This window comes from Paraburkholderia tropica, assembly GCF_914484835.1.
Classification (GTDB): Bacteria; Pseudomonadota; Gammaproteobacteria; order Burkholderiales; family Burkholderiaceae; genus Paraburkholderia; species Paraburkholderia tropica_A.
The window spans coordinates 1-114,782 of record NZ_CAJZAR010000032.1; the positions used below are offsets into that span (position 1 = coordinate 1).

The window sequence follows — 114,782 nt, forward strand, 5'->3', positions numbered from 1 at the left end:
AACGGACGGCGCTCACCGCCTTCTTCGCGCGGCCGGAATTCGCGACGCTCACCACCTTCATCGCGACGCTGGAACGGACGGCGCTCACCACCTTCTTCGCGCGGACGGAACTGACGACGTTCGCCACCTTCATCACGTCGCTGGAACGGGCGACGTTCGCCGCTTTCCTCGCGCGGACGGAATTCGCGACGCTCGCCGCCTTCATCACGACGCTGGAACGGGCGACGTTCGCCGCCTTCCTCACGCGGCCGGAACTGACGACGCTCGCCACCCTCATCACGTCGCTGGAACGGACGGCGCTCACCACCTTCCTCGCGCGGACGGAATTCGCGACGCTCACCACCTTCATCACGACGCTGGAACGGACGGCGCTCACCACCGTCCTCACGCGGACGGAATTCACGACGCTCACCACTCTCATCACGTCGCTGGAACGGCCGGCGCTCGCCACCTTCCTCACGCGGACGGAACGGCCGGCGCTCACCACCCTCATCGCGACGCTGGAACGACCGACGCTCCTCACCCTCACCACGGCCGCGCGAAAAACCGCGTTCGCCGCGTTGATCGCCGTCGGCGCGTCGCGGGGGACGCGCATCGCCGTCACGCGGCGGGCGCGACGGTTTCGACGACGCGCCCTTGGGCCCCGTCGGCGGGGCGAAAGGCTTCGCCTCGGCCGGACGCACCGGCTTGCGCGCGGTCGTGGCGCCGCGGCGGACGGGGGCGCGTTCCGGGGTAGTCGGGCGCGGGTGCTTGGCTGTCAGTTTGGCTCGCATGATTCCAGGTATTTCGATGTTGCTCGGTGTTGCATTCAGACTGCGATCGCGCGCAGCAATTCCGTTTCGACGCGGATCTGCAGACGGTTATCGGAAAGTCCCGACCCGTCCAGCAGGAACACGTCCTCGACGCGCTCGCCGAGCGTATTGATTCGCGCCGCCTGGACGCCAATCCGGTGCTCGGCCAGCACGCGCGCGATCGAATAAAGAAGGCCCGGCCGGTCGTTCGCCGACACGGACAGGATGTAGTACTGGCCGCGCTCGTCGGCCCGCAGGTCGACGCGCGGCGTCACCGGGAAGGTGCGCGACAGGCGCGAGAGGCGGCCCTTGGACGGCTCCGGCAGCACATGGCTTTCGGCCGTGAGGCGCTCGGCGAGTTCCTGCTCGACGAGGTTCGCGATATCGCGGTAATGCACTTCATCCTCGGTATTCGCGACGATGAAGTTGTCCAGCGCGTAGCCGTGGCGCGTCGTGCTCACGCGCGCGTCCAGCACGGACAGGCCGCTGCGGTCGAAGTACGCGCACATGGTCGCGAACAGATCCGGGCGGTCCTTCGCGTAGACCAGCACCTGCAGCGCTTCGCCAACCGGCGAGGGGCGCGCGCGCACGACGGGCGACGGCGTCTCCACGTGGCGGTACAGCACGCGCGTTTGCCAGGCGATGTCGGCGGCGTCGTGGCGCAGGAAATAGCCCACGTCGAGTTTGTCCCAGAGCGCGCGATGCGCATTTTCCGGCACGGTCTCCAGGCGCAGCAGCGCGAGCGCCAGTTCCTGGCGCGTCTTCAGTTCGGAATGCGCATCGGGCTTGGCGCCGCCCAGCACCGCGAGCGTCGCGCGGTAGAGGTCTTCGAGCAGCTTGCCCTTCCAGTTGTTCCAGACCTTCGGGCTGGTGCCGCGGATATCGGCGACCGTCAGCAGATAAAGCGCGGAAAGGCGACGCTCCGTGCCCACCAGATCGGCGAAACGCTTGACCACTTCCGGATCGCTCGTGTCCTGCTTCTGCGCGACCTGGCTCATCGTCAGATGCTGCTCGACGAGCCAGACGATCAGGTCGGCGTCCTCGCGCTCGATGCCGTGGTCGCGGCAGAAGCGGCGCGCATCGGCCATGCCGAGCTGCGAGTGATCGCCGCCGCGGCCCTTGGCGATGTCGTGGAACAGCGCCGCCACGTACAGCACCCACGGGCGCTCGAAGTTCGCGATCAGCTGGCTGCAGAACGGATATTCGTGCGCGTGCTCGGCCACGGCGAAGCGGCGCATGTTGCGCAGCACCATCAGGATGTGCTGATCGACCGTGTAGACGTGGTAGAGGTCATGCTGCATCTGCCCGACGATGCGCCGGAAATTGAGCAGATAACGCCCGAGCACGCTCGTCTGGTTCATCAGCCGCATGGCGTGTGTGATGCCGGCGGGCTGGCGCAGGATTTCCATGAACAGGCGGCGGTTTTCCGGGTCGCGGCGCCAGTGCTGATCCATCGTGTCGCGCGCGTTGTAGAGCGCGCGCATCGTGCGCGCCGACAGGCCCTTCACGCCGGGCACCTGTTCGTAGAGCAGGAAGGCTTCGAGGATCGCGTGCGGATCGCGCTCGAAGACATCGTCGGTGACGATTTCGAGCATGCCCTGCTTCTCGACGAAATGCGCCGACAGCGTGCGCGTGATGCCGCTCGTGCTCGGAAAGAGTTGCGCCTCGATGTTCTGGATCAGGATGCTCGCGAGCTGCGTGACCGCCTTGGCCGCCCAGTAGTAGCGGCGCATGAGCTGTTCGCTCGCGCGACGCGAGCCGCTGGCCTTGAAGCCGAAACTTTCGGCGACGGCGGTCTGCAGGTCGAACACGAGAATGTCCTGGCGGCGTCCCGTGATGACGTGCAGGCGCGCGCGCAGCGTCTTCAGGAAGGTCTCGTTGCGGCGCAGTTCGCGCGCTTCGCGGCCGGTGATCAGGCCGCGCTCGTCGAGCTCCTTCCAGCTGCTGCCGAACGCGGCCGCCTCGGTCATCCAGATAATCAGTTGCAGATCGCGCAGGCCGCCGGGGCTTTCCTTGACGTTCGGTTCGAGCGAGTAGGGCGTGTCCTGGAAGCGCGCGTGGCGCTGGCGCATTTCGAGCACCTTCGCCTGGAAGAACGCGCGCGGGTCCATGGCGTCGCGGTAGCGCTGCGCGAAGTCGCCGAACAGCGTCGCGCTGCCGGTCAGGCGGCGCGCTTCGAGCAGCGACGTGCGTACGGTCACGTCGTTGGCCGCTTCTTCCAGACACTGCGAGACGCTGCGCACGCTGCTGCCGATCTCCAGCCCGAGATCCCACGCGAGGCCGATGAAGCGCTCGATGCGCGCTTCGAGCGGCGCGAGCGGTTCGTCGTCGGGCAGCAGCACGAGGATGTCGACGTCGGAAAACGGCGCAAGCTCGCCGCGCCCATAGCCGCCCACGGCGACGAGCGCGAGCGAGGGCGGCAGCTCGCACAGGTTCCAGGCGCTGCGCAGCGTGTCGTCGGTGGTGCGGGCGAGGGCGCGCATCAGCGTGTCGACGTTGGAGGCGGTCTTGAACCGTTCGAGCAACTGGGCCTTGGCGGCCTTGTAATCGGACCTCAGCGACGACGTATCGGGTGCGGCGGCGAGAACGCTCATGAACTGGAACTGGACGATGGTTGGCGCACGGGGCGCGGTCGATGGGTCGGGGCGGCGGGCCGCCGGGCGGGGGCGCCGCTGGCGCGCACAGGCGCCGTCACTGCATGGTCTTGCCTGAACTGAACTGCGTGAACTACCGCGGGCGGGGCGTTCGACGCCGGCTCGCATTCATGATGCCTGGCTGCGTGGCCGGCGGCGCTGCGGCGCGCCTTCCGGCCGACTACTTCCACTACTCATTCCCTGATGGCGCTCGGGCGCCCCGGCGTTTGGGCGGCAAGTGCGGCGCCAGACTCACGCGAACCGCCGCCGCCCGACCCGTGCGCTCAATCGGCGATCAGGCTACGCTGCCCGCCATTTGCGCGACGATCGCCGGCTTGGCGGGCGTGCCCGCCGATACCGTCAGCACTTCGTAACCGGTTTCGGTCACGAGCACCGTGTGTTCCCACTGCGCCGAGAGGCTGCGGTCCTTCGTCTTGACGGTCCACTGGTCCGGCATGGTGCGGATGTCGCGGCGGCCGGCGTTGATCATCGGCTCGATCGTGAAGATCATGCCCGGCAGCAGTTCCACGCCCGTGCCGGCGCGGCCGTAATGGAGCACCTGCGGCTCGTCGTGGAACACCGTGCCGATGCCGTGGCCGCAGTATTCGCGCACCACGCTATAACCTTGCGATTCGGCGTAACGCTGGATCGCATGACCGATGTCGCCGAGATGGCCGCCCGGACGCACCTGGTCGATGCCGAGCCACATGCACTCATACGTGGTCTGCACGAGGCGCTTCGCGAGAATCGAGCCTTCGCCGACGATGAACATGCGGCTCGTGTCGCCGAAATAGCCTTCCTTGATGACGGTGATGTCGATATTGAGCGTGTCGCCGTTCTTCAGCGCCTTGTCGCCCGGAATACCGTGACAGATCACGTCGTTGACCGAGGTGCAGATCGCCTTCGGGTAGGGCGGGTAGCCGGGCGGCTGATAGTTCAGCGGCGCGGGCACGGTGCCCTGCACGTTGGTCATATATTCGTGACAGAGGCGGTCGAGCTCGCCGGTCGTGACGCCCGCGACGACGAACGGCGTAATGTAGTCGAGCACCTCGCTTGCCAGGCGGCAGGCGACGCGCATTTGCGCGATGTCGTGTTCGTTCTTGATCGAAATGGCCATGGTGTGCGCCCGAAAATGCAGTCGAATATCGAATTATCGCACCTTATCCCGGCGGTCGCTGGGCTAATACTGGGGGGATCGCCGCTGTATCGTCGCCGGCTTGGGGCGGGTTTGGTGCTGGCTTGGGTCTGGTTTGCCGCCGGATTGCGCCGCGGTGGAGTCGGGAGCGCCACCCGCTGCCGTCCGTTCTGCGAGGGTAATAGCTGGCTTGAGCGGCTCTGATTTCGCGTGCTATAATCTTCGGCTAAGTCGCTCCCCGTATTCTTTCAATCCATAACTAGCATGGATGAATGGCGTAGCGGGGCGGCTGAGTCCGCAGTCGCCGCGGGCGCAATGCAGTAATAAGTAGTGGCAAAAAGCAGTAGCAGAGCAGCAGGCGACATTTTTTTAAATCGCGAGCCGGCGCACCCAGGGTGTCGGGCGCTCATCCGCTGAGGCGGAGGGCGCTACGATACGGCAGCCGGCTTAAGACCCAAACCCTAGCGGAGAAATTCTCATGGCAGTTACCATGCGCCAAATGCTGGAAGCCGGTGTCCACTTCGGTCACCAAACGCGCTTCTGGAACCCGAAGATGGCCCCCTTCATCTTCGGTCATCGCAACAAGATTCACATCATCAACCTCGAAAAGACGCTGCCGATGTACAACGACGCACTGAAGTACGTGCGTCAGCTGGCATCGAACCGTGGCACGATCCTGTTCGTCGGCACGAAGCGTCAATCGCGTGACACGATCGCCCAGGAAGCGCAGCGCGCTGGTATGCCGTTCGTGAACGCACGCTGGCTCGGCGGTATGCTGACCAACTTCAAGACGCTGAAGGTTTCGATCAAGCGCCTGAAGGACATGGAAGCAGCGGTTGAGGCAGGCGAACTCGAAAAGATGAGCAAGAAGGAAGCGCTCCTGTTCGAACGCGAAATCGCCAAGCTGCAAAAGTCGATCGGCGGCGTGAAGGACATGGGCGGCATTCCGGACGCGATCTTCGTGGTCGACGTCGGCTACCACAAGATTGCCGTGACGGAAGCCAACAAGCTGGGCATCCCCGTCATCGCTGTGGTCGACACGAACCACTCGCCGGAAGGCATCGACTACGTCATCCCGGGTAACGACGACGCCAGCAAGGCAGTCGCGCTCTACACCGAAGGCGTGGCCGACGCGATCCTCGAAGGCCGTGCGAGCTCGGTCAACGAAGTCGTCGCAGCAGCGCGCGGCAACGACGGCGACGACGAGTTCGTCGAGGTCAACTCGGAGGCGTAAGCTGCCCCGTGTCCGGCAAGAAAAGGGGGCTTTCCATAGGCCCCTTTTTTTTAAGCCGCGACTTTCGTCGCCGCGTCATCACCGCGGCACCGTAGTCCTGTAGAAGCAGCTGTAAAAAAGCGTTTCAGAACAGACTCGAACGGAAACGAATTCCAGCCGGCCGCATCGAAGCATGCGGCGCGGCGTGTACCAGACAGACTCAAGGAGCGAATGATGGCGGCAATTACCGCAAGCATGGTGGCAGAACTGCGCGCGAAGACCGATGCGCCGATGATGGAATGCAAGAAGGCGCTGACGGAAGCCGACGGCGACCTGGCACGCGCTGAAGAACTCCTGCGCGTCAAGCTCGGCAACAAGGCGAGCAAGGCTGCATCGCGCGTCACGGCTGAAGGCGTGATCGCTTCGTTCATCGGCGGCAACGCTGGCGCGGTCGTCGAACTGAACTGCGAAACCGACTTCGTCGCGAAGAACGACGACTTCCTCGCATTCGCGAACACGGTGGCCGAACTGGTCGCCACGCAAAACCCGGCTGACGTCGCCGCTCTGTCGGCTCTGCCGCTGGAAGGCTCGACGGTCGACGCAGTGCGCCTCGCACTGGTCGGCAAGATCGGCGAAAACGTTTCGATCCGCCGTTTCGCGCGCTTCGAAACCGCCAACCAGCTGGCTTCGTACCTGCACGGCACGCGTATCGGCGTGCTGGTCGAGTACACGGGCGCAGAAGAGCAGGTCGGCAAGGACGTGGCAATGCACATCGCCGCGATGAAGCCGGTCTCGCTGTCGTCGGACGAAGTGCCGGCCGACCTGATCGCCAAGGAGCGCAGCATCGCCGAACAGAAGGCTGCCGAATCGGGCAAGCCGGCTGAAATCGTCGCCAAGATGGTCGACGGCTCGGTGCAGAAGTACCTGAAGGAAGTCTCGCTGCTGAACCAGCCGTTCGTGAAGAACGACAAGCAGACGATCGAACAGATGCTCAAGGCGGCTAACACGTCGGTGCAGAAGTTCTCGCTGTTCGTCGTTGGCGAAGGCATCGAGAAGCGCCAGGACGACTTCGCCGCCGAAGTGGCCGCGCAAGTCGCTGCTGCAAAGCAGCAATAAGGGCCGCGCAGCCTTTAGCTTTATCGAGCCGTACCCGCAGTAAAAGTCTCATCGCAGTCCCGTAGTACGCCGCGGCGGCGCATTTCCGCCGCGGTGGGGCAGCGTAGCGACGCCCGATGTAGCGACGCCCGGCGCCTCGTGCCGGGCGCAGCGGTCTTCCGCTGTGCCCCGTGGCGCAAATCTTCGCTATTTCTGGTGGCGCTTGCCCCAAGCCGTATTTCACCCCTACAGTTTCAAGTTATTGCCCTTTGCGCGCGATCCTGGATACCTCCATGCCCACACCCGCCTATAAACGCGTCCTGCTCAAACTTTCCGGCGAAGCCCTCATGGGCGATGATGCCTTTGGCATCAACCGCGCCACGATCGAACGAATGGTGGCAGACGTGGCCGAGGTGGTGCGGCTCGGCACCCAGCTCGCAGTCGTGATCGGCGGTGGCAATATTTTCCGCGGCGTCGCGGGCGGCGCGGCCGGTATGGACCGCGCGACCGCCGACTATATGGGCATGCTCGCGACCATGATGAACGCGCTCGCGCTGCAGGACGCCATGCGTCACGCCGGTATCGAGGCGCGCGTGCAGTCCGCGCTGCGCATGGACCAGGTGGTCGAGCCGTACATCCGCCCCCGCGCGATCCGTCAGCTCGAGGAAGGCAAGGTCGTGATCTTCGCGGCCGGCACCGGCAACCCGTTCTTCACGACCGACACCGCAGCCGCGCTGCGTGGCGCGGAAGTGGGCGCGGAAGTCGTGCTCAAGGCCACCAAGGTCGACGGCGTCTACTCGGCCGACCCCAAGAAGGACCCGACGGCCACGCGTTACTCGACGATCAGCTTCGACGAGGCAATCGGCCGCAATCTGCAGGTGATGGACGCCACGGCCTTCGCGCTGTGCCGCGATCAGAAGCTGCCCATCCGGGTTTTTTCGATCGTCAAGCCGGGCGCGCTCAAGCGCATCATTCAGGGCGAAGACGAAGGCACGCTCGTCCACGTGTAAACTCTCGTTTCACACGAAATCGATTTCGGGCCGCGCCGCCCTCTATGCGCGCTGGCGGGCCCGTACCGCAACAAAGGTTCGGAGGTATCAAAATGGCTGTGGCTGACATCAAGAAGGGCGCCGAGCAGAAAATGCAGCGCTCGATCGACTCGTTCAAGGGCGATCTCGCGAAGATCCGCACGGGCCGCGCCCACACGGGCCTGCTCGATCACATCCAGGTCGACTACTACGGTTCGCCGGTGCCCATTTCGCAGGTGGCCAACCTGACGCTCGTCGACGCCCGCACGATCGGCGTCCAGGCGTGGGAAAAGAAGATGGTTCCGGTCATCGAAAAGGCGATCCGCGAGTCGGATCTCGGCCTGAACCCGGCAACGCACGGCGATCTGATCCGCGTGCCGATGCCCGCGCTGACCGAAGAGCGCCGCAAGGAACTCACGAAGGTCGTCAAGAACGAAGGCGAAACGGCCAAGGTCGCCGTGCGTAACCTGCGCCGCGACGCCAACGAGCAACTGAAGAAGCTCGTGAAGGACAAGGAAATCTCGGAAGACGACGAGCGCCGTGGCAGCGACGACGTCCAGAAGCTGACGGACCGCTTCGTCTCGGAAATCGACAAGCTCGTCCAGACCAAGGAAGCCGAGATCATGACGGTTTGAGGCCGCGAGGCTCTCATCCCGCCAGGGTTTCTCTTTCCTTATCGCAGTTATAGTCCGACGGCCATGACCTATACCAGCTCAACCGTTCGCGTGCCCGAAGTGGCGGCCGTGCCGCGCCACATCGCGATCATCATGGACGGCAATGGCCGTTGGGCGACGCAACGCCGCTTGCCGCGCGTCGCAGGCCACACGCGGGGCGTGGACGCCGTGCGTGCGGTCGTCGAAGGTTGCGTCGAGCGCGGCGTCGAATACCTGACGCTGTTCGCCTTCAGTTCCGAGAACTGGCGGCGCCCGACCGACGAAGTCTCGTTCCTCATGCGCCTGTTCATCTCGGCGCTTGAGCGCGAGGTAGGGCGTCTGCACGCGAACGGCATCCGCCTGCGCGTGGTCGGCGACCTGTCGATGTTCAACGAGCGCATCCAGGACCTGATTCGCCGCGCCGAAACCAAGACGGCGCGCAATACCCGTCTGACGCTGACCATCGCCGCGAATTACGGCGGCCGCTGGGACATCCTGCAGGCCACGCGCAAGCTGGTCGAAGCCTCCGTGGCGGCCGGCGAGCCGGTGCCGGTCACCGAGGACACGCTCGGCCAGTACCTGGCCATGAGCTATGCGCCCGAGCCGGATCTGTTCATCCGTACGGGCGGCGAGCAGCGCGTGAGCAATTTCCTGCTCTGGCAGCTCGCTTACGCAGAATTCTATTTCACCGATACGTTCTGGCCCGATTTCGATCGCGACGCGCTCAACCGCGCCATCGAGTCCTACACCGAACGTGAGCGCCGCTTCGGCCGCACCAGCGCGCAACTCGACACTCAGTCCCAGAACGCCGACTCTCTTTCATGCTAAAGACCCGTGTCATCACGGCGATCGTCCTGCTGGCCGTGCTTTTGCCGGTCACGCTGTTCGCGCCGGTGGCCGCCTTTGGCCTGCTGATCCATGTCGTGGTGGCGTTCGCCGCGTGGGAATGGGCGCGTCTGCTCAAGGCTGGCAAGGTCGGTTCGATCGTCTATGCGCTGATCGCCGCGCTGGCCGTGCTGGCGAGCGAGCATCTCGCGTCGCCGCGGCCGCTGTTCCAGGCCGCGGGTATCTTCTGGATCGTCGCCGGGCCTTATGTGCTGGTGCGCAAGCCGGTGCTCGCCGCGGGCGCCTGGCGCGCCTTCCTGCTGGCCGCAGGGCTCGTGATCTTCTGCGCCTGCTGGCACGCGCTGGTGCTCGCGCGCACCTCGGGCGTGGCCTTCGTGCTGTCGCTGCTGCTGGTGGTCTGGCTGGCCGATATCGGCGCATACTTTGCCGGTAAGGCATTCGGCAAGCATAAGCTCGCGCCCGCCATCAGCCCCGGCAAGACCTGGGAAGGGGCCGTCGGCGGCTGGGCGGCCGTGATGATCGTCGCCGCTGCCGCGCTCGCGCTGCACGCGTTCGAACCCACGCTTTATTCGGCGCTGGCCGGCCATCTTGGCCTGGGCCGCGCGTTCTTCGTGCTTACCGTGCTGGTCGCGTTCAGCGTGGTCGGCGATCTGTTCGAATCGATGCTCAAGCGCCAGGCTGGCGTGAAGGATTCGAGCGGCCTCCTGCCGGGTCATGGCGGAGTGCTCGACCGCATCGATGCGCTGTTGCCGGTGCTGCCGCTTGCCATGCTGCTGCTTGGCTAAGAGGCATCCGGCTAGAGAAATGGAAATGCAAAAACGACTCACCCTGCTCGGTTCTACGGGCTCGATCGGAGACAGCACGCTCGACGTCGTCGCGCGTCATCCTGACCGCTTCTCGATCTACGCGCTCACCGCGCACCGCAACGGCGACAAGCTCGTCGAACAATGTCTGCGTTTCGCGCCCGAAGTGGCCGTGGTCGGCGACGCCGCAACGGCCCAGGACGTCGAGCGCAAGCTGCGCGCGGCCGGTTCGAAGACCCTCGTGGCGCACGGCCCGCAGGCCCTCATCGATGTCGCGAAGAGTGACGGCTGCGATACGGTGGTCGCGGCCATCGTCGGCGCGGCGGGCCTCGAACCCACGCTCGCGGCAGCGCAGACCGGCAAGCGCATCCTGCTCGCGAACAAGGAAGCGCTCGTGATGTCGGGCGACATCTTCATGAACGCGGTGCGCGACAACGGCGCGGTGCTGCTGCCCGTCGACAGCGAGCACAACGCCGTGTTCCAGTGCCTGCCGCGCGAAGCGGCCATGCACGGCGGCGTGACCAAGATCATTCTGACCGCCTCGGGTGGCCCGTTCCGCACGCGCGAACCGTCGACGCTCGTCGACGTCACGCCGGAGCAGGCTTGCAAGCACCCGAACTGGTCGATGGGCCGCAAGATTTCGGTCGACTCGGCCACGATGATGAACAAGGGTCTCGAAGTCATCGAGGCGCATTACCTGTTCGATCTGCCGGGCGATCGCATCGACGTGCTGATCCATCCGCAGAGCGTGATCCATTCGATGGTCTCGTACGCGGACGGTTCGGTGCTCGCGCAACTGGGCAACCCCGACATGCGCACGCCGATCGCGCATGCGCTGGCTTACCCGGACCGCGTGGATTCGGGCGTCGCGCAACTCGATCTCGTGCAGGTCGCGACGCTCAACTTCGAGCATCCCGACTACACGCGTTTCCCGTGCCTCGCGCTCGCCATGAAGGCGCTGAACGAGGGCGGCGTGGCGAGCGCCACGCTCAACGCGGCCAACGAAATCGCGGTCGAGGCCTTCCTCAACCGCCGCATCGGCTTCATGGCCATCGCGCAGACGGTCGACGCCGTGCTCAACGCACTGCAGAATCGTCCCGCCACGAGCCTTGAAGTCGTGCTCGAAGCCGACGCCGCCGCACGCCGCGCGGCACACACCATCATCGACAGCCTGCCGGTGCCGGCTTAAGGTCCGACGGCGGGCCCGCGAGCGGGCCCAGCGGCGAGCCGGGGCGTGTCCGGGGACACACGCGGCACGCCGCTCCAGCACCTGCGTGCTGCTTCCAGCAGAGGAGGCGCATATGAATCTGCTCACCGAACTGGTGGCTTTTATCGTCGCGATCGGCGTGCTCGTCGTCGTGCACGAGTATGGGCACTACAGCGTCGCGCGTTTGTGCGGCGTCAAGGTTCTGCGATTCTCGATCGGCTTCGGCCGGCCGCTCGTGCAATGGATCAGCAAGAAAAGCGGCACCGAGTGGACCATCTCCGCGCTGCCGCTCGGCGGCTACGTGAAGATGCTCGACGAGCGCGAGTCGCCCGAGACGATCGACGCGGCCGATCTGCCGCACGCGTTCAACCGTCAGCCGGTCAGCAAGCGCATCGCCATCGTCGCGGCCGGTCCGGTCGCGAACTTCATTCTTGCCATCGTGCTGTTCGGCGCGGTCTACGCGAGCGGCGTGACCGAACCCGTGGCCGTCGTGGCCGCGCCGCCCGCGCAATCTGCGGCCGCGCAGGCGGGCTTCCAGGGTGGCGAAACAATTCTCTCCGTGAGCAATGCCAGCGGCAGCCACACCGAACCGGTGCGTTCGTGGGCCGACCTGCGCTGGAAGCTCATGCCGACGGCGCTCGAACATGGGCGCGTGGTGCTCTCCGCGCGTGACGGCGCCGGCACCTACGATTTCCCGCTCGATCTCTCGCGTCTCACCGGTCAGGATCTCGACGACGACTTCATGTCGAAGCTCGGTCTCGAAGCGGGCGGCGGCACGCTGCGCATCGCGGGCGTCGAGCCGGGCAGCGCCGCGCAGCAGGCCGGGCTGGAAAAGGGCGACCGCCTGCGCGCGATCGACGGCCGTCCCGTTGACAGCGCAAGCAGTTTCATCGCGTATGTGAAGGCGCACGCGGGCAAGCCGGTGCATCTGTTGATCGAGCGCGGCGGCGCGGACGATGGCGCGAATGTCGGCGATGCGGGTGCGGGTAGTGGTGCAAGCAGCGGCGCAGGCAAGATCGCCGCGGCGAAGCCGCAAACGCTCACCGTCACCGTGACGCCGCACGCGCAGCTCGACGAGGAAACGGGCGGCCAGGTGGGCCGCATCGGCGCGGCGCTGTCGGCGCAGGCGCCGTCGGTGGAGGTGCGTTACGGCCCGATCGAGAGCGCGCGGCTGGGCGCTTACCGCACGTGGGACATCGCGCTGTACTCGCTGCGGATGTTCGGCCGCATGCTCACGGGCGAGGCTTCGCTGAAGAATCTTTCGGGGCCGGTGACGATTGCTGACTATGCCGGCAAGAGCGCGCGGCTGGGTCCTTCGGCATTCCTGTCGTTCCTCGCCCTTGTCAGTATTAGCCTGGGCGTACTCAACCTGCTCCCAATTCCCGTTTTGGACGGGGGGCATCTGTTATATTATGCGGTTGAAGCCGTAACGGGCAAAGCCGTCTCGGATCGCTGGCAGCTCGTGCTGCAGCGAGCGGGACTTGCCTGCATCGTCGCGCTGTCGGCGATCGCGTTGTTCAACGATCTGGCTCGGTTAATCCATTTCTAAAGGTGTCTGGCGGCGACCGAGGGCGGGCCGCCTGACCTGATGCAGCTATACATACTGGGGAAGCACGTTGTTTAGACCTCATCGCTTGGTTCCAAAAACGGTTGCGGCTGCGGCGATCGCCGCACATGGTCTCGTTGTCCACGCAGCGACGACGCCTTTCGTGGTACAGGACATCCGCATCGAAGGACTGCAACGCGTCGAGCCGGGCACGGTGTTCGCGTACCTGCCCATCAAGCAGGGCGATACCTTCAACGACGACAAGGCTTCCGAAGCCATCCGCGCATTGTATGCGACGGGCTTTTTCAACGACGTGCGCATCGCCACCGAAGGCGGCGTCGTGGTCGTTCAGGTGCAGGAGCGTCCCGCGATCGGTACGATCGACTTCGCCGGCATCAAGGAATTCGACAAGGACAACCTCACGAAGGCGCTGCGCGCAGTCGGTCTCTCGCAAGGCCGCTACTACGACAAGGCACTCGTCGACAAGGCCGAGCAGGAACTCAAGCGCCAGTACCTCACGCGCGGCTTCTACGCCGCCGAAGTGACCACCACCGTCACGCCGATCGACCGCAACCGCGTCGGTCTGCTGTTCTCCGTGGTCGAAGGTCCGAGCGCGAAGATCCGTCAGATCAACTTTATCGGCAACAAGGCATACAGCAGCGGCACGCTCCTGAGCGAAATGCAGCTGTCCACGCCGAACTGGTTCTCGTGGTACACGAAGAACGACCTGTACTCGAAGGAAAAGCTCACGGGCGACCTCGAGAACGTGCGCTCGTACTACCTGAACCACGGCTACCTCGAGTTCAACATCGACTCCACGCAGGTGTCGATCTCGCCCGACAAGAAGGACATGTACCTCACGATCGGGCTGCATGAGGGCGAGCCGTACAAGATCTCGGGCATCCATCTCGCGGGCAATCTGCTGAACCGTGAAGCCGAGCTCACCAAGCTGATCAAGATCAAACCGGGCGATACGTTCTCGGCTGAGAAGCTGCAGGCCACGACCAAGACGATCGTCGACAAGCTCGGTGAATACGGTTACGCATTCGCGACCGTCAACGCGCTGCCGCAGATCGACCAGGCGCATCACACGGTCGAACTCACGCTGCAGGTCGATCCGAGCCGCCGCGTCTACGTGCGCCGCATCAACGTGGTGGGCAACACCCGCACGCGCGACGAAGTCGTGCGCCGCGAAATGCGCCAGCTCGAAAGCTCGTGGTTCGATTCGAGCCGCCTCGCGCTCTCGAAAGACCGTATCAACCGTCTGGGCTACTTCACCGACGTCGACGTGACGACGGTGCCGGTCGAAGGCACGGCCGACCAGGTGGACGTCGACGTCAAGGTGGCCGAAAAGCCGACCGGCGCGATCACGCTGGGCGCGGGCTTCTCGTCCACGGACAAGGTGGTGCTGTCGGCCGGCGTGTCGCAGGACAACGTGTTCGGTTCGGGCACCTCGCTGTCGGTGAACGTGAACACCGCGAAGACGTACCGTACGCTCGCGGTCACGCAGGTCGACCCGTACTTCACGGTGGACGGCATCAAGCGCATCACCGACGTCTACTACCGCACGTATCAGCCGCTGTACTACTCGACCGATTCGAGCTTCCGCATCATCACGGCTGGCGGCGACCTGAAGTTCGGCATTCCGTTCTCGGAAGTCGACACGGTCTTCTTCGGCGTGGGCTTCGAGCAGGACCGCCTCGACGTCGACTCGTACACGCCGCAGAGCTACATCGACTACGTGAACCAGTTCGGCCGCGTGTCGAACAACGTGCCGCTCACGATGGGCTGGTCGCGCGATGCGCGTGACAGCGCACTCGTGCCGAGCCGCGGTTACTTCACGCAGGCGAACGCCGAATACGGCACGCCCGCGGGCGCCACGCAGTACTACAAGGCCGACGTCCAGGCGCAGTACTATTACTCGTTCGCGCGCGGCTTCGTGCTGGGCATGAACTTCCAGGCCGGCTACGGCAACGGTCTCGGCGGCAAGCCGTACCCGATCTTCAAGAACTACTACGCGGGCGGTATCGGCTCGGTGCGTGGCTACGAACCGAGCTCGCTCGGTCCGCGCGACAAGACCACGAACGACCCGATCGGCGGCTCGAAGATGGTGGTCGGCAACATCGAACTCACGTTCCCGCTGCCGGGCACGGGCTACGACCGCACGCTGCGCGTCTTCACCTTCATCGATGGTGGTAACGTCTGGGGCGACGAGGGTTCGAGCATCGGTTCGAATGGTCTGCGCTATGCATATGGCGTGGGTCTCGCGTGGATTTCGCCGATCGGCCCGCTCAAGCTCAGCCTGGGCTTCCCGGTCACGAAACACGAAGGCGACCAGTACCAGAAGTTCCAGTTCCAGATCGGGACGGCATTCTGACGAGACGCGCCGCCACAGGCTATTTCAGAAACGAGAGGATAACTTTGCTAACGGGATTGTTTTCCAGACGGACCATCGGGGCCATGACGCTGTCGCTGGCGATGCTTGCTCTCGGCACGGGCGCGGCCCATGCGCAGGAAGCCAAGATCGCTGCGGTCAACTCCGACCGGATCCTGCGCGAATCCGCCCCCGCGAAGGCCGCGCAGACCAAGCTCGAAGCCGAGTTCGCGAAGCGCGACAAGGACTTGCAGGACATGGCGCAGCGTCTGAAGACGATGTCGGACTCGATCGACAAGAACGGTCCGTCGATGTCGGCGACCGACCGCGCGCAGAAGCAGCGCGATCTGTCGCAGCTCGACAGCGACTTCCAGCGCAAGCAGCGCGAGTTCCGCGAGGACCTGAACCAGCGCCGCAACGAAGAACTGGCCGCGGTGCTCGACCGCGCGAACAAGGTCATCAAGCAGATCGCCGAACAGCAGCATTACGACCTGATCGTGCAGGAAGCGGTGTACGTGAGCCCGCGCATCGACATCACCGACCAGGTGCTGAAGGCGCTCGCAGCCAACAGCACCGGCAGCAACAGTAACTAAGGCAGGAGCAGCACGCGTATGGCATTTACGCTTGAGGAAATCGCCGGGCGGTTCGGCGGCGAAGTGGTCGGGAATCCGGCGCAACGCGTCGGCTCGCTCGCGCCGCTCGACCAGGCCGGTCCGCAGCAGCTGGCGTTCCTCGCCAATCCGAAGTACCTGTCGCAGGTGGACGCCACCCGCGCCGGCGCGGTCCTGATCAGCCCGAACGATCTTGCAAAGCTCGCTTCGCGCGAGGGCCGCAACTTCATCGTCACACCCAATCCGTATGCTTACTTCGCGCGTGTCGCGCAGGCGTTCATCGACCTCGCTACGCCGAAAACGCAGCCTGGCGTGCACCCGAGCGCGCACGTCGACGCGTCGGCCAAAATCGCCGCGAGCGCGGTGATCGGCCCGAACGTCACCGTGGAAGCGGGCGCCGTGATCGGCGAGAACGTGCGTCTGGACGCGAACGTGTTCATCGGCCGCGGCACCCAGGTGGGCGAGGGCGCGCACTTCTACCCGGGCGTCACGGTCTATCACGGCTGCAAGTTCGGTGCGCGCGCGATCGTGCATGCGGGCGCCGTGATCGGCTCGGACGGCTTCGGTTTCGCGCCCGATTTCACGGGCGAGGGCGAGGCGCGCACGGGCAGCTGGGTCAAGATTCCGCAAGTCGGCGGCGTCTCGATCGGGCCGGATGTCGAAATTGGCGCGAACACGACGATCGACCGCGGCGCAATGGCCGACACGATCATCGAAGAGTGCGTGAAGATCGATAACCTCGTGCAGATCGGCCATAACTGCCGCGTCGGGGCTTACACCGTCATCGCGGGCTGCGCGGGCATCGCCGGCAGCACGACGATCGGCAAGCACTGCATGATCGGCGGCGCGGTCGGCATCGCGGGGCACGTCACGCTGGGCGATTACGTGATCGTTACGGCGAAGTCGGGCGTCTCGAAGTCGCTGCCCAAGGCCGGCATCTACACGAGCGCGTTCCCGGCGGTCGATCACGCCGACTGGAACAAGAGCGCCGCGCTGCTTCGCAACATCGACAAGCTGCGGGACCGCATCCGGGCGCTCGAAGCCGCCCAGAAGCCGCAAGGCGACGCCTGAGCTGGCACAGGCAAGAGAACCCATAAGAATCAACAGCAGTTTCGGGGCACCGGGCAGCGCGTCGTTGCGAGTCATACGGCGCGCGGCCTGGCCGGCACGCAAAAGCCGGCGCCACGCGCGGGCGCCGTTTTTTGCGTGCCGCTTTGCGTTCCGGGCCTCGGGCCGTCGGCCCCGGGGCAATCCGCATGCACGAAGGGCAGCGCGTGGCGCATACTGCGCCTCAGCGCGGGCCGACGAGGTACGTCAGGCACTTCAGGCATCGCATCCGATAGTCACACGCGCAATTCCTGCGTGAGCAGAACCACCATGAACATCGAAAAACTCAACTTCGACATCCACAAGATCCTCACGCTGCTGCCGCACCGCTATCCGTTCCTGATGGTGGATCGGGTCATCGAGCTCGAGCCGCACAAGAGCATCAAGGCGTTGAAGAATGTGACGATCAACGAGCCCTTCTTCACGGGCCATTTCCCGCAGCGTCCGGTCATGCCCGGCGTGATGATTCTCGAAGCGCTGGCCCAGACCGCCGCGCTGCTCACGTTCTCGGAAGAGGAGCAGGACTTCGAGAACACGCTGTATTACTTCGTCGGCATCGACGGCGCGCGCTTCAAGCGCGTGGTCGAGCCGGGCGACCAGCTGATCCTGAACGTGACGTTCGAGCGCTATATGCGCGGCATCTGGAAGTTCAAGGCCGTCGCCGAAGTCGAAGGCGTGGTCGCCTGCGAAGCGGAACTGATGTGCACCGTCAAGAAAATGGACGCAGCGCAATAAGACGCGCCGCGCAATGCCGTCGCGCGCCGGGTGGCGCGCGGGCACGCTAACAGAATTCGGAGAGCGAGGACGAATGAGCAGGATCCATCCCACTGCGATCGTCGAGCCGGGCGCACAGGTCGATGAAACGGTCGAGATCGGCCCGTATGCGATCGTTGGCGCGAACGTCACCATCGGTGCGCGCACCAAGATCGGCTCGCACAGCGTGATCGAAGGCCACACCACGATCGGCGAAGACAACAGCATCGGCCATTACGCGTCGGTCGGCGGCCGCCCGCAGGACATGAAGTACAAGGGCGAACCCACGAAGCTCGTGATCGGCAACCGCAACACCATTCGCGAGTTCACGACGCTGCACACGGGGACGGTGCAAGACACCGGCATCACCTCGATCGGCGACGACTGCTGGATCATGGCCTACGTGCACGTCGGTCACGACTGCCGTCTGGGCAACAACATCATCATGTCGAGCAACGCGCAGCTCGCGGGCCACGTGATCGTCGACGATTACGCGATCGTCGGCGGCATGACCGGCGTGCACCAGTTCGTGCGCATCGGCGCGCACTCGATGGTCGGCGGCGCCTCGGCGCTCGTGCAGGACGTGCCGCCGTTCGTGGTCGCCGCAGGCAACAAGGCGGTGCCGCACGGCATCAACGTCGAAGGTCTGCGCCGCCGCGGTTTCTCGCCCGACGCCATCTCGGCGCTGCGCTCGGCGTACCGCACGCTCTACAAGAACAGCCTGTCGCTCGAAGAGGCGAAGGTGCAGCTCGCCGAACTCGCCCAGGCGGGCGGCGACGGCGACCAGCACGTGAAGGCGCTGCTCGATTTCGTCGAGCTGTCGCAGCGCGGCATCATCCGCTAAACGATGGCGCTGCAAAACCGTCCGCTACGTCTCGCGATGGTCGCCGGGGAACCGTCCGGCGACCTGCTCGCGGCGTCGCTGCTCAAGGGGCTCGTCAGCAAGCTGCCGGATAGCACGCAGTACTACGGAATCGGCGGCCCGCGCATGCAGGCCGTCGGTTTCGACGCGCACTGGCCGATGGACAAGCTCACCGTGCGCGGCTACGTCGAGGCGCTCAAGCACATTCCCGAAATCCTGCGCATCCGCAACGAGCTCAAGCATCAGCTGCTCGCGGATCCGCCCGACGTCTTCATCGGCGTCGACGCGCCGGATTTCAACTTTGGTCTCGAACACCCGCTGCGCGACGCCGGCATTCCGACGGTGCACTTCGTCTGCCCGTCGATCTGGGCGTGGCGGGGCGGGCGCATCAAGAAGATCCAGAAGTCGGTGGATCACATGCTCTGCGTGTTCCCGTTCGAAACGGCGATTCTCGAAAAGGCCGGTGTGGCCGCCTCCTACGTGGGGCACCCGCTCGCCGACGAGATTCCGCTCGAACCCGACGTGCCGGCCGCGCGCCGCGCGCTGGGCCTGCCCGAAAGCGGCCCGGTGATCGCCGTGCTGCCGGGCAGCCGGCGCTCGGAGATCAACCTGATCGGCCCGACCTTCTTCGACGCGATGCAGATCATGCAGCAGCGCGAGCCGGGCCTGCGCTTCGTGATGCCGGCGGCCACGCCGGCGATCCACGCGCAGTTGCAGGAACTCGCGAATTCGCATCAGGGTCTCGCGCTCACGATCATCGACGGTCAGTCGCAAGTCGCGATGACGGCCGCCGACGCGATCCTCGTGAAAAGCGGCACGGTCACGCTGGAAGCCGCGCTGCTCAAGAAGCCGATGGTCATCTCGTACAAGGTGCCCTGGCTCACGGGCCAGATCATGCGCCGCCAGGGCTATCTGCCCTATGTCGGTCTGCCGAACATTCTCGCGGGGCGCTTCGTCGTGCCCGAGATTCTTCAGCATTTCGCGACGCCCGAGGCGCTCGCCGAAGCCACGCTCACGCAGTTGCACGACGAGGCGAACCGGCGCACGCTGACGGAGGTGTTCACGCAGATGCATCACGCGCTGCGCCAGAACACGGCGGAGCGCGCGGCGGAAGTGGTCGCGCGTATCGCCGAAGGCCGCAGGAGCAAGGCATGACGGAACGGACGACCCGCGCGAAAGCCGCGCCGAAGGGTGCGGCGGGCGCGGCAACGCGAGCGAAGGCGCCGTCGCAGGCCGCGCAAAAGCGCGCCGTGCGCCTGCAGCGCGCGGAGCAGGCCGGTCTGCTGTTCGAGTCGCCCGACGACGTGATTTGCGGTGTCGACGAAGCCGGGCGCGGCCCGCTCGCCGGTCCCGTGGTCGCGGCCGCCGTGATTCTCGATCCGGCGCGTCCGATCGCCGGACTCGACGACTCGAAGGCGCTCACGGCCAAGGCGCGCGATGCGCTCTACGATCTGATCGTCGAGCATTCGCTGGCCTGGTGCGTGGCCGAAGCGAGCGTCGAGGAAATCGACACGCTCAACATCCTGCACGCGACCATGCTGGCCATGCGCCGCGCGGTCGAGGGCCTGAGCATCACGCCCACGCTGGCGAAGATCGATGGCAATCGCTGCCCGGTGCTGCCGGTGCGCAGCGAAGCCGTGATCGGCGGCGATGCGCTGGTGCCGGCCATTTCGGCGGCCTCGATCATCGCCAAGGTCACGCGCGACCGGATGCTGACGCAGATGCACGAAACCTTCCCGGCGTACGGCTTCGACGCGCACGCGGGCTACGGCACGGCGCAGCATCTGGCCGCGCTGCGCGAGCATGGGCCGTGCGAGCATCATCGGCGTTCGTTCGCGCCGGTGCGCGAGGCGTTTGCGCTGCACGGCGTGGTCCTGACCGCGAGCGCCAATAAGGCTGCGTCCGCTGCCGAAGGCGACGCGTTCGCGCCGCTCTAGCCGCGCCGATGCCGCCGCGCAGCCCCATCGGCGTCGCCTCGTGCGGCGCCGTTTTCCTTTTCATTCATCGCATTACTGATCGTCAGGCCCGCCCGTGAAAGCCATTACCTCGCGCGACAATCCGCTCTACAAGCGCCTCAAGGCGCTGGCCGGCTCGACCCATCAGCAGCGCCGCGCGCATCAGGCGCTGCTCGAAGGCTTCCATCTGGCGAGCGCATGGCTCGACGGCGGCTCGCAGCCCGAATACTGCGTCGTGACCGAAGGCGCGCTCGCGCACGCGGAGGCGCAGGATATCGTCGCGCGCGTGGACGAGCGCCGCGTGATCACGCTGCCCGACGCGCTGTTCGGCCAGTTGTCCAACGTCGTGCACGGCGCTGGCATGTTGCTGCTCGTCGATATGCCCGAAGCGACGCTGCCGCACCGCGTCGAATCGACCTGTCTCGTGCTCGACGGCCTGCAGGACGCGGGCAACGTCGGCTCGATCCTGCGCAGCGCGGCGGCGGCGGGCATCGACAAGGTGTTCTGCACGCCGGGCACGGCTTACGCGTGGTCGTCGAAGGTGCTGCGCTCGGCGATGGGCGCGCATTTCCTGTTGCAGGTGTTCGAGAACGTCGAACCGGAGACGCTCGTCGATCTGCTCGGCGTGCCCGTCGTGATTACGGATTCACACGGCGCACAGGCCATCGACGAAGCCGATCTCACGGGGCAAGTGGCGTGGGTGTTCGGCAACGAAGGCGCGGGCGTCTCGCAGGTCTGGCGCGACGCGGCAGCGCTGCGCGTGACGATTCCGCAGCCGGGCGGCATGGAGTCGCTGAACGTGGCGGCGGCCGCCGCCGTGTGCGTGTTCGAGCAATGCCGGCAGCAGCGCCGCGCGCGCTGATTTTTATCGCGGATTGTTTCGCCGAATCTTGCGGATCGTTTGCTGCAATCCGCTGCGGGATCGCCCGCGCGCCAAAGCTCAGTAAGCCGGCTTGTCGATGCGGATTTCCTGCAGGATCGTCGTGGCGATTTCCTCGATCGACTTGTGCGTGGACGAGAGCCACTTGATGCCTTCGCGGCGCATCATCGCCTCGGCCTCATTCACCTCGTAGCGGCAATTCTCCAGCGCCGCGTACTTGCTGCCAGGACGGCGCTCGTTGCGGATTTCCGTGAGGCGCTGCGGATCGATCGACAGGCCGAAAATCTTGCCGCGATGCGGCAGCAGCGAATTCGGCATCTTGCCGCGCTCGAAGTCGTCGGGAATCAGCGGATAGTTCGCGGCCTTCACGCCGTACTGCATCGCCAGATAGAGGCTCGTCGGCGTCTTGCCGCTGCGCGACACGCCGACGAGGATCACATCGGCGTCGGCGAGATTGCGGTCGGACTGGCCGTCGTCGTGCGCGAGCGAGAAGTTGATCGCCTCGATGCGGTTCTTGTACTCGTCGGTATCGGCGTTCTGGTGGCCGCGGCCCATTGCGTGGCTCGACTTGAGCTCCAGCTCCTGTTCGAGCGGTTCCACGAAGGTCTGGAACATGTCGAGCACGAGCGCATTCGCGCGTTTAACAATCTCGTTCGAATTGCTGTCCACGAGCGTCGTGAAGACGATCGGGCGGCGGCCTTCCTGAATGGCGGCTTCGTTGATTTTTTCGGCGGTCGAATAGGCTTTTTCCGTCGAATCGATGAACGGAACACGCACGAGGCGGAATTTCTGGTCGAACTGCGACAGGATCGAATGCGCGAAGGTCTCGGCGGTGATCCCGGTACCGTCGGAGACGATGAATACGGTTGGCGGCATCGGATGAGGCTGGGTACGTGAACTGCTGTGCGGCTCACAGGACGGGCTTGGGCGCCCGGACGGCGCCTGCGGGCGGGGCCGCGGCGCGATTCTCGCCGACTGACACATTTTCTGTAGTCGGCACGGTAGAATAGCGGCAACCTGTTGGATAAGCAATTGCAGTGCAACCACGCCAAACGGCAGCCCATCGTGGCTGAAACTGGCGTCAACTTGCAGCGAATTTGCATAACTCCTTGCAATCGCGCGCATCTTCCTGCTTTTCCTCCCGTTGTTTGTGAGCTGTCGCGCCATCGGCGATTGCTTCTCCAACAGGTTGCGCAAGACGCGAATCCGCTTCCTATGAGCGGACCGCGTTCGAGCCCACTTGCGCAGCCGTGAATTTTTTTCACACTTAGGGGCTTGTATGACTAACACCGTTGCCAAGGATCAGGCGTATGTAGTGCCTTTCGAGCAGTTGCGGATGACCGATGTCGAGATCGTGGGCGGCAAGAACGCCTCGCTCGGCGAAATGATCAGCCAGTTGGCTGAGGCTGGCGTGCGCGTACCCACGGGTTTCGCGACGACCGCGCTCGCTTTCCGCGACTTCCTGAAGCACAACAACCTGACCGAGCGGATCGCCGCCCGTCTGGAAACGCTCGACGTCGACGACGTCAAGGCGCTGGCCGAAGCGGGTAAGGAAATCCGTCAATGGATCGTCGACGCGCCGCTGCAGCCGCAGCTGGAAGCCGACATTCGCACTGGCTTCGAAACGCTGAAGGCGAGCTCGCCGTCGGAACTCTCGTTCGCGGTGCGTTCGTCGGCAACGGCGGAAGATCTGCCCGACGCTTCGTTCGCCGGTCAGCAGGAAAGCTACCTGAACGTGGTCGGCATCGACGACGTGCTCGACCGTCTCAAGCACGTGTTCGCGTCGCTCTACAACGACCGCGCTATCTCGTATCGCGTCCACAAGGGCTTCACCCACGCTGAGGTCGCGCTGTCGGCTGGCGTGCAGCGCATGGTCCGTTCGGACCGCGGCTCCGCTGGCGTGATGTTCACGCTGGACACGGAATCGGGCTTCAAGGAAGCGGTGTTCATCACGTCGAGCTACGGCCTCGGTGAGACCGTCGTGCAGGGCGCCGTGAACCCGGACGAGTTCTACGTTTTCAAGACCACGCTCGAACAGGGCAAGGCCCCGATCATCCGCCGCTCGATCGGCTCGAAGCTCATCAAGATGGAATTCACGCAGCCGGGCGAGCCGGGCCGCGTGAAGACGGTCGACGTCTCGCACGAACAGCGCAACCGTTTCTCGATCACCGACGAAGACGTGATCGAGCTGGCCAAGTACGCGGTCATCATCGAGAAGCACTACCAGCGTCCGATGGACATCGAGTGGGGCAAGGACGGTCTCGACGGCAAGATCTTCATTCTCCAGGCACGCCCGGAAACCGTGAAGAGCCAGGCCGCCGGCAAGGCCGAGCAGCGCTTCAAGCTCAAGGGCCAGTCGCAGGTTCTCGCAACGGGCCGCGCAATCGGTCAGAAGATCGGGGCGGGCCGCGTGAAGGTGATTCACGATCCGTCCGAAATGGAACGCGTGCAGCCGGGCGACGTGCTGGTCGCCGACATGACCGACCCGAACTGGGAGCCGGTGATGAAGCGCGCAGCGGCAATCGTCACGAATCGTGGCGGCCGTACCTGCCACGCGGCGATCATCGCGCGTGAGCTGGGCGTGCCGGCAGTCGTGGGCTGCGGCGACGCAACCGACCTGCTGAAGGACGGCGCGCTGGTGACGGTGTCGTGCGCGGAAGGCGACGAAGGCCGCATCTACGACGGTCTGCTGGAAACGGAAGTCAGCGAAGTCCAGCGTGGCGAGCTGCCGGCCATTCCGGTCAAGATCATGATGAACGTCGGCAACCCGCAACTCGCGTTCGACTTTTCCCAGCTGCCGAACGCAGGTGTGGGCCTCGCGCGTCTCGAGTTCATCATCAACAACAACATCGGCGTTCACCCGAAGGCGATTCTCGAGTACCCGAACGTCGACGCCGACCTGAAGAAGGCCGTGGAAAGCGTGGCACGCGGCCATGCGTCGCCGCGCGCGTTCTACGTCGACAAGCTCACGGAAGGCATCGCCACGATCGCGGCGGCGTTCTATCCGAAGCCCGTCATCGTGCGTATGTCCGACTTCAAGTCGAACGAGTACAAGAAGCTGATCGGCGGCTCGCGCTACGAGCCGGATGAAGAAAACCCGATGCTGGGTTTCCGCGGCGCGTCGCGTTACATCGCCGACGACTTCGCGCAGGCGTTTGAAATGGAGTGCCTGGCGCTCAAGCGCGTGCGTGAAGAAATGGGCCTCGCGAACGTCGAGATCATGGTGCCGTTCGTGCGTACGCTGAAGCAGGCGGAGCGCGTGGTCGGCCTGCTCGCGAAGTACGGCCTGAAGCGCGGCGAAAACGGCCTGCGCCTCATCATGATGTGCGAAGTGCCGTCGAACGCGATCCTCGCCGAAGAGTTCCTGCAGTACTTCGACGGCTTCTCGATCGGCTCGAACGACCTCACGCAGCTCACGCTCGGCCTCGACCGCGACTCGGGCATGGAACTGCTGGCCGCCGACTTCGACGAACGCGATCCGGCCGTCAAGTACCTGCTCAAGCGCGCGATCGAAACCTGCCGCCGCCTGGACAAGTACGTCGGCATCTGCGGCCAGGGCCCGTCCGATCATCCGGACTTCGCCCAGTGGCTCGCCGACGAAGGCATCGCTTCGATCTCGCTGAACCCGGACACGGTCGTCGAGACGTGGCAGGCGCTGGCAAAGTCGCAAGGCAAGTAAAGAAGCACGCGCCCCATGCATCTCGTATGTGGCGCGCAGTGTGTGAAGGTTGAGGCGGTCGAGGTTCCTTACGCTTCACTTTCGCATGCTGCGGAAAAAAGTGTCAGCTTCGTGCTATAACACCCCGGTCTATCCGGGGTGTTTTGCTTTGGGAGGTCGAAGTGGGTCCGCATGGTGTGTTCTGGTGGATCGGCGCGGGCGTGCTGATCGTGGCCGAGCTGATGACCGGCACCTTCTATCTGCTGATGATCGCGCTGGGCTTTCTGGCGGGCGTGGCAGCCTATGGGCTGGGTGCGCCGCTCGACTTGCAACTGATGTGCGCGGCGCTCGTCGCGCTGATCGCCGTGATCGTGCTGCGCCGCTCGCGCTTTGGCCGTCGCCGCCGCATGGTCGACGCTTCGACCGATCCTGGCGTGAATCTCGACATCGGCTCGACATTGACCGTCGCCGCGTGGCACGAGGGCCGTGCGCGCACGATGTATCGTGGCGCCGAATGGGACGTGGAGCTCGCACCCGGCGAGCCGGACAACGCCCATCTCTATGAAATCCAGGCCGTGCGCGGCAACTGTCTGATCGTGGGCGCGCATCGCGAAGCGGGCGCGGCGCGTCACGCGTGAACATTCGTAACAAGCCAATCGAAGCTCAAGGGGGAAGCGTATGCAAGTGCCTGTCGTCGGGTTGATTTTGCTCGTGATCGTCATCGTGCTGGTCTCGAAGACGGTCAAAATCGTGCCGCAGCAGCACGCGTGGGTGCTGGAGCGTCTGGGCCGCTACCACGCGACGCTCACGCCGGGCCTCACGATCGTGCTGCCTTTTATCGATCGCGTGGCTTACAAGCACGTGCTCAAGGAAATCCCGCTCGACGTGCCGAGCCAGATCTGTATCACGCGCGACAACACCCAGCTTCAGGTCGACGGCGTGCTGTACTTTCAGGTCACCGATCCGATGAAGGCGTCGTACGGCTCCAGCAATTTCGTGTTCGCGATCACGCAGCTTTCGCAAACCACGCTGCGCTCGGTGATCGGCAAGCTGGAGCTCGACAAGACCTTCGAGGAGCGCGATTTCATCAATCACAGCGTGGTGTCGTCGCTGGATGAAGCGGCATCGAACTGGGGCGTGAAGGTGCTGCGCTACGAGATCAAGGATCTCACGCCGCCGAAGGAAATCCTCCATGCGATGCAGGCGCAGATCACGGCCGAGCGCGAGAAGCGTGCGCTGATCGCGGCGTCGGAAGGGCGCAAGCAGGAGCAGATCAACCTCGCGGCGGGCGCGCGCGAGGCGGCGATCCAGAAGTCGGAAGGCGAGAGGCAGGCAGCCATCAACCAGGCGCAAGGCCAGGCGGCGGCGATTCTGGCGGTGGCCGAGGCGAACGCGCAGGCGATCCAGAAGATCGGCAATTCGATCCAGGCGCAGGGCGGCATGGACGCCGTCAACCTCAAGGTGGCCGAGCAGTACGTGAACGCATTCGGCAATCTGGCCAAGCAGGGCAACACGCTGATCGTGCCCGGCAATATGAGCGATCTGAGCTCGATGATCGCGTCGGCGCTGACCATCGTGAACCGCACGGGCATGAAGGAAGGGCAGTTGAGCCGGGACGCGGCGAAGGGCGCTTAAGGACGTCTGAGGCCGATTCAGGCGCGCGCGGCTGCGGCAAATCCGCGCGATTTTGGTGCCGGGTTGGCGTCGTTCCGGTCCAGATCAGACGAAAAAAGGGCGGCTCGAGGCCGCCCTTTTTGCATCCGAACGCAGGGAACCGGAATGCGCCTGCTGATCGCTTACGTCGGCGTGCGCATCAGGCGCGCCTTTTCGCGCTGCCAGTCGCGCTGCTTCTCGGTTTCGCGCTTGTCGTGCTGCTTCTTGCCCTTCGCGAGGCCGATTTCGCACTTCACGCGGCCGCCCTTGTAGTGAAAATTCAGGGGCACGAGCGTAAAGCCGCGCTGCTCGATCTTGCCGATCAGCTTGTCGATCTGCTCGCGGTGCAGCAGCAGCTTGCGCGTGCGCGTGGGATCGGGATTGATGTGCGTCGAGGCCTCCGGCAGCGGGCTGATGTGCGTGCCGATCAGGTAAAGCTCGCCGTCCTTGATCACGACGTAGCCTTCCTTGATCTGGGCCCGCCCGGCGCGCATTGCCTTGACCTCCCATCCTTCGAGCACGAGCCCCGCCTCGTAGCGCTCTTCGATGAAGTAGTCGAAGAACGCTTTTCTGTTGTCGATGATGCTCATAGGAAAATGGAAAAGGCCCAACTCTTGTAAAATTAGGATTTTAGCAAAGCGGGCCAGCGAAAGCCCGTCGCGCTTTCACCCTTGCCTCGCATTGCGCAATTTATGGCGGATGTCCAGAAAACCGTGTTGATTCGCCATTCGGCGGAACAGATGTTCGACCTCGTCACCGACGTCGACGACTATCCCAACTTCCTGCCGTGGTGCGGCGGCGTCGAGGTTCGTCGCAAGGACGAAACCGGCATGGAGGCGAAGATCGACATCAACTTCAAGGGCATCAAGCAGCACTTCGCCACCCGCAACACGCAGACGCGCCCCGAGCGTATCGATATGGAGTTCACGGACGGCCCTTTCAAGAAGTTCACGGGCTCCTGGCGCTTCACGCCGCTGCGCGCCGACGCCTGCAAGATCGAATTCTCGCTGCACTACGAGTTTTCTAACATCATTCTCGAGAAGATCATCGGGCCGGTGTTCCATCACATCGCGAACACCTTTGTCGATTCGTTCGTCAAGCGTGCCGACCAGCGTTACGGCAAGAACAAGGTATGAGCGCGACACTTTCCATCGACGTCTGCTACGCGCTGCCCGACGCGCAGACGCTCATCGGCGTGCAACTGGCGCCGGGCGCGACGGTGCAGCAGGCCATCGAGGCGAGCGGCGTGCTCGCGCGCCATCCCGAGATCGATCTGACGAAACAGAAGGTGGGCGTCTACGGCAAGCTCAAGGCGCTCGACACGGTGCTCGCCGACCACGACCGCGTGGAAATCTACCGTCCGCTGCTCGTCGATCCCAAGCTCGCGCGCCAGCGCCGCGTCGACAAGACGCGCAAGGAAGGCTCCATCGAGGGGCGCAAGTGGCAGAACAAGGATTCGCGCTGAGCGCTCCGGCGTTTTAGTCTGACCGATAAAAATTCGGCGCGGCCATCGTTCGATGGACCGCGCCGAATGCTTTTGGGCGAGCGTTTTTCGCCGCGAACGCCGCGCTGCGGATTCCGCGCTGAGGCGGGCGCTCAGGCCGTCTTGCGGCGTCGCTCGCTGCCGTTGCCGGGCGTGTGCGTGCCCGAATCGCCGCCGAGGCCCGGCAGATCGCCTTCCGGCACGATGCCGCCGCCGTGCGCGGTGTCTTCCGGTCCGCTCGCGTGCTGGCGGACCGACCAGCTCACGCCCGCCATCAGCAGCACGATGGCCGCGATTTCGAGCGGGCGCGGCAGGCGGTGGTCGTAGATGAAACCATAGAGCAGCGCGAACAGCGTCTCGAACACGATCATCTGCCCGGACAGCGTGAGCGGCAGGCGTTTGGCGGCCGCGTTCCAGAGCCCGTTGCCGAGCCACGATGCGCCGATCGCCAGCACGAGGTTGAGCTGCCAGAACGTGGCCCAGCGGCCGTCGGCGACCGTTTCCTGCACCGAGCCGGACGGCAGCACGAGAATCACGAGCCACAGCAGAGCGCCAAGCGCGCCCGTGACCACGCCCCAGAGCACCGACCATTCATTGCCGCCGAAGTGGTCGTTGCGCTGCAGATAGCGCGCGTTTTCGACTGCGAACCAGGTCCAGCAGATCAGCGCGCCGACCGCGCAGCCGAGCCCGGCGATCTTGGTCAGCACGCTCGCGTGGTCCGACGCGCCCGCCGCCGTGAACACATCCACGTTGATGCAGACGATGCCGACCGCGATCATCACGAGCGGCCAGACGAGCTTCGAGAGCGGCACGGCGCCGTGGTCGCCGCGGCCCAGATACGTGACGGTCACCGGCAGCACGCCGACGATCAGCGAGGCGGGCGCGATGCCCACGAGATGGATCGCACTGGCGAGAAAGAGGTAATAGAGCAGGTTGCCCATCAGCGCGAGCTTGACGAGCGCGATCAGGTCCGCGCGCGTGATGCGCGGCCAGACGCGGCGCAGCATCGGCATCAGCGCGGCGAGCGAGACGAGCCCGTACATCACGTAGCGCCCGGCACTCAGCAGCAGCGGCGAAAACTCCGGTAATTGCCGGGGCACCAGAAAGACGGTTCCCCATAACGCCCCGGCCAACACGCCGTACAACACACCACGCTGCATTTCACTTGCCTCCGCTTCACATCGCTTGATTGCGCTTGATTGCGCTTGATTGCGCCTCCTGGCGCACAGGCGGCCCGCATGGCCGCACAGAACAGGCGTCAGGATAGCGGGGCGGGGCGCGCGCGTCTTGTTCAATCCTGCATGGGCGTTCCGGGCGGCGCCCCGGGGCAGGTGAAGGCGATGCGCAGGCAAGGTGGCGCGCGATGAAATTCGGGTCGAATTCGCGATGCGTTCGCGAAGGCCAGGCCACCGCCGCACCCGTTCAAAACTTCGCGGAAATCCCAAATTCGGCGCTAAGCTACTGTAGGCACTGATGATTTCCAGGGCGGTATCCCGTATAATCTGCTTTTGCGCCTATAGGATTTGCCATGCGTCTGATCCAGAAAGCACTCACGTTCGATGACGTGCTCCTCGTTCCCGCCTTCTCCGACGTTCTCCCGCGCGACACCAGCCTGAAGACCCGGCTGACCCGCAATATCTCCCTGAACATTCCGCTCGTGTCGGCCGCAATGGATACCGTCACGGAAGGCCGTCTGGCAATCGCCATGGCGCAGCAGGGTGGCGTCGGTATCGTCCACAAGAACCTCACGCCGGCCGAGCAGGCGCGCGAAGTCGCGAAGGTCAAGCGTTTCGAGTCGGGCGTCGTGCGCGATCCGATCACCGTGCCGCCGCAGATGAAGGTCGCCGATGTCATCGCGCTCTCGCAGCAGCATGGCATTTCGGGCTTCCCGGTCGTGGAAGGCGCGCAACTCGTCGGTATCGTGACGAACCGCGACCTGCGCTTCGAAACGCGTCTCGACGAACCCGTGCGTTCGATCATGACGCCGCGCGAGCGCCTCGTCACCGTCAAGGAAGGCACGCCGCTGGCCGACGCCAAGTCGCTGATGCACAGCCACCGCCTCGAGCGCGTGCTGGTCGTGAACGACGCGTTCGAACTGCGCGGCCTCATGACCGTCAAGGACATCACCAAGCAGACCGAGCACCCGGCCGCCTGTAAGGACGAGCACGGCAAGCTGCGCGCGGGCGCGGCAGTCGGCGTCGGCCCGGACAACGAGGAACGTGTCGAACTGCTGGTGCAGGCCGGCGTCGACGTCATCGTCGTCGATACGGCGCACGGCCACAGCAAGGGCGTGCTCGAGCGCGTTCGCTGGGTCAAGCAGAACTTCCCGCACGTCGAAGTGATCGGCGGCAACATCGCCACGGCGGATGCCGCGCGCGCGCTCGTCGAGTACGGCGCGGACGGCGTGAAGGTCGGTATCGGCCCGGGCTCGATCTGCACGACGCGTATCGTCGCGGGTGTGGGCGTGCCGCAGATCACGGCAATCTCGAATGTCGCGGAAGCCCTCAAGGGCACCGGCGTGCCGTGCATCGCCGACGGCGGCGTGCGCTACTCGGGTGACGTGTCGAAGGCGCTGGCCGCCGGCGCGAACGCCGTGATGATGGGCAGCATGTTCGCGGGCACCGAAGAATCGCCGGGCGACGTGTTCCTGTTCCAGGGCCGCCAGTACAAGTCGTACCGCGGCATGGGTTCGGTCGGCGCGATGAAGGACGGCGCGGCAGACCGCTACTTCCAGGACAACTCGGCGAACATCGACAAGCTCGTGCCGGAAGGCATCGAAGGCCGTGTGGCCTACAAGGGCCCGATCAACGCGATCCTGTTCCAGATGATCGGCGGCGTGCGCGCCTCGATGGGCTACTGCGGTTGCCGCACGATCGACGAACTGCACACGAAGGCGGAGTTCGTGCAGATCACCGGTGCCGGCCTGAACGAATCGCACGTGCACGATGTGCAGATCACGAAGGAAGCGCCCAACTACCACGTGGACTAAGCCCCGATGAAGCCGCTGCTGCGCATAGTACTGATTGTCGATGCGTTGACGTTGCTGGGTTTCGGCGTGCTGTTTCTGCTCACGCCGTGGACCTCGCTGTACAACGCGCTGCAACTGGTGCAGGCGCAGCCGGCGCTCATTGGACAGGCGTTCGGCGTGGTGCTGATCGGTTTCGCGTGGCTCGCGCTGCGTGGGGCGATCGACGGCGCCATGACCGCCTCGGTCGGCCGTACGGCCGGGCACGTCATCTGGATCGCGGGCGTGCTGATGCTGGTCTGGCTGATCGGCCTGCACGAGCCGCGGCTCACGGGCTTCGGTCAACTGGTTGCGGGCGCGGTCGGGGTCTGGCTGATCATCGTCGGTCTCGGCGGTGCGCGTCTCGCGGGCGCGGTGAAGCAACGCGATCGCGTGCTGGCTTCCGAAGCCGCCGCGCAGGAGCGCGAAGCGCGTGCCGCGGCGAAAGCCCGGCGCGACGAGCCGGTGGTCTACGCGAAGCCGGTATTCGCGCGCGAGAAGGCGGCGCCTGCCGTCGAGCCGGTGGTGACGGAGCCCGTGGCGCCTGGTGTCACAACGACGACCACGACGACCACGGCAACGGCATCGCAGCCGGTGGCTGGAGCCGCCGATGCAGCCGAAGCGGCGGATGCGCGCGTCACCGCGCGAGACGAAGCCGCCGACGCACCGAGGCCGCCGCTGCGTGGCTAAGCCGCGCGCACCCGGCCACCGTTTCGACAGACGCAGTACGCCTTGTAGCACGCCCGACAGTCCGCCCGAACCGCGCCGCTCCACGGCGGCAAGGTTCCGCGCCCCGGTCCGAAAAATTCTTGCCGCGCGCCATGCTCAGCCAGCGCGCGGCTTTCTGTATCCGTTCTTTTTGAGGTCTCGTCCGCTGCCATGCACGACAAAATCCTGATCCTCGACTTCGGTTCGCAAGTCACCCAGCTGATCGCGCGCCGCGTGCGCGAAGCCAACGTCTACTCGGAAATCCATCCGTACGACGTCGACGACGCGTTCATCCGCGAATTCGCACCGAAGGGCATCATCCTTTCGGGCGGCCCGAATTCGGTCACCGAAACCGACACGCCGCGCGCGCCGCAAGCCGTGTTCGAGCTGGGCGTGCCCGTGCTCGGCATCTGCTACGGCATGCAGACGATGGCCGAGCAGCTCGGCGGCAAGGTCGACGGCGGCCACCTGCGCGAATTCGGCTACGCCGAAGTGCGCGCGCGCAATCACACGAGCTTCCTGAACGGCATCGAAGATTTCCGTACGGCCGAAGGCCACGGCATGCTCAAGGTGTGGATGAGCCACGGCGACAAGGTCATCGAAATGCCGGCGGGCTTCCAGCTGATGGCGTCGACGGAATCGTGCCCGATCGCGGCGATGGCCGACGAGGCGCGTCACTTCTACGGCCTGCAATGGCACCCGGAAGTCACGCACACGGTGCAGGGCCGCGCGATGCTCGAACGCTTCGTGCTGGGCATCTGTAACGCGAAGGCCGACTGGGAAATGGGTCACTACATCGACGAAGCCGTCGAGGCGATCCGCAAGCAGGTCGGCAAGGAACACGTCATTCTCGGCCTGTCGGGCGGCGTGGATTCGTCGGTGGCGGCGGCGCTGCTGCATCGCGCGATCGGCGACCAGCTGACCTGCGTGTTCGTCGATCACGGCCTCTTGCGCCTGAACGAAGCCGAACAGGTCATGTCGATGTTCGCGGACAACCTCGGCGTGAAGGTGATTCACGTCGACGCGAGCCAGGCGTTCATGTCGAAGCTGGCGGGCGTGACCGATCCCGAAGCGAAGCGCAAGATCATCGGCGCCGAGTTCGTCGAAGTGTTCCAGACCGAAGCGGGCAAGCTCACGGACGCGAAGTGGCTGGCGCAAGGCACGATCTACCCGGACGTGATCGAGTCGGCGGGCAAGGGCAAGAAGGGCGCGCACACGATCAAGAGCCACCACAACGTGGGCGGTCTGCCGGAAACGCTGAACCTGAAGCTGCTCGAGCCGCTGCGCGAACTGTTCAAGGACGAAGTGCGCGAACTGGGCGTGAAGCTCGGTCTGCCGCACGACATGGTGTATCGCCATCCGTTCCCGGGCCCGGGTCTGGGCGTGCGTATTCTCGGCGAAGTGAAGCGCGATTTCGCGGACCTGCTGCGCCGCGCAGACGCGATCTTCATCGAGACGCTGCGCAACACCATCGACAAGGAAACCGGCAAGTCGTGGTATGAGCTGACGAGCCAGGCGTTCGCCGTGTTCCTGCCGGTCAAGAGCGTAGGCGTGATGGGCGATGGCCGCACGTATGAGTACGTCGTCGCGCTGCGCGCGGTGCAGACGCTCGACTTCATGACGGCGCATTGGGCGCATCTGCCGCATGAGCTGCTCGGCCATGTGTCGAACCGCATCATCAATGAAGTGCGCGGCATCAACCGTGTCGTGTACGACATTTCGGGTAAGCCGCCTGCGACGATTGAGTGGGAGTGATCCCCGTCTAACCGACCCGCCTCGCGCGTCGGCGATAAAAGAAAACCCGCGCACGGATCTTGATCCGGCGCGGGTTTTTTGTTTTGTACGGCTAGACTCAGTGATATACGATATGTATATCATCTATGGAGCCGGAAATGAGCCGAATTCTGGTGGATCTCACCGACGCGCAAGTGGAAGAACTCGCGGCGCTCGTGAAGGTGGAGCAGCGTTCGCGCGCGGCCATCATTCGCGAGGCAATCGAGCACTACATCGTCGAGCGCAAGCGCTCTGCGGGCGCGGAAGTGTTCGGGCTGTGGAAAGAGCGGCAGGTCGACGGCGTTGCTTATCAACGGGAGTTGCGCGAGGAATGGTAAAGGCCCTGTTCGACACGAATATCCTCATCGACTACCTGAGCGGCATTCGCGCCGCGAAAAAGGAACTCGCGCTCTACGAATATCGCGCCATCAGCATGATTACGTGGATGGAGGTGATGGTCGGCGCCACGCGCGACGAAGAGGCCGCATTGCGCGGCTGGCTGACTTCGTTCGAGGTGCTCGATCTCGATAATCGCGTCGCCGATCGCGCCATCGAGCTGAGAAAGCGTAAAAAAGTGCGCCTGCCCGACGCCATCGTCTGGGCCACGGCGCAGGTGCATTCGCTGCTGCTCGTGTCGCGCAATACGAAGGATTTTCCGCGCGACGAGCCAGGCATCCGCGTCCCCTACAAAGTCTGACCCCATCGGACTTATTCGATTTTGCCCGTCCGCATAGGGCCAAAACGCAATGTTCCCTCATATGCGGGATGCAAATGAGATAAAATTGCGTATCCGCACTGGACTTATCCCCAGCGAGCCGGCTTCACGCTCCGCTCACGCCTCCAACGGCATCGCGCTCGTACCCTTGAGTTCATCGAGGCAGACAATCGAATGCACGCTGCTCACGCCAGGCGCGCGCATGAGCGTGTCTAGCAGGAATTCGGACAGCGCCTTGAGATCGCGCGCCACCACTTTCAGTACGTAGTCGATATCGCCGGTCACGGAATAGCACTCCTGCACCTGCGGCAGCTTCGCGACGAGCTCCTTGAATTTCACGAGTTCGCGCATGTGCCCGCGCTCCATCGTCACCTGAATGAATGCGACCACGCCAAAGCCCAGCGCTTGCGGGTCGAGGCGCGTCTCGTAGCGCTTGATCACGCCCAGTTCTTCGAGGCGCCGATGGCGTCGGAGCGTCTGGGCCGGCGAGAGCTTCACGGCGGCGGCCAGTTCGAGGTTCGAGGCGCGCCCGTGCTCCTGGAGCGCGGCGAGCAGCCGCAGATCGATGGGGTCGAGGGTGATGTTCTGCACTTTTCTTGCTCAAGATAAGTTCAATGCGAAACGAAATTGTACCAATCAGGGTTTGCCTGCGTATCAGATGAAATCATATTTTCCCCCGTCGCCTATACACTGGGCGCACCTGACGGGCCTGTCGGTTACCGCTGACGGACTCGGAAGCGCGCCAGCGCAGAAGGTTGCGCGCGCAATTTTATTTCGCGCGGTCGCGCAGGGTGCCCAACCGGACACCTCGCGGGCGCATCGATAAAGAAAAGACAGGAAGAGACATGGTTTCCCACGATACAAGCGGCGCACGCGGTCAGCAGGACGCGAACGGCCACCTCAAACGCGGTCTCAAGAACCGTCATATTCAGTTGATCGCGCTGGGCGGCGCGATCGGCACGGGCCTGTTCCTCGGCATCGCGCAGACGATCCAGACGGCCGGTCCCTCGGTGCTGCTCGGCTATGCGATTGCCGGTGTCGTCGCGTTCTTCATCATGCGGCAACTGGGCGAGATGGTCGTCGACGAGCCGGTCGCCGGTTCCTTCAGCTATTTCGCCGATAAATACTTCGGTCCGTTCGCCGGTTTCCTCTCCGGCTGGAACTACTGGGTGCTCTACGTGCTCGTGAGCATGGCCGAACTGTCGGCGGTCGGCATCTACATGCATTACTGGTGGCCGACTCTGCCGACATGGGTTTCGGCGCTCGGCTTCTTCGTCGTGATCAACGGCATCAATCTCGCGAGCGTCAAATCGTACGGCGAGCTCGAATTCTGGTTCGCGATCATCAAGGTGCTGGCCATCGTCGGCATGATCGCGTTCGGCGGCTGGCTGCTGCTCTCGGGTTCGGCGGGGCCGGAAGCGGGCGTGTCGAATCTCTGGCGTCACGGCGGCTTCTTCCCGCACGGCGTCTCGGGCCTCGTGATGTCGATGGCCGTCGTGATGTTCTCGTTCGGCGGTCTCGAACTGGTCGGCATCACCGCCGCCGAAGCCGACGATCCCTCGCACACCATCCCGCGCGCGACCAACCAGGTCATCTATCGCATCCTGATTTTCTACGTCGGCGCGCTCGCCGTGCTGCTCTCGCTTTATCCGTGGGAAAAGGTCGTGGCGGGCGGCAGCCCCTTCGTGCTGATCTTCCACGCGATGAACAGCAATCTCGTCGCGCACGTGCTCAACGTGGTCGTGCTGACGGCGGCGCTCTCGGTCTATAACAGCGGCGTGTACTGCAACAGTCGCATGCTCTACGGCCTCGCGCAGCAGGGCAACGCGCCGCGTGCGCTGCTCAAGGTGAACAGCCGCGGCATTCCGCTGGCGGCGCTCGCGGTGACGGCGGTCGCGACCGCGGCCTGCGTGCTGATCAACTACTTCATGCCGGGCAAGGCCTTCGAACTGCTGATGGGTCTCGTGGTGTCGGCGCTCATCATCAACTGGGCGATGATCAGCCTGATTCACCTGAAATTCCGCCGCGAGAAGGCACGCGCGGGCGCGACGACGGCGTTCCAGAGTCTCGGTTATCCGTTCACGAATTACCTGTGCCTGGTGTTCCTCGGGGCCATTCTCGTTGTAATGTATTTGATTCCCGATCTGCGGATTTCCGTGTATCTGATTCCCGTGTGGCTGGGCGTGCTCGCCGCTGCGTATCGTTTCTGGCGCCGTGGCGCGGCGCCCGCGCTGCAAGGCAGTGTGTCGACGCGATAAGCCGCGCACGTCGTACCATACTGGCCACTTCGTAACCTGCCCATCAACGAAAAAGTAACCGTCATGTTCGAACACATCGATGCCTATCCCGGCGACCCGATCCTCTCGCTCAACGAGAACTTCCAGAAAGATCCGCGCCAGAACAAGGTCAATCTGAGCATTGGCATCTATTTCGACGATGACGGCCGCTTGCCGGTGATGCAGGCCGTCCACGCGGCCGAAGCGGCGATTCTCAACGAGCCGGGTCCGAAGCCGTATCTGCCGATGGCCGGTTTCGCGCAGTATCGCGACGCCGTGCAGGCGCTCGTGTTCGGCGCGGAGAATCCGTCGCGCGCGGCGGCACGCATCGCGACCGTGCAGACGCTCGGCGGTTCGGGCGCGCTCAAGGTCGGCGCCGATTTCATCAAGCGCTATTTCCCGCAAAGCCAGGTGTGGGTCAGCGATCCGACGTGGGAAAACCATCGCTTCATCTTCGAGCGCGCGGGCTTCGAGGTGAACACGTATCCGTACTACGACGAAGCAACGGGCGGCCTGAAGTTCGACGCGATGCTCTCGGCCATCGACGCGCTGCCGGCGAAAAGCGTGGTGCTGCTGCACGCGTGCTGCCATAACCCGACCGGCGTCGATCTGAACGACGCGCAGTGGGTGCAGCTGATCGACGTGCTGCAAAAGCGCGATCTGCTGCCGTTCGTCGATATGGCGTATCAGGGCTTCGGCGCGGGCCTCGACGCCGACGCGTTCGCGGTGCGCGAGCTGGGCCGCCGTGGCGTGCCGGCGCTGGTCGCGAATTCGTTCTCGAAGAACTTCTCGCTCTACGGCGAGCGCTGCGGCGGTCTGCACGTGATCTGCGAAGACGCGGCGGCTGCCGACCGCGTGCTCGGCCAGTTGACCGGCGCAGTGCGCTCGAACTACAGCAATCCGCCGACGCATGGCGCGAAGATCGTCACGCGTGTGCTCTCGACGCCGGAACTCAAGCAATCGTGGGAAACCGAGCTGGCGGCGATGTGCGAACGCATCGCCCGCATGCGCGTGAAGATTCACGACGGGCTGAAGGCGCACGTGAGCGGCGAGGCGCTGGAGCGCTACGTCAAGCAGCGCGGCATGTTCACGTACACGGGGCTGAGCGCGGAGCAGGTCGATCGGCTCAAGGAAGAGTTCGGCGTGTACATCCTGCGTTCGGGCCGCATGTGCGTGGCCGGGCTCAATGAGAAGAACGTGAGCGTCGTGGTCGATGCGGTCGGCAAGGTGTTGAAGGATTAAGCACTGTCGCTCGTCCAGACAAGGCAAGGCCCCGTGCAAGCGGGGCCTTTGCTTTTTTAGAACCGCATTCCGGCTCCACACCCGCCGGCGACGCCGCCACCGCTGCCGCCCGCCGCGCCGCAGAACACGCCGCAGCCGCTCAGGCTGGCGGCCATCAACAGGCAGATCGCGGCAAGACGCGCCTTGCGCGCGAGCGCCGCGCGATTTCTCGCCGAATTGTCATCGAAACACCCGCATTTTTTCATCTTGTGCGCACCAGAGAACGTAGAGCGAGGGACGCGCCACGCGCGTGCCTGATCGACGACACTAACGCTGCGCCAAGTCTTTGCGCCATCGGACTTTTCCGGTTTTGCGACCTTCGTCTGATTTAATGCGCTTCGCATCAAACTGACCGTCTGTCAACCTGTAAGAGCTTGACGTGTCCCACGACAGACGGCGACGGTCTTCCAGGTCTTACCCTGATAGAATGCGTGGGCCGCAACGTAGTGGATTGCCGATGAAATTGCTTGATGCCCTCGTCGAACAACGGATTGCCGCCGCAGCTGCGCGCGGTGACTTCGACGATCTGGATGGCGCCGGAGCGCCCCAGGAACTCGACGACGACCCGTTCGTGCCCGAAGACGTCCGGGTCGCGAACCGCATCCTGAAGAACGCCGGTTTCGTGCCGCCCGCGGTCGAACAACTGCGCGCGCTGCGCGATCTCCAGGAAGAACTCGCCAAGGTCGGCGACAACAAAGCCGCGCGCTGCCGCCTGCGCGCGCGCATGCTCGCGCTCGACATGGCGCTGGAGTCGCTGCGCGGTGGGCCGATGGTCGTGCCGCACGAGTACCGCCGCCGTATCGCCGAACGCCTGTCCGAACGCGCGGCGGGCGAGGGCGGCTTCGCAGCGGGCGCCGCGTGAGCGTCGTTCCGGGCGCGACGCCGCCCGACGAGACGCCGCAGCCGGGCGTCGGCGCTGAACCGGCTGGCGCAGCCGATCCTCAAGTCCCACCTCAACCCGATCCCGTCACCGAACGCGACCGCCATTTCATGCGCCTCGCGCAAGCCGCCGCCGACGAAGCGCGCGCGGCGGGTGAGGTGCCGGTCGGCGCGGTGCTGGTGCGCGGCGACGAAGTCATCGCCACGGGCTTCAATCATCCGATCGGCACGCACGATCCGTCCGCGCACGCCGAAATGGCGGCGCTGCGCGCAGCCGGCGCCGCGCTGGGTAACTACCGCTTGCCCGGCTGCGAACTCTATGTGACCCTAGAACCTTGTCTGATGTGCGCGGGCGCCATCATGCACGCCCGCATCTCGCGCGTCGTGTACGGCGCGCGCGATCCGAAGACGGGTGCGTGCGGCAGTGTCGTCGACGCCTTTTCGAACGACCAGCTCAACCACCACACGAGCGTGATGGGCGGCGTGCTCGAAACTGAATGCGGCGACGCGCTGCGTGCGTTCTTCGCCGAGCGCCGCCGCGCCAGCCGCGAAGCACGTCGCGCCGCGGCGGAGCAGGCCGCCGATGCTGCCGACCCCACCGCCGCACCGTCCGACGACACCCCGTCCTGACCCGCTCGCCGCAGCCCGGCGAGCCTCATCGCCTCGAACATGATCAAGCATCGCACCATCGAACTGATCGCGCCGTCGGGTTATCCGCATGATCCGGCGGCGGTGCATCGCGGGATCGCGCGTCTGCGCGCCGAAGGTCACCGCGTCCAGAACATCGAAGCCGCCGAGCGCCGTTTTCAGCGCTTCGCGGGCACCGACGGCCAGCGCGCCGCCGAACTGAACCGTCTCGCCGATCCCTCGCGCGCGCTGCCCGACATCGTGCTGGCGGTGCGCGGCGGCTACGGCGCGGTGCGCGTGCTGCACGGCCTCGACTACGAAGGCTTGCAGCGGCGCCTGACCGATCAGCCGATCGCGTTAGTCGGCCATAGCGATTTCACGGCGGTCCAGCTCGCGCTGTTCGCGCGCGCAGGCGTCAAGACTTTCGGCGGCCCGATGCTGCTCAGCGATTTCGGCGCGGAAACGCTCAGCAATTTCACGATGCGTCACTTCTGGGACGTGCTGACGAAACCCGAGTACACGCTCAAGGTGAACGCGCCGCAGGCTCAGCAGTGCAATGTCTCGGGCATGCTCTGGGGCGGCAATCTGGCTGTGCTCACGTCGCTGATCGGCACGCCGTACATGCCGCCGGTGGAGGGCGGCATCCTGTTCGTCGAGGACGTGAACGAGCAGCCGTTTCGCGTCGAACGCATGCTGTACCAGCTGCATCTCTCGGGCATCCTCGCGCGGCAGCAGGCGCTCGTGCTCGGCGATTTTTCGGGCGGCAAGCCGTTCGACTACGACAACGGTTACGACCTGCACGCCGCGATCGAGCAGATTCGCGCGGTGGCGGGCATTCCGGTCATCACGGGCCTGCCGTTCGGCCATATCCCCGATATGGTCACGCTGCCATTCGGCGCCGACGCGCAATTGCGCGCCCACGCGCACGGATTCGAGCTGCAGATGAGCGGATATCCGCATCTTGGCTGAACGACGAGTGAGCAAGGCGCCTTCGGGCGCTTTTTTTGTCGCCACATTCGCAACTAACAGCCAGTTTCATCCGACGCAGGAGGATGTTCATGGAACCGCCTGTGCGCAAGATTGTTGACAAAAAAAGAGCCGTCATGGGGCATGTTGGTCACCATGAAAGTGCGTTCCGCCCCGTAATGAAGCGGGTTTCGCCGCAACGATGCATGCGTGCCTTGCGTCGTCGTGGGTATCTTCCCCAGGTTAGCCGATAAAATTGTTGACAATCTTTATGTCCAAACTAGCATACCCAACATCAAGGTGACAGACATGCGAAACAGCGAAACCGAAGCCGACGCGACTGGCACGAAACCCGAGGCGATTGCCGCGCGTATCCGCGCCGCGATCCTCGAGCATCGTCTGCCGCCGGGCGCGAAGCTCACGGAAGCGCAGTTGTGCGAAGTGTTTGGCGTGAAGCGCGGGCCGATCCGCCAGGCGCTCGCGTTGCTGGCCACCGATCATCTCGTCGATCTGGAGCCGAACCGGGGCGCGTTTGTCGCGAGCCCGTCGCTTCAGGAGGTTCACGAGGTGTTCGAAATGCGCCGCATCATCGAAATCGCGGTGGTGGAGCGCATCTGCAGCGCGCAGCACGGCAGCCGGCGTCTCAAGAGCATCGGCGAGACGATCCGGCGCGAGCGCAAGGCGTTCGAGAGCCGCGATTTCCCGGCGTGGATCCGCCTGTCGGGCGAGTTCCATACGGCGCTCGCGACGCTCACCGGCAACACGGTGCTGTGCGATTGCCTGAACGGCCTGGTGGCGCGCTCGACGCTGATTTCGGCGCTCTACGAATCGCCGGGACGCAGCCCGTGTTCGTACGACGATCACGAGGCCATTCTCACGGCGCTCGAAAGTGGCCAGGCGCAGGAAGCGGCGGCGCTGATGGTGCGGCATTTGCAGGGCGTCGAGTTGAAGATGCTCGACCGCCCGGCGGGCGCATCGGTGGATTTGCAGGACGTGTTCGGCACGCGCGAAACCGCGACGTCCGGGCGCTGAATCGGGCAGGGCGGCGGCGCTCGCACGAGCGTGGCGGCCGCGCCGAAGCAGGATTGAACCGAACTGAAGTGAGACGCGGCGGTGCACCGCTCTGCCGCCGCGTGACGTAATCCGAGGGACTCGAACGATCGTGATGTGCGCGCCGCCAGGCGTTGTGCGTCCACGCATCGGCATGACGATGGGCACGGCGATCAGGGCGCGCGCAAGCGGCGACCGGCGCGGTGCGCAGCACGCGGCGCAAGGCCCGTGCATTCGCAGGGAATCATCGCGGCGGCCGCATCAGGCGGCGCGGCGCGCGTGTCGAGGCGTTCAGGCGTCTTTTTTCCGTCGGCGTATCCATCTCAAGGAGCGGGTCATGGCTCAGTTCAGCGCATCTCCAGGCAGTCCGGCAGTGCCCGGTTTCGATTCAGGCGAAAGCGGCAATAGCGGCGATGGCGCCGACGATCTGAGGCTGCCGGCCGGCTACAGCGAGCGCCTCTACAACCACGATCTCGCGCCGCTCAAGGAGCAAACCTGGGGCGCGTACAACATCTTCGCGTTCTGGATGTCCGACGTGCACAGCGTCGGCGGCTACGTGTTCGCGGGCTCGCTGTTCGCGCTCGGCCTCACGAGCTGGCAGGTGCTGGTCGCGCTGATCGTCGGCATCTCGATCGTCAACGTGCTCTGCAATCTGATTGCGCGTCCGAGCCAGCGTCACGGCGTGCCGTATCCGGTTGCGTGCCGCGGCACCTTCGGCGTGCTCGGCGCAAATATTCCCGCCGTGATTCGCGGCCTCATCGCGGTCGCGTGGTACGGCATCCAGACTTACCTCGCGTCGAGCGCGCTCGTGATCGTCGTGCTCAAGTTCGTTCCGCAACTGATGCCTTATGCCGACGTGCACAAGCACGGCATGCTCGGTCTGTCGACGGTCGGCTGGGCCGGATTCATGACGCTGTGGGTGCTGCAGGCCTTCGTGTTCTGGAACGGCATGAACACCATCAAGAAGTTCATCGACTTCGCGGGCCCGGCGGTCTACGTGGTGATGTTCGCGCTCGCGGGCTACATGGTCTATCGCGCGGGCTGGCAGAACATCGGCCTGAATCTCGGCGGCGTGAAGTATCACGGCACCGAAGTGATTCCGGTGATGATCACGGCGGTCTCGCTCGTGGTGTCGTATTTCTCGGGGCCGATGCTCAATTTCGGCGACTTCTCGCGCTACGGCAAGTCGCTGCGCAGCGTGCATCGCGGCAACTTCTGGGGCTTGCCCGTCAACTTCCTCGCGTTCTCGCTGGTCACGGTGATCACGACGGCGGCGACGCTGCCCGTGTTCGGACAACTGATTACCGATCCGGTCGAAACGGTGGGACGCATCGATCATCCGACCGCCGTGATTCTCGGCGCGCTCACGTTCACGATCGCGACCATCGGCATCAACATCGTCGCGAACTTCGTGTCGCCGGCGTTCGACTTCTCGAACGTCGCGCCGCGCCTCATCAGCTGGCGTGCGGGCGGCATGCTCGCGGCGGTAGCATCGATCTTCATCACGCCGTGGAATCTGTTCAACAATCCGGCCGTGATTCATTACACGCTCGATGTGCTCGGCGCCTTCATCGGACCTTTGTACGGTGTCCTGATCGTCGACTTCTATCTCGTGAAGCGTGGCCGTCTCGCTGTCGACGATCTGTATTCGGTGTCGCCGAAGGGCGCGTACTGGTACAGCAACGGCGTGAACTGGCGCGCGGTCGCCGCGCTGCTGCCGGCCGCCGTGATCGCGACGATCTGCGTGATGGTGCCGTCGTTCGGCAATGCGGCGAACTTCTCGTGGTTCATCGGCGCGGCGCTCGGCGCGTTGTTCTATCGCGCCTTCACGATGGGCGAACGCGCCCGCGCCCAGGCCTGAACCCGGTATCGACGAAGGAAATGCCATGCGTATCAAACTGATCAATCCGAACACCACGCAGCGCATGACGGCCGCGATGGAGCAGTGCGCGCGCGCCGTCGTTTCGCCGGGCACCGACGTGGTGGCCGTGAGCCCGACCATGGGGCCGCCCTCGATCGAGGGCTACTACGACGAGGCGCTCGCGACGCCCGGTCTGCTCGCCGAAGTGGAGGCGGGCGAGCGCGAGGGTATCGACGGCTATGTGATCGCGTGTTTCGGCGACCCCGGTTTGTACGCGGCGCGCGAGCTGGCGCGCGGCCCGGTGGTGGGCATCGCCGAAGCGGCCATGCACGCGGCGAGCGTGCTCGCGCCGGGCTTCTCGGTGGTGACGACGCTCTCGCGCACCCGCGCGATGGCCTGGCATCTGGCCGAGCGTTACGGCATGACGCGTTTTTGCCGCAACGTGCGCGCGATCGACGTGGCCGTGCTCGAACTCGACGAGCCAGGTTCGGCGGCGCGCCGCGCGATCGTCGACGAATGCCGGCGCGCGCTCGACGAAGACGGCAGCGATGCAATCGTGCTCGGCTGCGCCGGCATGACGAGCCTGTGCGCGCAGGTGGAGGACGCGCTGGGCGTGCCGGTCGTCGATGGCGTGACGGCCGCCGTGAAGTGGGTCGAGGCGCTGGTCGCGCTGCGCCTCACGACCGCGAAGCGCGGCGACTTCGCGCGTCCGCTCGCCAAGCGCTACGACGGCGAATTCGCACGCTTCAGCCCGTCCAGTCCCGCAAGCGCCACCGACACGCCGCCGCCGGTACGCCCGCTGCGCTACGGGTAAACGCGTGTCAGGCGAGCATAGAAGCCGGGCGCGGCCCGCCCGGCTCATACACCTCCCTTGACCCGCACTATCTGAGCGTGCGTATGGGCGCGGCCTGACGATTTCGCTACACTGGGCCGGTCCGTGAAGCAGATCGCCGTCGAATCCCGCAAATCCTTGTGGCGCAAGGCTTGCAGGCGGGTGATACCGGTATCGCGCGGACCCAGAATCCGTTTCCAGCGTGTGTTTCATCCTCACCATTCGATAGATTCGACCAGCATGCCACTCGATCCCCAATATCCCCGCGATCTGATCGGTTATGGCCGCCATCCGGTGCAGGCCAACTGGCCTGGCCGCGCGCGCGTCGCGGTGCAGTTCGTGCTCAACTACGAAGAGGGCGGCGAGAACTGCGTGCTGCACGGCGACCCGGCTTCCGAGCAGTTTCTCTCCGAGATCGTCGGCGCGGCCGCGTATCCGTCGCGTCATATGAGCATGGAGTCGATCTACGAATACGGCTCGCGCGCGGGCGTGTGGCGCATTCTGCGCGAATTCGAAAAGCGCGCCTTGCCGCTCACGGTGTTCGGCGTGGGCATGGCGATCGAGCGTCATCCCGATCTCGCGCGCGCGTTCGTCGAACTCGGTCACGAGATCGCCTGCCACGGCTATCGCTGGATTCACTATCAGGACGCCACGCCCGAACTCGAAGCCGAGCACATGAAGCTCGGCATGCAGGCGATCGAGCGCGTCACGGGCCAACGTCCGCTCGGCTGGTACACGGGACGCGACAGTCCGAACACGCACCGTCTGGTCGCGGAATACGGCGGCTTTCTGTACGACTCCGACTATTACGGCGACGACCTGCCGTTCTGGATGGACGTGGAAGTCACGGGCGGCAAGACCTCGCCGCAACTGATCGTGCCGTACACGCTCGACACCAACGACATGCGCTTCGCCACGCCGCAAGGCTTCAACACGGCGGATCACTTCTTCACGTATCTGCGCGACGCGTTCGACGTGCTCTACGAAGAAGGCGACGAAGCGCCGAAGATGCTGTCGATCGGTATGCACTGCCGCCTGCTCGGACGCCCGGGGCGTTTCCGCGCGCTGCAGCGCTTCCTCGATCACATCGAAAAACACGAGCGCGTGTGGGTCACGCGCCGCGTGGACATCGCGCGTCACTGGCGCGAGCACCATCCCCATCAACCGCAACAGAACGCAAACCGCGGGGCCGCCGCATGAAGGCAATGCACTACACCCTCGACCAGCTGAATCAAGCCGCGACCGACGCCTTCGTGGCGGCGCTCTCGGGCATCTTCGAGCACTCGCCGTGGGTGGCCGAAGCGGCCGCGCGGCAGCGTCCGTACGCGAGCATCGACGCCTTGCACCAGACGATGTCGAGCGCCGTCGAAACCTCGGGCGAGGCGCAGCAGCTCGCGCTCATCAACGCTCACCCGGAACTCGCGGGCAAGGCGGCGGTGCGCGGCGAGCTGACCGCCGAATCGACGCGCGAGCAGAGCGGCGCAGGCCTCAATCAGTGCACGCAGGAAGAGTTCGACAAATTGCAGGCGCTCAACCGCGCCTATCGCGAGAAGTTCGGATTCCCGTTCATTCTCGCGGTGCGCGGCTATGACCGCCACGGCATCATCGCGAACTTCGAATCGCGCGTGAGCAACAGCCGCGCCGACGAAATGCGCGCGAGCCTCGACCAGATTTACCGTATTGCGCGCTTCAGGCTGGATGAGCTGATCGACGCGTGACCTGGCGATGCGCCCCGGCAACCGATGCGGGGCGCAGCGCCTTTTTGATCCACCGAAAAGATACGAAGGAAGACAAAGATGGCACTCCCGACTCTCGACCCCAACGCACCTGACTTCACGCGCCGCTACGTGAATCTCGCGGACCCGCGTCTGGGCGCGCAGGCGCTCGAGGCGAGCGACGACTTCTTCGCGCCGAAGGAGCGCATGCTCAATCCGGAGCCGGCCGTCTTTATCCCGGGCAAGTACGACGATCACGGCAAGTGGATGGACGGCTGGGAAACGCGCCGCAAGCGCACGACGGGCTATGACTGGTGCGTTGTGAAGCTCGCGCGTCCGGGCGTCATCAAGGGCCTCGATCTCGATACCAGCCACTTCACGGGCAACTATCCGCCCGCGGCGTCCGTCGAAGCCGCCTATGTGCCTGACGGCGCGCCCAACGGCTCGACGCAATGGACGGAAATCGTGCCGTCGATGTCGTTGAACGGCAACAGCCATCACTACGTGGAAGTGGGCAGCGACAAGCCGTTCACGCATCTGCGCGTGAACATCTACCCGGACGGCGGCATCGCGCGTCTGCGCGTCTACGGTCAGCCGCAGCTGGACTGGCAAGGCGCCAGCCGCACGGAACTGTTCGACCTCGCCGCGATGGAAAACGGCGCGTATCTCGTGGGCGCGAACAACCAGCACTTCGGTCTCGCCTCGACGATCCTGATGCCGGGCCGCGGCGTGAACATGGGCGACGGCTGGGAAACGCGCCGCCGCCGCGAACCGGGCAACGACTGGGCGATCATCGCGCTCGCGCAGCCGGGCATCATCAAGAAGATCGAAGTCGACACGGCGCACTTCAAGGGCAATTATCCGGATCGCTGCTCGTTCCAGGCCGCGCGCGTGGTCGGCGGCACCGACAGCTCGCTCGTGACGCAGGCGATGTTCTGGCCGGTGCTGCTCGGCGAACAGAAGCTGCAGATGGACAATCAGCACTACTTCGAGAGCGAGCTCGCGGCACTCGGCCCGGTCACGCACGTGCGCTTCAACATCATCCCGGACGGCGGCGTGTCGCGCGTGCGTCTGTGGGGCACGCTGGCCTGAGCCTCATCATGAGCGATACCCGTACCACGCTGTCCATCGAGCCGCTCACGCGCGAGGCGTTCGCGCCGTTCGGCGACGTCATCGAGCTCGAAGGCGCGAAGCAGATTCCGATCAACCTCGGCACGACGATCCGCTATCACGATCTCGCGAACGTGGATGTCGCTGACGAGGGCGGCCGCACGCTGGTCAACCTGTTTCGCGGCCAGCCGCGCGTGCTGCCATTCGAGGTGAAGATGCTCGAACGTCATCCGCTCGGCAGTCAGGCGTTCGTGCCGCTCAACGACAAGCCGTATCTCGTCGTGGTGGCGCCGGCCGGCGATCTGGACGTGGCGAAGATTCGCGCGTTCGTGTCGAGCGGCTGGCAGGGCGTGAATTACGCGAAGGGCGTCTGGCATCACCCGCTGATCGCGCTGGGCGACGTGAGCGATTTCATCGTCGTCGATCGTGGCGGCGACGGACTCAATCTCAACGAGCAGGATCTGCCGGAGTCGCTGTGGCTCACGCAGGAAGCGATGGACGCGGCGGGGCGTTGATTTAGGCGCAGGCTTCAGCGTTTTCGCGCTTCGCCATGAGAAAAGCCACGAACTTGCGTTCGTGGCTTTTTTGTTTGCCGCGCGGTTGAGCGCCCGCGAGATGCGAGCGCTCAACCGTGTGCCGATCAGAACTCGTAGCCGACCTGGGCGCGTGCGCCCGCATCGCCATTGTTCGTGACCGCCACGCCGACGTTCGCCAGCCAGTGCATATTGGCCGAGCGATACGTGACGGCGACCGCTGCCGCGCTGCTGCCCTTGTAGTAGCCGCCACCCGCCGCGACCACCGTCTTGCCCGGACCCGAAGGCGTGAGGTTAGGCATGGCCATGGCCGCCGCGACGCCCGCATACGCGTTCTTCTCGACCGTGTTGATCGAGCGTTGCAGGCTTTGCACCTGCTGGTTGAACGTGTTCGACTGCTGCGTGAGCGCGCTGTTCATCTGGTTCATGTTGACTGCGTCCGTGCCCGACGTGCCCGCCGCGACGTTCGTGATCTGGCGTTCCGAACCGGCCGAACCCACCGACACCGAATCCGCACGATCCGCGACCGAATTCGCGCCGACTGCGACTGCGTTCGACGCGGTCGCCGACGCGTTGCGGCCGAGCGCGACCGTGCTTTCGCCCGAAGCGACCGACGAATCGCCGATGGCCGTGGCGTTGTTGCCCGAAGCCGCCGCGCCGCCGCCGACCGCGATGGTCTGCGCTTTGGTCGCCGAGGCGGCACCGTTGGCGCTATTGACCGCGATCGCCGTGGAACCGGTCGTGCTGATGTTTTGCACGGCCTGGTTCAACGCATCGACCTGCAGGTTGGTCGCATAGAGCTGCTGGCCCGTGACGGCGTCCGTGCTGGCCGCGGACAGCGTGCCGTTCTGCAGGCCGCTGAGCTTGACGTTGCCGCCGCTCGTGCTGGCGAGCGTGACCTGATCGTGCGCGTCGGTGTCGTAGTGCAGGGCGCTGCTGTCCGTGCTCGTGCCCGCCGTGGTCGTGTCGGTGGCGGCCAGCAAGGTGCGGTTCACAGCGGCCATATGCGTCGAGGACTGCGCCGAGGAGACGGCATTGGACGCGTCCGAGAGTTCCGCGAGCGCGCTGGTGTTCTGCGTCACGCGGTTGTCGAGGTTCGCGATCGCGTCGCCGACGTTGTTGACGACCGAGCCGCCCACCGAATACGACGGCGCCACGAACACGCCCGCCGAATTGATCGACGCGCCGCCGCCGAGCGCGCTCACGACGCTGCGCATCTGGCCCACGTTGACCGCGTCGTTGTCGGCCTGACCGGCAGCCATGTTGACGATGCGGCGCGTGTTGGCCTGGCTCTGGGCGGTATAGCTGTTGCCGTCGGCGTCGTACGCGGTGTAAGCGCCCGTGCCGTCGCTGCCCACCGAGACCGTGTTCGCCTGGTTGGCCACCGAACCCGCGCCGAGCGCGACTGCGTCCTTCGCGTTCGCATAGGCCTGCACGCCGAGCGCGATGGCATTCATCGCGGGCGTATAGGCGCTCGAACCGATGGCGATCGAGCCCGCGCCCAATGCGCGTGCGATGTCGGTGGGAGCCGCGCCGCCCGCGCCGTTTGCGTAGCCCGCGACCTGCGAGTAGTACGCCGCGGTCTGGTAGGCGCTGCTGCGGCCCGACGAATCGACGCCGGAGCTGCCATTGACGTCCGCACCGAGTAGCGCTGCGCTCTTCAGCGACAAGCCGCCAAGGCCCGGCGTGAGCTCGGCGATAATATCCGCCACCTGTCCGACGTTGACCGCGTCGGTTTGCAGAATGCCGTTGGCGACGTTGCTGATGCGCGTGCCGACCGGCAAGAGTCCGTCAGCGCGATCCTCGGTATTGCGGAAATACTTGCTGTCGCCCACACCCGGGTTCAGTTCGATATGCGGGCTGCCCGAATCAATCGTGCCCGGGAGATAGGTGACGGCCTGGTTGGTCACCACGCCCGTGCTGTCGAACTGGAAGCCGGCGGAAGCCATCTGTGCCACGTTCACCGCCGCACTGCTGGCGATGCCGTTCGCGAGACCCACGAGCTGGCGCGCGCCCTCGGTGCCCGTGAAATCGACATTCGCGCCGTCCGTTTCCTTCGCGACGGTGATGTCGCTCGTCGCGTTGTCCTGCTGGACCAGACCGACCTTGCCGTGCGTGATGTTGTACGTCAGGTTGTTGATCGTCGTGGTGTTGGCGCCGGTTTCCTGGATCGTCGCATAGAGCTGCGATCCGTTGACTGCGTCCGTGGACTCCGCGTTCAGGCGACCCGCGGCGACGTTGATGATCGTGCGTTCCGCGTTCGTGTCGCCGATGCTCAGCGTGCCGACGGGGTTCGCGCCCGCGAAGGTGTAGTCGTTGTCGCCGATCGTGGCGCCGGTGGTCGCTACAGGCGACGCGGTCTTCGCGTCCGCGCCGAGTGCGATCGACAGGCTCTCCGTAGCGAGGGCGTTCACGCCGATCGCGAGGCTCGCAAATCCGGACGCCGTTGCGCCGTCACCGAACGCGGCGGAATTCGCGCCGATTGCCGCTGCCGCCGGACCCACCGCGACCGAGTGATACGCGGTCGCGCTGCTGCTCGACCCGACCGACACCGCCGAGCCGCCGGATGCCGTGCTGCCCATGCCGATCGCCACGTCGCGCCATTCGATGGCTGAGGCGCCGGCGCCGAGTGCGATGTCGCCGGCGCCGAACGCCAGGGCATTCAGACCAATGGCCACGCCATAGTCGCCCGTGGCGTCTGAGTTCGTGCCGAGCGCCACGCCCACATAACCGCCCGTCGTCGCGCCAGAGCCGATTGCGATGGCGTAGGCGCCGGTTGCGCCATCGTTGTTGTAGTTGCCGTAGCCGGCATCGCTATTCACACTGAGATAGTGCAGCGCGGAACTGTCGATTTTCTTGTCGACGGCATAGAGCTGCGCGCCCGTCACCGCGTCGGCGCTCGATGCGGTGACCGCGCCATCCGCGAGATTGGTGAGCTTGACCGGCGACGCTGCGTCCGCGCCGCCGAGCGTGACGGTGTCGTGCGCAGACGAGTCGTAGAACACGGCGTCGGCGAGCTTGCCGTTGATGTTGGTGATATCGCCCGCGAGGTTCGTGACGTTCTGGTTCGTGGCGTGAAGCTGTGCACCGTTGACGGCGTCGGTGCTCGTGTCGCTGAGGTTGCCCGCCGCGACGTTGGTGAGCTTGACCGGCGCCGCTGCGTCCGAGCCGCCGAACGTGACGGTGTCGTGTGCCGACGAATCGTAACGCACGACATCGGCGATTTGGCCGCCGATCAGCTGTTGAGCCGCATACAACTGCGAGCCGTTCACCGCCTGCTTGCTATCTGCCGTCACGTCGCCATCGGCCACGCCGACGATCTTGTGGCCCGTCATCATGACCTGGCTGTCGAACGAAGTCTTGCCGAAGACCTTGACGGCTGCGTCGTTGCCGCTAGTCGCGGCGGTCCCGTGGATCTCGACGGTGGTGCCGTAATTCACGAGCGTGCCGTTGCTATACCCCGACACGCGCGCCGTGGAAGCGCCGAAACCGTAGCCGCCCTTGCCGTCGCCGGCGTTGTTCAGCGAGAAGGTGAGACCGTCGGTCGTGCCTTTGCCGTCGGTCGAACAGTCGAGATTTTCGGAGCCGCCCGTATTGCCCCACGCGTAGCCCGACGCGCCGGAGCAGAGTTCGAGCGAACCTTTGCCGACCGTACCGGCCGTTGCCGCACTGGCCGAACTTCCCGCGAAAGTCGCGAAAATGCCGATGGCACCGGTGGCCACAACGGCGAGCGTGCGCGCCGACTTGCCCCGCGCTGCGGCGGTTTCCGGAGCAGCCACCCACGTTTGGTCTTTTTCACTCCAGACAGAGCGATATATTTTGTTCATCTAATTATCTCGATTGAGAAGGGTATAACTGATGCACGTGACTACCCGCATCGGCTCGACGTGTTAGCGACGCTTTTTCGCGGCTTCACGCCATGCCGAATTTATGTGGGGCATGATGCGCGGGGAATACGATTTGTCTGAAATGAGATGGGACTGAGTCGCTCGTCAGTCGCAAGACAAGGACGCGAAACGAGACGGCCGCTCAGGCAATCCGGCGTGTTTTGGCAGCAGCATTTGGGGAAGTCCGAACGGCGATGTAGGGAAAGTGCGATGACCAAAGGGGAGTTGCTGCATCAGCCATCAGTAGACCTTTAATTCTTGTGGTCGCAGATGAAAAAGTGTCAAGGCGAATTGAAGCGGGGAAAAAGTCTGATAACAATGGTCGCGCCACCAAAAACGGGGTGGCTTAATTCAATTAATAAGGAAACCTGATCATGAAAAAAATCGAACGTGCACAACTCAACGACATCAAGGCCGCTGGTGGCTGCTGCAAGAGCTACTGCGCGCCGCGCCGTTCGTCCGCACCGGCTCCGGTTGTTTCTTCGGGCAGCTCGTCGGGCGGCACGCCGGTTCCGCGCTGATCGGGCGTTGATCGCCTGAAGTAAGCGGGAAGGGGGCTCGCCCCCTTCTTGAGTCCTGGCGCGATTGACGCAGGAATTCGGATGCTGTGCGGAGCGAGTCGGCCGCACGCGATAATTTTTTCATGCCCATGTCGTTCCACTTTGCCCGGCCGTCTCTCAGGCATTTGTGTGCCTTGCCGGCAAACGCGATTCTTATGGTGCGCCGTATGATCTTCGCGCGGTTGTCGTTCGCGAATGTCGAACGTGTCGCCTTGCTGAGCTGGCTGGTCGGCAGCGCCTACAACGGCCGCGTACGCGCGAGCGGCGTCGCACGCTACGAGGCGGGGCGCATCGATGTCGGCCTGACGCGCGCGCAAGCCTTGCGGACCATGTCCGCGCGCGAACGCGAGACCTTGCTCGACGAGCGTCTCTATGCCGGCCGGGCGCTGCGCCGCGATGTCTGGCCCGATCTGCGCGCCGCCGGTGCGCAAATTGCACAACGGATTCGCGAGATCAAGGCCCGCGAGCCAGGCCGAGCGGTTCTGCTCTCGCCGTTTCACTACGTCTCGCAGTACGCCAACATCTATGTGATCGACGAGGTCCGAAAGGGACTGGGGCTCGCGTCCATTGCGGTCGTGTCGGCTGTGCCGCGCGACGTTTTTGGCGACGATCGGGCGATGATTCCCTCGGTGCCCGTGCTCTATACCTACGACAGCGACAACGAGCAGCGCAATGGCCTGGGGTTGCGCGTCGTGCGCGCGCTGCGTCGTGACGGCGTGCTCGCGATCTTCGCGGACGCCGCGCCGTTCACACTGGCGAAGTTTCCGATGGAAACGGTCGGCGTCACGATGGCTGGGCGTGCCGCGCGCGTGCACAACGGTGTCTTTCGGCTCGGGGCGCCGTTGGATGCCTGTTTGCTGCCGTTCTATCTGACACTCTCGAACGGGCGCTTCGGCGTGCACGTAATCGAGCCGATCGACCTTGCGTCAGATGAAGCACCGCAGCGGCTCGCCGAATCCATTGAACGCGCCCGTCGCGACAACTACCCGGACTGGCTGTTCGCGGGCCATCCGTGCGCCTATCACTTCGCGCCGACACGCTGATCCCGTCACACCGCCGTTTACAACAAGCTGTACGAACCACACGCATTGCCGGCAACACAGGCAACGGGGACCTCATAAAAAGATGGAATCGATGCATCTTCCCGAGTTCCGGGATATCCGCTGGCGCTGGATAGCGTATGCAACCTCGGCGTTCGTCGTTGCGGGCGTGGTGTTTGCGTTCACGTACGAAGTCGAACTCAAGCAGGACGTGCGCTGCGAAATCGTTTCGCCCGCCGAAATCAAGATCCAGGGCGAGACGGGACTCGTCACGGCGATCTACGTGGAGCCGCCCGCGCGCGTCACGGCTGGACAGCCGCTGTTCCGTCTCGAACGCGACATGTCGCTCGCGAACGATGGCACACGACGTGCCGCGTTCGATGCGCAGGTGCGCGACGAGGAGCGGCGCGCCGCCGACGCGCTTTATACGCAGCGCCGAATCGATCTGAATGCGCAGCTCGCGACCGCGCGCGCGAACGAGGCGAGCCGCCGCGCGGAACTCGCGCAGCTCGGCGAACAAGGCGTGCAAAACGGTCAACTCGTCAGCGAGGCGCAGCGAAAACTCGCGCGGCTCGAATCGGTATCCGATTACGTGGTGGCCGACCGTATCGAGCAGGCGCGCGCCGATCTGCACCAAAGCCGTATTGCGCGTGCGGAATCCGCGTCGCGCCGGCAACAGACGCTGGCCGCGCTCGCCGATCTGCAAAACTCGCAAACCACGCTCGCGGCGCAACTCAAGGAACTCGACGCGAGTCACGCGCGCGATCTTCAGGAAGCCGACGCGCGCTTCGAGCAGAACCGTCGCGACGCCACCATTTCCGCGCCCAAGGCGGGCGTCGTGACGTTCTCGCGGCTGGTGCAGGGCGCGACGCTGCAAACCTCCGACATCGCGATGGTGATCGTGACCGACGCCACGCAGCCATTGCGCGCCGAATTGCGCATTCCGTCGCGGCGGCGCGGATTCGTGCGCGAAGGACAGACAGTGCGGCTGAAATTCGACGCGTTTCCCTACGCGAAATTCGGTTCCTACGAAGCCCGCATCGATGCGATCTCGCGCACGACGGTCAGCTCTGCGGCGCCGATGCCTCCTGGCGCGAACGCCGACAAGTCCTCCGCTGCGCCGCCCGGTGACGAGTATGTCGCCTGGGTCACGCTGCGCGGGCACACCTTCGACTACGGCAAGCAGCGCTTCGAGATTCTGCCTGGCATGCAGGCGAGTGCGAGCGTCGTAGTCGAGCGGCGCACGGTCGCCGAGTGGGTGCTCGAACCGCTGTTCAAGATTGCGCGAGGCTAGTCATGCAGGTCATTTATCAGAATGAAGTCGCGGAATGCGGTTACGCCTGTCTCGCGATGGTGCTGACGCATCTCGGCCGCGCGACGGAAGTGCGCGAGCTTTCCGGGTATCGCGCGATCTCCGCCAACGGCCTGACGCTGATGGATCTCTACGACGTCGCGACTGAGTTCGGCCTCGAAACGCAGGCCTTCCAGTTCGAGCCGAAGGACGTCGGCGATATCAAGCGCGGTTCGATCGTCCATTTTGGCGGCGCGCATTTCGTCGTGATCGAAAGCTGTTCGCGCCATTATGTGAAGCTGATCGACCCGGCGGTGGGGCGCAGGCGCATCGCCATGGACACGTTTCTGGCGAACGTGTCGGGCTACCTGATCGAGTGCGCGCCCACGCCCGCGATGCAGCGCATCGCGAAGCGCGCGCGCGTGCCGGCTGCGCTTGCGCAGTTGCGCAGTCTCAATCCGCAGATGCGCGGACGCCTCGCGAAGATTCTGTTCGTCGCGCTGGGCAGTCAGTTCGCGATTCTCGCGCAGCCGTATTTCGGCGCGTTCGTGCTCGATCACGTCGTAGCCGCCGACAATCTCAACCTGCTCAACGTGCTCGCGCTGACGTTCGCGGGCATCTTCCTGGCCGGTGCGATCAGCCAGTACGCGCAGGGCGTGCTCGTCGAGTTGCTGCACGCGCTGATGAGCGTGAACGCCACGCAAGGATTGCTCGGGCATCTGCTGCGTCTGCCGATCGCGTACTTCGAGAAGCGCAATGTCGGCGACGTGTTCTCGCGCGTCAAGGCGCAGGACGAGGTGACGGGATTCGCCTCGCGCTCCGTCGTCACGCTGTATATCGACTTGACGGTGGGACTGCTGGCCTTGCTGCTGATGTTCGTGCAGAACGCCCGGCTGTCGTTGATCGTGCTGGCGATTTTCGCGCTCTATATCGTGGTGTCCGCGTCGATGTTCGCGTCGATGTGGGAGACGCACGCGCGCGTATTCAACGAGGCCGCGCGATGCGACGATGCGCTCATCGAAACCGTGCGCGCCGCGCCGCTCATCAAGCTCTCACAGGGCGAGACGCGTCGCGTCGCGCGCTTCATGGAGCAGTTCCGCGGCTATGCGTCGGTGTTATTCCGCAGCAGCCGGCTGACGGCCACGCGCGACGCCGTGCTCAAGCTGCTCGCGCATGCCGAGACGCTCGCCGTCACGTGGTTCGCGGCGAAGCTGATGCTTGCGGGCAGCGTCTCGGTAGGCGCGTTCTACTCGTTCATGATCTACAAGTCGCTGTTTTCGGATCGCATCGCGCACGCCATCAATACGGGCTTTGCGTACTTCATGCTGAGCGTGCCGGTCGCGCGCGTGGACGACATCACGCAGCACGAAACCGAGCGCTATACGCCGCTCGAAGACCGCCACAAGACTGTCGAAGCGCGGCGTTTCGAGCACATCAGCGTGCGCGACGTGACGTTCGCCTATGGCGTGTCGGACATGCCGGTGCTGCGCCACGCGAGTATCGAGATCGCGCGCGGCGACAAGATCGTGATCACGGGACCGTCGGGCGCGGGCAAGTCCACGCTGTTCAAGCTGCTTGCGGCTGCCGAACAGCCGCAGGCGGGCGAGATCCTGCTCAACGGCATCGCGTGGCCGAATCTCACCGTCGATGAAATCCGCCGCCACGCCGTGCATATGCGCCAGGGCGACATCATCCTGCACGGTTCGATCGCCGACAATATCTCGCTGTTCGAAGGCAACGCCGACGAAGCGCGCATTCACGCGCTGCTCGAAGCCGTGGGCCTGCTCGACGACGTGATGCGTCTGCCGATGCGCACGCGCACCACCATCAGCGATTCGCTGGCGAATATTTCGGCGGGGCAGCGTCAGCGTCTGCTGCTGGCGCGCGCGCTTTACCAGCCGCGCGAATTGCTGCTGCTCGACGAACCCACGTCGAATCTCGATCCGGTCGCCGTGCGGCAGATCGCGTCGCTGCTGCAGCGTATCGAGCGCACCGTCGTCGTGATTACGCACGACGTGGCGATGGCCGAAGGTTTCGACCGGCACTATCGTCTGATGGGCGGCGCGTTCGTGCGCGTCGATCGCGCGCAGGCCGAAGCGGCGATGGAGTCGGCGTGATGGCGGCATGGAGATTGAAGCGAATTGCGCACGCGGTTTGCGTGTTGGCATGCGCGGTGTCGACTCCCGCTGCATACGCGGCGGATCTGCTCGGCGTGGTCGAGAGCACGCTCGATCATGACGCCACGCTCGCCGCGTCGCGCGACGCGTATCGAGCCGCGATGCAGGCGGTGCCGAAAGCGCGCGCCGGGCTGTTGCCGCGCGTGCAGGGCGGCTGGGGCCGCGCGTACAACGGCATCGTGATGGAAAGCTTTCCGACGATGCACTACTGGCAAAGCGGCTGGACCGTTTCGCTCGTGCAGCCGGTGTTCGACTGGTCGCTGTGGACGGCGTATCGTCAGGCCGATTATGTGGTCGCGCATGGCCGGCTGGAGGCCGCGGCTGCGGCGCAGGACGCGATCCTGCGCGCGGCGCAGGCCTATTTCGATGGGCTCGCGGCCGAGGACGAACTGGCGCGCGCGAACGCGTATCGGCAGGCGCTCGACGCGCACTATGCGCTGTTGTTGCGCGCGAAGGCGGCGGGCGAGGTCACGCTCATCGATCTGCGCGAGGCGGAATCGAGCCGCTCGCAGGCGCAGGTCCAGTGGCTCGATGCGCAAAGCCAGGCGCGACTCGTGCGCGTGGCGCTCGAACGGCTGACGGGGGCGCCGGTGGACACGCTCGCCACCTTGCCCGCGCGCGTCGCGCCGCCCGCGCTGCAGCCCGTCGATGTCGAGCCGTGGGTCACTCAGGCGCAAACGCGTGCGTACCCGGTGCAGATCGGCGAGATGGCCTTGCAGGTCGCGAAGTTCGATACGGAGAAGGCGCAGGCGGCGCACTATCCGAACGTCGCGTTGCAGTTCACGCATACGCCCGCTGGCGCGGGCGGTGGCTATTCGCGCCCGACGACCACCACGACCGGCATGCTGCAAGTGACGATTCCGGTGTTCTCGGGCGGCGAAACCACGGCGCTCACGCGCGAAGCGCAGGCGCTCGAAGACAAGGCGCGCGACGAACTCGAAGCGGCCGTGCGCGAGGCGGCGGCGAATGCGCGCGACGGCTGGCTGCGCGTGAACGCGGGCGCGGCCCGCAGCGTGGCGCTCACGCAGTCGGCGCAGCGCGCGCAGGACGCACTGGAGGCGACGCGCATCGGCTTTCGCGCGGGCAGCCGCACGAGCTTCGACGTGCTGCGCGCCACCGACACGCTGTACGCGAGCCAGCGCGATCAGATCCGCGCGCGCTACGACACCGTGCTGGCCTTGCTGAAGCTGCTGGCCGAGGCGGCGATTCTCGATCTCGACGAAGTGGGGCGCATCAACACGCAGTTGTTTGCGCACGAGCCGGGCGGCGCGGCGATGCAGCCGATGCAACCGATGCAGCAGACACGAGGCAACGCGAGCCGCGTGAGCGTCCCCGCACGGCCAGAACCGCTTCGTGCAGAAGTGCCGCTTATCGACGTCGCGCGCATCGAAGCGCAGCCTCCACAACAAGCGCCACGCACAGCCGCCGCCACTCCCGCGCCGCTGGCGCCAGCGCCTTCCGCGCCTTCCTCACAAGCTCCCACGCCACGCTCGATCAATGCCGCCGACCTCGCACCCGCGACAGCGGCCTTAGGCGGCGGGTATCTGCCGATCACCCCCTAACCGCAGCAGCCCGGAAAAAAACAAATGCTCGAAGCAACGTCTGCTTCGAGCCTTTGCGATTCACTCAAGCGATACGCGCCTTACTGCTTCGCGCCGCCCTGGAACCACATCGCGATCTTCTGGCGCTCGTCGTCGGTCATGTGCGTGACGTTGCCGAGCGGCATCGCCTTGAGCGTCACCGCCTGCTGATACAGACGCTGCGCGTTTTGGGTGATCTCGTCGGGCGTATCGAGCATCACACCGGCCGGCGCCGCGCCCATCAGCGTCGGGTGGGCCGAGTGGCAACCCGCGCAACGCTGCTGAAGAATCGGCTGGATGTCGCCGACCTTGATCGTCGGCGCATTCGCGGCTTCGGCTTGCGGCACGACCGGGCGCGGTAGCGTCCAGACCAGCGCGACGAACATCAGCGCGATGCCGCCGAGCGGCAGATACCAGAGCTGCTGGCCACGGTGACGCATCACGAAGAACTGGCGGATCAGCGCGCCGGCCAGCATGATCACCACGAGCACGGCCCAGTTGTAGGCGTGCGCATAGGTCATCGCGTAGTGGTTCGACAGCATCGCGAACACCACCGGCAGCGTGAAGTAGGTGTTGTGCACCGAACGCTGCTTGCCGCGCTTGCCGTAGATCGGGTTCGGCACTTCGCCCTTGAGCATCGCGGCGACCATCTTGCGCTGGCCCGGGATGATGACGAAGAACACGTTCGCCGACATGATCGTCGCCAGCATCGCACCCATGATCAGATACGCGGCGCGGCCCGAGAAGATGTGGCACGCGAGGTACGCGGCGATCACCACGTAGAGACCCACGCACACGCCGAGCAGACGGTCTTTCGTGCCGAGCAGGCGGCACAGCGAGTCGTAGACGATCCAGCCCGCGGCGAGGAAGCCGAGCGCCGAGAAGATCGCCACGACCGGGCCCATGTCGAGCACGTTCTTGTCGATCAGGTAGGTGTTCGGCGCCATCAGATACAGCACCGTGAACAGCGACGCGCCCGAGAGCCACGTCGTGTACGAAGGCCATTTCGACCAGTGCAGGTCGTCGGGCATTTCGGGTGGTGCGACCGTGTACTTCTGCATGTTGTAGAAGCCGCCGCCATGCACGTGCCAGAGTTCGCCGAATACGCCGCGACGGCGCTGGTTCGGGTCCGTCGGCGGTTTCAGGCTGTTGTCGAGCGCGACGAAGTAGAACGATTCGCCGATCCAGGCGATCGCCGCGACGACGTGGAACCAGCGCAGCGCGAGGTTCAGCCAGTCAGTGATAAAGCCTTCCATGAAACTCCTCCACTCCTGATTCGTGACGCGCGCAGGGCATCGTCCGGGGATCGATGCGCCGCCGCGCGCGGACTGCGGGGCTGGACGCCATGCAAAGAGGCGGCGTCGTGCAAGCAGGGCGATGTAGCGCCGCTGCGCCGAAGTTGAACTAGACGTTGACCTCGTCTAGCCGCTGTCTCTGCGGTCCGTCTGTTCTTGTGTGCGCTATGCGGGAAAGCCGTGCGCTCAACTGCCGCGATACGTGCTGTACGCCCACGGCGAGACGAGCAGCGGCACGTGGTAGTGCGCGTTGACATCGGCGATGCCGAAGCGCAGCACGACGCGATCGACGAAGCGCGGTTCCGGCACCTTCACGCCGAGCGCGGCGAAGTAATCGCCCGCATGGAACACGAGTTCGTATTCGCCGGCGGCGAGCGCGGCGCCTTCGAGCAGCGGTTCGTCGCAGCGGCCGTCGTGGTTGGTGGTCACGGTCTTCAGCGCGCGACGTGCCTCGCCGTCGAGCGCATGAAGTTCGACCTTGATGCCCGCGCCGGGACGGCCGTTCGCGGTGTCGAGCACGTGGGTAGTCAGCTTGCCCATTCGCAGTTTTCCTTGTGTTTTGCTGGTGTCATTGCGAGGTTGCGGCGGCAGCCCGATCCCGGAATTCGGTGCGGCGGATCGAGGCTCCACGTCGCTGGCGTGACAGTGGCTACATACCCGTCGGCGGATCGATGCGAGCGCCGTGAACGCATTTTAAGAACGATCGGGCCTCCAGCGCGCGAGCGATAAGAAAGATAATGCCGGCAGCATGAGCCTCAAGCGCCGCGCCCCTCCTGGCGGCCTTCCGGCGCGATCCAACCCGCATTTTTCATGCGGGTTTTCACCCATGAGTACATCCTAGCCGCGCCAAAAATCGACCTTTATATGCTGGGCGTGAATTCGGGTATCTCGGTGGCGCGAATTGTCAGCATTTTTTTGACCGCCGAAGGTAGAGCCTGTGCGCCGCCCGAGTGTGGAATTGCGGGCCGCGCATCCCGAAGACGGCGCTGCGCGCCGGGTAACCGGGCCAGCGGCGTCCTTGCGGGGATGCGTCGGCACCGGTTTCCGGCTGAGCGGCGCGTGCGGCAGGGACGTCTGTCAACACCCAGGGCCAGGGCCCGAACGCCGCGGCGCGGCATCGCCGACGCGGCACGACAACGGAGCGAACAGACACGATGGAACCCACGAACCGCACGACGAACGGTATGGCGCGCGAACCCGGCAAGGGCAAGACCCTGCTCGTGAAGAACGCCGACATGCTGGTGACGATGGACGGCGCGCGCCGCGAGATCCGCGGCGGCGGCCTCTATATCGAGGATAACCGCATCGTCGCGGTCGGCCCGACGGCGGAACTGCCGCCCGACGCCGACGAAGTGATCGACGCCACCGGCCATCTGGTCACGCCGGGTCTCGTCAACACGCATCACCACATGTACCAGAGCCTCACGCGCGCGCTGCCCGCCGCGCAGGACGCCGAACTGTTCGGCTGGCTCACGAATCTCTACAAGGTCTGGGCGAACCTCACGCCCGAGATGATCGAAGTCTCGACGCTCACGGCCATGGCCGAGCTGCTGCTTTCGGGCTGCACGACGTCGAGCGACCATCTGTACATCTATCCGAACGGCAGCCGTCTGGACGACAGCATCCGCGCGGCACAGCAGATCGGCATGCGCTTTCATGCGAGCCGCGGCAGCATGAGCGTGGGCCAGAAGGACGGCGGTCTGCCGCCCGATTCGGTGGTCGAGCGCGAGGACGCGATTCTCGCCGACACGCAGCGCCTCATCGAGACGTATCACGATGAAGGCCGCTACGCGATGCTGCGCGTGGTCGTGGCGCCGTGCTCGCCGTTTTCGGTGAGCCGCGATCTGATGCGCGAGTCGGCGACGCTGGCGCGGCACTACGGCGTCTCGATGCACACGCACCTCGCTGAGAACGTCAACGACATCGCCTATAGCCGCGAGAAGTTCGGCATGACGCCCGCCGAATACGCCGAGGATCTGGGCTGGATCGGCCCCGATGTCTGGCATGCGCACTGCGTGCAGCTCGACGATCACGGCATCGGCCTGTTCGGGCGCACGGGTACGGGCGTCGCGCATTGTCCGTGTTCGAACATGCGGCTCGCGTCGGGCATTGCGCCGATCAAGAAGATGCGGCTCGCGGGCGTGCCGGTCGGGCTGGGCGTCGATGGCTCGGCGTCGAACGACGGCGCGCAGATGGTGGCCGAGGCGCGTCAGGCGATGTTGCTCGCGCGAGTCGGTTTCGGACCCGATGCGATGACTGCGCGCGAGGCGCTCGAAATCGCGACGCTGGGCGGCGCGAAAGTGCTCGGACGCGACGACATCGGCGCGCTCGCGCCGGGCATGGCCGCGGATTTCGTCGCCTTCGATTTGCGCCAGCCCTTGTTTGCGGGCGCGCTGCACGATCCGGTCGCGGCGCTGGTGTTCTGTGCGCCATCGCAGGTCGCGTTGAGCGTGATCGGTGGACGCGTAGTCGTGAAGGAGGGCGTGTTGCAGACCGTCGAACTGGGTCCGGTGATCGAGCGCCACAATGCGCTCGCTGCGCGGCTCGTGCAGTCGGCGCGTTAATGCGTTCCTGAAGGGGGATGAAGCGCGAAGCGGCGCTGAATGCCGCTTCGCATGAACATCCGTTAAGGCTTGTCGATCAGCGTCTTCGTCGCTTCGGCGACGAGGCCGCGCAACCAGCGCACTTCGTCCGAATAATGACAACGCTCGTGCCACAACTGGTAGTACTGCATCGGCGGGAAATCGAGCGGCGCGGGCACGACCGTGAGCGGCAGGAAGCGCGCGTAATGGTCGGCGAACAGGCGCGTGGTCGTGAACACGAGATCGGACTTGATCAGCACGTAGGGCGCGAGATTGAAGTACGGCAGCGTGACGACCACATGACGCTTGAGACGCTCGCGCGCGAGATGCACGTCGATGGCGCCGCGCTGGCCCACGGAATAGGGCGTGGGCGCGAGATGCGGCGCGTTCAGGTACTGATCGAGCGTGAGTCCGCCGCGCTTGGCGAACGGATGCGTGTTGCTCATCAGGCAGACGATCTGGTCGACGAACAGATTCGAGAGGTGCAGCTGCTCGGGCGGCTCGGGCCAGTTGCCGATGACGATGTCGAGCTTGCCTTCCTCGAGCGCGAGTTCGTAGTCGAACGCGGGGCCGAGCGAATGGAATTCGAGCGTGGCGTTGGGCGCGGCCTGACGGAAGCGCTCGACGACAGTGGGCACGAACAGCACGTTCAGATAGTCGGGGCAGCCGATGCGATAGCAGCGGATCGACGTGGCCGGATCGAAATTGTGCTGCTGGAAACGGATGCGCTCGATCTCGCGCAGCGCGTTCTGCACCGGTTCGAGCAGGCGCAGGCCGTATTCGGTCGGCACCATGCCCGACTTGCCGCGCACCAGCAGCGGATCGCCCGTGATGTCGCGCAGACGCCGCAGCGCCGCACTGATCGCGGGTTGGGACTGATTGAGCTTGACGGCGGCGCGCGTGACGCTGCGTTCCATCAAGAGGGTATGCAAGACGCGCAAGAGGTACGTGTCGATCGCCTCGCGTTGCTGACTCATGAACAACTCTCCGAATTATATGTTTTGGCTGATCGAAAGGCTTAGTGGGTATATGTTTTTTAATATGGACAAAAAGGGCCGTCAAGAGCGGCGAATCCCGACTTCGGGCGAAAGCCCTGCCGATGCTGGCGCGCTCGCGCCAAATAACCGGTATACGCCTGTGAGGTCTGGACGGCGGACATTTTTGATGTCTCGACGTTGGCAGGGCTAACAGGTATCGTGACCCGCGCAGCGGCGCTTCGCGGGCATGGCACGAAGCTGCATTCATATCGGATAAAGCAACCGGCTTTCTTACACCGGCTGCAACCCACGCGCACCACAACGAACTACGGCACAACTTCCATGGGCGATTCATCTTCACGTCAGGCCAGCACGCCGCGACTCGCGCTTTTTGGCATCACGAAGCAATATCCGGCCGTGCGCGCCAACGACGACGTCACGCTGACCGTCGCGCCCGGCGAGATCCACGCGCTGCTCGGCGAAAACGGCGCGGGCAAGAGCACGCTGATGAAGATCGTCTACGGCGCGGTGCGCCCGGATGCGGGCGAGATCCGCTGGGAAGGCGAGCGCGTCGAGATCGCGAGTCCGGCGGCGGCGCGCAAGCTCGGCATCGGTATGGTGTTCCAGCATTTTTCGCTGTTCGAAACGTTGACGGTCGGCGAGAACATCGCGCTCTCGCTCGACGAGGCGTTCGATCTGAAGGCGCTGGCCAAACGCATTCGCGAGGTGTCGGCGCAATACGGGCTCGACGTCGATCCGCAGCGCCATGTGCACAGCCTCACGGTGGGCGAGCGCCAGCGCGTGGAGATCGTGCGCTGCCTGTTGCAGAACCCGCGTCTGCTGATCATGGACGAGCCCACGTCGGTGCTCACGCCGCAAGCGGTGCGCAAGCTGTTCGGCACGCTGCGGCGGCTTGCGTCGGAAGGCTGCAGCATTCTCTACATCAGCCACAAGCTCGACGAAATTCAGGAACTGTGCGACACGGCCACCGTGCTGCGCGGCGGCAAGGTCACGGGCAACGTGAATCCGAGCGAGGAAACGCACGCGTCGCTCGCGCGCCTGATGGTCGGCCGCGATTTGCCCGATTACACGCGTCGCGCGCACACGCCAGGCGACGTGCTGCTCGACGTGAAGCAACTGTCGATGCCGAGCGACGATCCGTTCGGCACCTCGCTCAAGGATGTGTCGTTCGGCGTGCACGCGGGCGAGATTCTCGGCATCGCGGGTGTCTCGGGCAACGGTCAGGCCGAACTGCTCGCCGCGCTCTCGGGCGAAGCGCAGACCTCGCGTCACGGCACGCCCGCGGACGCGGTGACGATCTGCGGCAAACCGGCCGGACGGATGTCGGCGGGCGCGCGCCGCAAGCTCGGTTTCGCCTTCGTGCCCGAAGAACGGCTCGGACGCGGCGCGGTGCCGGCGATGTCGCTCGCGGAAAACGCGCTGCTCACGGCGCATCGCGAAGGCATGGTGCGCTCGGGCTGGCTTAAGACCGGCGCGATGCGCGCGTTCGCCGAGCACTGCATCGGCGCCTTCGACGTGCGCTGCGGCGGCCCCGACGCGCTCGCGCAAAGTCTCTCGGGCGGCAATCTGCAGAAGTTCATCGTCGGGCGCGAGATCCTGCAGACGCCGAAGGTGCTTGTGGTCGCGCAGCCCACGTGGGGCGTCGACGTCGGCGCGGCGGCGTTCATCCGGCAGCAGTTGCTCGATCTCTCCGCGCGCGGCGTGGCGATTCTCGTGATCTCCGAAGAACTCGAAGAACTGTTCGATATCTGCGACCGCATCGCCGTGCTTGCGGGCGGACGCCTGTCGCCCGCGCGTCTCACGGGCGAGACCAACGCCGAAGAAATCGGCCGCTGGATGGCGGGGCTGTTCGGCGAGCGCGCGGAACAGAGCGGGCCGCAGACGGGGCAGCAGGATGGCCCACGCAACGGCGACGAACCGCCCGCCGAACCGGCCGCGCCCACGGCGCACGCGTGAGCGGCACGAGATACGACACGACTCGCCGCGCATAACGACAACGACGCAACGTTTCCGATCACACCGCCATGATTTTTCCCTACCGACTCGAAGCCCGCACGACGCCGTCCCGCACGGTGCGCATCGCCGTGCCGCTGATTGCGGCGCTCCTCACGCTCGCGATTGGCTTTCTGATCTTCGGCCTCGTCGGGCGCGATCCCGTGCAGGCCATGCACGCGTTCTTCATCGAACCGCTATCGAGCATCAACGGATGGAGCGAGCTGCTGCTCAAGGCCTCGCCGCTGTGCCTGATCGCGCTGGGTCTTGCGGCGGGCTATCGCGCCAACGTCTGGAACATCGGCGCGGAAGGGCAGATGGTGCTCGGCGGCATCGCGGCCAGCGGCGTGGCGATCTATTTCGATCAGGCGAGCGGCGGGTGGATCCTGTTCCTGATGATGCTCGCGGGCGTGCTCGGCGGCATGGCCTGGGCGGCGATTCCCGCGTGGCTCAAGAGCCGCTTCAACACGAACGAAATCCTCACGAGCCTGATGCTCACCTACGTGGCGACGCAATTGCTGATCTGGCTCGTGAGCGGCCCGTGGCGCGATCCGAACGGCATGAATTTTCCGCTCTCCGAAATGTTCAGCGGCGACGCGCTCTATCCGACCTTCGGCGGCGACTGGCGCATTCACTGGCTGCGCGGCACGCGTCTGAACGCGTCGATCTTCCTGACGCTCGCGGCCATTCCGCTCGTCTGGCTGTTCATGCGCCGCAGCTTCGCGGGCTACCGCATGAGCGTGGGCGGACTCGCGCCGCTCGCCGCGCGCTACGCCGGTTTCTCCGAGAAAAAGACCATCTGGACTTCGCTGCTGCTCTCGGGCGGCCTCGCCGGGCTTGCGGGCATGGGTGAGATCGCCGGTCCGATCGGCCAGTTGCAGGCGACGTGGTCGCCGGGCTACGGCTTCACGGCGATCATCGTCGTGTTCGTGGGGCGGCTGCATCCGATCGGCATCGTGCTCGCCAGTCTGCTGATGGCGCTGCTCTATCTCGGCGGCGAAGCGGTGCAGACCTCGCTGCAACTGCCGCAGGCGCTCTCGGGCGTGTTCCAGGGCCTGCTGCTGTTCTGCCTGCTCGGCGCGGATCTGTTCGTGAACTACCGCATCCGCCGCCGCCATACCGTTGCGACGGCGGGCTGAAGCCCTCAGCGTCAGACAACGCGTATTCGAAACACAGCGAAACACAACGAAACACAACGCATCCGAAACAGGCCACACGACATGGATATCCAGCAAGCCAGTTCGCTCGCATCGAGCGCCGTCACCGCCGCCATTCCGCTGATGTTCGCGGGCGTGGGCGAACTCGTCACGGAGAAGTCGGGCGTGCTTAACCTCGGCGTCGAAGGCATGATGCTGATGGGCGCCGTTACCGGCTACGCGGTCACCACGATCAGCGGCAATCCTTGGCTCGGGCTCGTGGCGGGCATGGCCGCGGGCGTGGCGATGTCGCTGCTGTTCGGCTTTCTCGTGCTCACGATGCAGGCCAATCAGGTCGCCACGGGACTCTCGCTGACGATCTTCGGCGTCGGGCTCTCGGCTTATGTCGGCAAGCCCTACACCTCGGCCGCGACCTCGGCGACGATTTCCGCGTGGCCGATTCCGGGGCTCTCGCATCTGCCCGTGGTGGGGCCGGCGTTCTTCAATCTCACGCCCGTCGATTACCTCGCGTTCGCCATGTTCGCGGTGGTCGGCTGGTTCCTCTACCGCACGCGCGCCGGGCTCGTGCTGCGCTCGGTCGGCGAGTCGCCGCAGGTCGCGCACTCGGTGGGTTTTCCGGTGATCGGCGTGCGCTATGGCGCGACGGCGTTCGGCGGCGCGATGGCGGGGCTCGCGGGCTCGTACTACTCGGTCGTGCAATTGCATCTGTGGCAGGAGCAGATCACGGCGGGGCGCGGCTGGATCGCGCTGGCGCTGGTGGTGTTCGCGACGTGGCGGCCGGGGCGTCTGCTGATCGGCGCGCTGCTGTTCGGCGCGGTCACGGGCGCGCAGTTCTACGCGCAAGCGGTGGGCGTGCCGGTGCCGACACAGTTCCTCGCGATGCTGCCGTATGTGGCGACCATCGTCGTGCTGGTGCTCATCTCGCGCAATCCGAACACGATTCGCCTGAACGCGCCGGCCTCGCTCGGCAAGTCGTTCTTCGGCGCGGCTTAAATGGTTCGATAAAGATTCGATAAAGACTCGATAACAACGGAAGCGCTCGCAGTTTCTCAATCCAAGACCGGAGATCCACACAATGAAAAAAACCCTCCTGACCGCTTTTGCCGTCGCCGCTACGTGCGGCACGGCGGCGCTCGTCCCGGCCGCGCAGGCCGCCGATGCGCCGGGCGTCGCGTTCGTCTATCTCGGCAATCCGGGCGATGCCGGCTGGACCTTCGCGCACGATCAGGGCTCGAAGGCCGCCGAGCAGAAGTTCGGCAACAAGATCAAGATCACGCGCGTGGAGAACGTGCCGGAATCGGCCGACTCGGAGCGCGTGTTCCGCGATCTCGCGAGCAAGGGCAACAAGATCATCTTCGGTTCGAGCTTCGGTTATCAGGACTTCGAACTGAAAGTGGCGAAGGACTTCCCGGACACCGTGTTCCTGCACGCGACCGGCTACAAGAAGGCGCCGAACTTCGGCACCTATGACGTGCGCATGTATCAGGGCGCGTATCTCGCGGGCGTCGCGGCCGGTTACGCGACGAAGACGAACACGCTCGGCTTCGTCGCCTCGGTGCCGATTCCCGAAGTCGTGCGCAACATCAACGCGTACACGCTGGGCGCGCGCTCGGTGAATCCGAAGGTCCACACCAAGGTTATCTGGATCAATAGCTGGTTCGATCCGGGCAAGGAAAAGCAGGCCGCCGAAACGCTGATCGGGCAGGGCGCCGACGTGCTGCTGCAAAACACCGATTCGAGCGCCACGCTCGCCACCGCCGAGGAAAAACACGTGCACGCGTTCGGCTGGGATTCGAACATGAAGAAGTTCGGCCCGCACGCGCATCTGGGTTCGGTCGAGGCGAACTGGGGCGTGTATTACGTCGCCGCGATCCAGCAGGTGCTCGACGGCAAGTGGAAGAACGATCCGGTCTGGTGGGGCATTCCGCAAAAGGCCGTCGATCTCGGCGACGTGAACACGGCCGATCTGTCCGCCGATGCGCAGAAGGCCGTCGCCGCGAAGCGCGAGGCGATCGCCAGCGGCAAGTGGGACGTGTTCACCGGCCCGATCAAGGATCAGACGGGCGCGGTCAAGGTCGCGGCGGGCAAGACGCTCACCGACCCGGAACTGCAACGCCTGAACTGGTACGTCGAGGGCGTGGACGGCTCGTTGCCGAAGTGAGCTTGTCCGCGTAGGCGCGAGCGAGGCAAACGCGCCGCGTGAGCGCGCGTTTCCTCAGACCATTCCGCACGCCGGACGTGAAACGGCAGCGCGAGGCCCGAGCGGCTTCGCGCTGCCGTTTTGTCTTGTGCCGACGCGAACGACCGCGCGGCTAGTTGTCGACGTCGTCGATGCGCATGCCCACCTTGATCGTCACTTGCCAGTGCGAAATCTGGTCGTTCTCGATCAGGCCGCGCGTCTCCACGACTTCGAACCAGTGCAGATGCCGCAGCGTCTTCGATGCGCGCGTGATCGCGCAGCGGATGGCTTCGTCGCTCGATACCTTGGACGATCCGGTGAGTTCGATCTGCTTATAGACATGGTCGCTCATGACAGTGTCTCCGATGGGCACGGTTTTTCGGGGATGCGCCAATCGAGTATAGGTAACGGATCGCACGCAAACACGAGCCGGAACGCACGCGGAAACCGATGCGGGATTGCGGGCGGATGCGGGCAGGCCGCCGGTTATGATGGCGCCTCGCCCATATCAGCGTGCAGGGCGCATGCCCGGAGCCGGGCAAGGCGCCGCGCAACACGACGAGCCACATCGAGCCGGAGACAAAGAACATGCAAGAGCAGGACAACATCGCGCAGCCCACAACCGAACTCGGATTTTGCGGTCCCGGGCTGATGGGCGCGCCGATGATCCGCCATCTGCTGCGCGCGGGGCACACGGTGAGCGTGTGGAATCGCACGCCCGCGAAGGCCGAGGCGCTCGTCGCCGATGGCGCGCACGTGGCCGCCACGCCGCGCGAACTCGCGCGCCGGACGGAAGTGGTGCTGCTGTGCGTCGCGGACGGCGCGGCGGTCGAGCAGACCGTGTTCGGCGCCGAAGGTCTGCTGGGCGCGCCCGACGACGCGCGCCGCGTGCGTCTGATCGTCGATCATTCGAGCATTCCGCCGGGTCTCACGCGCGAGCTGGCCGAACGCGCGGCGGCGCTGGGCGTCGGCTGGGTCGACGCGCCGGTGTCGGGCGGCGTGGGCGGCGCGCAGGCCGGCACGCTCGCAGTGATGGCGGGCGGCGCGGCGCAGGACGTGGCGCAGATCGAGCCGGTGCTGGCCGCCTACGCGGCGCGCGTCACGCACATGGGCGGGCCGGGCGCGGGGCAGACCACGAAGCTCTGCAACCAGGCGATCGTGACCGCCACGGTCGCGGCGATCGCCGAAGCGGTGGGCCTCGCGCAACGCAGCGGCATCGACGCGACCAAGCTGCCCGAAGCGCTCGCGGGCGGCTGGGCCGACTCCACGCTGCTGCGCACCTTCGTGCCGCGTATGACGCAGGACGGCCTCGCGCCGATCGGTGCGCTGAAAACGTTTCAGAAGGACGTCGATACGGTCGCCGACGCCGCGCGTCAGACCGGCACGCCGATGCCGGTCTCGGGCACGGTGCAGCAATTGCTGCGTCTGGCGGAAGCGATGGGCCTGGCGCAGGCCGACTTCTCCGGTTTCGTCGATATTTTGCAGACGCCGCGTCAGGGCTGAAATCGGGGCCGAAAAGTGAGGCTGAACGAGGTTCGTTCGAGGTTGGATGACGGTGGAGTTCACGCCGGACCGCGCCCGTTCGGCGGCCCGCAGCATCAATCTGCCACGAATTTCCAGTAATTTCCCCGCAGCGCGCGCAGGCCGCGGAACCGCTGGCAGCCGCGCGCGAACTGGCATAACCTGCTAAAATTACAGGTTTTTCGTCGATCTACTTTCGGGACGCGCTGTGCTCTCTACCGCCAACATCACCATGCAATTCGGGCCGAAGCCCTTGTTCGAGAACATCTCGGTCAAATTCGGCGAAGGCAACCGCTATGGCCTGATCGGCGCGAACGGTTGCGGCAAGTCCACGTTCATGAAGATCCTCGGTGCCGACCTCGAGCAAAGCTCGGGCAACGTCATCCTCGAGCCGAACGTGCGTCTGGGCAAGCTGCGCCAGGACCAGTTCGCGTACGAAGACGTGCGCGTGCTCGACGTCGTCATGATGGGCCACACCGAAATGTGGGGCGCGATGACCGAGCGCGACGCGATCTACGCGAACCCCGAAGCAACCGACGACGACTACATGAAGGCCGCCGACCTCGAGACCAAGTTCGCCGAGTACGACGGCTACACGGCCGAAGCGCGCGCGGGCGAACTGCTGCTGGGCATCGGCATCGACACGGAATTCCATCAGGGCCCGATGAGCGCCGTGGCGCCGGGCTGGAAGCTGCGCGTGCTGCTCGCGCAGGCGCTGTTCTCGAAGCCGGACGTGCTGCTGCTCGACGAACCGACCAACAACCTCGACATCAATTCGATCCGCTGGCTGGAAGATGTTCTGAACGAGTACAACTCGACCATGATCATCATTTCCCACGATCGACACTTCCTGAACCAGGTCTGCACGCACATGGCGGACATGGATTACGGCACGCTGAAGGTCTATCCGGGCAACTACGACGACTACATGCTGGCGTCGGCGCAGGCGCGCGAGCGTCAGGCCAACGCGAACGCGAAGGCGAAGGAACGCGTGGCCGACCTGCAGGACTTCGTGCGCCGCTTCTCGGCGAACAAGTCGAAGGCGCGTCAGGCCACCAGCCGTCTGAAGATGATCGACAAGATCAAGATCGAGGAATTCAAGCCCTCGTCGCGTCAGAACCCGTTCATCCGCTTCGAGTTCGAGAAGAAGCTGCACAACATCGTCGTGGTCGCGGAAGAGATCACGAAGACCTACGAACGCCGCATCTTCAACAAGTTCAACATCAGCGTGCAGCCGGGCGAGCGCATCGCGATCATCGGCGAAAACGGCGCGGGCAAGACCACGCTGCTGCGCTCGCTGCTGGGCAATGTGGCCGTCGATAACGGTTCGGTGAAGTGGGCCGAAAACGCGAATATCGGCTACATGCCGCAGGACACATACGAAGAATTCCCGGCCGACGTCACGCTGATGGACTGGATCGACCAGTACCGCCAGGAAGGCGACGACGAGCAGTCGGTGCGCGGCACGCTGGGCCGTCTGCTGTTCAACGCCGACGACATCAAGAAGTCGGTCAAGGTGCTGTCGGGTGGCGAGAAGGGCCGCATGATCTGGGGCAAGCTGATGCTGGGCCGCCACAACGTGCTGCTGATGGACGAGCCGACCAACCACATGGACATGGAATCGATCGAGTCGCTGCAGATCGCGCTCGAAAAGTTCGAAGGCACGCTGATCTTCGTGTCGCACGACCGTGAATTCGTGAACGGCCTGGCGAATCGCATCATCGAGGTGAAAACCAACGGCACGATCAACGATTACAGCGGCAACTACGAGGACTTCCTGGCGAGCCAGGGCTTGCATTGAGCCTCGGCTGCTGATGGCGGCATGAAATGAAAGCGGGCGGCGCGTGATGCGTCGCCCGTTTTGTTTTGGGCGCTAAAAGGAGGGTGTAATGGAGTGGAACTTCCCGGCTGAAGGATTTTTTGATCTTAATGCCCGAGATATTTTCAAGCTCGCGTGCGAACAGTATGAGGCGTTTTACAGCGAGCAGACGCCGATTAACGCTTTCTTGGTTTCGGTAACGTTGTTTCACCTGCTCGATTGGCTGGTCAAAAACGGAACGAAAGAAGGCGTGAGGAAAGGTATCACGGAGAAAGCTGAGGCTGAGCGAACTGCTGAAGAAGTGCTTCTGCTGAAGATTTACGATCTTGAGGAGTTTCGAGCCGTTATCAGTGCGGCGAACAATGCGAAGCATCACAGCTTAGATGGCAAAACAAGACCGGCCTACGCAAAAAAGATCGTAAAGGGTTTTTTCGTTGGTGTATCTCGCGTTGGTGATTCGCTTGGTTGCGAATACTTGATTCTGAATGTGGATGGAAAGCAAATTTGGTTGCGTGATGCCTTCGGTAAAGTGCTCGCCGCATATCGTGCGTTCTTCGAGGCAGAAAAGTAAGAGCGGATATCGGTGCCGTGAAAATTGTTTTACGGCGGAAATTTCTTGCTTTTCGCGGGCAGTGTGAAAACGGGCAACGCGTGATGCGTAGCCCGTTTGTCTTTGAGCACGTAAAAGTGCGGCTTAATTTGAATGCCGCAGATCGTCGGGAATGCGATACGTGCCGTCGCGATAGTTGAGTGTGAAGTTGCGAGGCTTGGCGGACATGCTCTTTTCCGAACAGGTTTGGCCGTTGAACTGAAGCTCGCGTTCGACGTATTTTTCGTTCACGCGCAAGGCGGCATAGCTTTGCGGGCCCACGGGGCCGAGTGCGATCGAGCGGGTCGTTTCCACCGTACTCACGCACGGGCCGTCGCGCTCCCCAGTCCAGGTGATCGCCTCCATCCGGTCCAGCACCGTATGCAGGTGCGGCCCCACGATCATGAACAGGCTGAGCGTCTCAAACCCTGACATGTCCGCTGGCATGCCGCCCGACGACTTCACTCTCACACCGAAGGCGCGCTGCGCAGACGTGAGCTGATATCGCGCCGTATCGATTTCGACGCCGTCCAGACCATGGTCCGCCTCGTAGCGGATCGCCGCTGGCTGAAACTGATGCGCCACGATCGCCCCCGTTGCGGTATCGGCGACCAGCACTTCGAGATCCACGCTGCCGCCGCCGTCCTTGTCCTCCGCATTGCCGAACGGCAGCGCCGCAATCGTCAGCGCCGCGTTCGCGGGCCAAACCTTGCACGTTGCCATCTTCGAATCGAATGTGCGGGCTGGATGCAACTGCCGCGCCCACGCCTGGACATGGTCCTCGCAGCCCGCATGCGCGAGCAGCGGAGCAAGGCTTCCGGCAAGACTGAGCAGGGTGCGTTTCATCGATTGGCGGGAAAAGTCGAGGTGAGCAGCAGTATAAGGGCGCGATAGCAGCCCCGAATCCGCCTCATACTTTACGTAATCGTCAACCACGCTAGAATGCGACGTTGCCGCTGCGTGGGCCTCGACGTCCACGCCGCTCAAGCGAGTGAACACCGCAGACACCCACAATCACGGAGACAGGAGCACACCGCATGAACAACTACGCCCAGCTCTACATCAACGGCCAATGGGTCGCACCGCACGGCAAAGGCATGATCGACGTATTCGACTCGGGTACCGAAGCCGTGATGGGCCGCATTCCCGAAGGCGTCGAAGCCGATGCCGAAGCCGCCATCGCTGCCGCGCGCGCCGCCTTCGACGGCTGGTCCGCGACGCCCGCCGCCGAGCGCGGCGCGTATCTGCAAAAAATCGCCGACAACCTCAAGGCTCGCACTGACGAACTCGCGCAGCTGATCGCCGGCGAAGTCGGCATGCCGCTCAAGCTCGCGCGCGCGATCCAGGTGGGTGGCCCGGTCTACAACTGGGGCGCCTACGCGAAGCTCGCGAGCGAATTCCCGTACGAGGAGCGCGTCGGCAATTCGCTGGTCGTGCGCGAGCCCGTCGGTGTGGTCGCGGCGATCACGCCGTGGAACTATCCGCTCAACCAGATCACGCTCAAGGTTGCCGCCGCGCTCGCGGCGGGCTGCACGGTCGTGCTCAAGCCGTCCGAAATCGCGCCGCTCAACGCGTTCGTGCTCGCCGAGGCGATTCACGCAGCGGGCTTGCCTGCGGGCGTGTTCAATCTCGTGACGGGTTACGGCCCGGTCGTCGGCGAATTGCTCGCGCGCCATCCGCAGGTCGATATGGTGTCGTTCACGGGTTCGACGCGCGCAGGCAAGCGCGTCTCGGAAGTCGCGTCGGCGACCGTCAAGCGCGTGGCGCTCGAACTCGGCGGCAAGTCGGCCTCGGTCCTGCTCGACGACGCCGATTTCGCGGCGGCCGTCAAAGGCACGGTCGGCGCGTGCTTCCTGAACTCGGGGCAAACCTGCTCGGCGCACACGCGCATGATCGTGCCGGAGTCGCGCTACGAAGAAGCGCGCTCGCTCGCGAAAGAGGCCGTCGAAGCCTACACGGTCGGCGATCCGCGCGACGAGACGGCGAAGCTCGGGCCGCTCGCCTCGAAGGTGCAGCAGGAGCGCGTGCAGCACTACATCGAGCGCGGCATCGCCGATGGCGCCGAACTCGTGACCGGCGGCGCGGGCCTGCCGGAAGGCGTGACGAAGGGCTTCTTCGTGAAGCCGACCGTGTTCGGCCGCGTGCCGCGCGACGCCGCCATCGCGCAGGAGGAAATCTTCGGCCCGGTGCTGACGATCCTCACCGCGAAGGACGAGGACGATGCCGTCGCGATCGCCAACGACTCGCTCTACGGCCTCGGCGGCGCGGTCTGGGCGGGCAGCGACGAGCGCGCGATGCGCGTGGCGCGACGTATCCGCACAGGCCAGATCGACATCAACGGCGGCGCGTGGAACATGGCCGCGCCGTTCGGCGGCTACAAGCAGTCGGGCCACGGGCGCGAGAACGGCGTCTACGGTCTGGAGGAGTACCTGGAATACAAGTCGATGCAGTTCAAGGTGCCGAAAGCCTGATCGAGCGGTGGCTAGCGGCACTTTCGCGCCTTGCAAATGTTTCGGCGTGACGTTTTGATTTGAGTCAGTGATGCGGGGTTCTTTACGGAACCTCGCATTTTTCATTGATTAATCACAATGTGATCTGTGGGCGGCGCGCGACCATTGTCGTTTTGTCATCGACAACGCAAAGCGGGTCACCATGTTTCCTACTCATTCGTTCTCGCCGCTCGTCATCCGCGGGCGTCAACTGCTGCCGGTCGTGCAAGGCGGCATGGGCGTCGGCATTTCGGCGCACCGGCTCGCGGGCAGCGTCGCGCGCGAAGGCGCTATCGGCACCATCGCGAGCATCGACCTGCGCCATCATCACGCCGACCTCACCGAGCTGTGCCGCGAAGACCATTCGCACGAGACGCTCGCGCGCGCAAACCTGATCGCGCTCGGCCGTGAGATCGCGGCCGCGCGGCAACTGGCCGGCGGCAAGGGCATGATCGCGGTGAACGTCATGAAGGCCGTCAGCGCCCACGCCGACTACGTGCGCATCGCCTGCGAGCAGGGCGCCGACGCCATCGTCATGGGCGCGGGCCTGCCGCTCGATCTGCCCGATATGACCGCGGGCGTCGACATCGCGCTCGTGCCCATTCTGTCGGACGCGCGCGGCGTCGCGCTGGTGCTCAAGAAGTGGGCGAAGAAGGGGCGCCTGCCCGACGCCATCGTGCTCGAACACCCGGCGCACGCGGGCGGCCATCTCGGCGTAACCGACATCGCCGACATGAACAACGAGCGCTTTGCGTTCGCGCGCATCTTCGCCGATCTCGACGCGGTCTACGCTTCGCTGGGCATCACGCGCCGCGACGTGCCGCTGATCGTCGCGGGCGGCATCAACAGTCACGACGCCGTGCGCAAGTGGCTGGAGGCGGGCGCGAACGGCGTGCAGGTCGGCACGCCGTTCGCGGTGACCGAGGAGGGCGACGCGCATCCGAACTTCAAGCGCGTGCTGGCCGACGCCACGCCCGAGGACATCGTCGAATTCGTGAGTGTGACGGGCCTGCCCGCGCGCGCCGTGAAAACGCCGTGGCTCGATCGTTACCTGCGCAACGAATCGCGCATCCGCGCGAAAATCGGCTCGATCAAGCTGGCTTGCCCGACCGGGCTCGACTGCCTGTCGATGTGCGGCTTGCGTGACGGTATCGAAAAATTCGGCCACTTCTGTATCGATACGCGTCTCGCGGCGGCTCTGCGCGGCGACGTCGCGAACGGTCTGTTCTTCCGTGGTCGCGAGTCGCTGCCGTTCGGCAACGCGATCCGCAGCGTGCGCGATCTGCTGGAATTGCTGCTGACCGGGGCGGCGCGACCGGCTGTCGCACCGCGTGCGGCTTTCGCGCTGAGCTGAATTTAGGGAAGCGTGGCTTGGCGGTTTGCCGCTGGGCGCGCCCTATATCGCGCCGCTCGTGATGGGCGGCGCGCGTCGGCATGACGTTGCGGCGCTACGCGCGCCGCGTTTTGAACGCCGGCTGATCCGGCGTTTTTGATGCGCGTGCCGTCAGGCGTTCTTCTTCTGGAAGCGCATGGCGGTGCCTTCGCGCTCGATGCGCGTCCAGATGGCGCGCTTTTCCTCGTCGCTGAGGAACACCCAGTTGGAGACTTCCATCGCGGTGCGGCCGCAGCCTTTGCAGATTTCGTCGAAGAGCGTCGAGCACACGCCGATGCACGGGCTGTCGGGGAGGTCGTGAAGATTGGAAGCCATGGAAATATCTTGGGGCGGGATGACCGACGCGCGGCGGCGCCGGTGCGGACCAGAAACCCCGCTATGTTAACCGATCCGGCCAGGTGAGGCCGATCGCCACGGTCGCCACAGTCGCGCCGCTCGCCCGGCGGCCCCGATCACCGGGCGCAAGGCGCCCGCTCAGCGCGCGATGCTGTAACCGATGCGCGCGACCCAATGCTGGCGCTGGTTGTAGTCGAGCAGATCCTCGCCGTAACCGTTGAAATAGCCGATCCACAGATAGCCGCCCCATTTGCTGCCGAGCAGGCGCGCGAGCGGATAGGTGAGCTGGGCGTCGACGCTGCCGTACCAGTGCTTCGTGCCCTTGCGCAGCGTGGTGGCGAGCTGCCAGCCGTCCGGGCTGCCGTATTTGATCAGCAGGTCCACGTAGCCGCGGTAATCGGCGATGTCCTCGTTGTCCGATTTGCTGAGGTAGTAGTACACCTTCGGCGAAACCGTCACGTGGTAGTCGTCCACGTTGCCGAACTCCCAGGTCGGGCGCACGAACACGATGTTGATGGCGCGCGAGTCCGCGCCCGCCTGGCCGTTCGATTCGTGACCGAGGCCCACCGCGATGCCCATGCGCGCAAACCAGTCGCTTTTCCAGCCCGTATCGGGGATGTAATAGAACAGTTGCGGCATGTAGCTCGTGTCGCGGAACGGCGCGGAGGTCGCGCTCAGATCCCAGATCGAATTCTGCGTGTAAGCAAAATAAAGGTTGTCGAAGAAACCTTTCGAGCGCAGGTCGTCCGGCATGATGATCCGGTACTTGAAGCTCAGCTGGAAACGCGCGGTCGTGTCGCCGTTCTTGCCGATGCCGACGTACATCGGCTCGTAGTAGGACAGGCGCGCGAGCGTGCTGCGGCCCGTGGTGGCGAGCGAGTCGGCGGCGGGCGCGATGGCGCTGTCGGCGCCCGCGGCTTCGATGGCGGCGACCTGTGCGGGCGAGGTCGCGGCGCTTTCCGCGCGTGCCGCCTGCGCCACGGCTTGCTGGTTCGGGCCGCGATTGAGCACGACGAGCGAGGGCGAAGCGTCGAAGCCCACGGGATCGATGCGCACCGCGCCACGCGCGCTGTCGGGCCACGGCGCGCTGAAGCGGACCTTGCGGAACTGGCCGGGCTTCAGCGTGAGCTGGTCGGGCACGCCGGGCTCGCGCACGAGATCGAGCGGTGCGGGCGCGACGTCGCCGTTCGTGAGCGTCACGCGCAGCGTCGCGGGCAGCGTGACGGTGAGGGGCTGGGTGTCGTCGGCGGTGACGAGCAGGGTGAGTTCGAGCGGCTCGGAGGCGGCGGCTTCGCGCGGCGGTTGCAGCATGGCGATGGTCGCGTGCGCGGCCGGCGCGGCGGCCAGGCAGGTGGCGGCTACCGCCAGGACTCGCATCAATACCCGCCCCAGCGTCGGCGTCAGAATCGATGCGCGATGAGTCGCGCCGCGACGGTGTGTCCCGGGCCACACGGGCAAGACCCGGACCGCGCACGCGCATGCTCGCGAAGGCAGCGAAGGTAATACAAGCAACGAAACGAACGACAGAAGTCGGCGAGGGCGAAGCGCGGGAGGTTCCAGGCTCATGCGTCGGATCGTCGGTGGCGGTGGTGGTCGGAAGGCGCGCGGGACGGCGCAGGGCGCTTGAAGCCCGCGCATCGCCCGCGAACCGCGAGCCCGGTCTGCTCAGGGTTTTTACCACGCAGCCCCGCCCGGCGCGCCGGACCTGCGCGACCATGGCGCAGCTTGGGCTGCACGCGACGCGCCGCTGGCGTCGCGCGAATGTCGCACGGTCCGGTTTTTTCGGTAGACAGGGGCGCATAAACGGCTAAAATTGCGCCCGATTTACCATCGGCGGCGCGGGCCAAAAGCTTGTTCCGTTTGCGCGACAGGCGGTCGTTCTTTTTTGGCGCCTGGCATGTTTGATGGTAGGTTCGGTAAATTCTGGGGAGCCGCGCGAGGCGCGGTGACATGCGAGGCAAAAACGCAAAGGGCGGGCGCGAGTCGCGCCGTGACTGAGTGAATCGGAGAACGGGATGAAGAAACGGGTTTGGGCGCATCTGGGTGCGATCGCGTTGTGCGCGGCGCCGTGGGTGTCGTCGGTGGCGAAAGATACGCAACTGAACGTGTACAACTGGTCCGATTACATCGCCAAGGACACGATTCCGAACTTCCAGAAGCAAACCGGCATTCAGGTCAAGTACGACAACTACGATAGCGACGACACGCTCCAGGCCAAGCTCCTCGCGGGCAACTCGGGCTACGACATCGTTGTGCCGACCAGCAACTACGCGGGCAAGCAGATCGCCGCCGGCATTTTCTCGCCGATCGACAAGTCGAAGATCCCCAACCTCAAGTATCTCGATCCGCAGCTGATGGAACTCGTCGCCGGCGCGGATCCGGGCAACAAGTTCGCGGTGCCCTGGGCGTACGGCACGACCGGTCTCGCCTATAACGTCACCAAGGCGCAGCAGATCCTCGGCAAGAACGTGCCGCTCGACAACTGGGACATCCTCTTCAAGCCCGAGAACATCTCGAAGCTGAAGGCCTGCGGCGTCTCGGTGCTCGACGCGCCGGACCAGATGTTCGCGGCCGCGCTGCACTACATCGGCAAGGATCCGCTCTCGACGAACCCGGACGACTATCGCGCCGCGCTGGCGATGATGAAGAAGATCCGTCCGTACATCACGCAGTTCAACTCGTCGGGCTATATCAACGACATGGTCGGCGGCGACATCTGCTTCGCCTACGGCTGGTCGGGCGACGTCGTGATCGCCAAGCATCGCGCGATCGAGGCGAAGAAGCCGTACAAGATCGAGTACTACATTCCGAAGGGCGGCGCGCCGATCTGGTTCGACGTGATGACCATCCCGAAGGACGCGCAGCACAAGGAAGCCGCTTACGAGTGGATCAACTACATCGAGACGCCGCAGGTGCACGCGGCGATCACGAACACCGTGTTCTACCCGAGCGCCAATGCGGAAGCGCGCAAGTACGTGAACAAGGACATCGCCAACGACCCGGCCGTCTATCCGCCGCCCGAGGTCCTGAAGACCCTGTTCCTGCTCAAGCCGCTGCCGCCTGAGATCCAGCGTCTGCAGACGCGCCTGTGGACCGAATTCAAGTCGGGCCGCTGACGCGCCGCCCAGCAGGCTGATCGTTTTACCCGAGCCCTCGGCACGACGCCGGGGGCTTTGTTCGTCAACCCCGTCCAGTAGTCAGGCAGAACCAGGCAGGGCAGAGAGAATCATGAGTGACCAGTCGAGCGCGCCGGCAACCGCCGGTGTGCTGCCTTCGGGCTTCGCCGCGGCCAATGGAGCCAATCCCGCCGCGGACAACTTCGTGCAGGTTGTCGATGTCGTCAAGAAGTTCGGCGACACCACGGCCGTCAAGGGCGTCAACCTGTCGGTCAAAAAGGGCGAGCTGTTCGCGCTGCTCGGCAGCTCGGGCTGCGGCAAGTCCACCTTGCTGCGCATGCTCGCGGGTCTGGAAACCGTCACGTCGGGCAAGATCCTGATCGACGGCGAAGACCTCGCCACGCTGCCGCCGTACCGCCGTCCGGTCAACATGATGTTCCAGTCGTATGCGCTTTTCCCGCATATGACGGTGGAATCGAATGTGGGCTTCGGGCTGCGCCAGGAAGGCGTCAAGAAGGGCGAGCTCAAGGATCGCGTGGACAACGTGCTCGAACTCGTGCAGATGACGCGCTTTGCCAAGCGCAAGCCGCATCAGCTGTCGGGCGGCCAGCAGCAGCGCGTCGCGCTCGCGCGCTCGCTCGTCAAGCGTCCCAAGCTGCTGCTGCTCGACGAGCCGATGTCGGCGCTCGACAAGCAGATTCGCCAGCGCACGCAGATCGAGCTCGTCAATATTCTCGACAAGGTCGGCGTCACCTGCATCATGGTCACGCACGACCAGGAAGAGGCGATGACGATGGCGGGCCGCCTCGCCGTGATGAGCGAAGGCGAGATCGTCCAGCTCGGCACGCCCAACGAGGTCTACGAGTTTCCGAACAGCCGCTTCTCGGCGGAGTTCATCGGTTCGACCAATCTGTTCGACGGCACCGTGGTCGAAGACGAGCCCGATCACGTCTACGTCCAGTCGGCGGATCTGCCCGTGCATCTCTACGTGAACCACGGCATCACCGGTCCGCTCGGCATGCCCGTGACGATCTCGGTGCGCCCGGAGCGCATCTCGCTCACGCGCAAGCCGCCCGAGGGCGTGTTCAACTGGGGCAAGGGCGTGGTGAAGAACATCGCGTACATGGGCGGCTACTCGCTCTATCACGTCAAGCTCGACTCGGGCAAGACGGTGATCGCGAACATGTCGAGCCTCGCGCTCTCCGAAATCGACTCGCCCACCTGGGAAGACGAAGTCTACGTGCGCTGGAGCGCCTCGGCCGGCGTGGTGCTGACCTCATGAGCGCGCCGACCTTCAAGGACGTCCTGCACTGGCCGGCGCGGCGCTTCAACCTGACGGGCCGCACCGCCGTCGTGGCGGGGCCGTTCTTCTGGCTGCTGCTGTTCTTCCTCGTGCCGTTCATCCTGGTGGTGAAGATCAGCTTCGCCGACCAGCAGCTCGGCATTCCGCCGTACACGGAACTCACCTCGTTCAGCGACGGCGTCTGGCACATCGCGCTCGACCTCTCGCACTACGCGTTTCTGTTCCAGGACAGCCTGTATTTCGCGACCTACGTGAATTCGGTGGTCGTGGCGGCGATCTCGACGCTGCTGTGTCTGCTGATCGGCTATCCGATGGCGTACTACATCGCGCGCTCGAATCCGGCCACGCGCAACATCCTCATGATGGCCGTGATGCTGCCGTTCTGGACGTCGTTCCTGATCCGCGTCTACGCGTGGATCGGCATCCTGAAGAACAACGGACTGCTGAACAATTTCCTGATGTCGGTCGGCATCATCCATTCGCCCATCGAGCTGTATCACACGAACACGGCGGTCTATATCGGCATGGTCTATTCGTACCTGCCGTTTCTCGTGATGCCGCTCTACGCGCACCTCGTGAAAATGGACCTTACGCTGCTCGAAGCCGCTTACGACCTCGGCGCGAAGCCGTGGCGCGCGTTCCTCGAAATCACGCTGCCGCTCTCGAAGAACGGCATCATCGCGGGCTGCCTGCTGGTGTTCATTCCGGCGGTCGGCGAGTACGTGATCCCGGAACTGCTCGGCGGCGCGAATACGCTGATGATCGGCCGCGTCATGTGGAACGAGTTCTTCGATAACGCCGACTGGCCGATGGCTTCCGCCGTCACCTGCGCGATGGTCCTGCTGCTGCTCGTGCCGATGGCGCTGTTCCAGCACTTCCAGGCGAAGGAACTGGAGGGCCGCGGCAAATGAAACCGAATCGCGTCCTGCAATTCATCGCGCTCGGCCTCGGCTTCGCGTTCCTCTATATTCCGATCGTCAGCCTGATCGTCTATTCGTTCAACGAGTCGCAACTCGTGACGGTGTGGACGCATTTCTCCACGCGCTGGTATCAGGCGCTCGCGACCGACGACGAACTCATCAACGCCGCGTGGCTCTCGCTGCGCATCGCACTGATGACGGCGTTCGCCTCGGTGATCATCGGCACATGGGCGGGTTTCGTGCTCGCGCGCATGGGCCGGTTCCGCGGCTTCACGCTCTACACGGGCATGATCAACGCGCCGCTCGTGATCCCCGAAGTGATTCAGGGCATCTCGCTGCTGCTGCTGTTCGTTGAAATGGGCAAGCTGCTCGGCTGGCCCGCGGGCCGCGGCGTGTTCACGATCTGGATCGGCCACGTGATGCTCTGCATCTCGTACGTGGCGATCATCGTGCAGTCGCGTGTGCGCGAGCTGAATCCGTCGCTGGAAGAGGCCGCGCTCGATCTGGGCGCCACGCCGTTCAAGGTGTTCTTCCAGATCACGCTGCCGCTCATTTCGCAGGCGCTCGCGGCGGGCTGGCTGCTGTCGTTCACGCTGTCGATCGACGACCTCGTGCTCTCGGCGTTCCTCTCGGGCCCCGGCTCGACGACGCTGCCGCTCGTGGTGTTCTCGCGCGTGCGACTCGGCCTGAATCCCGAAATGAACGCGCTCGCGACGCTGTTCATCGCGGTCGTGACGGTGGGCGTGATCATCGGCAATTACTTCATGCAGCGCGCCGAACGCCGGCGCACGGCGATGGCGGTCTGAGGCCTGGCGGCTTCGGCGGCGTCGCTGCATCGGACAAAACGGCGCGTGGACTTTGGTCCACGCGCCGTTTTTCTTTTCGGGCGCGAATTTAGCGCCGCGCGTTTAGCGCCGCGCGTTTAGAGCCGCGCGTTTAGAGCCGATACCCCATTCGAAAGCCGCCCCAATGCCGCCCGTTGACGAAGATCGGCGCCGACGCGTCCTTCATCATAGCGAACTGGCCGCCGCCCATGTCGCGCCGATACGTCTGCAGCAAGAACGGCTTGGTATGCGAGCCCGCCGCGATTCCCGTGCGGTCGTTGAAGATGCGCCGGTTGCGGCAGTTCGCGGCGTTCCACACCGGATCGGCGCCTTGCGGATGCGAGAACCTGCGGTTGTGCGTCGGAATGTAGCCGAGCGGATCGATGGCCGCGCAGAACGCCACGCGCTCGTCGAGCTGCAACAACGGCTCCAGAATCGGCGGCAGCACGCGGTCCGTGAAGGCGGTGAAACGCGTCATGTGCTGCAGCGGCTGCGTGTTCGGCACGGGCGCGTGGCGGCGGTCGAACAGATCGGCCTCGCTGATCTCGCCGCGCGCGACGGCCGCTTCGAACAGCTTGCCGACCTGCGCCGCCGCGCGCTGCACGGAGTCGATGAAACGCGTGTCCTCGGTTTCCACGCCGGTCGCGGCCGAGAGTTCGATCAGCGTTTCCGAGACTGACAGCAGCTTGCCGAGCTGATCCTTGGCCTGCGCGAAATTGCGGCTCGAATCCTCGACGCCGTTCGCCATTTCGCTGACCTGCGACTCCAGACCGTCGCATTTCGCCTCGATTTCGCCGGTCAGCTGGGCGATCTGCCCGGCGTGGGCGTCGAGCTGGGTGATCGCGTCGCCAGTGCTGTGCACGGCCTCGCCGATCGCGCGCGTGCCTTCGCGCACGCGATGCGCACGCTCGGTATTGGTCGCGCCCTCGACGATCAGGCGCTCGGTCTGCTGCGTGAGTTTCGCGAGCGTCTGCTCGATCTGGCCCGTGGCCTGCGCGGTCTTGGCGGACAGGTTCTTCACCTCGGCGGCGACCACCGCGAAGCTCTTGCCGGTCTCGCCCGCGCGTGCGGCCTCGATGGCGGCGTTCAGCGCGAGCAGTTGGGTCTGGCGCGCGATCAGCGAAATTTCCTCGGAGACCCGCGAGACGTGTTCGAGCGCCGCCTTGAGCGCGCCGATCTGGCTCTCGATGACGGTCACGCCTTCGACCAGCCCGTGAATGTCGCCGAGCGACGCCTCGATGGTCTGCTGCGAGGCCTGCACGGTGGCGGCGGTGCCCGCGCTGACTTCGCGCATGGCGCGCGCGGCGGCGGCGATCTGGTGGTTCCCGGCGAGCGTGTGCGCGGCCGACTCGCGCAGCGCGTGGCAGACGCCGGCCTGATGCTCGACGCGGGCGGCCACGGCCTCGACGTTGCCGGACACGTCGCAGATTTCAATGCCGAGCCGGCCCGCGTGCGCGGCGATATCGCCGACGATCGAAGCCGATTTGCCGGCGCGGCGGCGGCCGCGCCAGGTCATGCGCAAAACTGTCATCGGAGGTCTCCTTGCTCTACGTATTCGCTGCGGCGATGCGTGTCGCGCCCGGTCGTCGCGCGCTGCATGCAGAATGCGCGCGCGATCGCCGGGATTTCAACTTGTTTACGGCAGCGCGGGCGCCGACTTGAGGGGGCGTCCGGGGTCGCTTTCGCGTGCCGACACCCCAGGGCGCTATGATCGGGGCTTGCGGATCGCGATGGGCGCGCTCCGCGGTGGGAAGATTGATGATCGAAGCGATATTTGGGGACGGCGCGTCCATAGTGTCCGGCGCGTTCTGGCAGCAATTGATTCAGTTCTGGGAGCTGATCGTGATGGTGTGCCGTTTTCTCTGGGACCTGCTCAAGCTGTTAAGCGGGGCCTGAAGAGGCGGCGCGCCGCGCGAGACACGGCACACCCGAGCACATAACACACGACGAGGGGCGACCATGACCGACGATTCCACCCGGCGTTTCACCGACCGGGTCGCGGACTACGTGAAGTACCGGCCGGGCTATCCGCGCGAAGTGGCGACGTTCGCGCACGTCGAATGCGGCGTCGCGCCCGGCGCGACCGTGGCCGACATCGGCGCGGGCACGGGTTTGTCGTCGAAACTCTTTCTCGACGCGGGCCATCCGGTCGTGTCAGTCGAGCCGAACGCGGCGATGCGCGCGGCCGCCGACGCGTTTCTCGCGCCGTATGCGCGCTATCGCAGCGTGGCGGGCACGGCGGAAGCCAGCACGCTCGACGACGCGAGCGTCGATCTCGCGATTACCGCGCAGGCGTTCCACTGGTTCGACAAGGCGGCTGCCCGGCGCGAATTCGCGCGCATTCTGAAACCGCGCGGCAAGATCCTGCTGTTCTGGAACAGCCGTTTGCTCAAGGGCTCGGCGTTTCTCGAAGGCTACGAGGCTTTGCTGCGCGAGTTCAGCGCCGATTACGCGAACGTGGCGGAAAGCTATCCGTCCGACGACGCCATGGCCGACTGGTTCGGCGACGGCTTCGAGCAGAAGACTGTGTTTCCGAACGCGCAGCGGCTCGATTTCGACGGCCTGCAAGGGCGGCTGATGTCGTCGTCGTATGCGCCGAAGGCGGACGACGCGCGTCACGGACCGATGCTCGCGGCGCTACGCACGCTGTTCGACGCCACACAGCAGGACGGGAGCGTGAACTTCGCGTACGAAACGCGCGTTTATGCGGGCAAGCCGGTGCGCGCGTGATACCGATCGTTCGGCATCCGAACGGTTTGTATCGTCAACGCCCGAATTCGTAGTCGCTTTCGCGCACGCGGCGCGTCTGGTGACGAAACGCGAACGTGAAGCCCGGCCACAGCGACGTGACCTTGCCGCTTCGCGTCTGATAGTAGCTGTGGCAGCCCGAGGTCCAGACCGTGTGCGCGAGCTGCGCCTGTAGCTTCGCGTTGAACGCGCGCTGCACGTCGGCGCGCACGCTCATCGTGCGCGCGCGGCGGCGCTGCAACGTGCGGATGCAATCGGCGATATAGCGGATCTGCGACTCGATCATATAGATCATCGAGTTGTGGCCGAGGGCCGTGTTCGGTCCGATCACGATGAAGAAGTTCGGAAAGCCCGCCACGCTCGCGCCCAGGTACGCCTCGGGGCCGTCGCGCCGCCAGGCTTCGCCGAGGTCTGCGCCGTTGAGGCCGGTCACGCGAAACGGCGCATCCACGTCGTTGACCTGAAAACCCGTGCCGCAGACGATCGCATCGACCGCGTGATGCACGCCATCCTCTGTCACGACGCCATCGGCGACCACCTCGCGGATCGACTCCGTCACGAGCGCCACGTTCGGCTGCGTAAGCGCGGGCAGGTAGTCGCTCGACAGCAGCACGCGCTTGCAGCCGAGCATGTAATCGGGCGCGAGCTTCGCGCGCAGCGCCGTGTCCTTGACCTTGTGCGCGAGATAGCTGCGCGCGAATTTCATCGGCGCATTCAGCAAGCGCAGATCGACGATAAAGCCGAGCGCGCGCGATTCGAGCTGACAATAAATGGCCGCGCGTGCGAGACGCTGCGCGAGCGGCACGTGGCGATAGATCCAGCGTTTGCGCGCGCTGATCGCGCGGTCGCGGCGCGGCATGATCCACGGCGGCGTGCGCTGGAACACCGTGAGCTGCGCGACGCGCGGCTGGATGCGCGGCACGAACTGGATCGCGCTCGCGCCCGTGCCGATCACGGCCACGCGCTTGCCGTCGAGCGCGTAGTCGTGATCCCAGCGCGCCGAATGAAACAGCTTGCCTTCGAAGCGGTCGAGCCCGTCGATGGCGGGCAGGGCGGGACGCGAGAGCGGCCCGTTGGCGGCGATCAGCAGATCGGCTTCCACGGTGTCGGTGGCGCCGTCGCGCTCGATGTCGATCAGCCAGACGGCGCGCGACGCATCGAAGCGCGCGGCACTCACGCGCGAGCGATAGACAACGAAGCGCTCGACATCGTATTTGCGCGCGCAGCGTTCGAGATAGTCGAGAATCTCGCGTTGCGGCGCGTAGGTGCGCGTCCAGTCGGGATTCGGCTCAAACGAAAATGAGTAGAGGTGCGAAGGAACATCGCAGGCGGCGCCCGGATAGGCGTTATCGCGCCAGGTGCCGCCGAGGCTCGCGGCGGCTTCGTAGATCGTGAACGACTCGATGCCCATGCGCCGCAGACGGATCGCCATGCCGATACCGGCAAAGCCGCTGCCGACGATGACGATGCGCGGTGCGCTGGGGAAAGATCCCGCGTGTGTGGCCATGGTCGTGTGCTTCTTCAAAGCGGGAGTGGACGCCCGAAAATGAAATTCCGCAGCGATGCAAAACGGGCTCCGCAAGGGAGCCCGTATTCAACACCGGCGGTGAATGCGCGACGGCTGGGCGCCTAGCTGTTCCAGTCGTCGGAGCCGCCGCTGTCGTTGCTGCCCATGTCGACGCCGCCGCCCGAGCCGTCGTCCCAGTCGTTCGAGCCCTGACCGAAGTCGAGACCGCCACCGTTGCCGCCGTCGCGCGGCACGCGGCGGCCGTCGTCGTCGACGATCACATCGCGCTCGACCACGCGGTCGCGGCCGTGGCTGAGCGCCTCGCCGAGCAGCACGCCCGTGAGCAGCCCGCCCATGCCGCCCATTCCGCCGCCGCCTTGCTGCACGATGACTTGCGGTTGCTGCTGCGGCGGATATTGCGGCGGATATTGCGGCGGATATTGCGGATTGTGACCGAAGGCGGCGTCGGCTTCACGCGCATACGCCGAACCGCTGCCGCCATACGCGGGCGCTTGCGCCGCAGCCTGGGCGTTCGGATCGGCACGGCCTTCGGCGCGCGCCTTGAGGCTTTCGAACTGGCGTTCCAGATCTTCGATCTCGTAGGGCGCGACAGGATTCGTGCTGCCCGAGAGCCGTTCGACCACGCCGCGCAGCTGCGTCTCGAACGCTTCGAGATCCTTCTCCAGCACCTCGTGACCGGCGACCGTCGAGAGCCTCACGTCGAGCTTGAGCGAGCGCACGCCGTTGAGCAGGTCGGTGGCGCGCTTGAGCTGATCGCGGCGGTCGTCGCCGGCCTTGGCGTCGTCGTTCGATTTCGCGCGGCGCAGCGTCCAGCGCAGCACGAGCGCAATGCCGATCACCACGATCGCGATGCCGATCCACATGCCGATGCCGGGACCATGCTTGACCGGCGCGGCAGCGGCCATGGCGGCGGCGGGCGCGACGGACTGCGATTGCTGGGCGAACGGATTATTCGCGCGGTTGGTGGTGACGGCGCCCGCGCGCGAAGCGTCGGAGCGAATCTTCGCTTCGACCTGCGCAAAGCGCTGCGGCTGCGTGAAGCGAACCTGCGGGTCGAGCTGTTTAGCCTGCTGGACCTGCGTGAGCGCGTCGGCGTATCGGCCTTCGCGGTTGAGCACCTGCGCGTACAGATAGTGCGCGCGGGCATTGTCGGGATGTGCCTGCAGAACCTCGGTGAGACCCGCGTCGGCGCGTTGCCAGTCGCCTTGCGACATCGCGGATTCGATCTGCTGGACGCTCGGCACGGCGAACGCCAGGCCGCTCACGAGCGCAAGCGAAGCGAAAACAGCGACAAAAAACTTTTTCATGTTGCAGGCCGGGCGGCTTGTCGCCCGTCTCCATAACAGTGTTACGTGGATGCGGCGCGCGAAGACCGCCGCGCCGCATCCGTCACGCGCGGCGCGTTACTGCGCCGGCGTATTGAGCTGCTTTTTCAGGGCTTCGAGGCGATCGTCCACCGACGGGCCCTTGTTCAGCGCGGCGAGCTTGTCGTCGAGCGCCTTGCCGCTCGACTGGTCCGCCGAGTTGAGGCGGGCGTCGGAGCGCGCGTTCGACAGATTCACCTTGTCTTCGAGCTTCTGGAAATCCTGCGCAAGATTCTTGCCGCCGATACCGCCGAGCGCGGTGGCCGCGACGTCCTTGGCCTGAGCGATCTGCTGCTTGGCTTGCAGGATGTTCGAGCGCGCGTTGAGGTCGTTGCGGCGCGAGCGCATGTCGTCGATCTGCTGCTTGAGCTGATCGACCGACGGTTCGAGCTTGGCGAGTTCCGCCGCGAGCGCGTCGCGTTCGGCTTCGGCCGTGGACTGCGCGCCGAGCGCTTCGCGTGCGAGCGCTTCGTCGCCCGATTGCAGCGCGCGCTTCGCGCCGTCTTCATACTTCTTCGCCTTGTCGGCGGCCACGTCGCGCTTGCTTTGCTGCATCGCGACCTGCGCCTGGATCTCGACGAGCGAGTTCTCGGCTTTCGCGATGCTGTCGTCGAGTTCGCGCACGATCTGGCGCGCGTCGCGCGACGGGTCTTGCACGGAGTCGGCGGCGTCGTTCAAGAGACCCTTGACCGTGCGAGAGATGGAGTCGAAAAGCGACATGTAATTCTCCGGTGAAATGAAATCGGCCCTACGTTTGGCGGGCCGCGATGCGGCTTGCGGCACTTGCGCGTACCTCGCATTCAGCTTACGCCGCTTTGGGCGAGCCGCGCATGCAGCGCGCAAATCGGGACGAAAGCGCCGATTGCAATAGCGTGGAAGCCTCGCGCCGGCGCAATTAACCTTTCTTTACGCTGAGCCGCGTTTCATGCGTGGCCCAGTGCGCATCGCTCGCGGATATTACACCACGGGGTCTCTTAAAAGGGACTTAAAGGCACGGCCCGCAGGGGGCGTGCGGCGCGTGCATCGGCCTGCGCGTGAGCGCGTGCGTGGCCTCTACCGGCACGCGCTCAGGCGAACTTGCCGCCCTCGGGCGCGGGGCCGTGGCGATGCGTGTCGTCTTCGTCGCGTGCGTCGTGCGGGCGGCGGGCGAACGGTGTGCCGCTGAGCGGTTGCAGCGGCTCGGTATCGGCGAAATGCAGGTCTTGCGGCAGCGCGGCGTGGGTGTCTTGCGTGGAGCTTTCAGCGGCCGATGCAGCGAGGCGCGCGACGGCTTGCGCGACTTCGTGCGCCGCGTGGCCCACGTCGTGGCTCGCGGCGAGCGGCGAGGGCGCCTCGGGCTGCGTCGCGTTGTTGTCGAGGTCTTCCGCGCGCGTATCGTTCGATGCTTGCGCGAGCGCGTCGGCTTCGTGGGCCGCCTTCGCCTCGCCGCTCGCGGCGGGCCGTATCGCGCCGCGTCCGGGCCGCAACGGTTTCGCCGCCTTGCGCAGCACTTGCGCGAGCGCGTCGGGCTGGCGCGGCGCGTTCAGACGGTCGACGATGCTGGCCGCCTTCACCTGGTCGCTGGTCGCGCTGAACGCAATCACCGCGCGGCGCATGAGCTCGCTGATGCTGATGCCGAGTTCGTCGGCCGTGGAGGAGATCGCGCGTTTCTGCGCGGGCGTGACGAAGACCACGATGCGTTCGCTGGGCTTGTTCATGATCGGCTCGCCGATGGCTCGGCGTCGGGTCGGCTTGGAGTGACCTCGGGTCCGGCGCGGAGGCGTCGGCCAGGCAGCAGCGCAATGGCCGGCCGCTCGCGCAGGGGCGTGCAGCAATCTCTCCATCATAAGACGAGACGCGCGATGCGCAACGCCAAGCTGCGCGCACGGCGCTTGCGCATCGCACAATAATGTATTGCGGATCTGGACGCGCGACGCGAATTGCGCGCGTTGATTCCGCTGCGTCTCGACACTTTCTCCACAGATCGCACGAGATGGCGCAAACGCCGTCACAGCGCCGTATTCACGGCGAATAAACAGGTCGGAATGCGCTTGTCCAGGAAACTCTTACAAAAAAAGCGCGACCGCCCCCGCCCGAATTATTTAGAATGCGCTGTTACATTTCGCGTCGATGCAGCGCACAAGGCTTTATGCGCGGGCTTCACGCGAAAGGGTGATGAAAGATTCACCTTGCAACGGCGCGCCGAACTTGCGCGCCGCGTGGCCGGACGGGGGCGTTGCCGGCCGCGTCGCGGCACCGCGCTCGGGGCGCGGCGCCGTCACATGCCGCATTGGCGCCATGACGCCATGATCGAGATCTACGCGCGCTTGCCGCGCAGCCGAGGCGCACACGAACGCGCCAATCATTCCAGTCATGCCTATCATTAAACGACCGCCTTCACCGCAGTACCCGAACGACGATCGGGAACCCTCCTTCAATCGTGGACGCGAGCCGCAGCGCCGCGACGACTCGCGCGAAGAACGGCCAAAACGCCGCTCGATCGGCGCGTCGATCGCGCTCGGCTTCTTCGGCCTGTTCGCCACGCTGGCCGTGGTGGGCGCGCTGATCGTCGGCTACGCGCTCGTCGTGATGGGCCCGCAGTTGCCCTCGCTCGACGCACTCACGAACTATCAGCCGAAGGTGCCGCTGCGCATCTATACGGCCGATCACGTGATGATCGGCGAGTTCGGCGAGGAGCGTCGTCAGCTCGTGCGCTTCGACGATATCCCCGACGTGCAGAAGAAGGCCGTCCTCGCGATCGAGGACTATCGCTTCTACGAGCACGGCGGCGTCGACTTCGTCGGCATCCTGCGCGCGGGCGTGGCCGACCTGATGCACGGCGGCGCGTCGCAGGGCGCGAGCACGATCACGATGCAGGTCGCGCGCAACTTCTTCCTCTCGAGCGAGAAGACCTACACGCGCAAGATCTACGAAATGCTGCTCGCGTACAAGATCGAGCGTGCGCTCACGAAGGATCAGATCCTCGAGCTGTACATGAACCAGATCTATCTGGGTCAGCGCGCCTACGGTTTCTCGGCGGCCGCGCGCGTGTACTTCGGCAAGGATCTCAAGGACATCACGCTCGCCGAAGCGGCGATGCTCGCGGGTCTGCCGAAGGCGCCGTCCGCGTATAACCCGATCGTCAATCCGAAGCGCGCGAAGATTCGCCAGGAGTACATCCTGAAGCGCATGCTCGATCTCGGTTACGTGACCCAGGCGCAGTACGACGAGGCCATCAAGGAGCCGCTGCACACGCGCACCGCGGGTACCGAATACAGCGTGCACGCCGAGTACGTGGCGGAAATGGTGCGCCAGATGATGTACGCGCAGTACAAGGATGAAACGTACACGCGCGGTCTCACGGTCACCACGACCATCGACAGCGCCGACCAGAACGCCGCCTACGCCGCCGTGCGCAAGGGCGTGATGGATTACGAGCGCCGTCACGGCTATCGCGGACCGGAAGGCTTCGTGCAACTGCCGCCGGCCGGCGACGACCGCGACCAGGCCATCGACGACGCGCTCACCGATCACCCCGACAACGGCGACCTCGTCTCCGCGGTCGTGATCGACGCCACGCCGAAATCGGTGACGGCGCAACTGCTCGACGGCACGCAGATCACCGTGACGGGCCAGGGACTGCGCTTCGTGGCGGCGGGGCTGTCGCCGCGCGCGTCGAACGCGCTGCGCATCAAGCCGGGCTCGATCGTGCGCCTGATCGCCGACGAGAAGAACGACTGGCAGATCGCGCAGCTTCCGCAGGTGGAAGGCGCGCTCGTCTCGCTCACGCCGCAGGACGGCGCGATCCGCGCGCTGATCGGTGGCTTCGACTTCAACAAGAACAAGTTCAACCACGTCACGCAGGCCTGGCGTCAGCCGGGTTCGAGCTTCAAGCCGTTCATCTACTCGGCGTCGCTCGAAAAGGGCCTCGGACCGGCGACCATCATCAACGATGCGCCGCTGTACTTCCCGCCCAGCTCGCCGGGCGGCGAGGCGTGGGAACCGAAGGACGACGATCAACCCGACGGCCCGATGCCGATGCGCCTCGCGCTGCAGAAGTCGAAGAACCTCGTGTCGATCCGCATCCTGTCGTTTATCGGCACGAAGTACGCGCAGGATTATGTGACGCAGCGCTTCGGCTTCGACCCGGACAAGACGCCGCCGTATCTGCCGATGGCGCTCGGCGCGGGTCTCGTCACGCCGCTGCAGTCGGCGGGTGCGTACTCGGTGTTCGCGAACGGCGGCTATCGCATCAATCCGTATCTGATCGCCGAAGTCGACGACGCGCACGGCCAGCCGATCTCGCGTGCGCAGCCGCTGGTCGCGGGCCAGAACGCGCCGCAGACGATCACGCCGCGCAACGCGTACATCATGAACAGCCTGCTGCATTCGGTGGCGACGGCGGGTACGGGTGCGGGCACCAACGTGCTGCATCGCGACGACCTGCAAGGCAAGACCGGTACGACCAACGACGCGCACGACGGCTGGTTCGCCGGCTATCAGCACACGCTGGTGGCGGTGGCGTGGATGGGTTACGACCAGCCTAAGAGTCTCGGTAGCCGCGAGTTCGGCGCGCAGCTCGCGTTGCCGATCTGGGTCGACTACATGAGCAAGGCGCTGCGCGGCATTCCGCAAGAGGAGCCGCCGATGCCGCAAGGTCTCACGACCATCGACAGCGAGCTGTACTACTCGGATATGACGCCGGGTGCGGGCTTCGTCTCGGCCATCGGCATGGACTCGGGCGTGCCGGCAGGCGCGGCCAGCGATGCGAGCGGCGCGACCGGCAGCATGGGTCCGGGCGGCATGACGCCGCCCAGCGTGACCACGAGCGAGAAGCAGCAGATCATGGACTTGTTTGAGACGAACAAGCCTTGATAAAGCGTTTAGGTGTGGTGGTCTGAGGACCGTAGTCGCACAAGGAAGTCCCTGGAACACGGCACGTCGGCAACGACGTGCCGTGTTTTGTTTTGCGCGGACAAAAGTCTTTGGCAACAACGGCTTGGGTGGGTTGCCCAGGGCTTGTCCACAGGGCTGCCAACAAAATCTGGGGATAAACCCCGCGCGCGAAAAACGTTCCGTTGTCCACAGTTTTTGTTAGCAGCCCTGTGGGTAACCTCTGGAGATCGACGCTAAGTGGCTGATCCGCAAGGCCTTGTTCGCGAGCGCGCCGCGCGAGGCAGTTTGCACCTCAAAACACATTGTTATATCGCAGACCAAACGTTTGGCCGTGCGACGCATGCGAGAACGTGACGGCCCAGTGCGTGAGCCAGGCGCCGGTTAGCGCGCCGAGCGCATCCGCGAACAAATCCTTGTACGAGAAGCCGTCGGTGCGGCAGGTGCCGTCGAGCGCCTCCTTCAGGAAGCCCGGCACTGTCCCGATCAAAGTGCCGTAAATCACCGGATGATCAGTATCGCGCGCGAGCCAGCCGCCGATCGCGCCGAACGGCACGGAGACGCCGAAGTGCGCGAGCTTGTCGGAGCCGGTCCAGCTATCTTGAGTCTGAAAGCGAAAGCCGCCATGCGAGCCGGAGCAATCGACGCCTGCGTGCGCCGCGTGAGAAACGGCGACGAGCAGGGCCAGGAAAAACGCGTATCGGGATAGGGCAGTCATGGTCGTCATGCTCGAGGTTGTGGTCCACGGGCGCGACCGTTCATGCGATCCGGCGATGCACGGACCACGCCCTTAAACTCTCCAGTGAGTTTTTATTTTCATCAGGATCGCTAAGTAATTATTTTGCGATGACCTGATTTGCTGGGGAGTTTAACAGCGACATCCCAAAAAAAGTCCTGCGATCTTTCTGTCAGAAAAACGTGAAAAGCGCCTAAAACAGGCGCTTTTCAACGAATCAGGCGGAACGCGGAAGCGCCGCGTCAGTCGCTGGAGGACGTGGCCGAAGACGAAGCGGGCGATGCCGCAGTGGCGGCGGCGTTCGAAGAGGAGACGGGATTGGCGAGCGGCGGGGTGCCCATCGCCTGAAACAGCGCCGCTGTGTCGGACAGACGCGTGCCGCGATAGCGGATTTCGTCGAGACGCGCGTTGCGCCATTGCTGCTCGCTCTGACGCACGGCGTAATACGGCAGCGCCCCGAGCTTGTAGCGCGCGTGGGTGTCGTCGTAGACGCCTTGCGCGGCCTGCGCCGAGGTGGTCGCGGCATCGAGTGCCTGCGCGTCGTGTTCGAGCGCCGCGAGGCGGTCGGCCACGTCCTGGAACGCGGCCAGCACGGTCTGCTTATACGAAGCGTTGGCCGCGTCGTACGATTGCAGCGCCGCACGCCGCTGCGCGACCAGCGCGCCGCCATGAAAGATCGGCTGCGTGAGCGAGGCGCCGATCGCCCACAGCGCGCCCACGCCGGACGTCACCATCGGCCAGCTGAAGCCCGCCTGGCCGAGGCCGGCCGAGAGCGTGATGCTCGGGTACATCTGCGCCGTCGCCGCGCCCACGTCGGCGGAAGCGGCGACCAGCGCCGCGCTTGCGGCTTCGATATCGGGCCGCGTCTTGAGCAGTTCCGACGGCACCACGACCGGCACCTGCTGCGGCAGATGCAGGCTCGCGAGATCGAGATCGGGCGGCGCGTTGTCGGGCGTGCGGCCGAGCAGCACGGCGAGCGCGTGGCGTTGCGCCGTCCATTGCTGACGCAGGCCCGGCAGGTTGGTCGCCAGCGACGCCGCGCTCTGTTGCGCGCTCAGTTGATCGGTGCGCGCCACGGCGCCGAGCGCGTAGCGCTTCTGCATCTCGTCGGCTTGCGCGTTGGCGAGCGCGATCAATTGCTCGGTCGTGTCGATCTGCGCGTGCAGCGTGGCCGCGCCCAACGCGCTCGCGACGATATTGGCCGCCAGCGCGCGGCGCGCCTGCTCGAGCTGGAACACCTGCATGTTCACGCGCGAGGCGAGCGCCGCGTTGCTCAGGCGCGTCGCGCCGAACAGGTCGAACGAATAGCGCACCTCGACGAGCCCTGCGAACACGTCGTACTGCAGCTTGTCGATGCCGAGCTGCGGAATGCCGGGCAAGCGCTGACGCTGCGCGGTGCCGAGCGCATCGACGGTCGGCAGCATCGAACTGCCGACCTGGCCGCGCAACTGTTCCTTCGCGGCTTGCAGGCTGTGGTCGGCGGCAACGAGATTCGGGCTGTTCGCGAGCCCTTCTTCGACGAGCGCATCGAGTTGCGGCGAGTCGTAGAGCGTCCACCATTGCGGCACTGGCTGCGCGCCCACCTCGAAATGCTGCGCGACGCCTTGCGCGGCGACCGTCTGCGCGGGCTGCGGCTCGGCGCCGTAATGCGCGGGTTGCGGCATCGCGGGCGGCGTGCCGTCCGGTCCCCACGAACACGCGCTCGCGAACAGCGCGGCGAGCGCGGCAGCGCTCACGCGCAGGCGGGCAACGGACGCTGCATGCCGCGTTCGGCGCACATCGCCTGCATCGCGTACATCTCGCGCCTGTTCGGCAGCGCGTTCGGCTGCATTCATCCTCGTCGGCGTGGAAACGGTCATGATGCTTTCCCCGCGTCGTGTTGCGGCTCGCCGGTTTCGCTGCTGCGCACGCGGAACGCGGTTGCGTACAGCGCGGGCAGGAAGAACAGCGTGAGCACGGTGGCGCTCGTGATGCCGCCCATCAGCGCGGTCGCCATCGGCCCGAAGAAGTTCGAGCGCACGAGCGGAATGAGCGCGAGCACGGCGGCGGCCGCCGTCAGCATGATCGGGCGGAAGCGCCGCACGGTCGCGCCGACGATGGCGTCGAAACGCGGATGCCCCGCGCCGATATCCATTTCGATCTGGTCCACGAGAATCACCGAGTTACGCATGATGATGCCGAACATGGCGATCACGCCGAGCATCGCGACGAAGCCGAACGGCTCGTTGAACAGCAGCAGCGCGACGGCCACGCCGATCAGCCCGAGCGGCGCCGTGAGCACGACCATCATCACGCGCGAAAGGCTTTGCAACTGGATCATCAGCAGCGTGAGCACGGCGATCACGAGGATCGGCAACTGCGAGTAGATCGACGTCTGGCCCTTCATGCTTTCCTCGACCGAGCCGCCCACTTCGATGCGATAGCCCGTCGGCAGCGTGGCCTGAATCGACTTGAGCTTCTTCTGCAGCGCATGCGTCACGTCGATGCCTTGCGCGCCGCGCCGCACGTCCGACTGCACGGTGATGGTGGGCTGCCGGTCGCGCGACCAGATCACGCCGTATTCGAGCGAGTTCACGAGATGGCCGAGCGCGCCGAGCGGCACCGCGCCGTTCGGCGTGGGCATGGCGAGCGCGAGCATGTGCGCGGGATCGACGCGCTCGTTGGGCGGCGAACGCAGATCGACGCTGATCAGCTTGTCGCGCTCGCGATACTGCGTGACCGTGTAGCCCGAGTAGGTCATTTGCAGGAAGTTGGCGACGTCCTGCGAACTTACGTTGAGCGCGCGCGCCTTCTGCTGGTCGATCTCGAAGTGCAGCGAGCGTTCGGCCGGTTCGTCCCAGTCGAAGCTGACGTTCTCGGTGCGCGGATCGGCGCGCATGTCGGCGGCCACGCGATCGGCGATGCCGCGCACGGTCGCGATGTCGTCGCCGCTCACGCGGAATTGCACCGGATAGCCCACGGGCGGGCCGTTCTCCAGCCGCGAGAGGCGCGTGCGCACGGCCGGAAAATCGTTGCGCAGCTTCGTTTCGAGCCAGTCGGCGAGCTTCTCGCGATCCTTCACCGACTTCGCCGTGATGACGAACTGCGCGAAATTCGGCTGCTGCAATTGCTGGTCGAGCGGCAGATAGAAACGCGGCGCGCCGGTGCCGACGAAGTCGATCGAATGATCGATTTCCGGGCGGCCCTTGAGCGCTTCTTCGAGCCGCTTCGTCTGGCGCAGCGTGGCATCGAACGACGCGCCTTCGGGCAGGCGCACGTCGACGAGCAGTTCGGGCCGGTCGGAGCTTGGGAAGAACTGCTGCGGAATCAGCGTGAAGCCCGCGAGCGCCACGACGAATAGCACGAGCGTGAGGCCGAGCACGACGAAATTGCGCTCGATGCACCAGCCGATCCAGCCGCGCAGGCGATGGTAGAAGCGCGTGTCGTAGATGTCGTCTTCGTGATGGTCGTTGTGTTGCGCGCCGTGTTGCGCGTTGGCGTCGTGCTTGCGCTCGGGCAGCAGCCGGTAGCCGAGCAGCGGAATCAGCACGACGGCCGCGAACCACGAAGCGATCAGCGCGATCGCCGAGACCTGGAAAATCGAGCGCGTATATTCGCCCGTGCTCGATTTCGCGAGCACGATCGGCAGGAAGCCCGAGACGGTGACGAGCGTGCCCGTGAGCATCGGGAACGCCGTGCTCGTGTACGCGAAGGCGGCCGCGCGCGTGCGGTTCCAGCCCTGCGCGAGCTTCACGGCCATCATTTCGACGGAGATGATGGCGTCGTCGACGAGCAGGCCGAGCGCGAGCACCAGCGTGCCGAGCGAGACCTTGTGCAAGCCGATGTCGAACAGGTACATCACGAGCGCGGTGACGGCCAGCACGATCGGAATCGTGATCACGACGACCATGCCCGTGCGCACGCCCAGCGAGACGAGGCTCACGACCAGCACGATGCCCACGGCTTCGGCCACGGCTTCGACGAAGTCGTCCACGGAATGCGAGACTGCGTCGGGCATGCTCGACACTTCGGTGAGCTTGAGGCCCGCAGGCAGTTCGGCGCGCAACGCGTCGACGCGCGTATCGAGCGCCTTGCCGAGGCGGATCACGTCGCCGCCCGGCTGCATCGTGATGCCGATGCCGAGCACGGCCTTGCCGTCGTAGCGCATCTGCGTGGCGGGCGGATCGTCGTAGCCGCGCCGGATCGTGGCGATGTCGCCGAGCCGGAAGCTGTGGCCGTTCACGTTGATGAGCGTGTCGGCGAGCGCCTTGAGATCGGTGAACTGGCCGCTCGGGCGCACGAACACGCGGTCGTCGGCGGTCGTGAGCGTGCCCGCCGCCGCGACGCTGTTCTGCGCGCCGATCACCTGGCCGATCTGCGTGGGCGAAATGCCGAGGCGCGTGAGTTGCGCGTTCTGAATTTCAATGTAGATGCGCTGGTTCGGATCGCCGAAATAATCGACCTTGCCCACGTCCTTCACGCGCAGCAGTTCCTCGCGCAGCTTGTCGGCGTAGTCGTGCAGTTGCGCGGGCGAGAAGCCGTCGCCTTCGAGCGTGTAGATGTTGGTGTAGACGTCGCCGAATTCGTCGTTGAAGAACGGGCCTTGCACGCCTTGCGGCAGCATCGGCGCGATGTCGCCGACTTTCTTGCGCACCTGATACCAGGTCTCGCGCACCTCGCTCACCGGCGCGGAATCCTTCATCGTGAAGAACACGAGCGACTCGCCCGGTCGCGAGTAGCTGCGCAGGAAGTCGATATACGGCGTTTCCTGGAGCTTGCGGCCGATGCGGTTCGTGACTTCGTCCTCGACCTGGCGCGCGGTGGCGCCGGGCCAGTAGGTCTGGATCACCATCACGCGGAACGTGAAAGGCGGATCTTCGGACTGCGAAAGACGCGTGTACGACAGCGCGCCGAAAATCGTCGCGAGCGCGATCACGAAGATCACCAGCGCCTGATGGCGCAGCGCCCAGGCGGAGAGATTGAAGCGGCCTTCCTGATGATCGGCGCCCGGCTCGCGGTTGCGTTCCTGCTCGGGAACCTCGCTCATGACGCGAAATCCTCGGGATGCAGCGGCGCGACCGGATGCACCTTCTCGCCGACGGTCACTGTGTGCACGCCCTGCACGACGATGCGCTCGCCGTCCTTGAGGCCGTCCGTCACGGTGATGGTGCGCGCGTCATAGCGCGAGACGCTCACGCGGCGAAGTTGCAGCACGTTGTCCGCGCCTTGCACGATCCAGAGCGCGGGCGCGTTGCCGTCGTGGAAGAGGGCGGTCGCGGGCACCGTGTACGCGTCCTGACGCGCACCGTTCGCGCCCATGGCGGCGCTGGCCGGCGCGAGCGCGATGTTCGCGGTCATGCCGAGACGCACGTCGGCGTCGGGATGTTCGAGCGTGAGCTTCACGCGCCACGTGCGGCTTTGCGGATCGGCGGCGGCGGCGAGCTCGCGCACCTTCGCGGCGTAGCGGCGGCCCGGCAGCGCGGGCAGCGTGACCTGCGCCGTATCGCCGGTATGCAGGTCCGCGATGGCGTTTTCGGGCAGATCGCTCACGACGTCGATATCGCCGGTCCAGGCGAGTTGATAGACGGCCTGGCCCGCTTGCACGTTCTGGCCGGTGTCGGCGTTTTCGGCGGTGATGACGCCCGCGTGATCGGCGACCAGTTGCGTGTAACGGCGCTGATCCTGCGCGAGCGCGAGCTGCTGTTTGGCCTGATCGCGTTGCGCAAGCGCCGACGCGTACGCATCCTGGGTCTGCTCGAACTGCGCGCGCGCGATGAGATTGGCTTGCGACTGTGCGGTATCGCGATCGAGCTGCTGCTTCGCAAACACGTAGCGATGCGCGGCGGCGTCGTACTGCGCCTGGGCGCTCGCGGCGTTCTTGTCGTAATCGCCCGGATCGAGACGCGCGAGCAACTGGCCGGGCTTCACGCTGTCGCCCAGGCGCACGGTGCGTTCGATGATCTTGCCGTTGACGCGGAACGACAGCGGCGTGGTATTGCGCGACTGCACGGTGCCCGGATAGCTGGCGCTCGCGCCGTGCGCGTCCGGGTGGACCGTCATCGAGACGACGGGGCGCGGCTCGGGCGCGGCGGCTTGATGCTTGCCGCAGGCTGCGAGCCCCGCGAGCGCGCAGCCCGCCGCGACGACCGCGAGGCGGCGCACGACCCGGCGCAAGGTGGGAGGAAATTCGACGAAAACGGGGTATTGCCCGCGCATCCTGCTCGATGCGCCACGACCGCAACGATTCACATGGACCTCGACACACCTGGATCGCGCGCCGGGCCGGATCGAATGCACCGGAGCCGCCGCGCCGCCGCTGAGTCGGTCCGCGCGGGGCGCGGGGCGCGCCTCGATGTCTCCTCCGCTGCGCGTCAACCGGTCTCAGATGATGGTTTGCATTCTAATACAACGCTGTATCTGAATACACGATTGAATCCGAGGAATGATTCAGTGCTAGACTTCGGCGATCGCAATTTCATTCGGAACGCATCGTTCCGGCGATGTTTTCCCAGCGGTTTCCCCACTCGTTTCTCGCATCGTTATCGACACGCCATGGCACGCCAGACCACCGGGCACAAGCGCCTCACCCGCGAAGAAAGCCGCGACCAGACGCGCGAGCGCCTGCTCGACGCCGCGCAGGCGATGTTCATGAAGAAGGGCTTCGTGGGCGCGAGCGTGGAAGACATCGCGGTCGCGGCTGGCTATACGCGCGGCGCGTTCTACTCGAACTTCGGCAGCAAGGCCGAACTGCTGGTGGTCTTGCTGCGGCGCGATCACGAGGCGATGGAAGGCGAGCTGCGTTCGATCTTCGAGACGCCCGCCACGCGCGAGGAAATGGAAGCGCGCGTGCTCAAGTTCTACAGCCGCCTGCCGCAGGACAACAAGATGTTCCTGCTGTGGGTCGAAGCCAAGCTGCTTGCGGCGCGCGACGCGCGTTTCCGGGCGCGTTTCAACGCGTTCATGAAGGAAAAGCGCGAGCGCCTCGGCGCCTATATCTCGGAGTTCTCGGCGCGCGTGGGCACGCCGGTGACGATCGCGCCGGACCTGATGGCGCTCGGGCTCATGGGCCTGTGCGACGGCGTGCAATTCCTGGCCACGGCCGATCCGCAGCACGTGACGCCGCCGGTGGTGGAGGAAGTGCTGGGCCGCTTTTTCGCGCGCGTGGTGTTCGGCCGCGACGCCTGACGGGTGCGCGCGGCGCGCCTCAAATGCCGAGGCCAGGGCCGTAATTGCTGCCGATCAGCTGCGTGACCGAGGCCACGTCGTGGTAATCCTGCTCGGGCATCCCGTCGAGGATCGCCAGCACTTCGTTGCTTGCGCCCGCCGCGCGCGCGGCGTCCACGAGATCGTCCTTGTTGGCGGGCCAGCGCACTTCGCGCAGGACGTCGGTGAACTGGAGATCGATCGGTTCTTCGGGGATGCGGGAGGCGGACATGCGGCGAATCCTTGCTGAACGGGCTGAAGTTCCCGGCAGCGGCGAGGGCCGCCGGGCGAGCGGATGATGGCTTCGCGGACCGCGCCTGACGTTCATGGCGTGCATGGCGGTCCGGTCCGCGGGCGTCGCCGCACAAGCATACACAATCCACGCCGGAATCCGCCGCAGGCTGCGCGGCCGCTCCGGCGGGCGGGCACAGCCGCGTTCGGATCAGGTCTGGAGATGCACGTCGGGCGTGAGCACGTGGTCGAGGCGGTGCGACTTAGGCAGGGTCAGATATTCCCAGCGCTGCGTGCTCGTGGAGGCGGGCACGTCGGGCGCGGGTGGCGCCACGGGCACATCGGCCATTGGAGAGCGTGCGGACGGCGCCATCGCGTGCGCGCTGGCGCGGTCGATCTGGGCATCCTGTGTGCGGACCGGCGCGGCGAAACACGACGCGGACAGCAGCACGGTGGTCATCAGCGTCGAGGTTTTCATCGCTCGACCTCCTTTCCTCATGCGGCCCGAGGGTCGCAGCAAGTGCCGTACCGCGTCGGTGCGCCCCTGCGTCCGAGCGATGCGGCGACCGCTGCCGGCGGGCGAGATCCATGACGGCGAGCGTCATGGCGAACCCGGCGGCGAAGCGGCTCAGCGCGGCGCGTGCGGATGGCGGGCGAGGCGGCCTGTGCAAGGACGAACCGGCTGGAGCAACCGGCTGTGACCGCCGCCACGCGCGCACGCGCGAGCGACTTGCTCATAATGGCAGCAAACACCTGCGCGCGTCGCGAACGCGTGTGCTTTTTTCGCGATGAGGGATGCCGCCGCGCCTCAGCGCTCGGCGTTCAGCCGCTGATAGGCGTCCAGCAGCGACGTCTTGTAGACCACGCCCGCGAGCTTCGGCTGCTGCGTGCTCTCGATCACCGGCAGGCGCTCGCCCTGAAACGACATGAAATGCTGCAGCGCAACGGCGAGCGGCATATCGGGCGTCAGCACGTCGAACGAGGCCTTGAGGTAGTCGCAGGCGTGCTTGTTCGAGGTATCGCGCTTTTGCAGCAGGTCATTGGTGATGTCGGCGAGCGCGACCGCGCCGAGGAAGCGGCCGTCGTCGTCGGTCACGTAGAGATACTTGACCGGATATTCGAGGAACACGCGCGTCATGTCCTGCACGGTTGCCCCGGCGCGCACGACGGTATCGGCGGGGCGCACGAGTTCGCGCATCTGCGTGGCGCGCAGGCGCAGGCGTTCGGCTTCCTCGCGGTTGCGGTGCAGCGTGATTTCGTACATCGACTTCTTGCCGGTCGCGCGCGCGACGAAGTACGCGACCACGCAGGAGAGCATCAGCGGCAGCACGACCTGATAACTCAGCGTCATCTCGAAGATCATCAGGATCGCCATCAGCGGCGCCTGGGTCGCGCCCGCGAGGAACGCGCCCATGCCGACCATCGCATACGCATACGGCGCCGAGGTGCCGTGCGGCCAGAGCGCCTGCATGCCCTGGCCGAACAGGCAGCCGACCACCGCGCCCATGAACAGCGTCGGCGTGAAGACGCCGCCGACCGCGCCCGAGCCGACCGTCGCCGCCGTCGCCATCAGCTTGAAGACGAGCACCGCCGCGAGCGCCGTCCAGGTCCACGGCGAATGCAGGATCGAGTTCACCACGCTGTAGCCGTTGCCCCAGACCTCGGGCGTCCACACCGAAATCACGCCGCAGACGAGGCCGCCGAGCGCGAGCTTCGCGGGCAGCGGAATCGCGAGCTTGCCGAAGCCCGCTTTGGCCACGTCGAGCAGCGAGAGAAAACGCGGTGCGAGCGCGCCGCACAAGAGGCCGAGCGCCACGAACAGCAGCACTTCGATGCCCGTCACGGGCGGAAACACCGGCATTTCGTACGGCGGCTTGTAGCCCGCGAACTCGCGCATCGTGATGTTCGCGACCACGGACGACACCACGATCGGCCCGAAGCTTTCCATCACGATCGAGCCGAGCACGATTTCGGTGACGAAAAACGCGCCCGCGATCGGCGCGTTGTACGCCGAGGTGATACCGGCCGCCGCGCCGCACGCCACCAGCAGGCGCAGGCGTTGCGGATCGAAGTGGACCCAGCGCCCAATCAGCGACGCGGCTAGCGCGGCGAGCTGCACCATCGGGCCTTCGCGGCCGATCGAGCCGCCGCTCGCAATCGTGAACAGCGACGAGACGCTGCGCCAGATGCTCTTGCCGACCGGCATCACGCCGTCACCGATCGCCACGGCTTCCACGTAGTCGGTGTGGATCGGCTTGTTGTTGCCGCCCGCAGGCGCGCCCGCCGTGCTGCGCTTCGCCACGAGCAGCAGGCAGCCCGCGATGAAGCCGCCCGCCGTCGGCAGTCCGATGCGCGTGTACCACGGCAGACGGCGTGCCATCTCGACGAAACTGCCTTCGCTGCCCGTGAACAGGATCTGGAGATGCGCGATGCCTTCGCGGAACAGCACGGTCGCGAAGGCGCCGGCCACGCCGACGATGACCGACCAGATCAGCATCGTATGGGCGTCGGAGAGGCGAAAGAGGTCGCGGGCGCGGGTGCGCAGTTTCAGCAGGAATGACAGCACGGCAGGCGGGCGGGTTGAAAAGGTGAACAGGATCGCACGCGCGCGAGGCGGCGTGCGTGCGAAAGCGTCGATATGGCGAGGATAGCGTCGCGGCGCCGCGCGGGCGTCGCGGCTGCCGGGATCGTGCGCAGCGCGGCATGCGCTGCGTCAGGCGCAGGGCAATGAAGCGGCCGCGCGGGCGCGCTCAGCGCACGGCGTGGTCGAGTTCCGGGTAGTGCCGGAAGATGCCGGTTTCGTTGAACGGCAGACGCCGCTCGGAGGCCAGATACGCAGCGACAGGCGGATGCGCCGCAACCGCGTCGCGCAGCGCGACCACGTGCGGATAGTGATCGGCGAAATGCTTCGTGGCCTTCGGAAACGCGTAGCGCAAGCCCTCGACGATCTGAAACATCGAGAGATCGACGTAACTGAGCGCATTGCCGACCATATGGCGCGGCCCGTCGGGATTCTGCGCGAGCACGCGCTCGAAATAGCCCATGAATTTCGGAATGCGATGCGCGATGAAATCCTTCGAGCGCGCCTTCGCCTCGTCCTTCTGGTCCTCGTAGTAGAGGTTGCTCGCGATCGGATGATGGGTGTCGTGCGCCTCGGTCACCAGATCGGCGATCGTGAGCTGCAAGCCGTTCGCGACGATCCGCAAGCCTTCGTCGCGCGGCGCGAGCTTGAGCTTCGGCCCGAGGTAGAACAGGATGTTGGCCACATGCGGCACGATCAGTTCGCCGTCCTTCAGAAACGGCGGCGCGTAGGGCGGATACGGGTCGTCGCTTTCCAGCTCGGCCATCATCGCGCCGATGCCCTGGCCATCGTCCTTCGAGCCGCGCGCCACGTCGATATATGGCGCGCGCGCTTCTTCCAGCGCGAGCCGCACGAATTCGCCCCGGCCCTGCAGGCCGTCCCAGTAATACAGTTCGTATGCCATCGGTCGTCCCCTTCGTCGAACGGCCGCCCCAGCGGCGGGCGGCATCGGACAGTATGGCCCGCAACCGGCGCGCCTGGTTTGCGCGTGCTCCGTGCGCAGAAACGCCAAAAGCCCCGCGATGGGCGGGGCTGATGGCGAAGGTCCAGGGGGCGCGGCCGGGTGGACCGGCGCGGCCCGGGTTCATGCGGGGTTTAGGCAAGCGTCATCCGAACAGACGCTCCACGCCCCAGGTAATCGCGAGGCCGCCGACCGTCAGCCAGACGTAGAGGATGAAACCCGTGGTCAGCGCACGCGGACCGGCCTGGCGGATCTGCGAAAAGCGCGTTTCGATGCCGAGCGCCGTCATGGCCATGGTGAGTGCGAAGGTGTCGAGCGTGTTCAGCGTCGAGGTGGCCGCTTCGGGCAGCACGTGCAGCGAGTTCACGATCACCAGCGCGAGGAAGCCGAGCGCGAACCAGGGCACCGCGAGCTTGCGGGTGCCGTGCTGCGCATCCTGCGCCTTGCCGGCTGCCTGGCGCGCCGAGCGGCTCAGCCACACGCCGAGCACGAGCAGCACCGGCACGAGCAGCATGACGCGCGTCATCTTGACGATGGTGGCGATGTGCGTGGCCTCGGGGCTCACGTTGCTCGCCGCGCCGACGACCTGCGCAACTTCGTGAATCGTGCCGCCGAAGAACAGGCCCGCGCCGACCGTATCGAGATGCAGCCAGCCCGCGCGGTAGAGCAGCGGATAGAGGAACATCGAGAGCGTGCCGAACAGCACCACGCTGCCCACGGCCATTGCGCTCTTGTGCGGCTTCGATTGCAGCGTCGACTCGAAGGCGAGCACGGCGGCCGCGCCGCAGATCGCGCTGCCCGCCGCCGTGAGAATGGCGGTGTCGCGGTCGAGCTTCATGACCTTCATGCCGACCCAGGTGCCGATCGCGAGCGTGCTCACGACGATCACAACCGATTCGACGAGCCCAGGCAGGCCCACCTGGGCGATTTCCTGGAGACTCACGCGCAGCCCGAAGAACGCCACGGCGATACGCAGCAGCTTACGCGCCGAGAAGTTGATGCCGGCGGCCCAGCTTTCCGGCATGCCGTCGCGCAGCGCGTTGCCGTAGATGGCCCCCGCGACGATGCCGACGATCAGCGGGCTCAAGCCCAGATTGGCGATGGCCGGCAGCGAGGCGACGCGCGTGACGGCGGCGGCGAACAGCGCGACGAACAACACGCCGTTCAGCTGGCCGCGTGTGGATGACGGTGAGTGTGCAAGCGTGGTCGATGGGGTGGACATAATGGTTATCCAGGTCGGTATCGAGCGAATGCGCTAATCCTAATTTAGATATAAGGATATGAAAAATCGTCATTTGCGAAGTAAAATATAGGTCAACCTTATAGATCGACGCCATGACCCCGGAGCAACTGATAACGTTCGCCGCCGTCGCGGAGCACCGCAACATCAGCCGCGCGGCGCTCGCGCTGCATCTGTCGCAGCCCGCTGTGTCGGGGCAACTGCGGCTGTTGCAGGAGGAATTCGGCGAGCCGCTGTATCTGCGCGACGGCCGCGGCGTGCGCCTCACGCCCACCGGCGAGCAGCTCGCGGCCTACGCGGCGCGTCTGCGCGACACCTGGCGCGACGCCCAGACATTCCGCGACGCGCTGCGCGGGCTCGAACGCGGCACGCTGCGCATCGGCGCGAGCACCACGCCCGCGAGCTACCGGCTGCCTTATCTGGTCGCGGCGTTCCATCGGCGCTATCCCGACGTCAAGCTCGAAACCGCGAGCGGCAATACCTCGGACGTGGTCGCCATGCTCGGCCAGATCGACATCGCGCTCGTGGAAGGGCCGGTGGGCGAGCAGTTGCCCGCCGACACCGCCGTGCATCCGTGGCACGAGGACGAAATCGTCGCTATCGCGCCGCGCGGGCATGCGCTGATCCAGCAACTCGGCGAAAGCGCTGGCGACGCGGCAAATGAGGTCGCCAACGAGAGTGCGCTGCGCTGCGCCCTGAACGCCTTCGGCGACTGGCCGCTGGTGCTGCGCGAGGACGGCTCGGGCGTGCGTCAACTGGTCGAGCGCGCGTTCGCGCGCGCGGCGGTGCCCATGCGCGTCGCGCTCGAAATCGCGGGCGTGGAGGGCGTGAAGGAGGCGGTGCGCGCGGGCATGGGCATCGGCTTTGTCTCGGCGATGTCGATGCGCCACGAGGACGGCGCGCTGCGCCAGATCCGCATCGGTCCCGAACCGCTGGCGCGGCGATTTTCGATCCTCGTGCCGCACGCGGGCGCGGCGTCGCGGGTCGCGCAGCGCTTTCTCGAACTCTGCCTGCTCGACACACCCGACGACGGCAGCGCCGCCAGCCGGTTCCCGCCGTGACTTAGGGGATTTCCACAATGGCGTCGCCTGGCGCCGCGGCGCACTATCCCGCCATCGATCAGGCGCTTCACGCGCCTTTTTTCGGGACCGGATTGGAACCGGTTCCAAGATAATTAAAAAGGGGGCCTGATCACGCAAAAAGCGCGATCCGGCCCACCCGGCAACAGGAAGACGACGATGGCGGAAGTGGCAATTGTGGCGAGCGCATTCGGCGCGGGAGCGATCCGGCGTGACGGACACGCGGCCTGGCTGGAGGTCGCGAAAGCGGGCGGGGCGCAGGCCTTCGAGGTGCGGCGCGAGTTGATGGACGACGCTGACGCGGGCCTCGACGCGCTGCGCACGCTCGGCACAGCGTTTGCGAATGCGCAGATGTGGCCCGTGTGGTCGACGCCCGATTCGCTCTACGCCGACGACGGCGCGCTCGACGAAGCCGCCTTGCGCGAGGCGCTCGCGTGCGGTCAGGCGCTCGGCGCGCGTTTCGTGAAGCTTCAACTCGGCGGATTCGTTAGCGACGCGCACGCGGCGCAGCTCGCCGCCGTCCTCGCGGAACCGCGCACGAATGAGGCCACAAACGCAACCGGCCTGCCGCGCGTGGTCGTCGAGAACGGCCAGCTCGAACAGGGCGGCCGCCTCGCGCAGTTCACCGGCCTGTTCCGCGCCTTGCGCGCGAGCGGCCACGACGGGCTGATCGGCATGACGTTCGATATCGGCAACTGGCAGTGGACCGGCGAAGCGCCGCTGATGGCCGCCGTGGCGCTCGCGCCGCACGTCGACTACATCCACTGCAAGGCCGTGCAGGGCGAGGGCGCGCGACGCTTTCCGTGCGCACCCGCCGCCGACGATCCGCTGTGCCGCGCCGCGCTCGCGCGCCTGCCGTCGGACGTGCCGCGCGGCATCGAGTTTCCGTTCGACGAGACGCGCCTCGCCGCCGACGCCGCGCGCTACGTGAGTTGGCTCGGCGCGGCTTGAAGCCGCCCGAACGGCCCGCATTCTCCCCATTCAGGAACGCATTCCATGAACCACCCACTCGATGTCATCACTTACGGCGAGGCGATGGCGATGTTCGTCGCCGCCGAAACCGGCCCGCTGCACGGCGTCGCGCAGTTCACGAAACGCGCGGCGGGCGCGGAACTCAACGTGGCGACCGGCCTCGCGCGCCTCGGCTTCAAGGTGGGCTGGATGAGCCGCGTCGGCGACGATTCGTTCGGCCGCTTCGTGCGCGCGGTGCTCACGCAGGAAGGCATCGACACGCAGTGCGTGGCCATCGATGAGCGCTTTCCCACCGGCTTCCAGCTCAAGTCGAAATGCGACGACGGCAGCGATCCGGCCGTCGAATATTTCCGTCGCGGTTCGGCGGCGAGCCATCTGTCGATCGGCGACTTCAAGCGCGGCTACGTGCTCGGCGCGCGCCATCTGCATCTGAGCGGCGTGGCGCCGGCGATTTCCTCGACGTCGCGCGAACTCGCGTTCCTGCTCGCGCGCGAGATGCGCGAAGCGGGCCGCACGATCAGCTTCGACCCGAACCTGCGCCCGACGCTCTGGGGCTCCGAAGCCGAAATGGTCGCGACGCTCAACGAACTCGCGCGCCTCGCCGACTGGGTGCTGCCGGGCGTCAACGAAGGCCGCATTCTCACGGGCTCGGACGATCCGGCGCTGATCGCGCGTTTCTATCTGCAGCGCGGCGCGCGCGGCGTGGTCGTGAAGCTCGGCGCGGATGGCGCGTACTTCGAGACCGCTGAAGGCGTCTACGGGCACGTGCCCGCGCGGCGGGTGGAGAAGGTCGTCGATACGGTCGGGGCCGGCGACGGCTTCGCGGTCGGCGTGGTGAGCGCGCTGCTCGAAGGCCGCCCGCTGCCCGAGGCGGTCGCGCGCGGCAACCGCCTCGGCGCGCTCGCGGTGCAGGTGATCGGCGACTCGGAAGGCTTGCCCACGCGTGAACAGCTCGATGCGCTCGAAGCCCGGGACGCGGAGCAGGCCACGCAAGCCTCAATGCCCGCAGCGCCCGCAACCCCGGCACACGCCGCGTAAAACGGTCCGGCAACGAACCCGGGCAGGCAGCAACCGGGCGCGCCCGAAACCGCGCCCGGCATCCATCAGCCATGCATGGGACCGCACGAGGCGCACTCGCGCCCGATGCGATCAACAGGAGACATCGATGACCTCAACCTCGCTTGCACCGCGCCGCTGGTGGGCGATCATGCCGATCGTATTCATCACGTACAGCCTCGCGTATCTCGACCGCGCGAACTACGGCTTCGCGTCGGCGGCCGGCATCAATCGCGATCTGGGCATCAGCCCGGCGCTCTCGTCGCTGATCGGCGCGCTGTTCTTTCTCGGCTACTTTTTCTTCCAGATTCCGGGCGCGGTCTACGCCGAACGCCGCAGCGTGCGCAAGCTCGTGTTCGTGAGTCTCGTGCTGTGGGGCGGCTGCGCGGCGCTCACGGGCGTGGTCTCCAACATTCCCTCGCTGATGGCGATCCGCTTCGTGCTCGGCGTGGTCGAGGCCGCGGTAATGCCCGCGATGCTCATCTACATCAGCAACTGGTTCACCCGCAGCGAACGCTCGCGCGCGAACACCTTTCTGATTCTCGGCAATCCGGTCACGGTGCTGTGGATGTCGGTGGTCTCGGGCTATCTTGTGCATGCGTTCGGCTGGCGCCACATGTTCATCGCGGAGGGCGTGCCCGCCGTGGTCTGGGCCGTGTGCTGGTGGCTGCTCGTGCGCGACAAGCCCGCCCAGGTGACGTGGCTTTCGAACGACGAAAAGCGCGCGCTCGACGCCGCCTTCCGCGCCGAACAGGCCGCCATCAAGCCGGTCAAGAATTACGCCGAAGCGTTCCGCACGCCCGCCGTCATGCTGCTCTCGGCGCAGTACTTCTGCTGGAGCATCGGCGTGTATGGTTTCGTGCTGTGGCTGCCGTCGATCGTGAAGAACGGCTCGTCGCTCGGCATGGTCGAAACGGGCTGGCTCTCGGCATTGCCGTATCTCGCTGCTACCATCGCGATGCTCGCCGCTTCATGGGCGTCGGACAAGCTCAACAATCGCCGCGCCTTCGTGTGGCCGTTCCTGCTGGTGGGCGCGCTGGCGTTCGCGCTCTCCTACGCGCTCGGCTCGACGCACTTCTGGTTCTCCTACGCGCTGCTGGTCGTGGCGGGCGCCGCGATGTACGCGCCGTATGGCCCGTTCTTCGCGATCGTGCCGGAACTGCTGCCGAAGAACGTCTCGGGCGGCGCGATGGCGCTGATCAACAGCATGGGCGCGCTCGGCTCGTTCGTGGGCTCGTACGTGGTCGGCTATCTGAATGGCGCGACGGGCTCGCCTGCGGCATCCTATGCGTTCATGAGCGTGGCGCTGGTGGTCGCGGTGGGCCTCACGCTCGCCGTCAAGCCGCAGCGCGACGACGCGGGTGGCTATGCCGCGCCGCTGCATGGAAAATAACGCTTTCGTGATCTTCGCGACGATGTCCGCACGGGCGGGCATCGCCGTTATCACCGTCACACCGTCCTGACCGCATTGAAGCCTTCGAGAGATAGCGCACTTATGAAGCAAAAAATCGTTGCCTACAAAGCCCTGCCCGACGACGTCACCGCGTATCTGCGCGAGCACGCCGAAGTCGAATTCGTCGACGGCAACAACGCCGAAGCGCTCGCCGCCGCGCTCAAGGACGCCGACGGCGCGATCGGCGCGAGCGTCAAAGTGACGCCCGCGATGCTCGACGGCACGCGCATCAAGGCGCTCTCGACGATTTCCGTGGGCTTCGACCAGTTCGACGTGGCCGATCTCACGCGACGCGGCATCGTGCTCGCGCACACGCCCGACGTGCTGACCGAATCGACCGCCGACACCGTGTTCTCGCTGATCCTCGCGAGCGCGCGCCGCGTGGTCGAACTGGCCGACTGGGTGAAGGCGGGGCACTGGAAGGCCAGCATCGGCGCGCCGCAATTTGGCGTGGACGTGCAGGGCAAGACGCTCGGCATCGTCGGGCTCGGACGCATTGGCGGCGCGGTCGCGCGGCGCGCGGCGCTGGGTTTCAACATGAACGTGCTCTACACCAACCGCAGCCCGAACGAGACGGCCGAACGCGAGTACGGCGCACGCCGCGTCGAGCTGGACACGTTGCTCGCCGAGTCGGATTTCGTCTGCCTGCAAGTGCCGCTCACCGATGCCACGCGCCACATGATCGGCGCGGAGCAGTTCCGCAAGATGAAGAAAAGCGCGATCCTGATCAACGCCTCGCGCGGCGCGACCGTCGACGAAGCGGCGCTGATCGCCGCGCTCGAAGCGGGCACGATCCACGGCGCGGGTCTCGACGTGTTCGAGCAGGAACCGATCGATCCGGCCTCGCCGCTGCTGCGCATGCCGAATGTGGTGGCTCTGCCGCATATCGGCTCGGCCACGCACGAAACGCGTCATGCGATGGCGCGCAACGCCGCCGAAAACCTCGTCGGCGCACTGGCGGGCACGCTGCGCAACAACATCGTCAATCGTGAGGTGCTCGCACGATGAGCATCGGCGCGGGTGAGCCGCATCAGAACGCTCAGGGTGACGCTCAAGCCGGCGCGCCGCGCCGCGCGACGATCAGCGATGTCGCGCGCGAGGCGGGCACCGGCAAGACCAGCATCTCGCGCTATCTGAACGGCGAGTTGTCGGTGCTGTCGCCCGATCTGCGCGCGCGCATCGAAGCGGCCATCGAGCGCCTCGATTATCGGCCCAACCAGATGGCGCGCGGCCTCAAGCGCGGCCGCAACCGTCTGCTCGGGCTGCTGCTCGCCGACCTCGCCAATCCGTATTCGGTCGAAGTGCTGCAAGGCGTGGAGTCGGCGTGTCACGCGCTCGGCTACATGCCGCTGATCTGCCACGCCGCCAACGAAGTCGACATGGAGCGGCGCTATCTGCAACTGCTCACGACGTATCGCGTGGAAGGCGTGATCGTGAACGCGCTCGGCGTGCGCGAGTCGATGCTCAAGCCGGTCGGCAGCGGCGGTATTCCCGCCGTGCTGGTGGACCGCACCGTCGACGGTCTGGACGCCGATGTGGTCGGGCTCGACAATGCGGCGGCCGTGCGGCTCGGCGTCGAGCATCTGCTCGAACGCGGCTACGACGACCTCGTGTTCGTGGTGCAGCCGTTCGAGCACGTGAGTTCGCGGCGCGAGCGCGAAGCGGCGTTTCGCCACGCGACGCAGGCAGCGCGCCAGGACGGATTGCGGCACGCGACGCATGTGCTCGATCTGCGCGAGGAGGACACCGTCGCGCCCGCACTCGAAGCGCTCGACGCGCATCTGGCCGAGGCCGCGAAACGCGGCGCGCGCTGCGCGCTGTTCGCGGCGAACGCGCCGGTCGCGCTGCGCCTCGCGCTGCATCTGAAGGCGCGCTTCGGCGCCCAATGGCCGCAGCAAGTCGGGCTGATCGCCATCGACGACCCCGAATGGGCCGAACTCGCCGGCATCACGACGATCCGCCAGCCGACACGCGAGATCGGTTATCGCGCCGTCGAATTCCTGCACGAGCGCATCGAAGGCGCGGCGCCCGCCGCGCGCGCGGCGGCGTTTCCCGGCGAACTCGTCGTGCGGGCCTCGACGCTCGGCTGACACCGCCCGGCTGAACCGCCGCACCGCGCAGACAGCGGGGCGCGAGACGTGACGTGACACAGCGCGAGGCCGCAGCCGGGGCTGCGCGAGCCGCCCGATATCTGCGATGATTCGGGCTGCGGCGCGCGCCCGGCGCGCCGGATGTCACAAGGAACCCCATGCACGTAGATCCGGTCACGCTCGTCTGCCTGTCGCTCGCCACGCTGTTCGTCGCCGTTTTGCCCATTTCCGTCTATCGCCGGCTGCGCAAACCGTTCCGATTCGACTGGCGCGACACCATCACCGGCGTCGCGGTGTTCGCGTTTTTCGCGACCGTACTCGAACGCGGCCTCAACGACTTCGTGCTGCATCAGAACCCGGCCACGGCGCAGCTGCTCACCAGTCCGATCGCTTTCGTGCTGTACGGCGCGCTCGCGGCCGGCGTCTGCGAGGAAGTGGGGCGCTACGTCGCGATGCGCCTGCTAGCGCGGCGCGGCGGCCGTCTGCCCAACACGCCCGTCGACAGCACGGGCCTCGCCTACGGCATCGGCCACGGCGGCGCGGAAGCGTGGTTCGTCGGCGTGCTCGTGCAGCTGCAGTGGATCTTCTTCGCGGTGCTCGCGAACCGGGGCGAGCTCGACTCGCATCTGAGCAATCTGACGATGGATTCGGTGCTGCGCGTGCATATGGTGCTCGCCACGCTGTCGCCGCTCCAGGCCGGCATTTTCGCGCTCGAACGCACGTCGGCGTTCGTGTTTCAGATCGGTCTGTCGGTGCTGATGTGGCGCGGCGTGCAGGCAGGGCGCAAGTCGATCCTGCCGCTCGCGATCGCGCTGCACACGCTGATCGACGTGCCCGCGGCGATGTTCCAGGCGCGTCTCGTGCCGCTCGTCGCCGTGGATGCGCTCTATGCGGTCGTGGCGGTCGCGGTGGCCGTCGTGCTGTTCCGCCGCTGCGCGCCGGGACGTCCCGCGCGCGCGGTCTGATCCGCGGTCTGCTAGAGTCCTGCACCGCAGCGCTTTTTCACTTTATTGGCCAGCGATGGAAGACTATCTGTTTGAATGCGCGAGTCCCGATTTCGAGGAACTCGCGCGCGTGATCGCCGATCTGTTCCCCGAGCAGACGCGCTTTAGCGAGCAGCCCGCCGACAACGGCGCGCCGCTGCTCGTCGTGCATTGGGTGGCGATGCGCATGGGCGCCGCCGCGCGCCGCATGACGCTTTCGGTTGCCATCGCGCCCGCCGCGCTCGCGCGTTACCGGGCGCTGCCGCCGCGTTTGCGCGGACGCAGCTTCGCGGTGCTGCGCGCCTACGTGGAAGCGACCATCGGCTCGCTCGAGGAGCAGCACGCGAAGGGCGAGGAAACGCCGCGCGACGTGACGCTCGCGCTGGACGAAGAGTTTGCTTGAGGGAGCGGGCGCCGGGGTTCCGGCGCCGCTTTGCAATGCATCGATTTTGATGCGCGTCGGGCGACGCGCTCAGCTAGCCGATCGGTTAGCCGATTCTCAGTCGGCCAGTCGATAGACCTTCGCGAAACGCGCGGCCTTCACGACGCCGTAATCGCCGGGCGCATATTGCATGACCCAGTCGCCGGCCGCGCCGGTGAGGCGGTCGCCGCCCGCCGAGCGCACGATGGTGAACGGCTCGTCGATCCGTTTGGCGAGCACCACCGACGGACGGTTGCGGTACGCGCCGGCCATGCCGTGCGCGAGCGCCGCGTCGGCGGGCAGATATTTCGGATCGAAGCGGTCGCGCGAAACGACCCAGCGTTCGCCGGTCGCGCCGGTGATGATCGCGTCGCCTTGCGCGTAGCGGTTCGGGCCTTCGAGGCTCATCAGCTCGCCAGGCGCGGCGGCGAATTCGACCGTGACGGTTTCGTCCTTGACGACGCGTTGCGCGGCGGAATCGGCGGCGAGGTCGAGTTGGTTTAGTTCGATCATGGTGGCGGCAGGCGCAAAAAGCAGAGAGAGCGGAAAACGACAGCCTGAAATATAGGCGAAAAATCCGCCCGGAAATGCAGGAAGGCCGGGCATGATGCCCGGCCTTCG

Annotated in this window: 99 protein-coding genes; 69 read left to right on the plus strand and 30 right to left on the minus strand. The window is 65.5% G+C overall.

The window, feature by feature from the left end:
• Positions 1-808: 808 nt before the first annotated feature.
• Both LDO54_RS05530 and map read right to left on the minus strand, forming a co-directional pair.
• On the minus strand, positions 809-3,385 hold the full coding sequence (locus tag LDO54_RS05530) for a [protein-PII] uridylyltransferase (RefSeq protein ID WP_224007641.1): 2,577 nt from the start codon (positions 3,383-3,385) through the stop codon (positions 809-811).
• 334 nt (positions 3,386-3,719) lie between these two features.
• On the minus strand, positions 3,720-4,541 hold the full coding sequence (gene map / locus LDO54_RS05535) for a type I methionyl aminopeptidase (protein ID WP_224007644.1): 822 nt from the start codon (positions 4,539-4,541) through the stop codon (positions 3,720-3,722).
• 496 nt (positions 4,542-5,037) lie between these two features.
• Between map and rpsB the strand changes: the two genes are divergently transcribed.
• The 16 genes from rpsB (at position 5,038) to LDO54_RS05615 (ending at position 21,474) form a co-directional block, all read left to right on the plus strand.
• Positions 5,038-5,793 carry a 30S ribosomal protein S2 gene (gene rpsB, locus LDO54_RS05540; RefSeq protein WP_205992922.1) on the plus strand — a complete coding sequence of 252 codons (756 nt, stop codon included), beginning with the start codon at positions 5,038-5,040 and terminating at the stop codon, positions 5,791-5,793.
• A 213-nt stretch (positions 5,794-6,006) separates the two neighbouring features.
• Positions 6,007-6,888 carry a translation elongation factor Ts gene (gene tsf / locus LDO54_RS05545; RefSeq protein WP_065060168.1) on the plus strand — a complete coding sequence of 294 codons (882 nt, stop codon included), beginning with the start codon at positions 6,007-6,009 and terminating at the stop codon, positions 6,886-6,888.
• Positions 6,889-7,160: 272 nt separating this feature from the next.
• Positions 7,161-7,877: a UMP kinase gene (gene pyrH, locus LDO54_RS05550; RefSeq protein WP_027814826.1), complete on the plus strand. Its 717-nt coding sequence runs from the start codon at positions 7,161-7,163 to the stop codon at positions 7,875-7,877.
• A gap of 92 nt (positions 7,878-7,969) precedes the next feature.
• The gene (frr, locus tag LDO54_RS05555) at positions 7,970-8,530 is read left to right on the plus strand and encodes a ribosome recycling factor (RefSeq protein ID WP_224007647.1); all 561 of its coding nucleotides are present in this window, start codon (positions 7,970-7,972) and stop codon (positions 8,528-8,530) included.
• Positions 8,531-8,593: 63 nt separating this feature from the next.
• The gene (gene uppS / locus LDO54_RS05560; protein WP_224007666.1) at positions 8,594-9,376 is read left to right on the plus strand and encodes a polyprenyl diphosphate synthase; all 783 of its coding nucleotides are present in this window, start codon (positions 8,594-8,596) and stop codon (positions 9,374-9,376) included.
• Positions 9,370-10,179, plus strand: coding sequence for a phosphatidate cytidylyltransferase (locus tag LDO54_RS05565; protein WP_224007669.1), 810 nt, complete (start codon positions 9,370-9,372; stop codon positions 10,177-10,179). Before uppS ends, LDO54_RS05565 begins: the two co-directional genes overlap by 7 nt.
• Positions 10,180-10,204: 25 nt before the next feature.
• A complete protein-coding gene (locus tag LDO54_RS05570) occupies positions 10,205-11,386 on the plus strand; it encodes a 1-deoxy-D-xylulose-5-phosphate reductoisomerase (protein ID WP_224007672.1) in 1,182 nt (393 codons plus the stop codon).
• A 112-nt stretch (positions 11,387-11,498) separates the two neighbouring features.
• Positions 11,499-12,953 (plus strand): RIP metalloprotease RseP, encoded by a 1,455-nt coding sequence (gene rseP / locus LDO54_RS05575; protein WP_224007675.1) that lies wholly within the window; start codon positions 11,499-11,501, stop codon positions 12,951-12,953.
• Between the two features lie 67 nt (positions 12,954-13,020).
• Positions 13,021-15,327: an outer membrane protein assembly factor BamA gene (gene bamA / locus LDO54_RS05580; protein ID WP_224007679.1), complete on the plus strand. Its 2,307-nt coding sequence runs from the start codon at positions 13,021-13,023 to the stop codon at positions 15,325-15,327.
• A gap of 44 nt (positions 15,328-15,371) precedes the next feature.
• Positions 15,372-15,917 (plus strand): OmpH family outer membrane protein, encoded by a 546-nt coding sequence (locus LDO54_RS05585; RefSeq protein WP_074984514.1) that lies wholly within the window; start codon positions 15,372-15,374, stop codon positions 15,915-15,917.
• Between the two features lie 18 nt (positions 15,918-15,935).
• Positions 15,936-17,006 carry a UDP-3-O-(3-hydroxymyristoyl)glucosamine N-acyltransferase gene (lpxD, locus tag LDO54_RS05590; RefSeq protein WP_224007682.1) on the plus strand — a complete coding sequence of 357 codons (1,071 nt, stop codon included), beginning with the start codon at positions 15,936-15,938 and terminating at the stop codon, positions 17,004-17,006.
• A gap of 306 nt (positions 17,007-17,312) precedes the next feature.
• Positions 17,313-17,777, plus strand: coding sequence for a 3-hydroxyacyl-ACP dehydratase FabZ (gene fabZ, locus LDO54_RS05595; RefSeq protein WP_224007685.1), 465 nt, complete (start codon positions 17,313-17,315; stop codon positions 17,775-17,777).
• Between the two features lie 73 nt (positions 17,778-17,850).
• Positions 17,851-18,639, plus strand: coding sequence for an acyl-ACP--UDP-N-acetylglucosamine O-acyltransferase (gene lpxA, locus LDO54_RS05600; RefSeq protein WP_224007688.1), 789 nt, complete (start codon positions 17,851-17,853; stop codon positions 18,637-18,639).
• A 3-nt stretch (positions 18,640-18,642) separates the two neighbouring features.
• On the plus strand, positions 18,643-19,812 hold the full coding sequence (gene lpxB / locus LDO54_RS05605) for a lipid-A-disaccharide synthase (protein WP_224007690.1): 1,170 nt from the start codon (positions 18,643-18,645) through the stop codon (positions 19,810-19,812).
• Complete coding sequence (gene rnhB, locus LDO54_RS05610; protein WP_224007693.1) at positions 19,809-20,594, plus strand: ribonuclease HII; 786 nt, start codon at positions 19,809-19,811, stop codon at positions 20,592-20,594. The genes lpxB and rnhB overlap by 4 nt, the downstream gene beginning before the upstream one ends.
• Before the next feature lie 94 nt (positions 20,595-20,688).
• Positions 20,689-21,474: a TrmH family RNA methyltransferase gene (locus tag LDO54_RS05615; protein ID WP_224007696.1), complete on the plus strand. Its 786-nt coding sequence runs from the start codon at positions 20,689-20,691 to the stop codon at positions 21,472-21,474.
• Positions 21,475-21,552: 78 nt separating this feature from the next.
• Here LDO54_RS05615 and ppsR read toward each other — a convergent pair whose 3' ends face one another.
• Positions 21,553-22,368: a posphoenolpyruvate synthetase regulatory kinase/phosphorylase PpsR gene (ppsR, locus tag LDO54_RS05620; RefSeq protein WP_224007699.1), complete on the minus strand. Its 816-nt coding sequence runs from the start codon at positions 22,366-22,368 to the stop codon at positions 21,553-21,555.
• Between the two features lie 403 nt (positions 22,369-22,771).
• Between ppsR and ppsA the strand changes: the two genes are divergently transcribed.
• The 3 genes from ppsA to LDO54_RS05635 all read left to right on the plus strand — a co-directional run bounded on the left by ppsA (position 22,772) and on the right by LDO54_RS05635 (position 26,785).
• Complete coding sequence (gene ppsA, locus LDO54_RS05625; RefSeq protein ID WP_224007701.1) at positions 22,772-25,171, plus strand: phosphoenolpyruvate synthase; 2,400 nt, start codon at positions 22,772-22,774, stop codon at positions 25,169-25,171.
• Positions 25,172-25,332: 161 nt separating this feature from the next.
• Positions 25,333-25,788: an NfeD family protein gene (locus LDO54_RS05630; RefSeq protein WP_224007704.1), complete on the plus strand. Its 456-nt coding sequence runs from the start codon at positions 25,333-25,335 to the stop codon at positions 25,786-25,788.
• A 40-nt stretch (positions 25,789-25,828) separates the two neighbouring features.
• The gene (locus tag LDO54_RS05635; RefSeq protein WP_224007706.1) at positions 25,829-26,785 is read left to right on the plus strand and encodes an SPFH domain-containing protein; all 957 of its coding nucleotides are present in this window, start codon (positions 25,829-25,831) and stop codon (positions 26,783-26,785) included.
• Positions 26,786-26,946: 161 nt separating this feature from the next.
• Here LDO54_RS05635 and smpB read toward each other — a convergent pair whose 3' ends face one another.
• Positions 26,947-27,393, minus strand: a complete 447-nt coding sequence (gene smpB / locus LDO54_RS05640; RefSeq protein ID WP_224007723.1) for an SsrA-binding protein SmpB — start codon at positions 27,391-27,393, stop codon at positions 26,947-26,949.
• Positions 27,394-27,495: 102 nt separating this feature from the next.
• Between smpB and LDO54_RS05645 the strand changes: the two genes are divergently transcribed.
• Complete coding sequence (locus LDO54_RS05645) at positions 27,496-27,939, plus strand: type II toxin-antitoxin system RatA family toxin (RefSeq protein WP_224007726.1); 444 nt, start codon at positions 27,496-27,498, stop codon at positions 27,937-27,939.
• Complete coding sequence (locus LDO54_RS05650) at positions 27,936-28,268, plus strand: RnfH family protein (RefSeq protein ID WP_224007729.1); 333 nt, start codon at positions 27,936-27,938, stop codon at positions 28,266-28,268. The genes LDO54_RS05645 and LDO54_RS05650 overlap by 4 nt, the downstream gene beginning before the upstream one ends.
• Before the next feature lie 131 nt (positions 28,269-28,399).
• Here the strand turns inward: LDO54_RS05650 and LDO54_RS05655 are convergent, their stop codons facing one another.
• Positions 28,400-29,446: a DMT family transporter gene (locus LDO54_RS05655; protein WP_224007732.1), complete on the minus strand. Its 1,047-nt coding sequence runs from the start codon at positions 29,444-29,446 to the stop codon at positions 28,400-28,402.
• A 368-nt stretch (positions 29,447-29,814) separates the two neighbouring features.
• Here LDO54_RS05655 and guaB point away from each other — a divergent pair, with 368 nt between their 5' ends.
• From guaB to LDO54_RS05680, 5 genes are all read left to right on the plus strand, one after another.
• The gene (guaB, locus tag LDO54_RS05660) at positions 29,815-31,275 is read left to right on the plus strand and encodes an IMP dehydrogenase (protein ID WP_224007735.1); all 1,461 of its coding nucleotides are present in this window, start codon (positions 29,815-29,817) and stop codon (positions 31,273-31,275) included.
• 6 nt (positions 31,276-31,281) lie between these two features.
• The gene (locus tag LDO54_RS05665; protein ID WP_224007738.1) at positions 31,282-31,980 is read left to right on the plus strand and encodes a hypothetical protein; all 699 of its coding nucleotides are present in this window, start codon (positions 31,282-31,284) and stop codon (positions 31,978-31,980) included.
• Positions 31,981-32,169: 189 nt separating this feature from the next.
• A complete protein-coding gene (guaA, locus tag LDO54_RS05670; RefSeq protein ID WP_224007740.1) occupies positions 32,170-33,753 on the plus strand; it encodes a glutamine-hydrolyzing GMP synthase in 1,584 nt (527 codons plus the stop codon).
• A gap of 137 nt (positions 33,754-33,890) precedes the next feature.
• Positions 33,891-34,109: a ribbon-helix-helix protein, CopG family gene (locus LDO54_RS05675; protein ID WP_224007743.1), complete on the plus strand. Its 219-nt coding sequence runs from the start codon at positions 33,891-33,893 to the stop codon at positions 34,107-34,109.
• On the plus strand, positions 34,103-34,468 hold the full coding sequence (locus tag LDO54_RS05680; protein WP_224007746.1) for a type II toxin-antitoxin system VapC family toxin: 366 nt from the start codon (positions 34,103-34,105) through the stop codon (positions 34,466-34,468). The genes LDO54_RS05675 and LDO54_RS05680 overlap by 7 nt, the downstream gene beginning before the upstream one ends.
• A gap of 135 nt (positions 34,469-34,603) precedes the next feature.
• Here LDO54_RS05680 and LDO54_RS05685 read toward each other — a convergent pair whose 3' ends face one another.
• Positions 34,604-35,077 (minus strand): Lrp/AsnC family transcriptional regulator, encoded by a 474-nt coding sequence (locus LDO54_RS05685; protein WP_224007749.1) that lies wholly within the window; start codon positions 35,075-35,077, stop codon positions 34,604-34,606.
• Positions 35,078-35,331: 254 nt separating this feature from the next.
• On the opposite strand from LDO54_RS05685, the gene LDO54_RS05690 reads away from it, so the two are divergent.
• Complete coding sequence (locus tag LDO54_RS05690; RefSeq protein WP_224007753.1) at positions 35,332-36,744, plus strand: amino acid permease; 1,413 nt, start codon at positions 35,332-35,334, stop codon at positions 36,742-36,744.
• A gap of 63 nt (positions 36,745-36,807) precedes the next feature.
• The gene (locus tag LDO54_RS05695) at positions 36,808-38,004 is read left to right on the plus strand and encodes an amino acid aminotransferase (RefSeq protein ID WP_224007755.1); all 1,197 of its coding nucleotides are present in this window, start codon (positions 36,808-36,810) and stop codon (positions 38,002-38,004) included.
• 56 nt (positions 38,005-38,060) lie between these two features.
• Here the strand turns inward: LDO54_RS05695 and LDO54_RS05700 are convergent, their stop codons facing one another.
• A complete protein-coding gene (locus LDO54_RS05700; protein ID WP_224007772.1) occupies positions 38,061-38,387 on the minus strand; it encodes a hypothetical protein in 327 nt (108 codons plus the stop codon).
• 113 nt (positions 38,388-38,500) lie between these two features.
• On the opposite strand from LDO54_RS05700, the gene LDO54_RS05705 reads away from it, so the two are divergent.
• From LDO54_RS05705 to LDO54_RS05750, 10 genes are all read left to right on the plus strand, one after another.
• A complete protein-coding gene (locus LDO54_RS05705; RefSeq protein ID WP_224007775.1) occupies positions 38,501-38,905 on the plus strand; it encodes a DnaJ family domain-containing protein in 405 nt (134 codons plus the stop codon).
• On the plus strand, positions 38,902-39,552 hold the full coding sequence (gene tadA, locus LDO54_RS05710) for a tRNA adenosine(34) deaminase TadA (RefSeq protein ID WP_224007778.1): 651 nt from the start codon (positions 38,902-38,904) through the stop codon (positions 39,550-39,552). Before LDO54_RS05705 ends, tadA begins: the two co-directional genes overlap by 4 nt.
• Before the next feature lie 39 nt (positions 39,553-39,591).
• Positions 39,592-40,518, plus strand: coding sequence for a muramoyltetrapeptide carboxypeptidase (gene ldcA, locus LDO54_RS05715; RefSeq protein WP_224007781.1), 927 nt, complete (start codon positions 39,592-39,594; stop codon positions 40,516-40,518).
• A gap of 306 nt (positions 40,519-40,824) precedes the next feature.
• A complete protein-coding gene (locus tag LDO54_RS05720; protein ID WP_224007784.1) occupies positions 40,825-41,547 on the plus strand; it encodes a GntR family transcriptional regulator in 723 nt (240 codons plus the stop codon).
• A gap of 355 nt (positions 41,548-41,902) precedes the next feature.
• Positions 41,903-43,426, plus strand: coding sequence for an NCS1 family nucleobase:cation symporter-1 (locus tag LDO54_RS05725; protein ID WP_224007787.1), 1,524 nt, complete (start codon positions 41,903-41,905; stop codon positions 43,424-43,426).
• A gap of 25 nt (positions 43,427-43,451) precedes the next feature.
• A complete protein-coding gene (locus LDO54_RS05730; RefSeq protein ID WP_224007789.1) occupies positions 43,452-44,240 on the plus strand; it encodes an aspartate/glutamate racemase family protein in 789 nt (262 codons plus the stop codon).
• A gap of 258 nt (positions 44,241-44,498) precedes the next feature.
• Complete coding sequence (puuE, locus tag LDO54_RS05735; protein ID WP_224007792.1) at positions 44,499-45,458, plus strand: allantoinase PuuE; 960 nt, start codon at positions 44,499-44,501, stop codon at positions 45,456-45,458.
• Positions 45,455-45,976 (plus strand): 2-oxo-4-hydroxy-4-carboxy-5-ureidoimidazoline decarboxylase, encoded by a 522-nt coding sequence (uraD, locus tag LDO54_RS05740; protein ID WP_224007794.1) that lies wholly within the window; start codon positions 45,455-45,457, stop codon positions 45,974-45,976. The genes puuE and uraD overlap by 4 nt, the downstream gene beginning before the upstream one ends.
• A gap of 78 nt (positions 45,977-46,054) precedes the next feature.
• Positions 46,055-47,065, plus strand: a complete 1,011-nt coding sequence (alc, locus tag LDO54_RS05745; RefSeq protein ID WP_224007797.1) for an allantoicase — start codon at positions 46,055-46,057, stop codon at positions 47,063-47,065.
• 8 nt (positions 47,066-47,073) lie between these two features.
• Positions 47,074-47,598 carry an ureidoglycolate lyase gene (locus LDO54_RS05750; protein ID WP_224007800.1) on the plus strand — a complete coding sequence of 175 codons (525 nt, stop codon included), beginning with the start codon at positions 47,074-47,076 and terminating at the stop codon, positions 47,596-47,598.
• A 125-nt stretch (positions 47,599-47,723) separates the two neighbouring features.
• Here LDO54_RS05750 and LDO54_RS05755 read toward each other — a convergent pair whose 3' ends face one another.
• Entirely contained in the window at positions 47,724-51,443 is a 3,720-nt protein-coding gene (locus LDO54_RS05755; protein ID WP_224007803.1) for an ESPR-type extended signal peptide-containing protein, read from the minus strand.
• Between the two features lie 434 nt (positions 51,444-51,877).
• Here LDO54_RS05755 and LDO54_RS05760 point away from each other — a divergent pair, with 434 nt between their 5' ends.
• The 5 genes from LDO54_RS05760 (at position 51,878) to LDO54_RS05780 (ending at position 58,133) form a co-directional block, all read left to right on the plus strand.
• A complete protein-coding gene (locus tag LDO54_RS05760; protein ID WP_224007806.1) occupies positions 51,878-52,024 on the plus strand; it encodes a hypothetical protein in 147 nt (48 codons plus the stop codon).
• 122 nt (positions 52,025-52,146) lie between these two features.
• Positions 52,147-53,106 (plus strand): hypothetical protein, encoded by a 960-nt coding sequence (locus LDO54_RS05765; protein ID WP_224007823.1) that lies wholly within the window; start codon positions 52,147-52,149, stop codon positions 53,104-53,106.
• Positions 53,107-53,197: 91 nt separating this feature from the next.
• On the plus strand, positions 53,198-54,397 hold the full coding sequence (locus LDO54_RS05770; RefSeq protein ID WP_356788792.1) for an HlyD family efflux transporter periplasmic adaptor subunit: 1,200 nt from the start codon (positions 53,198-53,200) through the stop codon (positions 54,395-54,397).
• A 2-nt stretch (positions 54,398-54,399) separates the two neighbouring features.
• Complete coding sequence (locus LDO54_RS05775) at positions 54,400-56,511, plus strand: peptidase domain-containing ABC transporter (protein WP_224007830.1); 2,112 nt, start codon at positions 54,400-54,402, stop codon at positions 56,509-56,511.
• 56 nt (positions 56,512-56,567) lie between these two features.
• Complete coding sequence (locus LDO54_RS05780) at positions 56,568-58,133, plus strand: TolC family outer membrane protein (protein WP_224007832.1); 1,566 nt, start codon at positions 56,568-56,570, stop codon at positions 58,131-58,133.
• 80 nt (positions 58,134-58,213) lie between these two features.
• Here the strand turns inward: LDO54_RS05780 and LDO54_RS05785 are convergent, their stop codons facing one another.
• Positions 58,214-59,407, minus strand: coding sequence for a urate hydroxylase PuuD (locus LDO54_RS05785; protein ID WP_224007836.1), 1,194 nt, complete (start codon positions 59,405-59,407; stop codon positions 58,214-58,216).
• Positions 59,408-59,632: 225 nt separating this feature from the next.
• Positions 59,633-59,986: a hydroxyisourate hydrolase gene (uraH, locus tag LDO54_RS05790; protein ID WP_224007840.1), complete on the minus strand. Its 354-nt coding sequence runs from the start codon at positions 59,984-59,986 to the stop codon at positions 59,633-59,635.
• Between the two features lie 614 nt (positions 59,987-60,600).
• Between uraH and LDO54_RS05795 the strand changes: the two genes are divergently transcribed.
• Positions 60,601-62,010 (plus strand): 8-oxoguanine deaminase, encoded by a 1,410-nt coding sequence (locus LDO54_RS05795; protein WP_224007843.1) that lies wholly within the window; start codon positions 60,601-60,603, stop codon positions 62,008-62,010.
• A gap of 62 nt (positions 62,011-62,072) precedes the next feature.
• Here LDO54_RS05795 and LDO54_RS05800 read toward each other — a convergent pair whose 3' ends face one another.
• The gene (locus tag LDO54_RS05800; protein WP_065060128.1) at positions 62,073-63,005 is read right to left on the minus strand and encodes a LysR substrate-binding domain-containing protein; all 933 of its coding nucleotides are present in this window, start codon (positions 63,003-63,005) and stop codon (positions 62,073-62,075) included.
• A 342-nt stretch (positions 63,006-63,347) separates the two neighbouring features.
• On the opposite strand from LDO54_RS05800, the gene LDO54_RS05805 reads away from it, so the two are divergent.
• From LDO54_RS05805 to LDO54_RS05820, 4 genes are all read left to right on the plus strand, one after another.
• Positions 63,348-64,982: an ABC transporter ATP-binding protein gene (locus LDO54_RS05805; protein WP_224007846.1), complete on the plus strand. Its 1,635-nt coding sequence runs from the start codon at positions 63,348-63,350 to the stop codon at positions 64,980-64,982.
• Between the two features lie 68 nt (positions 64,983-65,050).
• A complete protein-coding gene (locus LDO54_RS05810; protein WP_224007849.1) occupies positions 65,051-66,157 on the plus strand; it encodes an ABC transporter permease in 1,107 nt (368 codons plus the stop codon).
• Positions 66,158-66,238: 81 nt separating this feature from the next.
• On the plus strand, positions 66,239-67,168 hold the full coding sequence (locus LDO54_RS05815; RefSeq protein ID WP_224007852.1) for an ABC transporter permease: 930 nt from the start codon (positions 66,239-66,241) through the stop codon (positions 67,166-67,168).
• 82 nt (positions 67,169-67,250) lie between these two features.
• A complete protein-coding gene (locus tag LDO54_RS05820) occupies positions 67,251-68,336 on the plus strand; it encodes a BMP family ABC transporter substrate-binding protein (RefSeq protein ID WP_224007855.1) in 1,086 nt (361 codons plus the stop codon).
• A gap of 151 nt (positions 68,337-68,487) precedes the next feature.
• Here the strand turns inward: LDO54_RS05820 and LDO54_RS05825 are convergent, their stop codons facing one another.
• A complete protein-coding gene (locus LDO54_RS05825; RefSeq protein WP_224007858.1) occupies positions 68,488-68,706 on the minus strand; it encodes a dodecin in 219 nt (72 codons plus the stop codon).
• A 236-nt stretch (positions 68,707-68,942) separates the two neighbouring features.
• Between LDO54_RS05825 and LDO54_RS05830 the strand changes: the two genes are divergently transcribed.
• The 3 genes from LDO54_RS05830 (at position 68,943) to LDO54_RS05840 (ending at position 72,265) form a co-directional block, all read left to right on the plus strand.
• Positions 68,943-69,857 carry an NAD(P)-dependent oxidoreductase gene (locus LDO54_RS05830; RefSeq protein WP_224007861.1) on the plus strand — a complete coding sequence of 305 codons (915 nt, stop codon included), beginning with the start codon at positions 68,943-68,945 and terminating at the stop codon, positions 69,855-69,857.
• 226 nt (positions 69,858-70,083) lie between these two features.
• Entirely contained in the window at positions 70,084-71,676 is a 1,593-nt protein-coding gene (locus LDO54_RS05835) for an ABC-F family ATPase (RefSeq protein WP_224007864.1), read from the plus strand.
• Positions 71,677-71,764: 88 nt separating this feature from the next.
• Complete coding sequence (locus LDO54_RS05840) at positions 71,765-72,265, plus strand: hypothetical protein (RefSeq protein WP_224007866.1); 501 nt, start codon at positions 71,765-71,767, stop codon at positions 72,263-72,265.
• 123 nt (positions 72,266-72,388) lie between these two features.
• Here LDO54_RS05840 and LDO54_RS05845 read toward each other — a convergent pair whose 3' ends face one another.
• The gene (locus tag LDO54_RS05845) at positions 72,389-73,129 is read right to left on the minus strand and encodes a hypothetical protein (protein ID WP_224007869.1); all 741 of its coding nucleotides are present in this window, start codon (positions 73,127-73,129) and stop codon (positions 72,389-72,391) included.
• 191 nt (positions 73,130-73,320) lie between these two features.
• Here LDO54_RS05845 and LDO54_RS05850 point away from each other — a divergent pair, with 191 nt between their 5' ends.
• Positions 73,321-74,754 carry an aldehyde dehydrogenase family protein gene (locus LDO54_RS05850; RefSeq protein ID WP_224007872.1) on the plus strand — a complete coding sequence of 478 codons (1,434 nt, stop codon included), beginning with the start codon at positions 73,321-73,323 and terminating at the stop codon, positions 74,752-74,754.
• A 181-nt stretch (positions 74,755-74,935) separates the two neighbouring features.
• Complete coding sequence (locus LDO54_RS05855) at positions 74,936-76,126, plus strand: NAD(P)H-dependent flavin oxidoreductase (RefSeq protein ID WP_224007875.1); 1,191 nt, start codon at positions 74,936-74,938, stop codon at positions 76,124-76,126.
• Between the two features lie 150 nt (positions 76,127-76,276).
• Here LDO54_RS05855 and LDO54_RS05860 read toward each other — a convergent pair whose 3' ends face one another.
• A complete protein-coding gene (locus LDO54_RS05860) occupies positions 76,277-76,480 on the minus strand; it encodes a DUF1289 domain-containing protein (RefSeq protein WP_224007879.1) in 204 nt (67 codons plus the stop codon).
• Positions 76,481-76,639: 159 nt separating this feature from the next.
• Positions 76,640-77,878, minus strand: a complete 1,239-nt coding sequence (locus tag LDO54_RS05865) for a phospholipase A (RefSeq protein WP_224007882.1) — start codon at positions 77,876-77,878, stop codon at positions 76,640-76,642.
• A gap of 638 nt (positions 77,879-78,516) precedes the next feature.
• Between LDO54_RS05865 and LDO54_RS05870 the strand changes: the two genes are divergently transcribed.
• The 4 genes from LDO54_RS05870 to LDO54_RS05885 all read left to right on the plus strand — a co-directional run bounded on the left by LDO54_RS05870 (position 78,517) and on the right by LDO54_RS05885 (position 82,646).
• Positions 78,517-79,617: a polyamine ABC transporter substrate-binding protein gene (locus tag LDO54_RS05870; RefSeq protein WP_224007885.1), complete on the plus strand. Its 1,101-nt coding sequence runs from the start codon at positions 78,517-78,519 to the stop codon at positions 79,615-79,617.
• 112 nt (positions 79,618-79,729) lie between these two features.
• On the plus strand, positions 79,730-80,899 hold the full coding sequence (locus tag LDO54_RS05875) for an ABC transporter ATP-binding protein (protein ID WP_224007894.1): 1,170 nt from the start codon (positions 79,730-79,732) through the stop codon (positions 80,897-80,899).
• Positions 80,896-81,831 (plus strand): ABC transporter permease subunit, encoded by a 936-nt coding sequence (locus LDO54_RS05880; protein WP_065059397.1) that lies wholly within the window; start codon positions 80,896-80,898, stop codon positions 81,829-81,831. Before LDO54_RS05875 ends, LDO54_RS05880 begins: the two co-directional genes overlap by 4 nt.
• The gene (locus LDO54_RS05885; RefSeq protein WP_224007897.1) at positions 81,828-82,646 is read left to right on the plus strand and encodes an ABC transporter permease subunit; all 819 of its coding nucleotides are present in this window, start codon (positions 81,828-81,830) and stop codon (positions 82,644-82,646) included. The genes LDO54_RS05880 and LDO54_RS05885 overlap by 4 nt, the downstream gene beginning before the upstream one ends.
• A 130-nt stretch (positions 82,647-82,776) precedes the next feature.
• Here LDO54_RS05885 and LDO54_RS05890 read toward each other — a convergent pair whose 3' ends face one another.
• Positions 82,777-84,195 carry a methyl-accepting chemotaxis protein gene (locus LDO54_RS05890; RefSeq protein WP_436975514.1) on the minus strand — a complete coding sequence of 473 codons (1,419 nt, stop codon included), beginning with the start codon at positions 84,193-84,195 and terminating at the stop codon, positions 82,777-82,779.
• Positions 84,196-84,422: 227 nt separating this feature from the next.
• Here LDO54_RS05890 and LDO54_RS05895 point away from each other — a divergent pair, with 227 nt between their 5' ends.
• Positions 84,423-84,560, plus strand: coding sequence for a hypothetical protein (locus LDO54_RS05895; protein ID WP_224007900.1), 138 nt, complete (start codon positions 84,423-84,425; stop codon positions 84,558-84,560).
• Positions 84,561-84,623: 63 nt separating this feature from the next.
• Complete coding sequence (locus LDO54_RS05900) at positions 84,624-85,394, plus strand: class I SAM-dependent methyltransferase (protein WP_224007903.1); 771 nt, start codon at positions 84,624-84,626, stop codon at positions 85,392-85,394.
• A 34-nt stretch (positions 85,395-85,428) separates the two neighbouring features.
• Here LDO54_RS05900 and LDO54_RS05905 read toward each other — a convergent pair whose 3' ends face one another.
• The 4 genes from LDO54_RS05905 to LDO54_RS05920 form a co-directional block, all read right to left on the minus strand.
• A complete protein-coding gene (locus LDO54_RS05905) occupies positions 85,429-86,919 on the minus strand; it encodes a flavin-containing monooxygenase (protein ID WP_224007906.1) in 1,491 nt (496 codons plus the stop codon).
• 122 nt (positions 86,920-87,041) lie between these two features.
• Complete coding sequence (locus LDO54_RS05910) at positions 87,042-88,247, minus strand: tetratricopeptide repeat protein (RefSeq protein ID WP_224007909.1); 1,206 nt, start codon at positions 88,245-88,247, stop codon at positions 87,042-87,044.
• A 96-nt stretch (positions 88,248-88,343) separates the two neighbouring features.
• A complete protein-coding gene (locus LDO54_RS05915) occupies positions 88,344-89,024 on the minus strand; it encodes a PspA/IM30 family protein (protein ID WP_224007912.1) in 681 nt (226 codons plus the stop codon).
• A 347-nt stretch (positions 89,025-89,371) separates the two neighbouring features.
• A complete protein-coding gene (locus LDO54_RS05920; protein ID WP_224007915.1) occupies positions 89,372-90,001 on the minus strand; it encodes a hypothetical protein in 630 nt (209 codons plus the stop codon).
• Positions 90,002-90,656: 655 nt separating this feature from the next.
• Here LDO54_RS05920 and LDO54_RS05925 point away from each other — a divergent pair.
• A complete protein-coding gene (locus tag LDO54_RS05925) occupies positions 90,657-93,158 on the plus strand; it encodes a penicillin-binding protein 1A (protein WP_224007917.1) in 2,502 nt (833 codons plus the stop codon).
• 313 nt (positions 93,159-93,471) lie between these two features.
• On the opposite strand, the gene LDO54_RS05930 is transcribed toward LDO54_RS05925, so the two are convergent.
• The 4 genes from LDO54_RS05930 to LDO54_RS05945 form a co-directional block, all read right to left on the minus strand.
• The gene (locus tag LDO54_RS05930; protein WP_405045006.1) at positions 93,472-93,894 is read right to left on the minus strand and encodes a hypothetical protein; all 423 of its coding nucleotides are present in this window, start codon (positions 93,892-93,894) and stop codon (positions 93,472-93,474) included.
• A 260-nt stretch (positions 93,895-94,154) separates the two neighbouring features.
• The gene (locus tag LDO54_RS05935) at positions 94,155-95,648 is read right to left on the minus strand and encodes an efflux transporter outer membrane subunit (protein ID WP_224007923.1); all 1,494 of its coding nucleotides are present in this window, start codon (positions 95,646-95,648) and stop codon (positions 94,155-94,157) included.
• 119 nt (positions 95,649-95,767) lie between these two features.
• Positions 95,768-98,938, minus strand: a complete 3,171-nt coding sequence (locus LDO54_RS05940) for an efflux RND transporter permease subunit (RefSeq protein ID WP_224007926.1) — start codon at positions 98,936-98,938, stop codon at positions 95,768-95,770.
• Complete coding sequence (locus tag LDO54_RS05945) at positions 98,935-100,107, minus strand: efflux RND transporter periplasmic adaptor subunit (RefSeq protein ID WP_224007929.1); 1,173 nt, start codon at positions 100,105-100,107, stop codon at positions 98,935-98,937. Before LDO54_RS05945 ends, LDO54_RS05940 begins: the two co-directional genes overlap by 4 nt.
• A 336-nt stretch (positions 100,108-100,443) precedes the next feature.
• Here LDO54_RS05945 and LDO54_RS05950 point away from each other — a divergent pair, with 336 nt between their 5' ends.
• Positions 100,444-101,076 carry a TetR/AcrR family transcriptional regulator gene (locus LDO54_RS05950; protein WP_224007931.1) on the plus strand — a complete coding sequence of 211 codons (633 nt, stop codon included), beginning with the start codon at positions 100,444-100,446 and terminating at the stop codon, positions 101,074-101,076.
• 19 nt (positions 101,077-101,095) lie between these two features.
• On the opposite strand, the gene LDO54_RS05955 is transcribed toward LDO54_RS05950, so the two are convergent.
• The 5 genes from LDO54_RS05955 to LDO54_RS05975 form a co-directional block, all read right to left on the minus strand.
• Positions 101,096-101,326 (minus strand): DUF2795 domain-containing protein, encoded by a 231-nt coding sequence (locus LDO54_RS05955; RefSeq protein WP_224007934.1) that lies wholly within the window; start codon positions 101,324-101,326, stop codon positions 101,096-101,098.
• 210 nt (positions 101,327-101,536) lie between these two features.
• Entirely contained in the window at positions 101,537-101,803 is a 267-nt protein-coding gene (locus tag LDO54_RS05960; RefSeq protein ID WP_224007937.1) for a hypothetical protein, read from the minus strand.
• 330 nt (positions 101,804-102,133) lie between these two features.
• A complete protein-coding gene (locus LDO54_RS05965; protein WP_224007940.1) occupies positions 102,134-103,891 on the minus strand; it encodes a ClcB-like voltage-gated chloride channel protein in 1,758 nt (585 codons plus the stop codon).
• A gap of 184 nt (positions 103,892-104,075) precedes the next feature.
• Positions 104,076-104,810, minus strand: coding sequence for a glutathione S-transferase (locus LDO54_RS05970; RefSeq protein ID WP_224007943.1), 735 nt, complete (start codon positions 104,808-104,810; stop codon positions 104,076-104,078).
• Between the two features lie 202 nt (positions 104,811-105,012).
• The gene (locus tag LDO54_RS05975) at positions 105,013-106,089 is read right to left on the minus strand and encodes a YeiH family protein (RefSeq protein WP_224007946.1); all 1,077 of its coding nucleotides are present in this window, start codon (positions 106,087-106,089) and stop codon (positions 105,013-105,015) included.
• 113 nt (positions 106,090-106,202) lie between these two features.
• Here LDO54_RS05975 and LDO54_RS05980 point away from each other — a divergent pair, with 113 nt between their 5' ends.
• The 8 genes from LDO54_RS05980 (at position 106,203) to LDO54_RS06015 (ending at position 114,143) form a co-directional block, all read left to right on the plus strand.
• A complete protein-coding gene (locus LDO54_RS05980) occupies positions 106,203-107,168 on the plus strand; it encodes a LysR substrate-binding domain-containing protein (protein ID WP_224007949.1) in 966 nt (321 codons plus the stop codon).
• Positions 107,169-107,345: 177 nt separating this feature from the next.
• A complete protein-coding gene (locus tag LDO54_RS05985; RefSeq protein ID WP_224007952.1) occupies positions 107,346-108,137 on the plus strand; it encodes a sugar phosphate isomerase/epimerase family protein in 792 nt (263 codons plus the stop codon).
• Between the two features lie 45 nt (positions 108,138-108,182).
• Positions 108,183-109,196, plus strand: a complete 1,014-nt coding sequence (locus LDO54_RS05990; RefSeq protein WP_224007955.1) for a sugar kinase — start codon at positions 108,183-108,185, stop codon at positions 109,194-109,196.
• Between the two features lie 127 nt (positions 109,197-109,323).
• Entirely contained in the window at positions 109,324-110,607 is a 1,284-nt protein-coding gene (locus LDO54_RS05995; protein ID WP_224007958.1) for an MFS transporter, read from the plus strand.
• Positions 110,608-110,709: 102 nt separating this feature from the next.
• Positions 110,710-111,675 (plus strand): NAD(P)-dependent oxidoreductase, encoded by a 966-nt coding sequence (locus LDO54_RS06000; protein ID WP_224007961.1) that lies wholly within the window; start codon positions 110,710-110,712, stop codon positions 111,673-111,675.
• Positions 111,672-112,757 (plus strand): LacI family DNA-binding transcriptional regulator, encoded by a 1,086-nt coding sequence (locus LDO54_RS06005; RefSeq protein ID WP_224007964.1) that lies wholly within the window; start codon positions 111,672-111,674, stop codon positions 112,755-112,757. The genes LDO54_RS06000 and LDO54_RS06005 overlap by 4 nt, the downstream gene beginning before the upstream one ends.
• Before the next feature lie 158 nt (positions 112,758-112,915).
• Entirely contained in the window at positions 112,916-113,722 is an 807-nt protein-coding gene (locus LDO54_RS06010; RefSeq protein WP_224007967.1) for a YhfC family intramembrane metalloprotease, read from the plus strand.
• Positions 113,723-113,777: 55 nt separating this feature from the next.
• Positions 113,778-114,143: a DUF3022 domain-containing protein gene (locus LDO54_RS06015; protein ID WP_065064718.1), complete on the plus strand. Its 366-nt coding sequence runs from the start codon at positions 113,778-113,780 to the stop codon at positions 114,141-114,143.
• A gap of 96 nt (positions 114,144-114,239) precedes the next feature.
• On the opposite strand, the gene LDO54_RS06020 is transcribed toward LDO54_RS06015, so the two are convergent.
• Positions 114,240-114,674, minus strand: a complete 435-nt coding sequence (locus LDO54_RS06020) for a PGDYG domain-containing protein (protein ID WP_224007970.1) — start codon at positions 114,672-114,674, stop codon at positions 114,240-114,242.
• Positions 114,675-114,782: the final 108 nt, after the last annotated feature.

Coding starts and splice junctions, on each gene's coding strand:
- LDO54_RS05530 (WP_224007641.1), bottom strand. CDS start 3,385: ATGAGCGTTCTCGCCGCCGCACCCGATACGTCGTCGCTGAGGTCCGAT.
- map (WP_224007644.1), bottom strand. CDS start 4,541: ATGGCCATTTCGATCAAGAACGAACACGACATCGCGCAAATGCGCGTC.
- rpsB (WP_205992922.1), top strand. CDS start 5,038: ATGGCAGTTACCATGCGCCAAATGCTGGAAGCCGGTGTCCACTTCGGT.
- tsf (WP_065060168.1), top strand. CDS start 6,007: ATGGCGGCAATTACCGCAAGCATGGTGGCAGAACTGCGCGCGAAGACC.
- pyrH (WP_027814826.1), top strand. CDS start 7,161: ATGCCCACACCCGCCTATAAACGCGTCCTGCTCAAACTTTCCGGCGAA.
- frr (WP_224007647.1), top strand. CDS start 7,970: ATGGCTGTGGCTGACATCAAGAAGGGCGCCGAGCAGAAAATGCAGCGC.
- uppS (WP_224007666.1), top strand. CDS start 8,594: ATGACCTATACCAGCTCAACCGTTCGCGTGCCCGAAGTGGCGGCCGTG.
- LDO54_RS05565 (WP_224007669.1), top strand. CDS start 9,370: ATGCTAAAGACCCGTGTCATCACGGCGATCGTCCTGCTGGCCGTGCTT.
- LDO54_RS05570 (WP_224007672.1), top strand. CDS start 10,205: ATGCAAAAACGACTCACCCTGCTCGGTTCTACGGGCTCGATCGGAGAC.
- rseP (WP_224007675.1), top strand. CDS start 11,499: ATGAATCTGCTCACCGAACTGGTGGCTTTTATCGTCGCGATCGGCGTG.
- lpxD (WP_224007682.1), top strand. CDS start 15,936: ATGGCATTTACGCTTGAGGAAATCGCCGGGCGGTTCGGCGGCGAAGTG.
- fabZ (WP_224007685.1), top strand. CDS start 17,313: ATGAACATCGAAAAACTCAACTTCGACATCCACAAGATCCTCACGCTG.
- lpxA (WP_224007688.1), top strand. CDS start 17,851: ATGAGCAGGATCCATCCCACTGCGATCGTCGAGCCGGGCGCACAGGTC.
- lpxB (WP_224007690.1), top strand. CDS start 18,643: ATGGCGCTGCAAAACCGTCCGCTACGTCTCGCGATGGTCGCCGGGGAA.
- rnhB (WP_224007693.1), top strand. CDS start 19,809: ATGACGGAACGGACGACCCGCGCGAAAGCCGCGCCGAAGGGTGCGGCG.
- ppsR (WP_224007699.1), bottom strand. CDS start 22,368: ATGCCGCCAACCGTATTCATCGTCTCCGACGGTACCGGGATCACCGCC.
- ppsA (WP_224007701.1), top strand. CDS start 22,772: ATGACTAACACCGTTGCCAAGGATCAGGCGTATGTAGTGCCTTTCGAG.
- LDO54_RS05635 (WP_224007706.1), top strand. CDS start 25,829: ATGCAAGTGCCTGTCGTCGGGTTGATTTTGCTCGTGATCGTCATCGTG.
- smpB (WP_224007723.1), bottom strand. CDS start 27,393: ATGAGCATCATCGACAACAGAAAAGCGTTCTTCGACTACTTCATCGAA.
- LDO54_RS05645 (WP_224007726.1), top strand. CDS start 27,496: ATGGCGGATGTCCAGAAAACCGTGTTGATTCGCCATTCGGCGGAACAG.
- LDO54_RS05650 (WP_224007729.1), top strand. CDS start 27,936: ATGAGCGCGACACTTTCCATCGACGTCTGCTACGCGCTGCCCGACGCG.
- LDO54_RS05655 (WP_224007732.1), bottom strand. CDS start 29,446: ATGCAGCGTGGTGTGTTGTACGGCGTGTTGGCCGGGGCGTTATGGGGA.
- guaB (WP_224007735.1), top strand. CDS start 29,815: ATGCGTCTGATCCAGAAAGCACTCACGTTCGATGACGTGCTCCTCGTT.
- LDO54_RS05665 (WP_224007738.1), top strand. CDS start 31,282: ATGAAGCCGCTGCTGCGCATAGTACTGATTGTCGATGCGTTGACGTTG.
- guaA (WP_224007740.1), top strand. CDS start 32,170: ATGCACGACAAAATCCTGATCCTCGACTTCGGTTCGCAAGTCACCCAG.
- LDO54_RS05675 (WP_224007743.1), top strand. CDS start 33,891: ATGAGCCGAATTCTGGTGGATCTCACCGACGCGCAAGTGGAAGAACTC.
- LDO54_RS05680 (WP_224007746.1), top strand. CDS start 34,103: ATGGTAAAGGCCCTGTTCGACACGAATATCCTCATCGACTACCTGAGC.
- LDO54_RS05690 (WP_224007753.1), top strand. CDS start 35,332: ATGGTTTCCCACGATACAAGCGGCGCACGCGGTCAGCAGGACGCGAAC.
- LDO54_RS05695 (WP_224007755.1), top strand. CDS start 36,808: ATGTTCGAACACATCGATGCCTATCCCGGCGACCCGATCCTCTCGCTC.
- LDO54_RS05700 (WP_224007772.1), bottom strand. CDS start 38,387: ATGCGAAGCGCATTAAATCAGACGAAGGTCGCAAAACCGGAAAAGTCC.
- LDO54_RS05705 (WP_224007775.1), top strand. CDS start 38,501: ATGAAATTGCTTGATGCCCTCGTCGAACAACGGATTGCCGCCGCAGCT.
- ldcA (WP_224007781.1), top strand. CDS start 39,592: ATGATCAAGCATCGCACCATCGAACTGATCGCGCCGTCGGGTTATCCG.
- LDO54_RS05720 (WP_224007784.1), top strand. CDS start 40,825: ATGCGAAACAGCGAAACCGAAGCCGACGCGACTGGCACGAAACCCGAG.
- LDO54_RS05725 (WP_224007787.1), top strand. CDS start 41,903: ATGGCTCAGTTCAGCGCATCTCCAGGCAGTCCGGCAGTGCCCGGTTTC.
- LDO54_RS05730 (WP_224007789.1), top strand. CDS start 43,452: ATGCGTATCAAACTGATCAATCCGAACACCACGCAGCGCATGACGGCC.
- puuE (WP_224007792.1), top strand. CDS start 44,499: ATGCCACTCGATCCCCAATATCCCCGCGATCTGATCGGTTATGGCCGC.
- uraD (WP_224007794.1), top strand. CDS start 45,455: ATGAAGGCAATGCACTACACCCTCGACCAGCTGAATCAAGCCGCGACC.
- alc (WP_224007797.1), top strand. CDS start 46,055: ATGGCACTCCCGACTCTCGACCCCAACGCACCTGACTTCACGCGCCGC.
- LDO54_RS05750 (WP_224007800.1), top strand. CDS start 47,074: ATGAGCGATACCCGTACCACGCTGTCCATCGAGCCGCTCACGCGCGAG.
- LDO54_RS05755 (WP_224007803.1), bottom strand. CDS start 51,443: ATGAACAAAATATATCGCTCTGTCTGGAGTGAAAAAGACCAAACGTGG.
- LDO54_RS05760 (WP_224007806.1), top strand. CDS start 51,878: ATGAAAAAAATCGAACGTGCACAACTCAACGACATCAAGGCCGCTGGT.
- LDO54_RS05765 (WP_224007823.1), top strand. CDS start 52,147: ATGCCCATGTCGTTCCACTTTGCCCGGCCGTCTCTCAGGCATTTGTGT.
- LDO54_RS05770 (WP_356788792.1), top strand. CDS start 53,198: ATGCATCTTCCCGAGTTCCGGGATATCCGCTGGCGCTGGATAGCGTAT.
- LDO54_RS05775 (WP_224007830.1), top strand. CDS start 54,400: ATGCAGGTCATTTATCAGAATGAAGTCGCGGAATGCGGTTACGCCTGT.
- LDO54_RS05785 (WP_224007836.1), bottom strand. CDS start 59,407: ATGGAAGGCTTTATCACTGACTGGCTGAACCTCGCGCTGCGCTGGTTC.
- uraH (WP_224007840.1), bottom strand. CDS start 59,986: ATGGGCAAGCTGACTACCCACGTGCTCGACACCGCGAACGGCCGTCCC.
- LDO54_RS05795 (WP_224007843.1), top strand. CDS start 60,601: ATGGAACCCACGAACCGCACGACGAACGGTATGGCGCGCGAACCCGGC.
- LDO54_RS05800 (WP_065060128.1), bottom strand. CDS start 63,005: ATGAGTCAGCAACGCGAGGCGATCGACACGTACCTCTTGCGCGTCTTG.
- LDO54_RS05805 (WP_224007846.1), top strand. CDS start 63,348: ATGGGCGATTCATCTTCACGTCAGGCCAGCACGCCGCGACTCGCGCTT.
- LDO54_RS05810 (WP_224007849.1), top strand. CDS start 65,051: ATGATTTTTCCCTACCGACTCGAAGCCCGCACGACGCCGTCCCGCACG.
- LDO54_RS05815 (WP_224007852.1), top strand. CDS start 66,239: ATGGATATCCAGCAAGCCAGTTCGCTCGCATCGAGCGCCGTCACCGCC.
- LDO54_RS05820 (WP_224007855.1), top strand. CDS start 67,251: ATGAAAAAAACCCTCCTGACCGCTTTTGCCGTCGCCGCTACGTGCGGC.
- LDO54_RS05825 (WP_224007858.1), bottom strand. CDS start 68,706: ATGAGCGACCATGTCTATAAGCAGATCGAACTCACCGGATCGTCCAAG.
- LDO54_RS05830 (WP_224007861.1), top strand. CDS start 68,943: ATGCAAGAGCAGGACAACATCGCGCAGCCCACAACCGAACTCGGATTT.
- LDO54_RS05840 (WP_224007866.1), top strand. CDS start 71,765: ATGGAGTGGAACTTCCCGGCTGAAGGATTTTTTGATCTTAATGCCCGA.
- LDO54_RS05845 (WP_224007869.1), bottom strand. CDS start 73,129: ATGAAACGCACCCTGCTCAGTCTTGCCGGAAGCCTTGCTCCGCTGCTC.
- LDO54_RS05850 (WP_224007872.1), top strand. CDS start 73,321: ATGAACAACTACGCCCAGCTCTACATCAACGGCCAATGGGTCGCACCG.
- LDO54_RS05855 (WP_224007875.1), top strand. CDS start 74,936: ATGTTTCCTACTCATTCGTTCTCGCCGCTCGTCATCCGCGGGCGTCAA.
- LDO54_RS05860 (WP_224007879.1), bottom strand. CDS start 76,480: ATGGCTTCCAATCTTCACGACCTCCCCGACAGCCCGTGCATCGGCGTG.
- LDO54_RS05865 (WP_224007882.1), bottom strand. CDS start 77,878: ATGCGAGTCCTGGCGGTAGCCGCCACCTGCCTGGCCGCCGCGCCGGCC.
- LDO54_RS05870 (WP_224007885.1), top strand. CDS start 78,517: ATGAAGAAACGGGTTTGGGCGCATCTGGGTGCGATCGCGTTGTGCGCG.
- LDO54_RS05875 (WP_224007894.1), top strand. CDS start 79,730: ATGAGTGACCAGTCGAGCGCGCCGGCAACCGCCGGTGTGCTGCCTTCG.
- LDO54_RS05880 (WP_065059397.1), top strand. CDS start 80,896: ATGAGCGCGCCGACCTTCAAGGACGTCCTGCACTGGCCGGCGCGGCGC.
- LDO54_RS05885 (WP_224007897.1), top strand. CDS start 81,828: ATGAAACCGAATCGCGTCCTGCAATTCATCGCGCTCGGCCTCGGCTTC.
- LDO54_RS05890 (WP_436975514.1), bottom strand. CDS start 84,195: ATGACAGTTTTGCGCATGACCTGGCGCGGCCGCCGCCGCGCCGGCAAA.
- LDO54_RS05895 (WP_224007900.1), top strand. CDS start 84,423: ATGATCGAAGCGATATTTGGGGACGGCGCGTCCATAGTGTCCGGCGCG.
- LDO54_RS05900 (WP_224007903.1), top strand. CDS start 84,624: ATGACCGACGATTCCACCCGGCGTTTCACCGACCGGGTCGCGGACTAC.
- LDO54_RS05905 (WP_224007906.1), bottom strand. CDS start 86,919: ATGGCCACACACGCGGGATCTTTCCCCAGCGCACCGCGCATCGTCATC.
- LDO54_RS05910 (WP_224007909.1), bottom strand. CDS start 88,247: ATGAAAAAGTTTTTTGTCGCTGTTTTCGCTTCGCTTGCGCTCGTGAGC.
- LDO54_RS05915 (WP_224007912.1), bottom strand. CDS start 89,024: ATGTCGCTTTTCGACTCCATCTCTCGCACGGTCAAGGGTCTCTTGAAC.
- LDO54_RS05920 (WP_224007915.1), bottom strand. CDS start 90,001: ATGAACAAGCCCAGCGAACGCATCGTGGTCTTCGTCACGCCCGCGCAG.
- LDO54_RS05925 (WP_224007917.1), top strand. CDS start 90,657: ATGCCTATCATTAAACGACCGCCTTCACCGCAGTACCCGAACGACGAT.
- LDO54_RS05930 (WP_405045006.1), bottom strand. CDS start 93,894: ATGACTGCCCTATCCCGATACGCGTTTTTCCTGGCCCTGCTCGTCGCC.
- LDO54_RS05940 (WP_224007926.1), bottom strand. CDS start 98,938: ATGAGCGAGGTTCCCGAGCAGGAACGCAACCGCGAGCCGGGCGCCGAT.
- LDO54_RS05945 (WP_224007929.1), bottom strand. CDS start 100,107: ATGCGCGGGCAATACCCCGTTTTCGTCGAATTTCCTCCCACCTTGCGC.
- LDO54_RS05950 (WP_224007931.1), top strand. CDS start 100,444: ATGGCACGCCAGACCACCGGGCACAAGCGCCTCACCCGCGAAGAAAGC.
- LDO54_RS05955 (WP_224007934.1), bottom strand. CDS start 101,326: ATGTCCGCCTCCCGCATCCCCGAAGAACCGATCGATCTCCAGTTCACC.
- LDO54_RS05960 (WP_224007937.1), bottom strand. CDS start 101,803: ATGAAAACCTCGACGCTGATGACCACCGTGCTGCTGTCCGCGTCGTGT.
- LDO54_RS05970 (WP_224007943.1), bottom strand. CDS start 104,810: ATGGCATACGAACTGTATTACTGGGACGGCCTGCAGGGCCGGGGCGAA.
- LDO54_RS05975 (WP_224007946.1), bottom strand. CDS start 106,089: ATGTCCACCCCATCGACCACGCTTGCACACTCACCGTCATCCACACGC.
- LDO54_RS05980 (WP_224007949.1), top strand. CDS start 106,203: ATGACCCCGGAGCAACTGATAACGTTCGCCGCCGTCGCGGAGCACCGC.
- LDO54_RS05985 (WP_224007952.1), top strand. CDS start 107,346: ATGGCGGAAGTGGCAATTGTGGCGAGCGCATTCGGCGCGGGAGCGATC.
- LDO54_RS05990 (WP_224007955.1), top strand. CDS start 108,183: ATGAACCACCCACTCGATGTCATCACTTACGGCGAGGCGATGGCGATG.
- LDO54_RS05995 (WP_224007958.1), top strand. CDS start 109,324: ATGACCTCAACCTCGCTTGCACCGCGCCGCTGGTGGGCGATCATGCCG.
- LDO54_RS06000 (WP_224007961.1), top strand. CDS start 110,710: ATGAAGCAAAAAATCGTTGCCTACAAAGCCCTGCCCGACGACGTCACC.
- LDO54_RS06005 (WP_224007964.1), top strand. CDS start 111,672: ATGAGCATCGGCGCGGGTGAGCCGCATCAGAACGCTCAGGGTGACGCT.
- LDO54_RS06010 (WP_224007967.1), top strand. CDS start 112,916: ATGCACGTAGATCCGGTCACGCTCGTCTGCCTGTCGCTCGCCACGCTG.
- LDO54_RS06015 (WP_065064718.1), top strand. CDS start 113,778: ATGGAAGACTATCTGTTTGAATGCGCGAGTCCCGATTTCGAGGAACTC.
- LDO54_RS06020 (WP_224007970.1), bottom strand. CDS start 114,674: ATGATCGAACTAAACCAACTCGACCTCGCCGCCGATTCCGCCGCGCAA.